General features: G+C 63.0%; 102 protein-coding genes, 1 tRNA gene and 3 pseudogenes (1 of these 106 running past the window's edge). 37 read left to right on the top strand and 69 right to left on the bottom strand.

The features are described 5' to 3' along the window. The 4 genes from OOT43_RS09880 to OOT43_RS09895 form a co-directional block, all read right to left on the bottom strand. On the bottom strand, positions 1 to 224 hold the 5' end (the start) of the coding sequence (locus OOT43_RS09880) for a cytochrome C (RefSeq protein ID WP_266024754.1). 2,560 nt of this gene lie to the left of the window's left edge; 224 of the gene's 2,784 nt are visible here — the first part of the coding sequence; the start codon lies at positions 222 to 224; its stop codon lies off the left edge, out of view. A 500-nt stretch (positions 225 to 724) separates the two neighbouring features. After that, the gene (locus OOT43_RS09885; protein WP_266024755.1) at positions 725 to 4,201 is read right to left on the bottom strand and encodes a PKD domain-containing protein; all 3,477 of its coding nucleotides are present in this window, start codon (positions 4,199 to 4,201) and stop codon (positions 725 to 727) included. Positions 4,202 to 4,681: 480 nt separating this feature from the next. Then, on the bottom strand, positions 4,682 to 7,801 hold the full coding sequence (locus tag OOT43_RS09890) for a multiheme c-type cytochrome (RefSeq protein ID WP_266024756.1): 3,120 nt from the start codon (positions 7,799 to 7,801) through the stop codon (positions 4,682 to 4,684). 210 nt (positions 7,802 to 8,011) lie between these two features. Next, positions 8,012 to 8,371: a hypothetical protein gene (locus tag OOT43_RS09895; RefSeq protein WP_266024757.1), complete on the bottom strand. Its 360-nt coding sequence runs from the start codon at positions 8,369 to 8,371 to the stop codon at positions 8,012 to 8,014. 467 nt (positions 8,372 to 8,838) lie between these two features. Here OOT43_RS09895 and OOT43_RS09900 point away from each other — a divergent pair, with 467 nt between their 5' ends. The 4 genes from OOT43_RS09900 to OOT43_RS09915 all read left to right on the top strand — a co-directional run bounded on the left by OOT43_RS09900 (position 8,839) and on the right by OOT43_RS09915 (position 13,080). Further along, entirely contained in the window at positions 8,839 to 9,429 is a 591-nt protein-coding gene (locus OOT43_RS09900) for a Uma2 family endonuclease (protein WP_266024877.1), read from the top strand. A 220-nt stretch (positions 9,430 to 9,649) separates the two neighbouring features. Then, a complete protein-coding gene (locus OOT43_RS09905; protein ID WP_266024758.1) occupies positions 9,650 to 12,229 on the top strand; it encodes a vanadium-dependent haloperoxidase in 2,580 nt (859 codons plus the stop codon). A gap of 336 nt (positions 12,230 to 12,565) precedes the next feature. Further along, the gene (locus OOT43_RS09910) at positions 12,566 to 12,793 is read left to right on the top strand and encodes an addiction module protein (RefSeq protein ID WP_266024759.1); all 228 of its coding nucleotides are present in this window, start codon (positions 12,566 to 12,568) and stop codon (positions 12,791 to 12,793) included. Continuing rightward, a complete protein-coding gene (locus OOT43_RS09915; protein ID WP_266024761.1) occupies positions 12,784 to 13,080 on the top strand; it encodes a type II toxin-antitoxin system RelE/ParE family toxin in 297 nt (98 codons plus the stop codon). The genes OOT43_RS09910 and OOT43_RS09915 overlap by 10 nt, the downstream gene beginning before the upstream one ends. 144 nt (positions 13,081 to 13,224) lie before the next feature. Here the strand turns inward: OOT43_RS09915 and OOT43_RS09920 are convergent, their stop codons facing one another. From OOT43_RS09920 to OOT43_RS09930, 3 genes are all read right to left on the bottom strand, one after another. Beyond that, positions 13,225 to 16,413, bottom strand: a complete 3,189-nt coding sequence (locus tag OOT43_RS09920) for a cytochrome C (RefSeq protein ID WP_266024762.1) — start codon at positions 16,411 to 16,413, stop codon at positions 13,225 to 13,227. Between the two features lie 244 nt (positions 16,414 to 16,657). Then, complete coding sequence (locus tag OOT43_RS09925; RefSeq protein ID WP_266024763.1) at positions 16,658 to 17,869, bottom strand: YncE family protein; 1,212 nt, start codon at positions 17,867 to 17,869, stop codon at positions 16,658 to 16,660. Positions 17,870 to 17,993: 124 nt separating this feature from the next. Then, on the bottom strand, positions 17,994 to 21,239 hold the full coding sequence (locus tag OOT43_RS09930) for a cytochrome C (RefSeq protein ID WP_266024764.1): 3,246 nt from the start codon (positions 21,237 to 21,239) through the stop codon (positions 17,994 to 17,996). 510 nt (positions 21,240 to 21,749) lie between these two features. Between OOT43_RS09930 and ccmD the strand changes: the two genes are divergently transcribed. From ccmD to OOT43_RS09970, 8 genes are all read left to right on the top strand, one after another. Continuing rightward, on the top strand, positions 21,750 to 21,917 hold the full coding sequence (ccmD, locus tag OOT43_RS09935) for a heme exporter protein CcmD (protein WP_266024765.1): 168 nt from the start codon (positions 21,750 to 21,752) through the stop codon (positions 21,915 to 21,917). Then, entirely contained in the window at positions 21,914 to 22,375 is a 462-nt protein-coding gene (ccmE, locus tag OOT43_RS09940; RefSeq protein ID WP_266024766.1) for a cytochrome c maturation protein CcmE, read from the top strand. Before ccmD ends, ccmE begins: the two co-directional genes overlap by 4 nt. Beyond that, positions 22,372 to 24,348 carry a heme lyase CcmF/NrfE family subunit gene (locus OOT43_RS09945; protein WP_266024767.1) on the top strand — a complete coding sequence of 659 codons (1,977 nt, stop codon included), beginning with the start codon at positions 22,372 to 22,374 and terminating at the stop codon, positions 24,346 to 24,348. The genes ccmE and OOT43_RS09945 overlap by 4 nt, the downstream gene beginning before the upstream one ends. Before the next feature lie 34 nt (positions 24,349 to 24,382). Next, positions 24,383 to 24,910: a DsbE family thiol:disulfide interchange protein gene (locus OOT43_RS09950; protein WP_266024768.1), complete on the top strand. Its 528-nt coding sequence runs from the start codon at positions 24,383 to 24,385 to the stop codon at positions 24,908 to 24,910. Beyond that, entirely contained in the window at positions 24,907 to 25,368 is a 462-nt protein-coding gene (locus tag OOT43_RS09955; RefSeq protein WP_266024769.1) for a cytochrome c-type biogenesis protein, read from the top strand. The genes OOT43_RS09950 and OOT43_RS09955 overlap by 4 nt, the downstream gene beginning before the upstream one ends. 4 nt (positions 25,369 to 25,372) lie before the next feature. Continuing rightward, entirely contained in the window at positions 25,373 to 26,596 is a 1,224-nt protein-coding gene (gene ccmI, locus OOT43_RS09960) for a c-type cytochrome biogenesis protein CcmI (RefSeq protein ID WP_266024770.1), read from the top strand. A 128-nt stretch (positions 26,597 to 26,724) separates the two neighbouring features. Then, positions 26,725 to 27,042: a YceK/YidQ family lipoprotein gene (locus OOT43_RS09965; RefSeq protein ID WP_266024771.1), complete on the top strand. Its 318-nt coding sequence runs from the start codon at positions 26,725 to 26,727 to the stop codon at positions 27,040 to 27,042. A gap of 13 nt (positions 27,043 to 27,055) precedes the next feature. Beyond that, complete coding sequence (locus OOT43_RS09970) at positions 27,056 to 27,700, top strand: YqgE/AlgH family protein (RefSeq protein ID WP_266024772.1); 645 nt, start codon at positions 27,056 to 27,058, stop codon at positions 27,698 to 27,700. A gap of 7 nt (positions 27,701 to 27,707) precedes the next feature. Here the strand turns inward: OOT43_RS09970 and OOT43_RS09975 are convergent, their stop codons facing one another. The 40 genes from OOT43_RS09975 to OOT43_RS10170 form a co-directional block, all read right to left on the bottom strand. Further along, positions 27,708 to 29,099 (bottom strand): L,D-transpeptidase family protein, encoded by a 1,392-nt coding sequence (locus tag OOT43_RS09975; protein ID WP_266024773.1) that lies wholly within the window; start codon positions 29,097 to 29,099, stop codon positions 27,708 to 27,710. Between the two features lie 60 nt (positions 29,100 to 29,159). Beyond that, on the bottom strand, positions 29,160 to 29,603 hold the full coding sequence (locus OOT43_RS09980) for a glycine zipper domain-containing protein (protein ID WP_266024774.1): 444 nt from the start codon (positions 29,601 to 29,603) through the stop codon (positions 29,160 to 29,162). A gap of 76 nt (positions 29,604 to 29,679) precedes the next feature. Next, a complete protein-coding gene (locus tag OOT43_RS09985; RefSeq protein WP_266024775.1) occupies positions 29,680 to 30,438 on the bottom strand; it encodes a DUF3313 domain-containing protein in 759 nt (252 codons plus the stop codon). 62 nt (positions 30,439 to 30,500) lie between these two features. Further along, a complete protein-coding gene (locus OOT43_RS09990) occupies positions 30,501 to 31,559 on the bottom strand; it encodes a DUF6515 family protein (protein ID WP_266024777.1) in 1,059 nt (352 codons plus the stop codon). A gap of 20 nt (positions 31,560 to 31,579) precedes the next feature. Next, a complete protein-coding gene (locus OOT43_RS09995) occupies positions 31,580 to 32,413 on the bottom strand; it encodes a DUF2092 domain-containing protein (RefSeq protein ID WP_266024778.1) in 834 nt (277 codons plus the stop codon). A gap of 125 nt (positions 32,414 to 32,538) precedes the next feature. Beyond that, complete coding sequence (locus OOT43_RS10000; RefSeq protein WP_266024780.1) at positions 32,539 to 33,264, bottom strand: DUF3313 domain-containing protein; 726 nt, start codon at positions 33,262 to 33,264, stop codon at positions 32,539 to 32,541. Between the two features lie 150 nt (positions 33,265 to 33,414). Next, positions 33,415 to 33,954, bottom strand: coding sequence for a DUF4136 domain-containing protein (locus tag OOT43_RS10005; protein WP_266024781.1), 540 nt, complete (start codon positions 33,952 to 33,954; stop codon positions 33,415 to 33,417). Between the two features lie 15 nt (positions 33,955 to 33,969). Then, positions 33,970 to 34,686: an ion channel gene (locus OOT43_RS10010; RefSeq protein WP_266024782.1), complete on the bottom strand. Its 717-nt coding sequence runs from the start codon at positions 34,684 to 34,686 to the stop codon at positions 33,970 to 33,972. 65 nt (positions 34,687 to 34,751) lie between these two features. Continuing rightward, a complete protein-coding gene (locus OOT43_RS10015; RefSeq protein WP_266024783.1) occupies positions 34,752 to 35,429 on the bottom strand; it encodes a tetratricopeptide repeat protein in 678 nt (225 codons plus the stop codon). A 120-nt stretch (positions 35,430 to 35,549) separates the two neighbouring features. Beyond that, entirely contained in the window at positions 35,550 to 37,124 is a 1,575-nt protein-coding gene (locus OOT43_RS10020; RefSeq protein WP_266024784.1) for a type I restriction-modification system subunit M, read from the bottom strand. 155 nt (positions 37,125 to 37,279) lie between these two features. Beyond that, positions 37,280 to 38,122, bottom strand: coding sequence for a DUF3037 domain-containing protein (locus tag OOT43_RS10025; protein ID WP_266024785.1), 843 nt, complete (start codon positions 38,120 to 38,122; stop codon positions 37,280 to 37,282). Then, on the bottom strand, positions 38,119 to 38,853 hold the full coding sequence (locus OOT43_RS10030) for a HipA family kinase (protein WP_266024786.1): 735 nt from the start codon (positions 38,851 to 38,853) through the stop codon (positions 38,119 to 38,121). Before OOT43_RS10030 ends, OOT43_RS10025 begins: the two co-directional genes overlap by 4 nt. Next, positions 38,850 to 40,277 carry a restriction endonuclease subunit S gene (locus OOT43_RS10035; protein ID WP_266024788.1) on the bottom strand — a complete coding sequence of 476 codons (1,428 nt, stop codon included), beginning with the start codon at positions 40,275 to 40,277 and terminating at the stop codon, positions 38,850 to 38,852. The genes OOT43_RS10030 and OOT43_RS10035 overlap by 4 nt, the downstream gene beginning before the upstream one ends. Beyond that, positions 40,274 to 40,432 (bottom strand): type I restriction-modification enzyme R subunit C-terminal domain-containing protein, encoded by a 159-nt coding sequence (locus OOT43_RS10040; protein WP_266024790.1) that lies wholly within the window; start codon positions 40,430 to 40,432, stop codon positions 40,274 to 40,276. Before OOT43_RS10040 ends, OOT43_RS10035 begins: the two co-directional genes overlap by 4 nt. After that, positions 40,429 to 40,716, bottom strand: coding sequence for a type II toxin-antitoxin system RelE family toxin (locus tag OOT43_RS10045; protein WP_266024792.1), 288 nt, complete (start codon positions 40,714 to 40,716; stop codon positions 40,429 to 40,431). Before OOT43_RS10045 ends, OOT43_RS10040 begins: the two co-directional genes overlap by 4 nt. Further along, complete coding sequence (locus tag OOT43_RS10050; RefSeq protein WP_266024793.1) at positions 40,706 to 40,951, bottom strand: type II toxin-antitoxin system Phd/YefM family antitoxin; 246 nt, start codon at positions 40,949 to 40,951, stop codon at positions 40,706 to 40,708. Before OOT43_RS10050 ends, OOT43_RS10045 begins: the two co-directional genes overlap by 11 nt. A 55-nt stretch (positions 40,952 to 41,006) precedes the next feature. Then, positions 41,007 to 43,865 carry a type I restriction endonuclease subunit R gene (locus OOT43_RS10055; RefSeq protein ID WP_266024795.1) on the bottom strand — a complete coding sequence of 953 codons (2,859 nt, stop codon included), beginning with the start codon at positions 43,863 to 43,865 and terminating at the stop codon, positions 41,007 to 41,009. Between the two features lie 55 nt (positions 43,866 to 43,920). Beyond that, positions 43,921 to 44,409 (bottom strand): protein disulfide oxidoreductase, encoded by a 489-nt coding sequence (locus OOT43_RS10060; protein WP_266024797.1) that lies wholly within the window; start codon positions 44,407 to 44,409, stop codon positions 43,921 to 43,923. Further along, positions 44,409 to 45,143 (bottom strand): M48 family metallopeptidase, encoded by a 735-nt coding sequence (locus tag OOT43_RS10065; RefSeq protein WP_266024800.1) that lies wholly within the window; start codon positions 45,141 to 45,143, stop codon positions 44,409 to 44,411. Before OOT43_RS10065 ends, OOT43_RS10060 begins: the two co-directional genes overlap by 1 nt. A gap of 9 nt (positions 45,144 to 45,152) precedes the next feature. Then, entirely contained in the window at positions 45,153 to 45,653 is a 501-nt protein-coding gene (locus tag OOT43_RS10070) for a GreA/GreB family elongation factor (RefSeq protein ID WP_266024802.1), read from the bottom strand. Positions 45,654 to 45,725: 72 nt separating this feature from the next. Next, positions 45,726 to 46,880 carry a lipid-A-disaccharide synthase gene (lpxB, locus tag OOT43_RS10075; protein WP_266024803.1) on the bottom strand — a complete coding sequence of 385 codons (1,155 nt, stop codon included), beginning with the start codon at positions 46,878 to 46,880 and terminating at the stop codon, positions 45,726 to 45,728. Continuing rightward, the gene (locus tag OOT43_RS10080) at positions 46,873 to 47,967 is read right to left on the bottom strand and encodes a DegT/DnrJ/EryC1/StrS family aminotransferase (RefSeq protein ID WP_266024805.1); all 1,095 of its coding nucleotides are present in this window, start codon (positions 47,965 to 47,967) and stop codon (positions 46,873 to 46,875) included. Before OOT43_RS10080 ends, lpxB begins: the two co-directional genes overlap by 8 nt. A 20-nt stretch (positions 47,968 to 47,987) precedes the next feature. Further along, positions 47,988 to 48,923 (bottom strand): Gfo/Idh/MocA family protein, encoded by a 936-nt coding sequence (locus OOT43_RS10085; RefSeq protein WP_266024806.1) that lies wholly within the window; start codon positions 48,921 to 48,923, stop codon positions 47,988 to 47,990. A 22-nt stretch (positions 48,924 to 48,945) separates the two neighbouring features. Beyond that, entirely contained in the window at positions 48,946 to 49,728 is a 783-nt protein-coding gene (lpxA, locus tag OOT43_RS10090; protein ID WP_266024807.1) for an acyl-ACP--UDP-N-acetylglucosamine O-acyltransferase, read from the bottom strand. Positions 49,729 to 49,742: 14 nt separating this feature from the next. Then, positions 49,743 to 50,672, bottom strand: a complete 930-nt coding sequence (xerD, locus tag OOT43_RS10095) for a site-specific tyrosine recombinase XerD (protein ID WP_449406837.1) — start codon at positions 50,670 to 50,672, stop codon at positions 49,743 to 49,745. Positions 50,673 to 50,756: 84 nt separating this feature from the next. Then, a complete protein-coding gene (gene rplS / locus OOT43_RS10100; RefSeq protein WP_266024809.1) occupies positions 50,757 to 51,101 on the bottom strand; it encodes a 50S ribosomal protein L19 in 345 nt (114 codons plus the stop codon). 4 nt (positions 51,102 to 51,105) lie between these two features. Beyond that, positions 51,106 to 51,861 (bottom strand): tRNA (guanosine(37)-N1)-methyltransferase TrmD, encoded by a 756-nt coding sequence (gene trmD, locus OOT43_RS10105; protein ID WP_266024812.1) that lies wholly within the window; start codon positions 51,859 to 51,861, stop codon positions 51,106 to 51,108. Positions 51,862 to 51,877: 16 nt separating this feature from the next. After that, positions 51,878 to 52,396, bottom strand: coding sequence for a ribosome maturation factor RimM (gene rimM, locus OOT43_RS10110; RefSeq protein WP_266024813.1), 519 nt, complete (start codon positions 52,394 to 52,396; stop codon positions 51,878 to 51,880). Beyond that, the gene (gene rpsP / locus OOT43_RS10115; protein WP_169601624.1) at positions 52,396 to 52,650 is read right to left on the bottom strand and encodes a 30S ribosomal protein S16; all 255 of its coding nucleotides are present in this window, start codon (positions 52,648 to 52,650) and stop codon (positions 52,396 to 52,398) included. The genes rimM and rpsP overlap by 1 nt, the downstream gene beginning before the upstream one ends. Positions 52,651 to 52,803: 153 nt before the next feature. Further along, a tRNA-Ser gene (locus OOT43_RS10120) sits at positions 52,804 to 52,896 on the bottom strand. A 19-nt stretch (positions 52,897 to 52,915) separates the two neighbouring features. Further along, positions 52,916 to 53,110 (bottom strand): carbon storage regulator CsrA, encoded by a 195-nt coding sequence (gene csrA / locus OOT43_RS10125; RefSeq protein ID WP_218805609.1) that lies wholly within the window; start codon positions 53,108 to 53,110, stop codon positions 52,916 to 52,918. Between the two features lie 149 nt (positions 53,111 to 53,259). Next, the gene (locus tag OOT43_RS10130) at positions 53,260 to 54,489 is read right to left on the bottom strand and encodes an aspartate kinase (protein ID WP_266024816.1); all 1,230 of its coding nucleotides are present in this window, start codon (positions 54,487 to 54,489) and stop codon (positions 53,260 to 53,262) included. A 34-nt stretch (positions 54,490 to 54,523) separates the two neighbouring features. Next, positions 54,524 to 57,127: an alanine--tRNA ligase gene (alaS, locus tag OOT43_RS10135; RefSeq protein ID WP_266024817.1), complete on the bottom strand. Its 2,604-nt coding sequence runs from the start codon at positions 57,125 to 57,127 to the stop codon at positions 54,524 to 54,526. Between the two features lie 19 nt (positions 57,128 to 57,146). Continuing rightward, entirely contained in the window at positions 57,147 to 57,617 is a 471-nt protein-coding gene (locus OOT43_RS10140) for a regulatory protein RecX (protein ID WP_317134073.1), read from the bottom strand. Continuing rightward, complete coding sequence (gene recA / locus OOT43_RS10145) at positions 57,614 to 58,657, bottom strand: recombinase RecA (RefSeq protein WP_266024818.1); 1,044 nt, start codon at positions 58,655 to 58,657, stop codon at positions 57,614 to 57,616. The genes OOT43_RS10140 and recA overlap by 4 nt, the downstream gene beginning before the upstream one ends. Before the next feature lie 32 nt (positions 58,658 to 58,689). Continuing rightward, complete coding sequence (thpR, locus tag OOT43_RS10150) at positions 58,690 to 59,265, bottom strand: RNA 2',3'-cyclic phosphodiesterase (protein WP_266024819.1); 576 nt, start codon at positions 59,263 to 59,265, stop codon at positions 58,690 to 58,692. Continuing rightward, positions 59,243 to 59,725, bottom strand: coding sequence for a CinA family protein (locus OOT43_RS10155; protein ID WP_266024884.1), 483 nt, complete (start codon positions 59,723 to 59,725; stop codon positions 59,243 to 59,245). Before OOT43_RS10155 ends, thpR begins: the two co-directional genes overlap by 23 nt. A 674-nt stretch (positions 59,726 to 60,399) precedes the next feature. Beyond that, the gene (locus tag OOT43_RS10160) at positions 60,400 to 61,536 is read right to left on the bottom strand and encodes a peptidoglycan DD-metalloendopeptidase family protein (RefSeq protein WP_266024820.1); all 1,137 of its coding nucleotides are present in this window, start codon (positions 61,534 to 61,536) and stop codon (positions 60,400 to 60,402) included. Between the two features lie 388 nt (positions 61,537 to 61,924). Further along, positions 61,925 to 62,629 (bottom strand): hypothetical protein, encoded by a 705-nt coding sequence (locus OOT43_RS10165; protein WP_266024822.1) that lies wholly within the window; start codon positions 62,627 to 62,629, stop codon positions 61,925 to 61,927. Positions 62,630 to 62,808: 179 nt separating this feature from the next. After that, complete coding sequence (locus OOT43_RS10170) at positions 62,809 to 65,526, bottom strand: LuxR C-terminal-related transcriptional regulator (RefSeq protein ID WP_266024823.1); 2,718 nt, start codon at positions 65,524 to 65,526, stop codon at positions 62,809 to 62,811. Positions 65,527 to 65,841: 315 nt separating this feature from the next. On the opposite strand from OOT43_RS10170, the gene OOT43_RS10175 reads away from it, so the two are divergent. The 3 genes from OOT43_RS10175 to OOT43_RS10185 all read left to right on the top strand — a co-directional run bounded on the left by OOT43_RS10175 (position 65,842) and on the right by OOT43_RS10185 (position 69,108). Continuing rightward, positions 65,842 to 67,644 carry an InlB B-repeat-containing protein gene (locus OOT43_RS10175; protein ID WP_266020470.1) on the top strand — a complete coding sequence of 601 codons (1,803 nt, stop codon included), beginning with the start codon at positions 65,842 to 65,844 and terminating at the stop codon, positions 67,642 to 67,644. A gap of 169 nt (positions 67,645 to 67,813) precedes the next feature. After that, on the top strand, positions 67,814 to 68,659 hold the full coding sequence (locus OOT43_RS10180) for a helix-turn-helix domain-containing protein (protein ID WP_266020471.1): 846 nt from the start codon (positions 67,814 to 67,816) through the stop codon (positions 68,657 to 68,659). Positions 68,660 to 68,739: 80 nt separating this feature from the next. Next, positions 68,740 to 69,108: a cupin domain-containing protein gene (locus OOT43_RS10185; RefSeq protein ID WP_266020472.1), complete on the top strand. Its 369-nt coding sequence runs from the start codon at positions 68,740 to 68,742 to the stop codon at positions 69,106 to 69,108. A gap of 81 nt (positions 69,109 to 69,189) precedes the next feature. On the opposite strand, the gene OOT43_RS10190 is transcribed toward OOT43_RS10185, so the two are convergent. Continuing rightward, a complete protein-coding gene (locus tag OOT43_RS10190) occupies positions 69,190 to 69,981 on the bottom strand; it encodes an alpha/beta fold hydrolase (protein ID WP_266020473.1) in 792 nt (263 codons plus the stop codon). Continuing rightward, positions 69,974 to 71,065, bottom strand: a complete 1,092-nt coding sequence (locus tag OOT43_RS10195) for a M14 family zinc carboxypeptidase (RefSeq protein ID WP_266020474.1) — start codon at positions 71,063 to 71,065, stop codon at positions 69,974 to 69,976. Before OOT43_RS10195 ends, OOT43_RS10190 begins: the two co-directional genes overlap by 8 nt. Positions 71,066 to 71,186: 121 nt before the next feature. Between OOT43_RS10195 and OOT43_RS10200 the strand changes: the two genes are divergently transcribed. The 3 genes from OOT43_RS10200 to OOT43_RS10210 all read left to right on the top strand — a co-directional run bounded on the left by OOT43_RS10200 (position 71,187) and on the right by OOT43_RS10210 (position 74,846). Continuing rightward, positions 71,187 to 72,380 (top strand): hypothetical protein, encoded by a 1,194-nt coding sequence (locus OOT43_RS10200; RefSeq protein WP_266020475.1) that lies wholly within the window; start codon positions 71,187 to 71,189, stop codon positions 72,378 to 72,380. Positions 72,381 to 72,971: 591 nt separating this feature from the next. After that, entirely contained in the window at positions 72,972 to 73,322 is a 351-nt protein-coding gene (locus tag OOT43_RS10205; RefSeq protein ID WP_266020476.1) for a DUF2200 domain-containing protein, read from the top strand. A 120-nt stretch (positions 73,323 to 73,442) separates the two neighbouring features. Further along, positions 73,443 to 74,846 carry an esterase-like activity of phytase family protein gene (locus OOT43_RS10210; RefSeq protein ID WP_266020477.1) on the top strand — a complete coding sequence of 468 codons (1,404 nt, stop codon included), beginning with the start codon at positions 73,443 to 73,445 and terminating at the stop codon, positions 74,844 to 74,846. Positions 74,847 to 74,931: 85 nt separating this feature from the next. Here OOT43_RS10210 and OOT43_RS10215 read toward each other — a convergent pair whose 3' ends face one another. Genes OOT43_RS10215 through purD form a run of 5 tightly spaced genes read right to left on the bottom strand, consistent with a single transcriptional unit; the run spans position 74,932 to position 79,890 of the window. Further along, positions 74,932 to 75,522: a PqiC family protein gene (locus OOT43_RS10215; RefSeq protein WP_266020478.1), complete on the bottom strand. Its 591-nt coding sequence runs from the start codon at positions 75,520 to 75,522 to the stop codon at positions 74,932 to 74,934. A gap of 11 nt (positions 75,523 to 75,533) precedes the next feature. Beyond that, positions 75,534 to 77,252, bottom strand: coding sequence for a PqiB family protein (locus OOT43_RS10220; protein WP_266020479.1), 1,719 nt, complete (start codon positions 77,250 to 77,252; stop codon positions 75,534 to 75,536). After that, positions 77,249 to 77,929: a paraquat-inducible protein A gene (locus OOT43_RS10225; RefSeq protein ID WP_266020480.1), complete on the bottom strand. Its 681-nt coding sequence runs from the start codon at positions 77,927 to 77,929 to the stop codon at positions 77,249 to 77,251. The genes OOT43_RS10220 and OOT43_RS10225 overlap by 4 nt, the downstream gene beginning before the upstream one ends. Further along, entirely contained in the window at positions 77,922 to 78,569 is a 648-nt protein-coding gene (locus tag OOT43_RS10230) for a paraquat-inducible protein A (protein WP_266020481.1), read from the bottom strand. The genes OOT43_RS10225 and OOT43_RS10230 overlap by 8 nt, the downstream gene beginning before the upstream one ends. A gap of 37 nt (positions 78,570 to 78,606) precedes the next feature. Beyond that, positions 78,607 to 79,890: a phosphoribosylamine--glycine ligase gene (gene purD, locus OOT43_RS10235; RefSeq protein WP_266020482.1), complete on the bottom strand. Its 1,284-nt coding sequence runs from the start codon at positions 79,888 to 79,890 to the stop codon at positions 78,607 to 78,609. A 115-nt stretch (positions 79,891 to 80,005) separates the two neighbouring features. On the opposite strand from purD, the gene OOT43_RS10240 reads away from it, so the two are divergent. The 6 genes from OOT43_RS10240 to OOT43_RS10265 all read left to right on the top strand — a co-directional run bounded on the left by OOT43_RS10240 (position 80,006) and on the right by OOT43_RS10265 (position 83,629). Next, positions 80,006 to 80,446: an Rsd/AlgQ family anti-sigma factor gene (locus tag OOT43_RS10240; protein ID WP_266020483.1), complete on the top strand. Its 441-nt coding sequence runs from the start codon at positions 80,006 to 80,008 to the stop codon at positions 80,444 to 80,446. A gap of 9 nt (positions 80,447 to 80,455) precedes the next feature. Further along, positions 80,456 to 81,007 (top strand): NUDIX hydrolase, encoded by a 552-nt coding sequence (locus OOT43_RS10245; protein ID WP_266020484.1) that lies wholly within the window; start codon positions 80,456 to 80,458, stop codon positions 81,005 to 81,007. 8 nt (positions 81,008 to 81,015) lie between these two features. After that, positions 81,016 to 81,849, top strand: a complete 834-nt coding sequence (locus OOT43_RS10250; protein WP_266020485.1) for a PHP domain-containing protein — start codon at positions 81,016 to 81,018, stop codon at positions 81,847 to 81,849. Beyond that, a complete protein-coding gene (locus OOT43_RS10255; protein ID WP_266020486.1) occupies positions 81,846 to 82,421 on the top strand; it encodes a DNA-3-methyladenine glycosylase I in 576 nt (191 codons plus the stop codon). The genes OOT43_RS10250 and OOT43_RS10255 overlap by 4 nt, the downstream gene beginning before the upstream one ends. Positions 82,422 to 82,466: 45 nt before the next feature. After that, positions 82,467 to 82,850, top strand: coding sequence for a sulfite exporter TauE/SafE family protein (locus tag OOT43_RS10260; RefSeq protein ID WP_266020487.1), 384 nt, complete (start codon positions 82,467 to 82,469; stop codon positions 82,848 to 82,850). A gap of 170 nt (positions 82,851 to 83,020) precedes the next feature. Further along, a complete protein-coding gene (locus OOT43_RS10265; RefSeq protein ID WP_266020488.1) occupies positions 83,021 to 83,629 on the top strand; it encodes a hypothetical protein in 609 nt (202 codons plus the stop codon). 485 nt (positions 83,630 to 84,114) lie between these two features. Here OOT43_RS10265 and rpiA read toward each other — a convergent pair whose 3' ends face one another. Then, positions 84,115 to 84,771: a ribose-5-phosphate isomerase RpiA gene (gene rpiA, locus OOT43_RS10270; RefSeq protein WP_266020489.1), complete on the bottom strand. Its 657-nt coding sequence runs from the start codon at positions 84,769 to 84,771 to the stop codon at positions 84,115 to 84,117. A 90-nt stretch (positions 84,772 to 84,861) separates the two neighbouring features. Here rpiA and ilvA point away from each other — a divergent pair, with 90 nt between their 5' ends. From ilvA to OOT43_RS10285, 3 genes are all read left to right on the top strand, one after another. Then, complete coding sequence (ilvA, locus tag OOT43_RS10275) at positions 84,862 to 86,391, top strand: threonine ammonia-lyase, biosynthetic (RefSeq protein ID WP_266020490.1); 1,530 nt, start codon at positions 84,862 to 84,864, stop codon at positions 86,389 to 86,391. A gap of 177 nt (positions 86,392 to 86,568) precedes the next feature. Next, the gene (locus tag OOT43_RS10280; protein WP_266020491.1) at positions 86,569 to 88,905 is read left to right on the top strand and encodes a nitric oxide reductase activation protein NorD; all 2,337 of its coding nucleotides are present in this window, start codon (positions 86,569 to 86,571) and stop codon (positions 88,903 to 88,905) included. 386 nt (positions 88,906 to 89,291) lie between these two features. Next, complete coding sequence (locus OOT43_RS10285) at positions 89,292 to 90,677, top strand: sulfotransferase family protein (RefSeq protein WP_266020492.1); 1,386 nt, start codon at positions 89,292 to 89,294, stop codon at positions 90,675 to 90,677. A gap of 111 nt (positions 90,678 to 90,788) precedes the next feature. Here OOT43_RS10285 and OOT43_RS10290 read toward each other — a convergent pair. After that, a pseudogene (locus tag OOT43_RS10290) lies at positions 90,789 to 91,310 on the bottom strand (bile acid:sodium symporter); the annotation flags it as partial. Positions 91,311 to 91,804: 494 nt separating this feature from the next. On the opposite strand from OOT43_RS10290, the gene OOT43_RS10295 reads away from it, so the two are divergent. Then, entirely contained in the window at positions 91,805 to 94,486 is a 2,682-nt protein-coding gene (locus tag OOT43_RS10295) for an MMPL family transporter (protein WP_266020493.1), read from the top strand. 10 nt (positions 94,487 to 94,496) lie between these two features. Here OOT43_RS10295 and OOT43_RS10300 read toward each other — a convergent pair whose 3' ends face one another. After that, positions 94,497 to 94,784: a type II toxin-antitoxin system RelE/ParE family toxin gene (locus OOT43_RS10300; RefSeq protein ID WP_266020494.1), complete on the bottom strand. Its 288-nt coding sequence runs from the start codon at positions 94,782 to 94,784 to the stop codon at positions 94,497 to 94,499. Next, on the bottom strand, positions 94,781 to 95,035 hold the full coding sequence (locus tag OOT43_RS10305; RefSeq protein ID WP_266020495.1) for a CopG family ribbon-helix-helix protein: 255 nt from the start codon (positions 95,033 to 95,035) through the stop codon (positions 94,781 to 94,783). Before OOT43_RS10305 ends, OOT43_RS10300 begins: the two co-directional genes overlap by 4 nt. A gap of 68 nt (positions 95,036 to 95,103) precedes the next feature. Between OOT43_RS10305 and OOT43_RS10310 the strand changes: the two genes are divergently transcribed. After that, the gene (locus OOT43_RS10310; protein WP_266020496.1) at positions 95,104 to 95,256 is read left to right on the top strand and encodes a hypothetical protein; all 153 of its coding nucleotides are present in this window, start codon (positions 95,104 to 95,106) and stop codon (positions 95,254 to 95,256) included. A gap of 98 nt (positions 95,257 to 95,354) precedes the next feature. Here the strand turns inward: OOT43_RS10310 and OOT43_RS10315 are convergent, their stop codons facing one another. From OOT43_RS10315 to OOT43_RS10350, 9 genes and pseudogenes are all read right to left on the bottom strand, one after another. Then, positions 95,355 to 96,533, bottom strand: coding sequence for a helix-turn-helix transcriptional regulator (locus tag OOT43_RS10315; RefSeq protein ID WP_266020497.1), 1,179 nt, complete (start codon positions 96,531 to 96,533; stop codon positions 95,355 to 95,357). A 551-nt stretch (positions 96,534 to 97,084) separates the two neighbouring features. Continuing rightward, entirely contained in the window at positions 97,085 to 100,333 is a 3,249-nt protein-coding gene (locus OOT43_RS10320) for an FG-GAP repeat protein (protein ID WP_266020498.1), read from the bottom strand. A 167-nt stretch (positions 100,334 to 100,500) separates the two neighbouring features. After that, positions 100,501 to 101,748 carry a choice-of-anchor tandem repeat GloVer-containing protein gene (locus OOT43_RS10325; protein WP_266020499.1) on the bottom strand — a complete coding sequence of 416 codons (1,248 nt, stop codon included), beginning with the start codon at positions 101,746 to 101,748 and terminating at the stop codon, positions 100,501 to 100,503. Further along, on the bottom strand, positions 101,745 to 102,053 hold the full coding sequence (locus OOT43_RS20565; protein WP_394358002.1) for a hypothetical protein: 309 nt from the start codon (positions 102,051 to 102,053) through the stop codon (positions 101,745 to 101,747). Before OOT43_RS20565 ends, OOT43_RS10325 begins: the two co-directional genes overlap by 4 nt. 24 nt (positions 102,054 to 102,077) lie before the next feature. Next, positions 102,078 to 102,740 (bottom strand): annotated as a pseudogene (locus OOT43_RS10330) (IS5 family transposase); the annotation flags it as partial. Between the two features lie 269 nt (positions 102,741 to 103,009). Further along, positions 103,010 to 104,647 carry a hypothetical protein gene (locus OOT43_RS10335; protein ID WP_266020500.1) on the bottom strand — a complete coding sequence of 546 codons (1,638 nt, stop codon included), beginning with the start codon at positions 104,645 to 104,647 and terminating at the stop codon, positions 103,010 to 103,012. 421 nt (positions 104,648 to 105,068) lie between these two features. Continuing rightward, positions 105,069 to 105,140 (bottom strand): annotated as a pseudogene (locus OOT43_RS10340) (IS200/IS605 family transposase); the annotation flags it as partial. Positions 105,141 to 105,339: 199 nt separating this feature from the next. Further along, on the bottom strand, positions 105,340 to 106,569 hold the full coding sequence (locus OOT43_RS10345; RefSeq protein WP_266020501.1) for a hypothetical protein: 1,230 nt from the start codon (positions 106,567 to 106,569) through the stop codon (positions 105,340 to 105,342). Between the two features lie 136 nt (positions 106,570 to 106,705). Continuing rightward, positions 106,706 to 107,443: a hypothetical protein gene (locus OOT43_RS10350; RefSeq protein ID WP_266020502.1), complete on the bottom strand. Its 738-nt coding sequence runs from the start codon at positions 107,441 to 107,443 to the stop codon at positions 106,706 to 106,708. A 456-nt stretch (positions 107,444 to 107,899) separates the two neighbouring features. Between OOT43_RS10350 and OOT43_RS10355 the strand changes: the two genes are divergently transcribed. The 7 genes from OOT43_RS10355 to OOT43_RS10375 all read left to right on the top strand — a co-directional run bounded on the left by OOT43_RS10355 (position 107,900) and on the right by OOT43_RS10375 (position 112,020). Then, on the top strand, positions 107,900 to 109,801 hold the full coding sequence (locus tag OOT43_RS10355; protein WP_266020503.1) for a TonB-dependent receptor plug domain-containing protein: 1,902 nt from the start codon (positions 107,900 to 107,902) through the stop codon (positions 109,799 to 109,801). A 102-nt stretch (positions 109,802 to 109,903) separates the two neighbouring features. After that, complete coding sequence (locus OOT43_RS20570; RefSeq protein WP_394358003.1) at positions 109,904 to 110,092, top strand: type II toxin-antitoxin system HicA family toxin; 189 nt, start codon at positions 109,904 to 109,906, stop codon at positions 110,090 to 110,092. 4 nt (positions 110,093 to 110,096) lie between these two features. Then, the gene (locus OOT43_RS10360) at positions 110,097 to 110,309 is read left to right on the top strand and encodes a type II toxin-antitoxin system HicB family antitoxin (protein WP_266020504.1); all 213 of its coding nucleotides are present in this window, start codon (positions 110,097 to 110,099) and stop codon (positions 110,307 to 110,309) included. A gap of 51 nt (positions 110,310 to 110,360) precedes the next feature. Further along, the gene (locus OOT43_RS10365; RefSeq protein ID WP_266024885.1) at positions 110,361 to 110,570 is read left to right on the top strand and encodes a BrnT family toxin; all 210 of its coding nucleotides are present in this window, start codon (positions 110,361 to 110,363) and stop codon (positions 110,568 to 110,570) included. Next, on the top strand, positions 110,545 to 110,670 hold the full coding sequence (locus OOT43_RS10370) for a hypothetical protein (RefSeq protein WP_266020505.1): 126 nt from the start codon (positions 110,545 to 110,547) through the stop codon (positions 110,668 to 110,670). The genes OOT43_RS10365 and OOT43_RS10370 overlap by 26 nt, the downstream gene beginning before the upstream one ends. Positions 110,671 to 110,688: 18 nt before the next feature. Further along, entirely contained in the window at positions 110,689 to 110,790 is a 102-nt protein-coding gene (locus OOT43_RS20575) for a BrnA antitoxin family protein (RefSeq protein WP_394358005.1), read from the top strand. 105 nt (positions 110,791 to 110,895) lie between these two features. Beyond that, a complete protein-coding gene (locus OOT43_RS10375; RefSeq protein WP_266020506.1) occupies positions 110,896 to 112,020 on the top strand; it encodes a helix-turn-helix transcriptional regulator in 1,125 nt (374 codons plus the stop codon). A 104-nt stretch (positions 112,021 to 112,124) separates the two neighbouring features. On the opposite strand, the gene OOT43_RS10380 is transcribed toward OOT43_RS10375, so the two are convergent. Both OOT43_RS10380 and OOT43_RS10385 read right to left on the bottom strand, forming a co-directional pair. Then, positions 112,125 to 113,471, bottom strand: a complete 1,347-nt coding sequence (locus OOT43_RS10380) for a nicotinate phosphoribosyltransferase (RefSeq protein ID WP_266020507.1) — start codon at positions 113,469 to 113,471, stop codon at positions 112,125 to 112,127. Further along, positions 113,468 to 114,064 carry a nicotinamidase gene (locus OOT43_RS10385; RefSeq protein ID WP_266020508.1) on the bottom strand — a complete coding sequence of 199 codons (597 nt, stop codon included), beginning with the start codon at positions 114,062 to 114,064 and terminating at the stop codon, positions 113,468 to 113,470. Before OOT43_RS10385 ends, OOT43_RS10380 begins: the two co-directional genes overlap by 4 nt. Before the next feature lie 118 nt (positions 114,065 to 114,182). Between OOT43_RS10385 and OOT43_RS10390 the strand changes: the two genes are divergently transcribed. Next, on the top strand, positions 114,183 to 114,443 hold the full coding sequence (locus tag OOT43_RS10390; protein WP_266020509.1) for an FmdB family zinc ribbon protein: 261 nt from the start codon (positions 114,183 to 114,185) through the stop codon (positions 114,441 to 114,443). The last annotated feature ends 6 nt before the right edge of the window (positions 114,444 to 114,449 follow it).

The raw sequence follows: 114,449 nt of genomic DNA on the forward strand, positions 1-114,449 counted from the left end.
TTGCCGCAACTGGTCTTTGGACTATAGGGCAAGCCGCTCTCCAGCACATGGCGTCCGCTCTCGTCCAGCAGCGGAATGGCGGGATGGAGGACGGCCCGGTCGAAACCGTTGTCGGCCGGCGCCTCTCCGCCATATGACGGAAGAATTCCGGCGAAAAGACAGACGGCCCACAGCCAGGGGCAGATCTGTAGCCGGTGAATCCGCATTCGTTGTGCCTCGCTCATACGTCCAATGCCATGGGCGCCGTTCCCGGCGCGCAGCCGCTTCTTATTCCATCGCTCAGGGATCCCGGCGATGCCGTTTTCCCTGGGGTGCGAGGAGCTAAAGCAAAATGCGAACCATTCCAAACAGTGTTTCAAAATCAGACACCGCGGCAACTCGAACAAAACCCCACGCCGGCCGGATACGTGATTTCACGCGTCAATGAGTGAAATCACGCACGCGCCGGAGAGAGGACGGAAGCTCAGTCGTCGTCGACAATCGCCGCGGTCGCGCTTCCCGCGGGCGAAACCGCACTGGAGGAAAAGAAGCCCCCTGAAGAAAGCCGCGGAACCGGCGTCCGCAACCCCTTCGCGCTCGATAGAAATGATATTGATTCTTATTACGAAAGTAAACCGGACCTCATCGGCCTTTTGGACGAAAAAAGCCGGCGTCGTTTCCGGCGCCGGCTTGCGGAGTCCCGGGCAGGCCCGACAGGACCGCCCGGAGATTGGGGTGGGAAGGCTCAGTGGCCGTGGCCGCCACCTCCGCCGTCCCCGCCGCCGTGGATCGGCGAGGGTGTCGGCGGCGGATAGGCCTGCGGCTGTCCCGTGGGAACGCCCGTGAAGCTCTTCTGCAGACTGTGGCAGAGGTTGCAGCCGATCGGGGTATTGGCGGCCACCTTGACCACCTTGCCCTTCTCGTTCACGAACTCGCGGGCCGTCAAAGTCTTCGACAACCGCGTACCCTTGTGGTCGCTGCCGTGGCAGGCCGCACACTGGTCTTCGCCGAACGGCCCCGGCTTCTTGGCGAAGTCGTTGTGCCAGCCGCCCTTGCGGGTGCCGCTGCCGTTGGGTGCGGAAGACGCGGCTTCCTTCCACCAGTACGGATCGTTGACCGGATGCATGCCGTGCGGCCCGGCCAGGTAGGCCCGCGCGCTGGTGGCGTCGACCACCTGGCCCTCGCGCACACCCTGAGCCACGCCCTTGTTGCTGACGCCGCCGTCGGTCGCCACCAAGCCCTCCTTGAAGTCATCCTTAACGTGGCAGACCGAGCACTCGGCGATGTTGCCGTCGTAGCCTTGCAACTGCTTTGCCGTCACATTGTCGTTGGCGTCCGGATCGGCGTTCGGCCAGATGGCGTGGGAACCGCCGTGGCAAGTCGAACAGGCGATGGCGCCGCCCGATCCGGTGCCGTGCACGTCCTTGCTCTTGCGGAACAGTGCAACCGATACCTGCTTGTCCACATGGATGGTATTGCCGTCCTTGTCGGCGGATTTTTCCTTACGCGTCTCGACGATGGGCATGACCGCGAAGCGGGCATCATCCGGGAACACGCTGGCCTTGGCCGGATCGTTCGCCTGCCAGGCGACTTTCTTCACGCCGGCGCTGAAGAATCCCTGGTTCGGGTCCTTCCGATTGCCGTCGCCGACGTGACACGAACCGCAATCCGGCTCGTCCAGCCAGGGCCTTCTGAAGTGGATGGAGTCGCCCACATAGGCACCGGCGCCGCTCAGGTTCGCATCGTAGCGATGGCTGGAGTACGCGTTGCCGACCGCCAGCATGTCGCCGTGGCAGTTGTCGCACTTGAGACCCGACGCGTAGTGGATGTCGCGGTAGGCCTTCTCGGTATGGCCGGTGTGGCACTTCGCACAGTTCTCCTCTTGCGCCACGCTTTCGCCGAACTGATACAGCAGTTCGCCCTTCCCATGCATCGGGAACTGGTCCGGCGCCCAGTCGTTCTTGCCGGCGTCCCAGGCGTAGCTGGTCGCCGAGCCGTCTGACTTGATGGGAACCCCGTTGTTGTCGTCGTGCTGCGAATCCCAGCCCCGGCCGCCGAACATCAGCGGATGGCCGCGCCCGTCGCGGATCAGATCGCCCTTCTTGTGCTCCTGGCCGTCGGCGCTTTCGGAAGACGAGACGTCCTGGGCATAGACCTGCATCTTGCCGTGGAAGGCATGGAACGCCCGCGAATAGTCGGAGCGGTTGGAGGGATAGGAACGGCCCGCGACACCGGCATCGAACTTCAACTGGCTGGTGTGATGCGAGGAACAGAAGTACATCGCCGCGCCCCGGCTGCCATTCAGCTTGTCCTCCACCAGATCTGCGATCTGCGAGGAAATGGTGCCGGTCGGGCTGTATTTCACCATGTAGTCGTGCAGCAGCAGGGTGTTGAACAGCGCCGCCTTTTCCTGCGCAACCCAGTCGTCCGGATCGCCGTACTCCGCCGCATCCTTGAATTTCAACCGGATCTGCAGCTTGCCGTCCGCACCGACGCGCGACTCGGCCACCCGGTCGGTGCGCAGTCCGGAAGCATCCGCCGGCACCGCGCCGCTCAACAGGTAGGTCGCCGGCTTGTTCGGCGGCAGGGGGTCGTACGCATTGACGTTGAACACGTTGTGGATCGCGGGCGGCCAGATGCCGTTGTAGCCGGTGTTGCCCGCAGCGAAGCTGCCCGCCCCGGTGGCCGGGCCCGGGCTCCCGTCGGCGTTAGCCAACTCGGTTTCCCGTACCGGCGTGCGCCACACGGTGTCGTCAGCGGCGACCTTGCCCCTGGCGTGGCATTCGCGGCAGCGGGTTTCTGAAGCGGTGGAGAATACCGCATCGGTCTTGGCCACCACGTTGCCGCCCTTCTCCTTGGCTTCGACCCGGAACAGCGGATAGGGATTGACCCGCCCCTTGTCGTCGACATCGCTCGCCGGGAGGAACTGGGCGAGGAAGGTCTTGGACGCATTGTCGTAGGCGGAAATCTGCTGCGGATCGTTGGCCTGGTATGGATTGGCCGCACCGGGCATCTTGCGGACACCCGCGCCCTCGTCGGCATTGCCGCGGATGCCCTCATCGAGCTGCATCATGGGCTTGGCGGGCGTATAGGTGCTCTGCTGCTCCGCCATGGACTTGCCGCTCTTGGGCTTGCCGGACAGGTCGGAGTTCGACTGATCGGCCTTGTCCCACATCTCCGTCTTGCGCAGCGTAGCTTCGCCGAAGTTGTGGCCGCCGATCAGGACGGTCTGGCTGCCGGTGGTCTGGGCCGGATCCCAGTTGGCGCCGGATTCCCCGGTCGAAAACCGGTTCTGGCTGGTCGAATTGATCGAATCGCTCCCCACCGGGTCCTTCGGATTGGAAGCCGCCGAGTAGAAGACGTCGAGCTCGCTGGGATCGACCACCGCTGGCTTCTGCTTCACCTTCTTGAACACTTGCGCGTTCAAGGTGTTGTACGGGATCAGCGGATTGAATGGCAGCGTGACCTGACTGCCGCCCTGCATCCCGGTTTCCTCGAACGGCATCACGACGTAGGCGCCGTCCGCCGCGTTGAGCGCTTCGGCGGTCGCGGGCGCGGGGCGCTCGGAAACCTTGGGGTAAGGATTAGCGTTCGGCGGCACCACCCGGACGACCACGTCGTCCGCACACTGGTTGCCGGTGGAATCGGCCACGTTCAGCATCACCCGGTACTGGCCGGCGTGATTGAACTGATGCGAGAAATTCGAGGTCTTGAAAGGTTCCGAACCGTCGCTCACGGTCCAAAGGTAATCCAGCGTCACCTTCTTTTTCGCCTTCGCCGAGGCAGCAAACTCGACCGACTGGCCTTCGCTGATCTCCACGTCACCCGCCGGGTTCTGGATGGAACAGGCCGCCGATTTCTTGCACGAAGCATCGGCTCCGCCCACCGGCATCAGAACCTTGCCGCCGTCGCCGGTTTCCAGGCGCAGCCGGCAGGGCGCGTCGCCGTTCTGCAGCGTGACGTTGAATTTCCGTTTGCCGTCGGTCTTGGCCGTATAAAGGAGTATGTTGCTGTCGGCATCGTAGATCGATACCCATGAGCCCGGCGCAAGGCCCGCGGCCTTGCCCTTGACGCTCACTTTGCCCAGCCCGGCATCGACCTTGGCCGAGCCGCTGACGGAAGCGGCCTGCGCCCCTCCGCCGCAAAGGGCGAGCACCAGCGCCGCGACGCCTGTCGCAACGCCCAGCGGCCCGCCGGGTTTATGAAGATATTTCGAGTTCATTTACCTACCCTCTAATGACGCGCTTTTCTTGTTTTCGATTTTTCCAATCACGCAAGAGCGGCTCCCGTACATCCAAGGCGCCGCCGCAATGACCCAAGGGCATGAGGCAAGACCCGTACCCGGCTGCATTTCCGCAGTTCCTTTGGGCGAGGCCTCCTCCCGCCATCCTCACGCCGAGAATTCCACACCGGGGCCATTCAATTGATTTCGATTCCCTTTTTCATAAACGGCGAATGGAAGTCGGGGCTTACGGAAATCCAGGACAGTCGCCAGATCGAGAAAATCGAAAGGCCGCGCCGCGGCACCCACCCCCGGAGCGCGAGTGAAATCCCATGCTTTCTGAGGCAAATGACACAGACCATCCGGAAGCGAATGGACTCGGGGGAACACGTCCCCACGAAAAATTGACGGACAAAAAAGCGGGGCACTCTGTGCCCCGCCCATCGCCGCCCTCCCTGGCGCCGATTCCTTGAGACGCCGTCAGTGTCCGGGCGAGCCGACGAAGCTGGTCTCCAGGCTGTGGCAGGTGTCGCAGCCGATCGGCGTGCCCGCGGCCACTTTCACGACCTTGGTCTTGAACCCGGCCTTCTTCAGCTTCTTGGCGTCGAAGCCGCGGAAGTCGAACACCCGGTCCACCGGCGTCTTGGACAGACGGGTGCCCTTGTGGTCGTTGCCGTGGCAGGCCGCGCACTGGTCTTCGCCTTTCATCCCCGGCAGCTTGGCGTAGTCGTTGTGCCAGCCGCCGTAGGCGCTGCCGTCGCTGTTGGCTCCGTCGCCCTGGGCGCCTTTCCACCAGTATGGGTCGTTGACGGGATGCATGTCGTGCGGTCCGCCCAGGATGCCGGTCTGCGCGTCGCCGCTGTACTGGCCGCCGTCCAGGTCTTCCTTCTTGGCGAACGAGTCCGCGGTGTGGCACACGTTGCACTCCAGGATGGTCCCGGTGTGGCCCTGGAGCTGCAGCGCGGTGACGTTGTCGTTCGAACTCGGATCGCGGTTCGGCCACACCGAGTGCGCCGCGCCGTGGCAGGCCGCGCAGGCGACGTTGCCGTGGCGATCTTTACCGAACCGGAAGACCGGCGCATCGACTTTGGTATCCACCGTTGTCCTTATATCTTCCCCGGTCGAGTGGTCATGGAGGTGGAGGCTCGTCGGAAACGCCGCCTGATAGTTAGCCAACGGCCCGGCGGAGAACCGGCGCGAATCCGGATCGTTGCGATCCACCGGCCGCGTGGTGGCCGACAGGTCGGCATCGTCGAAGGCCTGTTTCCTCACACCGGCACTGAAAAAGTCGCCCGATCCGTCCTTGCCAAGATTGGCATTGCCGACGTGACAGGAACCACAGTCCGGATTGTCGAACCAGCCCACCCGGTAGTCCCTCAGATCGCTCGAACCCAGCTTGTCCTTGTTCGACGGGTAGTTCTTGGGGAAAGCCTCGCCTACCGCAAGCATGTCGCCGTGGCAGTCGTAGCAGGTCACGCCCGCCGTGGCCATGCGGTCGCGGTAATGCTGTTCGCGCTGCCCGGAATGGCACTTCAAGCAACTCTCCTCCATCGGCAACTGTTTTCCGCTAGCGTCGAAAATGGGAAACAGGGTCTTGGTGTTGCGGCCTTTGGTCTTCCAATCCCAACGCGCGTACATGCCCTTCTCGTCACGAACGATGTCGGTTTTCGCGTCGTTCCACTGCAATTCACCGTGGAAGCGGTGCATGGCCACAGTGTAATTGGGATCGTATGCCGGACTGGTCGGATCGAAATCATCCCCGGCCCACCAAGCCTCATTGAAATCGCCCGTGCGCATGGCTGTCTGGTGGCAGCCGGAGCATTGAACGGGGCCAGTGACCTGAGTTTTGTCCGTTGCGTAGGTAGTGCTGTACCAATCGGCTTTCTTGCCGTACCGCATAAACCTCAAGAAAAAATACCCGTCGTAGAAGTCGTGTAGGCTTGAATAATTCAGGGCTGCCGCATACTCCTGATCGTAGATGCTGTCGCTCCTCGCCTCAAAGAACTCTGGTTTCTCCAGCGGCAGTGTTTTGATCAACGTCTTCTGGTGCTGCCCGGTGGGCGTCGCCAGATAGGCGGCCTGGGTATGCGGCGCGTTAGGATTGGCGGCGATCTGGCCCTTGGCGTGGCAACCCCGGCACTGAAAATCCCTTCCTGCCGTCATTACCGTATCGGTGCTAGCTAAAACCTTGCCATCTTTTTTTGCCTGCACCCGAAACAGCGGGTAGGAGTTCACCCGCCCCTGGTCGTCCACCCCGGACAGCGGGAGCAAAGCCGCCTTGTGCTGGCTTTCATCCTGGTTGACAGAGCCATTGGGCGCACCGAACGTCTGCGGTTCGTTGGCCACATAGGGGTTGCTCTTCCCCGGCATCAAGCTGCCGGTCAGCTCGTCCTGCTTAGCGACCTTGGTGATATAGCCCATGTCCGGCGGCGGGTTGACGGACTCTTTCAGCGGGCTGTACGGGTAATTGGAGGTAAACGCCGCCCAGAAATGCCGCTTGTAATCTGTTGCTTTCTGGCTGTCCGGCTCGCCAGTGTATTTTTCCCAAATCTGGGTCTTCTGCACCGTCGCCGACATCATTGGCGAAAACACGCCGATAGCCGCACCGAGGGGCCAGTTCTGGCTGGTGGAGTTGATCGAGCCCACACCGACCGGGTCGGACGGATTGGAGGCAGCAGAATATTCCACCTGCGCGTCAGCCGACGTAACGACCACCGGCAAGCGATCTTTTTTGTACACCACTGCCTTGAGGTTATGAATGGTCGGAGACATGGAGCTGTACAAATTGGGCATGAAATCGGCATCGGTGTCGCCCTGCATGGTCCAGTCATCGAAAGGGAGAACGACGAGATCACCCTTCATGCCATCCAGCTCCGAACCGAACGTCGCTGCTGGCTGTTCGGACACCTTGGACGGCAGCCCTGCCGGCGGACTGCCGACGGCGATTTCCACCGCGTCCTCGCAGCGCCGTCCCTTGGCGTCGGTGGCAATGAAGCGCACCCGGTGGGTGGTGTTGTCCAGCACGAAAGAAACCGAGGCAGCCAGCGCGTCCGCCTTTTTGTGGACGGCCACCGGACTGCCGCCGCTAGCCTCCACGCCGAGGGAGCCGCCGGCAAAATCCCACTCGTACTTGAACGGCTGCGCCGCCGGGTCCTTGGCTGTAGCGGTGGCTTCGAAGGCGGTTTCGGCACCGGCCTGTACGGCCTTGCCCTGCGCGGGCTTCACGATGCTGCAGGTGGGCACGCCTGCGCAGGATTTGGGCGCACCCTTCACCGCCCTGATGATCTCGGCCTCGCCGGACTGGACCCGCACCGCGCAAGGGACGCCCGCCAAGTCCTGGCGACTGAGCGTCAATGCGAAACTGTCGCCCTGGCCGCTGCCCAGCCGCCGGCCGTTGACGTCGTAGACATCGATGGCGCCGGTTCCGCCCTTGGCTTTACCGGCGATCGTCAGCGTGCCGGCCTTTTCCGACCAGGCCGCTTTGGCAATCTTGAGTTTGGTTGCCGCCGGCGCCGCCTCGGGAACCAGCGCCAACAGCAAGGCGCCGATCAGCAGCCGCCGCAGGGGATTGCTCCGCGGGGCGGGTTTCATCGTGGTCATAGGTCCATCCCTCTCGTTATTTGGTTATTTTCTGCGCGGCCTACGACCCGGCTCTGGTATTGGCCACCACCGCTGTAGGGCAGTATCCGGGCCAGACAAAAACCTAACTGGAAACAATTAGATGAAAATTGACCTTCAGCGCAGCGTGCGTGGCTTTCCACATCTATAAGGGAAATCACACACAAACGAATCTCAGAGCCCGCCCCCCTGTCACTTTTCTCCGACCACGACCCTGTTGACGAAAACGATGCTCGGAAATGTGCGATCCAGCGTCTTGCTGTGAAAGTCCTTCATCTCCACGCCGCCGTCGAAGCGGATGACGTCGCCTTTCTTGACCTCGACCGACGGTCCGGCGATCCACTGGGATTGCTTGTCCTGCTCCACTTCCAGATAGGTGTACTGAGCTACGTTGATGACGTCGATCACCGTGGCCTTTTGTGCCAACTGAGCGGGCGCCATCTGCGCCTTCGCACCGGTCGGGTTCAACGGCGGATGGCCGGCGGGCATTTTTGCCGCGGCGAAACCTGCTGCGGAAGCGGTCATGGCGATCAGGAAAACGACGAATTTCATGGAAACTCCAAAGCGATGGATAAAAAGAGGGCTGTCGCCGGGAATGGCGGAAAAGTCCGCGGCTGGGATCGCGCGTTTCGACCGGACAAAAAAACGGGGCGCCGAAGCGCCCCTAAGCGGTTTGCCCCATATTGCCTGCATGCATATCCATGGTCGGCGCGCTGGATCCGCAATGGTTTGCACAATCTACCGATGGCGAACTGTCCTGCACTGCCGCGCAGGACGAGTCCCCTGATTAAGCAGAGATCGGGCCAACACCTAACACTCTGATAGATATAGCCTTGGTCAAGCTGGAAAAACGGCCGCTCCGGGTTTTCACCGGGTGCTACGTCATTTGACGCGCCGGATGGCAGGAACCGCGGGCATCCCGGCCTCGTTCGGAATCACTCGCCCAACCGCGCAGGATGTGGACCCGGCGGCGGAAAATCGCCATGATGAACGGCATCGCCCAACCCGGAAGTCTTCCCATGAGCGGCCCCGCCGAACGCTTGGCCGAATACCGCGACCTGTTCGATCTGCCCGAGCACGTCATCGGCGAAATCCTAAACGGCCAGCTCATTACCCAGCCTCGCCCCGCGCCCAGACACGCGCAGGCCACCTCCATTCTGACCGGTGAAATCGTTCCACCCTATCATCAAGGGCGAGGCGGCCCCGGCGGGTGGTGGATATTGTTCGAACCCGAATTGCATCTGGGACCGCACATCCTGGTGCCCGACCTGGCCGGCTGGCGACGCGAGCGGATGCCGGCCCTGCCGGACGAGGCCTATTTCGCCCTGGCGCCGGATTGGGTGTGCGAAGTGCTCTCTCCCGGCACCGCGCGCATCGACCGCGTGGTCAAGATGCCGATCTACGCCGCGCAAGGCGTGCAATGGCTATGGCTGGTGGAGCCGGATCTCCACACGCTGGAAATCTTCCGCCTCCTCGACGGCCATTGGCTGCTGGAAGGCGCCTGGCAGGAAGCCGACGAGGTGCGCGCACCGCCTTTCGCCGAACTGGCGTTTTCCCTGGCCGATCTTTGGGCGTCCACGGCGGCTGAAGGGGAAGAGGGAGCGGGCTGATCGAACACCGGAACACGCGGGGGCCGGCATATCACGCACGGTATGCGTGACACGCCGCATCGCTTCGAATCCTCCGCCCGGACTTCGATCCGGGCAAACTGCCGCGCATCGCCCGAAGGCTCGGCACAGTCCCTGCTTGGGGGAGTACGTTGAACGATCATATCCCCGCCCGCATCCGACCGTCCCCATGCGTCCTTTAACTTCCCGCGCAGCACTCATCTTGACCCTTTTGTTCTTGGCCGAAAAAGTTGTGACTGCCGCGGCCGCGCCTCCGGCGGCCACCCAGCAGCGCTGCATCGCCGCACTCCAGAAAGCCGGGGCAGGTGTAGCCAGCGCGGCGGCCCGCGCCGCACTCCATTGCGTTAAAGCCTCGGTAGGGGGAAAGCTCGCGGCAGACGGAATCGGCGCCTGCCTTGACGCCCGGAACCCCGAGATCGAGCACGCCCGCGGCAAAACCCTCGCCGCCGCGGCACGGGAATGCAGCGAGGTGCCGGCATTCGGTCCGGCGAATCCGGAGGACGTCAACACCGCATTTTCCGAGGCGACCGACATGACGGCCCTGTTCGGCGCCGAGCTTGCCGACGTGCTGGATTCGGGCGGCGACCACGCCACGGCGCGCTGCCAACTGACACTCGCGCAGTCTTTCGCCGCCTTCGTCAGGACCGAGCTGGCCGAATATCACCGCTGCGTCCAAAAACGCCTGAAGCGGAACCAAGCGAGTACGGCAGCCGATCTGGAAGCCTGCCTCGGCGCCGACTCGGCGCGCCTGCGGGACGCGGAACGAAAAGCCGAGAGCAGCATTGCCCGCCACTGTGAAGGGATCGCAGGGCGCACCGCCTTCCCCGGCCTCTGCGCCAGCCTTCCCGGCGGGGAAACCGGCGCCTGCCTGATCGCTCAGGCGCATTGCAGCGCCTGCGCTGCGGTCAACCGGGCCGACCTCCTCTCCGCCGACTGCCGCAAGCGCGGCAACTATTTTGCGGCACCCTATTGCGACAGCCGTCTGCAGCGTCATTGGTCGGTTGCGCGGCAATGGAACGAGGAAATCCTGGACGCCATCCGGCTGGACAATCCCCGTCCCGGCGTCCACGCACGCAACCTTTTCTATCTCTCGCTCGCGATGTACGACGCGTGGACGGCCTATGGCGACGAGTCGAAGCCCTATCTCACGGCTGAACATCCTGCATCCGCGGATATCGAGCATGACCGCCGGATTGCCATCAGCTATGCGGCCTACCGGATCCTGTCCCGGCGCTACTCGGAAAAACTTGCCTTGGGCTCTACGACCTCGCAGGCCCGCTTCGATTCCCGCATGGCCAGGCTGGGCCTGGACCCCGGCTTTACCGACACCGCCAGAAACACGCCCGCCGCGCTGGGAAACCGGATCGCCGCGGCAGCGCTCGCCTTCGGCGACCGGGACGGCGCCGGCGAAGCCGCCAACTACCAGGACCCCACCTATACGCCGGTGAACAAGCCCTTGATCGTGAAGCTGCCGGGGATAGACCTCACCGATCCCTCGGACCCCGGCTACTACCTCGATCCCAATCGCTGGCAGCCGCTTGCCCTGGACAAGACCGTTTCCCAGAACGGAATTCCGTTGCCCGGCAAGGTCCAAACCTTCATCGGATCACAATGGGGCGGAGTGATCCCCTTCGCTCTCCCGGATACCGCCACGGCGGAAGCGCTTTACGATCCCGGCCCGCCGCCACAGTTGGGTGGCGAGGGAGACGCGGAATACAAGGCGGAGGCGCTCCGCGTGATAGAACTGGCCAGCCGACTGGCGGCGGACGACGGGGCGACGATGGACATCTCGCCCGCATCCCTGGGCAACAACCCGCTCGGCTCGAACGAGGGGACGGGCCATCGGGTCAATCCGGCGACCGGCCAGCCCTACCCCCCGCAGGTCGTCCCGCGCGGCGATTTCGGACGATTGGTTGCCGAATTCTGGGCGGACGGACCGCATTCGGAGACTCCGCCCGGCCACTGGAACACCATCGCCAATGCCGTTGCGGACTCGCCCGGGTTCCCACGCCGTATCGGCGGCGCCGGCCCGGAACTCGACCCGCTGGAATGGGACGTGAAGACCTATTTCGCCCTCAACGGCGCGCTTCACGACGCCGCCATCGCCTGCTGGGGCACCAAGCGGAAGTACGACGGCGCGCGCCCGATCACGATGATCCGCTATATGGCCAAGAAGGGTCAGTCGTCCGATCCGTCCCTGCCCTCCTACAGCCCGCAGGGACTGCCGCTCAAGCCCGGCCTTGTCGAACTCATCACCCCGGAAACCGCGGCTCCGGGCGGACGTCATGCGGAACTGGTCTCCGCCGAAACCGGCGGCAGGATCGGCGACGTCGCCGTGCTGTCATGGCCGGGCAGCCCGCCCGATCCCCAAACCCAGGTCAGCGGGGTGCACTGGGTCCTGGGCACCGCTTGGCTGCCTTATCAGCGCAGGACTTTCGTCACACCCGCCTTTCCCGGCTACATTTCGGGCCACAGCACCTTCAGCCGGGCAGCTGCCGAAGTGCTGGCGGCGCTTACCGGCAGCCCCTACTTTCCGGGCGGGCTGATGGAGTTCGCCGCACGAAAAGACAACTATCTCATCCACGAGCGCGGACCTTCCGTCGACCTGCGGCTGCAATGGGCGAGCTACTTCGATGCCGCTGACCAGGCCGGGCAATCCAGACTGTGGGGCGGGATTCACGTCGAGGCCGATGACTTCGCCGGACGCAGGATAGGTCAACAGGTCGGCCGCAAAGCCTTCGCCAAGGCGATGGAATATTTCGGCGGGACAGCAGACCGGTAGGCCCGCCCCAAACGGATGACACAGGCCGCTTCCCTAAACGAAACCGGGGTACCCCGCAAACCCGCCGTGGGGAGGGACCGATAGCCCGGAGAGACTATCCTCCCTGGCTGAGCAAGATTCGCTTCCCGCTCAAGGGGGTTGAAAATACAAAACCTTAGCGCTGAGCGGCGGGCAACGCCCGGCGGTCCGTATGGCATCTCGCCGGCCACCTCCGCAATATGCCTAATCTCCGCTTTCCGCAGGTCCGGCCGGAAAGCGGGGAAGCGGTTGAGAATCCGGCTTCCCCATGCAAGACTGTATTCCTATCCGCTTCTTTTATTGGCGACCGCTAGAGCGATGGAAGCCCCGGAATTCTCTTTATCGCGACTTACCCACGCGCAAAAACTCGAACTCATGGAACGCCTCTGGGCGGATCTGACTCAAGCAGACCCGGCCTTCGATTCCCCCCATTGGCATGAGCCCATCCTGCGGGATCGTGAAGCGGCTTTGGCCGGAGGAACAATGGGCGTGTCCGATTGGGAAGAGGCCAAGGAAAGAATCCGCCGAAACGTCGCGTGCAAGTAAAAATTCTCGCCGCTGCCGCAAGCGATCTCGAAGAAGGGTATCGCTTCTACGAGCGGCGTTCGCCGGGTCTGGGACCATACTTTCTTGACTCGCTCTATGCGGATATCGACTCCCTGGTTTTTTACGGGGGCATGCATCGCATCGTGTTCGGCTATCACAGACTCATTGCCAAGCGATTTCCGTTTGCCGTCTATTATCGGCTTATCGAGGAAACCGTCCTGGTCATGGCGGTATTGGATTGTCGCCGCGATCCCAATTGGACAAGAAAGCGGCTCGCGCCAAACTGAGGCTGGGTTGTGGCGCGGTTTCCGCGAGGAAACTGTGGACGGCCCTTCCGTCTCGCGAATCGCAACGAAGGATGGAAGAAGCCGGCAAGACAAGCGGGGCATCACTGCCCCGCTATTGACCTGGAACCGAATCGCCTGTGGATTTTAACGCCCCGGCGCCCCCTTGAAGCTGGTCTCCAGGCTGTGGCAGGTGTCGCAGCCGATCGGCGTGCCGGCGGCTACTTTGACGATCTTCGATTTGAACCCGGTCTTCTTCAGCTTCTTGGCGTCGAAGCCGCGGAAGTCGAACACCCGGTCCACCGGCGTCTTGGACAGACGCGTGCCCTGGTGGTCGCTGCCGTGGCAGGCCGCGCACTGGTCTTCGCCATTCGCTCCGGGCAGCTTGGCGTAGTTGTTGTGCCAGCCGCCGTAGTTGCTGCCGTCGCTGTTGGCGACGTCGCCATTGGCCTGCTTCCACCAGTACGGATCGTCGATCGGGTGGGTGTTGTGCGGACCGCCCAGGATGCCGGGCTTGGCGTCGCCGCTGTACTGCCCGCCGTCCAGGTCTTCCAGCTTGGCGAACGAGTCCGCCGTGTGACAGACGTTGCACTCCAGGATGGAACCGGTATGGCCCTGCAACTGCAGCGAGGTCACGTTCTCGTTGGCGCCGGGCTCCTTGATCGGCCAGATGGCATGGGTCGAGCCGTGACAGGCCGCGCAGGGCACCTTGCCGTGGGTGTCCAGGCTCTTTCGGAACAAGGGCAGATCGTAGCTCTTGTCGACCCGGTTCATATCCCAATCGAGATAGTTGAACGCGATCTTCGCGCTGTTGACGGCGAACCGCGGATTCTCCGGCAACAGCGGCGTGGCCGCGGGGTCGGCGGCATCGTAGGCCAGTTTGCGCACGGGTTCGCTTCCATTGCCGGTATGGCAGGAGCCGCAGTTCGGCTGATCGAGGTAGTCGACCCGATGCACCGGCGTCGGATTGCCCTGTTCGTCGAGCTTGGTGGGATCGACCAGTTCGCCCTTGGCGTTCCTCGGCTGGTCGCCCTGGGCTTTCTTGGCGAACACGTCGCCCACGGCCAGCATGTCGCCATGGCAGTCGGCGCACTGGATTCCGGCGCTGTACATGGGGTCGTGATAGCCCTTCTGGCTGGCGCCCACGTGGCATTTCAGGCAGTTCTGCTCCATGGCCACCTTGTTGCCCTGCTTGTCCACGACCGGGAACAGCGAGTTGGGGTTGGTCTTGCCCGTCCCCTGGTCGTCCCACATCAGCGGCCGCCCTTGGGCGTCGCGGATCACCTTGCCCTGGCCGTCCACCTGGATGCGGCCGTGGAAGCGGTGTTCGGAAGGCCCGTATTCCAGCCCGTCCCAGTTGGTGGTGCCGTAGCCGCATTCGTTCAGATAGGCGGACTGGTGGCACCATTGGCAGGGTTCGGGCGCCTTGAACTGCTTGATGTAGCGCAGGCCGTTCTCCCAGGGGTGACCGTTCCCTTCGCCGGCGATGCCATCACCATCGGGGTCCCAGTCGTCCAGGAATGCGCCGGTTCGGTCCTCCAGCTCCATGAAGGCATGAATCGCGTACTGGTTCCAAAAGGCTTCACTCTCCTTTTCTTCCAGGCTCTTGGGGTTGGAGTTCATGTAGTCGGGAAAGTACTCGACGCGCGAATTCTTCTCTCCGGCCAGCAAGACCTTGTTGCCGTAGCCGTCGAAAACGGGATTGCCGGCAGCGTCCTTTTTCTGCGGCCGCAGATAGCGTTTGACAGTGGGGTCGGCACCGATGCCGCCATAGACGTGGCATTCGCTGCAGCGCACGTCCTTGGCGGTATTGAACGCGACGTCCGCAACCGCGGCGGTCTGTCCGGTGGACTTGCTCCTGGCTTCCACCCGCATCACCGGGAAGGGATTGACCCGGCCCTGGTCGTCCATGTCGGTCAAAGGTATTCCCAGTGCCAGGAAGGCCTGGGTATCCGCCTCGCGGGTCGGGAACGCCTGCGGCGTATTGGCCTGGTAAGGATTGTCCTTACCCGGCATGAGACCGCCCTTGAAATTATCCTTGTCGGCAGGGTTGCCGGTCATCCGGGTCTCGAACTTGCCGGTGAGATAGCCTTCGTCCGGCACCGAATTGCGGGCCAGGTACCAGGTCCAGTCGGCACCTTGCCCCCACATGTCGGGAAAGGCAGCGTTCAATATCTTGGTGATGGTGGGCGGCTCCTTCCACAAGGGCGAAACCGTCGGCGTGCTCTCATCAACCGTCCAGAACGGCTCGTAGCCTGCCGTGGTCTCCCAGCCTTCCTGGGCCTCCCACATGTCGGTCTTCCTGATCTGGGCCTGGCCGAAGGAAGAATCGACCGGATAGTTCCGGCTGGTGCTGTTGATGGAATCGGCCCCGACGGGATCGGCGGGATTCACCGCAGCCGAATAGAAGAGTTCATAGGCGTCCGCCTCGACGTTCAAGGGCTGGCGCGCCTTGGTGTACGCGATGGCATTGAGATGGAAGAAACCGGGCCAGGGGTTGCCCGCATCCAGGTTCATGACGCCCTGCCCCATCGCCGCGCTGTGCGCGAAAGGGAGGACCACGACGTCGCCGGCCTTGCCCTCCAGCTCGCTGCCAAATTTGGGGGCCGCCTGCACCGAGGCCGCCGCAAGGGACGCCGCTGCCGGCGGAGCGGCCGGCGCCTGGCCGACGCTGACGGCTATCGAATCTTCGCATCGGCGCCCCAATGCGTCGGTCGCCACGAAGCGGACCCGATAAATGCCATGATCGCGGACGAAAGTCGCGTGTTCGCCGACCGAGCCGGATTGGGCCAGTGTGCCGGCAGGGAAACCCATGGCACCGCCGCCGAAATCCCACTCGTACTTGAACGGTAAGGCAGCCGGGTCCTTGGCCGTGGCGTTGGCTTCAAAATGGGTTTCCACGCCCATCTGAAGGGCTGTGCCGTCGACCGGACTGACGATACTGCAGGTCGGAACGCCGCTGCAGGACTTGGGTGCCCCCTTCACCGCCTTGATGGCCTCGCTGTCGCCGGACTGGACCCGCACCGCGCAGGGCACGGCGGGAAGCGCGTCACGGCTTAGGCTGGCTCCGAAGGAGCCTCCCTGTCCGCTGTCGCCGATCTCAACCAGACGGCGACCGTTGATGTCATAGATTTCGACCGGCCCCGCGGAATTTTTGAGGCTGCCTTTGACGGTCAGAGTTCCCGTCTTCTCCGACCATGACGCCTTGGCGATCTTCAGCTTGGCTGCCGCCAGCACCCCTTCCGGCGCAAGCGCCAGGGCAAAACAGATCGACAGACAGGCAAGAAACGGATTTCGACGCGATGTGAACGACTGGGGTCGGCGTGAGTTATTCATGGCTCCTCCGGTGGTGTTCTTGGTCTTATTGCATCGTTCGCCATGGCGAACGATGATACCCTCCGGCAGCAGAGCATCATTCAGGCCATCAAGAAATATTCCATTAAAACAGTATTATAGAATCCTGCCCCACAATTATGGCCACGCCATATCACTCGCCGGCACGGGATTTCGCGCAACACAGCTTCCGGCCTTCCCGCGGCACCTCTCTCGCAAGGCCGCCACGGGGATGGCCAAGCCTGGATCAGAGCTTGCTCACCGTGTCGTTGTCCTTGTTCAGGACCCAGACGTTGACGCCGTCGAAGACGAGGGCGTAGGGACTCGTTGTGCCCGCATCCAACGCGTAGCTCGCCGCCACCGATCCGTCGAGGTTCAGTTTGGTCACCGTGTGACCTTCCGAACTGCATGCCCAGACGTGAACGCCGTCGAACACGACACCCGTCGGATTGGCCCCCACCAGGTAATTGCCCAGGGTATTCGCGTCGCCGACCCTGACCTGGGTCAGTTTGCCTTCGGGGTCGCTCTTCAAAACCCACATGGATTCGCCGTCGAACGCCATGGACTTGAGATTGCCGCCGGCCCAATGGATCGCTCCGGCCTCGGCACCGGAGGTAGTCAGCTTAGTGAACGTGGAGTCCGGTCCGCTCGCCACCCACACGTGAGTACCGTCGAAGCCGATGCCGGCGGGCTTGTCGCCCGCATGGTACGGCCCGGTCACCGCGCCGTCCGCCGATTTGACCTTGTACGCGCCGTCTGCGCTGGCCACCCAGACGCTCTCGCCGTCGAATGCCAGCGAAACCGGGCCGGTGCCCGCCGACACCGAGCGCAGGAGGGAACCGTCGGCGACGTTCATCTGAACCAGCGCCGTATCGGTTGCAACCCACAGGTAACCGCCGTCGAACAGGACGTCATTGGGCTTGGCGCCGTCGAGGGAATAGGTGCCCTGGATCGAGCCGTCGCTGGGGCGCAGCTTGGTGACGGATGCCCCGTCGTGATTGGCGATCCATAGGAAACTGCCGTCGAATGCCCCGGCGACCGGGCCGTCGCCGACCGGATAGGTCAGGCCCGTCCGGCTGGCGCCGTACCAGCGCTTGGCAGCGATCCGCAGCGGATTGAACGACGCGCCGGTATCGCCCTTGGCACCGTCCTTGCCATCCTTGCCGTCTTTTCCATCCTTGCCGTCCTTACCGTTGGTCCCCGCCACAGCCAGCACGGCCCATTGATCCGGGCTGTTTTCCGGCGCATGGTTCAGGTTCTTTTTCTGCAGACTGATGTAGCTGGCGCCTCCCTGGCTCACGATATGGCCTCGGCCGTAACTGACCGCGGCATCCCAAGCACCGCGGAATTTGGCCATGTCGAGCGAAACGGCCTCAGCTTGGACTGTCGTGACACCACCCAGCAGAGAAAGAGCGAGGAACGCGGCACCCACCGTATAGCGAACAAAATTCTGTTTCATCGATTGCGCACTCTGATCGTTCGAAGCGATCAACCGGCATCGGCACGTCTTGCCGGATTGATGCCCCTGTCGTAAGGACGGGAAGCCCGGGTCCACGCCCTCCCTGGCGCGGTCCGGCGCGTCGTCAATGCCCCGGCGAGCCGATGAAGCTGGTCTCCAGGCTGTGGCAGGTGTCGCAGCCGATCGGCGTGCCGGCGGCCACTTTGACGACCTTGGTCTTGAATCCGGCCTTCTTCAGCTTCTTGCCGTCGAAACCCCGGAAGTCGAACACCCGGTCCACCGGCGTCTTCGACAGACGGGTGCCCTTGTGATCGCTGCCGTGGCAGGCCGCGCACTGGTCTTCGCCCTTCAGTCCGCCGATCTTGGCATAGTTGTTGTGCCAGCCGCCGTAGTTGCTGCCGTCGCTGTTGGCGACGTCGCCGTCGGCCTGCTTCCACCAGTACGGGTCGTTGACGGGATGCATGTCGTGCGGGCCGCCCAGGATGCCGGGCTTGGTGTCACCGCTGTAGTTCACACCGCCGTCCAGGTCATCCTTCTTAGCAAAGGAGTCCGCCGTGTGGCAAACGTTGCACTCGAGGATGGTGCCGGTATGGCCCTGGAGCTGCAGCGCGGTGACGTTGTCGTTCGAACTCGGATCGCGGTTGGGCCAGACCGAGTGCGCCGCGCCGTGGCAGGCCGCACAGGCGACGTTGCCGTGGCGGTCCTTGCCGAAGCGGAACACCGGGGCGTCTACCTTGGTATCCACCGTTTTGGTAAGGAACGATCCTGATGCCTCATCCACGTCGTAATAGAAGTCCGTCGGAACGGCGGCTTGGAAGGTCTCCAACGGCGCTGCCGAGAAACGGCGAGAATCCGGATCCGTGCGATCCACCGCACGGGTCGTCGCCGACAAATCCGCATCGTCAAATGCCCGTTTCATCACGCCCGCGCTGAAGAAGCCGCCGCTCTTGTCGGCACCCTTGTTACCGTCACCGACATGGCAGGAACCGCAGTCCGGTTCGTCGAACCAGGGCACCCGGTAATCGTCGCGCTCGGTGGAACCGACCTTGTCCTTGTTGGCGAGATAGTTCTTCGGGAACGCTTCGCCCACCGCCAGCATGTCGCCGTGGCAGTCGTAACAGGTGACGCCCGCCGTGTACATGCGGTCGCGGTAAAGCTGCTCGCGATGGCCGGAATGGCAGCGCAAACAGTTCTCTTCCATCGGCAATTGCTTGCCCTGGTCGTCGAAGATCGGGAACAGGCTGCCGGTCTTGGTGGAATTGTTCGGACCTTTGGTCTTCCAATCCCAGCGTACGTGCGTCCCTTTAGCATCCCGCACGATATCGGTCTTACTGGCGTTCCACTGCAGTTCGCCGTGCCAGCGATGCATGGAAATGGAATAGTTGGGCGCGTAGATGGAGTCATCGGCCTTGAAGCCCTCTTCATCCCACCAACCGCTCTTGAAAGGCTCAAAGGATTGGGCGGTTGCATGGCAGCCGTAACAGGGACGCGGCGTATCTTTTTCTATATTCGCAGGGTGCTGTTTCTCGTCATCCGAAAGGTAAGTCTTGCTTACGGAATACATCATGTCGTTGAGAAACGTAATAATGTCGTAATACTGATGCAGGCTCGAATAATTCAAGGCCGCCGCGTATTCCTGGTCAAATATGCTAGCGGGGTCACCGCCGACATCGGATACGTCGAAAAACTCGGGTTTTTCCGGTATTTTGTCATCGGGGATAGCGTACGAGGAATAACCGGGCAGGGTCTTACTCGCCTCCAGCCCGTATTTACCCCAGGCGCTGGAAGCAAATGCCGCCTTGGTGTAGGGCGCGTTTGGGTTCGCCCCGACCTTGCCTTTGGCATGGCATTCCCGGCAATGAAAATCGCGCCCGGCGCTGACCACGCCGTCTGTCTTGGCCAGGACGCTGTTGCTCCCTTTGGCCACGGCTTCGACGCGCACCAGCGAGAATGGATTGACTCTCCCCTGGTCGTCGGTGTCGGTATAAGGCAGAAGGTTAGCTTCGAACCATGCCGCCGGCTTGTCGGCCACGCCCTCCTTCCTGGATTTTTCGCTGGCAACGAATTTGGAGAATGGCTGCGGGGTATTGGCGAAATAGGGATTTTCCCGGCCCGGCATATAGGCGCCATGGCCCTGATCGGTATTGGGATCGTCCGATACGACCGTGCCGGCACCGTCCTTCTTGGCTTTGAAATACCCTTCATCGGCCGTCGGCGCACCTTGGGCGGCGGCGCAACCGTAGGCGCCCCAGTATCCCGTCATCATCCAGGAACAGGCGAAATAACCTTCGGCCTTTTGCGCATCCGGGCGCGCAGGTATCTCCCACACGTCGGTTTTTTTCAGTGCCGCATCGAGTAGAGCGGCTGTCGTCGGCCAGTTGCGGCTGGTGGAATTGATGGAGTCTCCGCCGACGGGATCGTTCGGATTCGAGGCTGCCGAATATCGGAGTTCTACGGCGCCGCCATCCAGAAATACGGGCAGGCGATCCTTCTTGAAGGCATAGGCCCGAATGTTGTTGGCGGTCGGCGAAAATGAGCCATAGCCGTTGGAACCGTACCGCATGTCGCTCAGATTCTGATAGCTCCATTCCTCGAACGGCATGACCACGACGTCGCCCTTGGTGCCGTCCAGCTCGCCGCCCAGCGCCGGCGCGCCCTGCTCCGACACCTTGCCAGGCAGCCCCGTCGGCGGATTGCCTACCGTCACCTCGACGCTGTCCTCGCAGCGCCGGCCCTTGGCGTCGGTGGCGATGAACCTCACCCGGTAACGGCTGTCGTTGCGGACGAACGCGACCATCGCCATCAGCCCGGTGGGCCGCTTGTAGGCGGGTGGATTGCTGCCGGCGATGAGTTCGCCCATGGCGCCGCCGGCGAAATCCCATTCGTAGCTGAACGGCTGCGCCGCCGGGTCCTTGGCCGTGGCGGTGGCTTCGAAATGGGTCTCCACGCCGACCTGGACCGCGGTGCCTGGGCCAGGACTGACGATGCTGCAGGCGGGAGCGCCGCTGCAGGATTTGGGTGCGCCCTTCACCGGTTTGATGACCTCGGTGTCACCGGTCTGGACCCGCACCGCGCAGGGGACGCCCGCGAGGTCCTGGCGGCTCAGCGTCACCGCGAAACTGTCGCCCTGGCCACTGCCCAGCCGCCGGCCGTTGACGTCGTAGACATCGATGGGGCCGGTTCCGCCCTTGGCTTTGCCGGCGATCGTCAGCGTGCCGGACTTTTCCGACCAGGCCGCTTTGGCAATCTTGATCTTGGCGGCGGCCGAGACCGCTTGCGGAGCCAGCAGCACGGCCAGGGCGAGCAGCGGGCCTCCGAGGAGGAGGCGCCGCGAGGGACGCGTCTCCGTAGCAGGGCGATGGGTATTCATGGTTCCTCCAGGATTCTTGTTGTTGTGCACGGCGCCCAAGGGAAGGATGCGCGGCCGAAATGAGAATGAGCAACAACCAAGCCAGCCAAAATACTCCATCAAAACATGGAGAAAGGGTGATCCCGATTCCGCCGATCGCGCGATTTCACTGACCATGTGAGTCATTGCGCGCACGAGATCGCCTGCAACCCTGGGCGAGGCTGGAGCTTGCGGAGTGCGTTATCTGACGCAGAACTCAGGGCAGATCACACACACTGGAAACGGTCGCGCCCGTCCGCTCGATCTCGGCAAGGCCCTTGCAACACCGTCGCAGGCCGACAAGAGGAAGCGGCGGCCCGATTTGTGCCTAATTCTTGGACGTTCCAGCGAACGCCTAACTCCCGGCCCCACGGGAAAAGAGCGGCGCCATCCGGCACCGTTCCATTTCTCCGGTAGCCGCTTAACTCGCCATTGCCGTAACATATCGTGTCGATCCCAATGACCCGCCCATCAGAGGCCTTCCCCAAGCACATGAATTTCCAAGAGTTCTTCCATATGGGCGGCTATGCCGTCTACGTATGGACTTCCTATGGCCTGTGTTTCGCCGTGCTCGCCTTCAACCTGATCGCTCCGTTGCGCCGGAAAAACGAAACGCTGAAGAGCCTTCGCCGCCAGTTGAAGCAGGAGTCCCGCCCATGATGACGCCGCGCCGCAGACGCATGATGTGGGTAGCGCTGATGGTCGCCGGCGTGTGCATCGCCGCCTTCTTCGCCCTCACCGCCTTCCAGAAGAATCTCCTTTATTTCTATACGCCGTCCCAGGTGGCTTCCGGCGAAGCGCCGAAGGGCTACCCGTTCCGCATCGGCGGACTGGTGGTCAAGGAAAGCGTGAAGCGGGAACCGGACAGCCTGACCGTGCGCTTCGAGGTCTCCGACGGCCCCAACGCCGTGCCGGTACTCTATACCGGCATCCTTCCCGACCTGTTCCGGGAAGGCCAGGGCATCATCGCCGTGGGCCAGGTCGACGATGCCGGCACTTTCCGGGCGACCGAGGTGCTGGCCAAGCACGACGAGAACTACATGCCGCCCGAAGTCGCCGAATCATTGAAAAAGAACGGCCAACTCCCCGCTGACTACACGGAGTACCAGAAGAAATGATCGCCGAACTCGGCCACATCGCCCTGGTCATGGCCCTCCTGATGGCCTTGCTGCAGGGCACCTTTCCGCTGATGGGCGCCTCCCAGGGCGTGGGCATCTGGATGAGCGTCGCGAAACCCGCCGGCCGCGCGCAGTTCCTGTTTCTGCTGGCTTCCTTCGGCGCCCTGACGGCCTGCTTCATCACCAACGATTTTTCCGTGGAGTACGTCGCGCGCAACTCGAACTCGGCCTTGCCGCTGTACTATCGCATCGCCGCAGTCTGGGGCTCGCATGAGGGCTCGATGCTGCTGTGGGCCACGATCCTCGGGCTTTGGACGGCGGCGGTGACGGTGTTCAGCCGCAGCCTGTCCGAAGACTTCCTGGCCCGCGTCCTGGGCGTCATGGGGTTGGTGAGCATCGGCATCCTGCTGTTCATCCTGTTCACCTCGAACCCGTTCGAGCGGCTGGTGCCGGTGCCGCCCGACGGCAACGACCTGAATCCGCTGCTGCAGGATTTCGGCATGACGGTGCATCCGCCCATGCTGTACATGGGCTACGTGGGCCTCAGCGTGGCTTTCGCGTTCGCGATCGCCGCCCTGCTCGGCGGCTCGCTGGACTCGGCCTGGGCGCGCTGGTCGCGGCCCTGGACCCTGGTGGCGTGGCTGTTCCTGACCGGCGGCATCACCCTCGGCTCCTGGTGGGCCTATTACGAACTGGGCTGGGGCGGCTGGTGGTTCTGGGACCCGGTGGAAAACGCCTCCTTCATGCCCTGGCTGGTCGCCACCGCACTGATCCACTCGCTGGCGGTCACCGAGAAGCGCGGCGCCTTCAAGGCGTGGACCGTGCTGCTGGCGATCTTCGCCTTTTCGCTGAGCCTCCTCGGCACCTTCCTGGTCCGGTCCGGGGTGCTGACGTCCGTGCACGCCTTCGCTTCCGACCCCACCCGCGGCCTGTTCATCCTGATCCTGCTGGCCATCGTGGTGGGCGGTTCGCTGCTGGTATACACGGTGAAGGCCCCGGGGGTCCGCGATGTGGCGCGGTATAGCCTGGTGTCCAAGGAAAACCTGCTGCTGCTCAACAACATCCTGCTGGTGACCGCCTCCGGGAGCATCCTGCTCGGCACCCTCTACCCGCTGATCCTGGACGCGCTGAAGCTGGGCAAGATTTCGGTTGGCCCGCCGTATTTCGGCGCGGTGTTCGCTCCGCTGATGGCGCCGATCTTCCTGCTGGCCGGCATCGGTCCGATGTTCGCCTGGCGGGAGAGCCCGCTCGGGCGCGTGCTGCACCGGGTCCGCTACCTGTTCCCGGCGAGCTTCGCGGCCGGCATCACGCTCGCCGCCCTGGCCTGGGACGATGCCGATTTCAAGATGATGGCCGGCCTGGGCTGCGCGTTCTGGCTGGCAGCGAGCGCCCTGCTGAGCCTGTGGACCCGCGTCCGGCTGCGCGACGGCTGGCTCGAAGGGCTGCGCGCGCAGTCGCCCAGCGTCTACGGCATGACCGCCGCGCATCTCGGCGCCGCGGTGTTCCTGGTCGGCGCCGTGCTGTCCGACCGCCTGAGCCAGGAAAAGCTGGTGCGCATGGCACCCGGCGACAGCGTGACGCTGTCCGGCTACACCTTCAACTTCCTCGGCACGGAGACCGTCCAGGGCCCCAACTTCTCGGCCCAGCAAGCCACGTTCCGGGTGGAGCGGAACGGCGAGAGCCTGGAACTCAGGCCCCAGAAGCGGAACTACAAGGTACAGCGCAACATGATGACCGAAGCCGCCATCGACCCCGGCCTGTCCCGCGATCTCTACGTCGCCCTCGGGGAACCGCTGGACAAAAATGCCTGGAGCGTTCGGCTCTACGTCAAGCCGTTCATCCGCTGGATCTGGGCCGGCGGCTTGTTCATGATCGCCGGGGGCCTGTTGTCCGTCGGCGACCGGCGCTACCGCCTGCCGCTGCGCGAAGCCCGCGCCGTTCCCGAACGGGCCGCCGCCGCCCGCGCGACCTGACCCTTTGCGAGTTCAAGCCATGGAGACAACGCGCATGCGCTTCGCCATCCCACTCGTCATCTTCGTCCTGCTGGTCGTCCTGCTGGGCGTGGGCCTGACCCTGGATCCCCGCGAAGTGCCCTCCCCGCTCATCGGCAAACCGGCCCCGGCGTTCTCGCTGCCGGAGGTCGCCGCGGCCGACCGCACCCTGAGCCTGGACCAGCTCAAGGGACAGGTGTTCCTGCTCAACGTCTGGGCGTCCTGGTGCGTCTCCTGCCGTCAGGAGCATCCCGTGCTGGTGGAGTTCTCCAAGCGCGGCATCGTCCCGATCTACGGCCTCAACTACAAGGACACCCGCGACGATGCCCTCGCCTGGCTGAAGCGGTTCGGCGATCCCTACCGGGCCAGCGCCTTCGACGAGGACGGCAAGATGGGCATCGAATGGGGCGTCTACGGCGTGCCGGAAACCTTCCTGGTCGACAAGCACGGCGTGATCCGCTACAAGCAGACCGGGCCGGTGACGCCGGAAGACCTCGAAAACAAGATACTGCCGCTGATTCGCGAATTGCAGAGCGCCGCATGAAACGACTGATTCTTTGCCTTTGTGGCCTTTTGGCCGGCCACGCTGCGGATGCCATGGAAGTCCGCCAGTTCGACGATCCCGCCAAGCAGGAACGCTACGAAACGCTCATCAAGGACGTGCGCTGCCTGGTCTGCCAGAACCAGTCGCTCGCCGAATCGGATGCGGAACTGGCAAAGGACCTGCGCACCGAGGTCTACAACATCATCGAGAGCGGCAAGTCGAGCGAGGAAGCCGTGCAGTTCCTGACCGACCGCTACGGCGACTTCGTGCTCTACCGTCCTCCGTTCAAGAGCATCACGCTGCTGCTCTGGCTCGGGCCGTTCCTGCTGCTGGCCGGCGGCGCCGTCTTCCTGTGGAAGCAGGCCAGACGGCGCGCCGAGGCGGCGCAGCAGGAAGAGGCGCTCTCCGCCGAAGAGCGCCGGCGCCTCCAGCAGTTGAAAGACCGATTCCAGGGGTAATCACATGACATCGTTTTGGGTGCTGGCGGCGGCCCTGCTGCTGGCCGGCTACGGCTTTTTCCTTCCCGCCCTGCTCGGGCAGAAATCCGCCCCCGGCGTCGACCGCGCGAGGCTCAACTGGCTGATCAATCGGCAGAAGCGGGAAGAACTTGCGGCCGAGACAGGCGACGACAAAGCCGCCGAGCAACTCGGCGACGACTTCGACCGCGACCTCCTGGCCGACCTTGCCGCCGCCGAGGCCAAGCCCCCCCGGCAGAAGCCGGAGGCAGGGAAGACCTCCCTCATCGTCGTGTTGACGGCCTTGCCGCTGGCGATCCTGGCGCTGTACGGCGGGCTGGGCCGGATGGACCTGATCGCCCACCCGGCCGCCGTCGCCGCCGCCGCAGAGCCGGGAATGGCCGCGGGGGATTTGCAGGCGAGGGTCGAGCAGCTCTCCAATCGCCTCCAGCAGCAGCCCAACGATCTGGACGGCTGGCTGTTGCTTGGCCGCTCGCTGCTTGCGGTCCAGCAGATGGACAAGGCCGTGCAAGCCTACGAATTCGCGATGAAGCTGGCGCCCGACAATCCCGATGTGCAGGCGCTCTACGCCCAGGCGCTCGGGGAAGCGAACCAGGGCAGCCTCCAGGGCAGGCCGACTGAGATCATCGACGGCATCCTCCAGCGCAATCCGAACCACCTGCACAGCCTTTGGCTGGCCGGACTCGCCGCGGCGGAACGCGAGGACAAGGCCAAGGCCGTGGAATACTGGAAGAAGCTCCGCTCGCTCCTGCCCGCGGACGGCGAACAGACGCGGCAACTGGACGGCTATATCGCCGAACTGGCGGGCACGGCGCCGCCCGAGGCCAAGACGGCGAGCGCGGCTCCCACGTCCGCCGGAGCGGGCAAGAGCATCCGGGTGAAAGTTACCCTCGATACCAAGCTGAAAGGCCAGGCGGGACCCAACGACGTCGTCTTCATCTTCGCCCGCGCCGCGGAAGGCCCGCCCATGCCCCTGGCCATCAGCCGCAAGAAGGTCAGCGACCTGCCGGCCGAAATCACCCTGAACGACGGCATGGCGATGGCGCCCGGCATGAAGTTGTCGTCCTTCCCGCGCATCGTCATCGGCGCCCGCGTCTCCAAGACTGGCAATGCCATGCCCGCGCCCGGCGACCTGCAGGGCCTGACCTCCCCGGTGGAGGCGCAAGACGGCGGCAGTTACGCGGTGGATATCGGACAGGTCGTGAACTGACGGCGACGGCAGCACAAGCGCCGCCGATAGGCTATATTGACGGCCATGGCGGAGGTCGGTTCATCCGCCGGCCGTCTTGCATGCCGTCATCGCATTTTCCGACATCGTTGCCGGGAGAGAACAACAACATGAACACGAAGCGCGGCCTAGCCGTCACCCTGGTCCTGATCGCCACCCTGGCAAGCGGGTGCGCCAGCATCCGCGCCCGCACCGATGTGTTGCCCAGGAAGGGCTGGACCGTCTACCCCGGCGCACAGCAGGGTGTGACGGACATCGACGCAGCCGTCAACGGCAAACTGCCCTATCCCGGCTGGATGCAAGTGCTGCTGTTCCCCGCGTTCGTGCTGGACCTGCCGGTGGGCGCCGTCTTCGACACACTGGCCCTGCCCTACGACCTCTACCGCATCAACCACCCGGAAGACTTCGCCGGGAGAAAGCGCAAGTGATTCCCAGGACGGCGTGGGATACACTCCGGCCATGCCGTCCCGCCATTCCTTACTGATCGTCCTCATCCTGTCGGCCGCCCTGGCACTGGGCTCCGCGGCATCGGCCTATGTACGGGCGCCGGAAATCCCCAAGGGACGCTCAGACACCTCCGGCCAGTTTCTGGTCGCGCATCCGAAGATGCCGGCGAACCTTTTCGCGCACAGCGTCATCTACGTGGTGAGCCACGACGAGGGGGGCGCCATGGGCCTCGTCGTCAACCGTCTTGCCGGGGCGGGTCCGTTGGGGAAATTGCTGGAAGCCTTTGGGCTCAAGTCGAATGAGCAACGCGAGATCAAGCTGTATTTGGGCGGTCCGGTGGGAGTCGGGCAGGGCTTCGTCCTGCATTCCGACGATTACGCCGGTGCCAGCACCCGGGTGCTGAAAAAGGGCCTGTCGCTATCGACCGGGCCGGATATCCTGGAAGCCCTCGCGCGCGGCCGCGGCCCTCGGCAGGTCCGGATGCTGTTCGGCTATGCCGGCTGGTCGCCGGGCCAACTGGACGGCGAGATCGCCCGCGGCGACTGGCTGCTCGCGCCGGCGGACACCGTCCTGATCTTCTCCGACCAGCCGGACACCGTCTGGGAACAGGCGCTCAAGCACGCCGGCCTGCCCCTTTAGCCCGGCCTCACTGGCCGGTTTGCGGCAAAGGCTTCGCCCCCGCGACGCGCACGGCTTCGGCCGGCGGCCGCACTTCGGCATCGAGCTCCAGGTCGATTTTCAAGCGCTTCGCCGCCGATTTGGCCTCCTTGCCGTCCTTGAACGGCCCCGCCAGCACCTCGTAGCCATCGCCACTCTTCACCGCTCGCGCAGGAATGGGCGGTCCCTGATGGTTCAGTACGGCGGCCACGCGGCGGGCACTCAGCTCCTCCCGCGTGGTCGCCGCCTTCACCAGCCAGCCGTTTGCATTTTCAGGCGGCAGCTCCGGCCGGCCGAACCAAGCGGCAGGCCGCTGAAGCTGCGTCGCCTGGGCCAGCGAGGCCGACGCCGGCGGCGAATTCGCCTGGATCGGCACGGGAATGCCCCGAGCCTCGGCAAGAACCTGCTCTACCTTGGGCCAGTCCAGAACGGCGCCTTCCTTTTTCTCCAGACGCTTCAGCCTGGCGGTAAGCTCGCTTTTCAGCCTGGCCTGATTCAGTTCCTCATATGGCTCATGCGCCTCCAGGTAGACCTGCCCGCCCTTGCGGCCCACCAGGTACGGCTGGTTGACGATGCGGACGGCGGCCCCCGTCTTCACGTCGGGGAACACCGCGGCGATGTCTTCCGGGTACAGCCGGATGCAGCCGTTGCTTGCGCGGAACCCGATGCTGTAAGGCTTGTTGGTGCCGTGAATCAGGTATTGCGGCCGGCTGAGATACATCGCGTAATCGCCGAGCGGATTGTCGGGACCGGGCGACACGGCCGCCGGCAGCGGATCGCCCTTGAGCGCGTGATCCTTGCGGATGTTCTCGGTGGGATACCAGGTCGGAAACTCGGTCTTGCGGACCACCGTCATGTAGCCGGTCGGCGTCGAACGCCCTTCCTTGCCGATGCCGACCGGATAGGTGGAGACGGCCCCATCCGCGGATTTGGGCGGGAAATGATAGAGCCGCATCGTCGCCAGGTTGATGATCACTCCCTTGCGCGGCGCATCCGGCAGAGTGAACTGCAGAGGCAGCACCAGCCGGCGGCCGGCTTCCGGCACCCAGGGATCGAGGCCGGGATTGGCCTCGCTAAGCTCCTGAAATCCAAGGCCATAATGGCGTGCGATGTCCGACAGCGTGTCGCCCTCGCGGGTCTCGACCGACGCCAGATGGCCGACCACGCTTTCGTCTCCGGCCACGCTGAACTGGTGTTTCTCGACCGCGACCGGAAGCGGCGGCGGACTCGGAGGTGCCTCCCGCGGCGGAGGCGTGAAGGCACAGCCTCCGAGCAGTGCGCTGGCCGCAGCCACGAACAGCAACCGCTGCGGCAGACGGATGGAGAAATTGCCGCACAGGCGGCGAGCCGAAATCAAGACCGGGAAAAGTGAGACGTTCATGCCGAATGCTGCAAGCAGCATGCATGCCACTTGCAGCACCGAGCCGCTCAGCCCGGCGGGTTATTCGACGCTGTAGCCCCGCCCCTTCAGGCAGGCACCATAGGCGCGCAGAAAATCGGCGGATTTAGCCCCCTGAGCTTGGGCCTGCTGAGCCTGGGCTTTCTGCTCGGCCTGCTGCTGGCGGCGGTGCTTCGCGGCGCTGAGCACGCCGCCGCCCACCGCACCGATCTCCGCCCCTTTGCCGGCATCGCCCGCCATTGCGCCGATGGCGGCGCCCGCCGCGGCGCCTTTCGCCCCTCCCCGCAGCAAGCCGCCCTTGCCGGACTGCGTTCCGGGCGTCGGCTGGGGAGCGGTCGCCGCTTTCAGCGGGTCGAATCCGGTCTGCTGGGTCGCCCAGGCCTGGCATTGCGCTTTGTCGGCCGACATCTGCTCGGCGCTCTGGCCTTTGGCCGGATAGACGTACGGCTCCTGCGCAGAAAGGACCGGCGCAATTGCCGCCAACACGACGAATAACCCCGACACAGCCGTTTTGGGGGTCCTTGGCTTCTGGTTTCGCTCCACGGCACAACTCCTGTAAGGTTTAAGGCACATTGTTGTCGATTTTTTCCTCAAGACTCTGCTCCTTGGGGCTGGAGGCAAACGAGCCCGTCGTCCGGCACTGCACCAGCCGCTGCGCACCGCGCTCGCCCCAGGACTTGAACGCCTCTTTCACATCGTCCCATTCGTGGAAATCCCGGACATCGAGCTTGCCGACCCGCTTGTCCGCGGCGGCATACAGGCGCTGCCCGGTCAGGGAATCCAGGATTTCCAGCTCGAACGCCGCGTCTCCAGAGAACAACGCCTGACCCGTGGATTCCGAGTAAAGCGCGGCGGGCGCGGTGACATAAGGCGCCAGCACGGTACCCTCCTTCAGCAGCACGTTGGCCTTGTCGGCCTCGGTCAGTGCCATGCGCACCCGCATCACGTCAGGACCCGGCTGGGTCACCACTTCGAACCGGGCCTTGTTCATCACCTCCAGCAGGGTATCGGTGCCGAGCTTGCGCAGCATGTCGCGGTCCTTGGGCTCGAGCTTCTGCAGCCAGGAATCGCCCGTTTTCGCCCATAGCGTGACAGGATCGACCATCACCTTGCTGTATTTCCGGCAATCCGCGGCCGGATTGGCGTAGACCAGCAGAGGCTCGTTGCCGTTGCCCTTGCGCAGGCTCGAGTAACTTCCCAGGAATCCCGACGGTTGGACCTCCCGGGCCTGCTTGGTCGCGCTGCAGCCGCAGAGAACTGCCACGGCCACGGCCGCCAGCAGGGCACTGGGGCGGCCGGGAACATCACGAAATGACGGCATCCCGCCGCGCTCCTTTTCCCTGTTTGAAATCCTCACAAAGGTTCTCCTCCTAATGGCGGGTTTCAGGCATTCGGACTGTTGACGACCTGGTAGACCACGTCGCTGCCGCTGTAGAACGGACGGTACCAGATCCCGCCGAATTCGTAGTACCTGACGCCGTTGACGGTATGGGTCGCCGCGCCTCCGGGGAGCGAACTCACGGTCAGGCCGGGTGGCGGCATGACCACCGTGTAGCCGCTGCCGGATGGCGTATAGAACGCGCCGCCGCAGTCGGAATAAGGCTGCTGGCCGCTGTAGACCGTGACGCAGGATGGCGGCAGGCTGGTCACGGTGGCTCCCTGCGGCGGTGGCGTCACCACATAACCCGAACCCTGCGGCAGATAATAGGCGCCGTTCGAGTAGTAGTAGGTGTTGTTCTCGACTACGACCGGCTGCGAGTTGCGCGGCACCGAAGCGACCATCTCGCCGATCATGAGGCCTTCCATCATGCCCATCATCGCCATGCCGCTGTAATAGCCGCCCCAGGTACCGCCGATGAACACCGGCCCGTAGTAGTTGCCGCCGCCGTAGTAGTCATAGCGGTTTTTCTGGAGCTGTTCCGCCTGCTGGGTGTGGTATTGCGCCATGGAGTCCTGCTGTTTATAGGCATTCTGCTGGACTGTGTTGATCTCCTTGTCGCGATTCTGCTGAACCGTGTTGATCTCGTTGTCCCGATCCTGCTGACGCTGGTCCGGCGTTGCCTCCTGGCGGTTTTCCGGGCGCTGAAAGCCCTGACCTCCATTCCCGAAATCGCGGTTCGCGTTTTGCCGCCAGTCGTGGCCGGCGCCGTCCGCGCCGTCGGACGCCCGCACACTGCCCAGGCCACCGCCGCCGAAACTGCCGCCGCCTATCCCGGTCCCGCCGTAGCGTTGGCCCTCGTCACCGCGGTCATCCCCCGCGCGCTGGCCGAAACCGCCGCCCCCGACATGGCCGCCGAATTCCCCACCGCCGAAATGGCCGCCTCCGAACCCCCCGCCGAAGCCGCCATGCGCGCCGGTGATCCGGGGGAGGCCCATACCGGCCAGCAGCAAGCCCAATACGGCGATGCCCAGACGGTTCTCAAATCCGGTATTTCGATTCATCAGTTTGTCCTCCACTCGCGTCACGGCGCCTTCTTTGCCTGCTCTTTCCTGGCGGAAACCGCAGCCTTCAGAAAGCCGATGCGCTCGGCCTTCGGCGGGAGCGCGGCACTGAATGCGGAATCCGGCAGATGGGTGGCGAAGTCCCAGTCGGACAGCACCGCCATGTACTGCGGCGCGCCGGGAAGCGTTTTGTAGGTGATGACGAATTTCCGGGGCAGCGGCAATTTGCCGTCCTCGATCCAGAGCTGCCAGTCGACGTTCTTGCCGACGAAGGCGAGATGATGGCACGGCATCCCGCCCACCTCGCTCATCCCGGCATGGAAGCCGAATACCGCGTGCGGCTTCAGGATGGCATAGGGGTCGCTGTACAGAAGGTCGGACAACGGCGGCGTGAAGCCGAGCTGAGCGATGAGATAATCCAGCGTGGCATCGATGCCCGCCGGCGTCTGCTCCACGGCATAGGTACCGTGCGCCTCGTCCAGCAGGGTGAAGTTCTTGCCATCGTACCAGAAGCGCTTTTCACCCACGTCGGTCCGATAGCGAACCCGGAAGCGGTCGGGACGCCGAACCGATATGTCGTCGGATGCCGCAAGCTGGATCTTCTGACCGGAAGCGAGAAGATCGTCGTACAGCACGTCCACGTGCACCGAAAACTCCTTGGCTGACTTTAGGTAGTCCCCCATCTGCCGCAGCAACTGGTCAACCTGCGCGCCGATCGCCACCTCCGGCGCGCTTTCGGCCGCCGGCTTCGATGCCGGCTTGTCGGCCGCGGTGGCCCAGCCGCCGCCAGCGCATATCAGCAGTCCGGCGAGCGCCAGTGCGCCGGGATGGCGCATCCGTTGATTCTGTTTCACCACATCCTCCATTGGTCGAAGCGGGACAAGGCACCGACGACGCCGGCCCACGAGATGCCGGGCCCGCCCCCTCGAATCACCGGCTTCGGAGGCCGGGAGGGGGCGACCGGTCGGAAGCGCCGAAGCTAGGGCTTTTCGGTACCCGAGGTCCAGGCGGAAAGCTTGTTGGCTGCCCGTTCGCACCAGGCGTCGATCGCGTTCTGGGCATCGCCCCATTGCCACTGGAACCCGGTGGAAACATTGCCGCCGCCGATCCTCCGGTCCACCACCAGCGCCAACGTCTGGCCGGTCACGGAATCCGTGATCTTGGCTTCACCCTGGGCGCCGCCGACGAAAGGGAAGGTATCCGTCGCCAAGTATTTCAGGTTGGACAGCATATGCGCCTGCGGGATGATCATGGACACCGACCGCAGCACAGGCGTCGCAGTTTCGGCGTCCGTCATGGCCACATCCAGTTTCAGCACGCCGGGGCCTGGGCGATCGGCGAGTTGCATCTTCTCGCCGATCTTTTCCTTGAGCTTCTGGTTGAAGTAGTTGACCAGTTCCTGCTGGTCGGCAGCGGAAACCTGGGTCGTATCCCCTCCCCAAAAGGTCACCGGGCTGACCAGGACCTTGTTGTACTTGGTCCAGTCAGCCTTCGGATTGTTATAGCGCAACGCCGCACCGTCCTTGGGGCCCGGCGAAAGCTTGGAACAATCGCTGCCCAGGAAGGCGCACTTCAAGCCGCCCGGTTTGAGTTCGGCCTTTTCGGTCGTCGCACAGCCCGCCACCGACAGCAGACAGACGGCCAGGACCGGGAAAATCGCACCTCTGGAACCGATCGAAGCGGCAACCGCAGACTTTTCTTCCATCTTGTTTCTCCTTGAGTCGAACAACCTAAGAACAGATCAGATCGAACGCGGCCAAAACCTGCCATCGCGAGAGTGACGCCGCGCAGTGACACAACGCGAATAAGCCTACAACATCGAAGTGAGAGCGCAAACCATGGGGAAACGATTCTCCTAGCGGGACGCCGGCACCGGCGGAAAGGCCGCGAACATCTTCGCTATCGCCTGCTTGGCCAGCGCTTCATTCTCGGCCGGATTCTCGGAAATGGTTTCATGCGCCACCCCTCGCCAGATGGGCCGCTCCGACCGGCCATCGAGGATGTTTACGATCAGGGTCCCCTCCCGGAAAGTGGTGACCACCGTTTGGGCGGGACCGACGTTCTGATTGAGGGCCCAGCCGTCGTAGTAGGTATCGTTGCGTTCCTCCTCCTCGGTCAGGACCTCCGCATCCAGGGCGGCATCCCCCTTGCCTTCGCCGACCTTGCGCCAGCCCTTGGAACGTAGTGCCGCATCGACCAGTTCGACGATGCGCCGGTCAACCGACGCATTGCCGGACGCCGGCCGGCTGAGCCAAAAGTAGGTCTTGTACCGCGAGAAATCGGCGTTCCGGTCGAAATCGGTATCAACCCGGATCGTGGCGCAAGCGGCGAGCAACACCACGAGAAGCGATCCGGCCGCCGCCGACAGCGGTCTCCACAACGTTTTCCGGTACACGGTCTGTTCTCCCGCTTAGTCTTTGGATTGGGACAATTGCATGCCGACCAGCCGGGCCACCAGGATCGCCACGTACATCTGGCCGGCGATCGCCTCCATGTAGGCCAGCATGCCCGCCACCCGGCTCAGCGGCACGATGTCGCCGTAGCCCACGGTCGCAAGCGTGACGAAGCTGAAATACAGGTAGGCGGGCGATACCGGATCCTGATGACACTGCGGCGCGCCGCACTGGTAAGACCCGGGCGCCGCGGTTTCCAACAGGAAATGGGCATTGGCGAAAGTGAATCCCATCAGCAGATAGACGCTGACGGCACCGTACAGCAGGCTGGCGGAAACATTCGCCCGGCTGGAGAAGATGTCCCAGGCCAGCGCAAGCGTGACTCGGGAGAAGAACAGGAAGCTGAATGTCAGCCAGACGACCGTGAGCCAATAGGTTTCCGGCACGAACAAACGGGCCCAGCCAGCCACGAACATGACGAAGGCGGCAGTGACCGTCAGCGCGATCTGGACGGGCGTCCTGCCGGTGGCCAGGGTGCCGGAAATGAGGGTCCCGATCATGATCAGTTGCTCCACGATCCGGACCACCAGCCGTTCCGTCACGGCGCTGATGATGAGGAGCACGATCAACGTTGCCAGCAAATAAACGTAATAGTGCGGCCCGCGTCCGAAGCCGACAAAGTGGCCCGGCAGGACGCGCAGTGGAGGAGATTTGCCGCCTACTGATTCCTTCATTGGAGAAGACTGAGCATGGTCGATCCCGGATGGCGTTCCTTACGCGGCGCTATTTTTCGAAAAGTTTACCCGCTATTTCGAGGTTTTTTTCGAGCACCGCCGTTTCCGTTACGCTTTTTTCCCTTCACGCCAGAAGGCTTGTCCGCTTTATCCTGTGCCGAGGGCTTCGCCGCCTTGAGTTGCGCCTCGCGCCAGTCACCGACTCGCTGCAAGGCTTCGCCGATCTCGCCCGGCGTCATTTCGTCCACGAGGGTGGCACGCGCTTCCAGCGCATCCGTCTGGCCGCCGTCGGCAGCCAGTGTGTACCAGTAATAGGCCTTCACGTTGTCGCGGATCACCCCCTCGCCTTCGGCGTACATCGAACCCAGCACCGCCGCGGCGCTGGACTCACCCTGTTCCGCAGCTTTGACAAACCAGCGGGCGGCTTCGTCGGTGTTCTTGTCCACGCCGAGACCGTAGTAGTAAAGGATGCCCAGCTTGCTCTGCCCGATGGGATCGCCGCGCTCGGCGGCCTGGCGGTACCAGCGCTCGGCGGCCGCATAGTCCTGCTCGACGCCCAGCCCCTTCATGTAAAGATTGCCGAGATTCACCTGGGCCGCGGGTTCACCCCGCTCGGCCGCCTGCTTGAACTCCCGCAATGCGGCAGGGTAGTCGCCACGCTCGACGGCCTTCACTCCGGCGTCCCCCTCGGCGTACGCCGCGCCGCAAAGACAAGCCGTGATAAGCCATACCACGGGACGCATCAGGGATGCACGGTGAGTGTGAGCTTGGCGTTGGAGCCTGCGCGGGGAAAACATCTTTGGATTCGGATTCCATCAAGTCAGATCGAACGCGCACAGCATACCGTACGTCATTCGCAAGGTTCACACTCGGTCGAATGCCGATTCCAGCCGATCGTCTTCCTCCCCGAGCTCCGCGCCGATCAGCCGGAACTGCTCCAATGCCGCCTCCAGGTCCGCCACGATCTCCTGAGCGATCACCTCCGGCGCGGGGAGGTTGTCGGAATCTGACAGCGACTCGTCCTTCAGCCAGAAAATGTCCAGATTGGCCTTATCCCGGTTGACGAGTTCGTCGTAGTCGTAGCCGCGCCAGCGGCCGTCGGGATTTTCGTCGGACCAACTGGGAGCGCGCATCAGCCGCGTGAGCGAAGGCGGCAAGCCGGGACTATGAATGTCGCGCAGCGCTACGGCTTGTTCGGTCGAGAGGCCGAAATAGCAAGCCACGAAATCGTCCAGGTCTTCCCGCCGCAAGGGATTGGTCTTCAGCGTGAAGTGCATGTTGGTGCGCAAGTCGTAGATCCACAGCTTCCTGGTCCAAGGCGTTTCGCTGGCGGGTTTCTTGTCGAAGAACAACACGTTCGCCTTCACGCCCTGGGCGTAGAACAGGCCGGTGGGCAGGCGCAGCAGGGTGTGGACATCGCATTCCTGCAAGAGCTTCCTGCGGATGGTTTCGCCGGCACCACCTTCGAACAGCACGTTGTCCGGCACCACCACAGCGGCGCGGCCGTTTTGCTTGAGCAGTGTCTTCACGTGCTGGACGAAATTGAGCTGCTTGTTGGAGGTGGTGGTCCAGAAGTCGCCGCGCTCGATGATGTCGCGCTCCTTGCTGACCTTGCCCTCCTCGCCCACGATGGTCGTACTGCTCTTCTTGCCGAAAGGCGGGTTGGTGAGCACCAGGTCGAAGCGGTCACCAGGGTCGGCGGCCAGCGAGTCGGACACCACGATGGGCTCAAAGTCCTGACTGCCGATGCCGTGCAGCAGCATGTTCATGGCACACAGTCTGGCGGTCGCCTGCACCAGCTCCCAGCCCTTGAAGGTTTCCTCTTTCAGCTTCTTTTGCTGGGGCCGCGTCAGATGCGGGTTGTGCTTCACCACGTAGTCATGCACCGCCAGCAGAAAACCGCCGGTGCCGCAGGCCGGGTCGCTCACGGTTTCGTCGGGCTTGGGAGCCATCACATCGACAATGGCCTGGATAAGCGGGCGCGGGGTGAAGTACTGGCCGGCGCCGGACTTGGTGTCCTGCGCGTTCTTTTCCAGCAGGCCTTCGTAGGCATCGCCTTTCACGTCGGCGCTCATCGACACCCAGGTTTCCTTGTCGATCAGATCCACGATCAGCCGCCGCAGCTTTGCCGGGTCCTGGAATTTGTTTTGCGACTTATTGAAGATCAGCCCGAGCAAGCGCTTCTCGTTGCCCAGCGCATCGAGGATGTGGCGGTAGTGGTCGAACAACTCATCGCCGTCCCGCTTGATCAGGCTGGGCCAGTCGAAACCGGCGGGCACCGGGCTAGCTTGGTTATACGGCGCCTTGGTGCGCTCGTCGGCCATCTTGAGAAACAGCAGATAGGTGATCTGCTCGACGTAGTCCCCATACGACATGCCGTCGTCGCGCAGAACGTTGCAGTAGTTCCAGAGCTTCTGGACGATGGTTGCGGTATTCATGCTGGTTTGTTTCTGGATGCCTGATCGGGATGATCCGGTCTGCCAATTCAAGCAGTATTTCCGATTGTCCGGCGCCCTAATGTTCGGAGCCGCCGTCGAAATGTTCGAAGTTCAATACGGAATGTTCGGAGCTAGAATCCCTGGATTGAAATTTATCAAGCGCTTCCAACTGCAAATGCAAGGATATGCTCCTTGTCTTTGAAGGGTAGGACCGTTACGCCCGTTTCCCGAAGACCCTGCACAACCTCACCGTAGGCACGCGCCTTCGGGCCATCCTCCTCCGGGCCTTGCACGGCAAACAACACCGTATCAGGCAAATACCGTCGCTTGTGCAACTGGGTGACTCGCGTAACCCACTGCCAACCGTGTTCGATGATCTTCGTCGGCTGATCGTGGCCGAGATGCAGGGGCTTGATGGCTTTCACGGCCCTTTCCCCTCGCCGTTCGACAAAAGGGAAAGTGACGTGATACCCGTCGTCGCCTAATGCCAAGTGCTCAAAACGGTCGGCAATCCGAGCTTGGTTGAGCCACCGCCGCATGCCGCGTTCCAGTGCTGTTTCTTGGTATCCGCGGGTGGCAAAAGAGCGTTCGACGTAATGGCCGTAAAGCTCGGTCAGAGTTGCTTTCATATCCTCGGCCAAGATAGCCCGAGGTTCGCTGAATTTGATGATCGTCTCGCGCGGCCGAATGATTTCGGCGAATAGCCCCTTGGCAAAATCGACATCGTTCGACTTGAGCCGCTTGTCGAAGCCGTGCCGGCGCAGCACTCCGGCTGCACGGTTCAGTTCTTCCCGCAGGTTGCGCATCGTCGCCCGGAAAACCTTCGCATCAAGCTGCTCGAAGAAGTGCGTGACCCGCGCATGACGCTGGATCATCAACTTGTATTCGAAACAGCGCTGCTCCGGGGCCATCATGATGATGCCCACATTGGCGAACTCGCCCGTCTCCACGAAGGGCGTAAAGCGAACTATGGCATAGAGGCAGGGCATCTTTTTCATGAAAGGCTCCAGAACCCATCGGTCTGGCATTGCATCAACAGTTGGTAGGTGGTCTCGATGTCGAAATCCGTCGGCACGGTTTGCTCGGCATCCACGAACCACCACTCGGAGGGAACAGTATTGCAGATGGCCTCCCAATCCGACAACGCGCCCAAAAACCGCTCGACGTAGCATTGTTGCACTGCCCAATCGCCGAACAACACCTGGCACTCACCGCGGAATGCATGTAGTTCGGCAAAATCCTGCCGTGAGAACGCGGGATCGAACGCCTGATTGTGGTCGATGACCACCAGCCCCTCGTTCTCCACGTCCCAGAACAGATTGGGATTGCCGCCAACCTCCCCCAGGCTGCGGTCGCCGTTGCGCACCCACCAGTCGAAGGCCAGCACATCCCTTTGCGTTGCTTCGGGCACAGAATCGATATGGGACACCGACAACTCCACTACCGACGCCTTGCGCGAACCGAAAGCCTTGCCCGTGCCCAATTCGGCCGGATCGTCCCGCATGGCAATGGCGAGCAACTCCGGTGGTACCTCGACAATATCGAAAGGAGCGATGGGCAAGCCAAGCCGTTGGCCGAGTTGGCCGGCGATCCACTCGCAGATCAGGCTGCGTCGGCCCGCGCCCCGGCCTTTCACGAAGTAGACTCGGTCGTCGTCGCCACGGCAGATGAAGGGTTTGGTGATCCCTTGCTCCGAGCGACCCATGATTTCGACGATCTCAATGGTCACGCGGCGGCTTCCATCCGCTCGTGCACAGGACAAAGGCCGCCTGTGAAGGCGCGGCTCAGGAGGGATTGGCGCAAGCGCTCGGCGCGCAGGAGGTTGGCGTCCACCTGGGCTTCGGTTTCGCGTACCAGGGAGAGGCGGCAGTCGACTTCGGCGACGATGCGGTGTTGTTCGGCCTCCGGCGGTAGCGGAATCGGCAGACCAGACACCTTGCCAACGCTAAGTGTATACAAGCCGGAAGTTGAACTGGCCACGTTTCGCACATGATCTCTCCCATCGGGCGACATGAGCCAACTCATAACCCAGTCAGGAGCGCATGCCCAGTGTAAACGGGCTTTTATCAGGTGGTTCTGGTGAACACATGGCGAGATCGAGCCGTTCCAAATCGCTAAACGACCAATTTGGTCTGGGCTTCCGTTGCCTTCAACAATGAGCAGATCGCCCTTGTGAACCAGCAGCTTTTCCAGCTCACTGTCATCGACGCCAATCTCCTCGATTTCATCCAGTCTCAGCTCGTTCGCATATACGTTTGCCACGCGCAAATATGGCAACTTCTTCTTTAACGTGGCGCGTTTCGGGTTCTTCGTCAGACCACCAATTACATTCCCCAAGCTACGAAGCGAAACCCACACCCATCCCTCCGGCAATTCGGGTAGGTCGGTGGTGTCGGGAGCGGCTGGCTCTTTGTATTTGCCCTTGCCTTGCCACTGGCTGCGGTGGGTTTCGAGGATGCGTTGCAGGAGTTGTTCGCCGGTCTCGTAGCTGCGGCCTTCGCGGCGGGCGAGTTCGGCATCGGTTTCGACCAGGCGGCCTTCGACGGCCGCTTTGAGGACGGCGGCTTTGTAGCGCTTGAGGTTGGCCTTGACGCGTTTGAGGTTGGCGACGGCTTCGTCGAGGCGGGACGTGTGTTTTTCGATTTCCGCGACGATGCGTTTTTGTTGGTCGAGGGAGAGCCACGGAAAAGAAAGCTGTTCAACATCTGACTTTCTGACTGAGGGGACAGTTGTTGCCTGAGAAATATCTCCAAGCCGAAGCATCAGAGACCAATAAAAGAGGTAGGTCGGATCGACGATCTCTTCTTTTGGAATCAGCCCCATTACGTTGTTATCGACGATCGACGGTTGACCCAAGATGGCTCGCCTATTGAGCCTTATTGCCTCACCGATCTTCGCAAAGACGACGGTACCTTTCGGAAAAGCCTTTGCTCTGATGGAACTGGCTTCAGCTTGGTCAAGGTAGTGCTGAGCCTGTGTGAGATTCTTCTGACCGCTGTTCCAGGCGATAGAAATATCCCCGACCTTGAAGAAAGGTAAATCACCTTTCGGCTTGCCTTGCAGTTCTTTCGGAAAACCAAAGCCGGAAACGATATCGACCACTTCGGCTAATGGTCGCTGTTGCGGAAGCAAGGGTGTCGAAGTGGTACTCATGCCGCCAACGTCTCGTTCAATTCTTCGCTCATCGCGTTCAGCTTGTCGCCAAACAATTGATGCACTTTGCCGAGTCCGCCATGTTGCGAGAACGGCGCGTATTCGAAGTCTTCCGGCTCGATACCCAGGTTCGCGGCGATGTGGTCGCGGATCATTTCACCCGTCCCCTGGCCTTGCGATACACCGCACTGTCTTCCCGCTTGCCCACGGCCACGACCACGACCACCACGCGCTCGTCGAACACCTGATACACCAGCCGGTAGCCGGCGGCGCGCAGCTTGATCTTGTAGCAGTCCGGCAGACCGGAAAGGCGGGCGGATTCGACGCGGGGGTTTGCCAGCCGCTCCAGCAGCTTGGCTTTGAATTGCTCGTGCAAGGGGCGGTCGAGGTTTTGCCACTCCTTCCAGGCGCTGTCCCGGAATTCGAGGCTATAGGTCATGGGGATCGACCCGGACAGTGGGTTCGTTCTCGCGCTCCCGCACCAGCCTGGCGAGTTCGATGTCGTCGAGTTTTTCCATCATGGCTTCGAAGGCGGCAGCGGGCACCAGGTAGGCAGCAGGCTTGTTGTGGTTGAGCACGGCGACGGGGAAGCCGTCTGCCTCTTCGATGACCGCGGTGGGGTTCTTCTTCAGTTCGCTGATGCTGACCGAGGCATTGGTGTAGAGCAGTTCCATGGGGCGCTCCGTGAGGCCGTTAGACTGGTCATTATTTTAGTCGTTTATTTGGTCTTTATGCGGCCAATGTTTCATTCAGTTCTTCGATGATCGCGTTCAGCTTTTCACCGAACAGTTGATGCACCTTGCCGAGGCCGCCGTGTTGCGAGAACGGCGCGTACTCAAAGTCATCCGGTTCGATACCCAGATTAGCGGCGATGTGGTCGCGGATCATTTCCAGCCAACGGACTTGTTCAGGCGTGAAAGGCTCTGGGTTCCCTCTTTCGCGGGAATGACGGATTTGGTTGTTGAGCCACGCCTTGAAGTTGGCGTTGACGCGCTCGGGGAAGGGGATGAGTTCGTTGTCCTGGTGGATGGCGAAGCGCACCAGCGAGACGAGGTCGGTGAGGATGCGGCGGCCAGAGGCGCCTTTGACCCTGGATTTCTCCAGCGCGGCGTAGGCGTTCCAGAGCTGGGATTCGTTCCACAGGTAGGGCGGCTTTTCGATTGTCTCCGCGAGTTCCTTCACGGCCTCAAAGGTGAGGCGGTGTTTGTAAGGCCGGCTGTAGAGCACTTGCAGAGCGGTGATCTCGTCCTTGTGCTCGGCGATGAACTGCTCGAAGGACCGGACCATGCCTTTGGCACGGTCGAGGGCGTCCTGTGAGAACGTCGCTTCGAGCACTTCGTCGGCGCTGATGATGTCGATGACGACTTCGTTCTTCTTCTTGATGGCGTCGATGACTTCCCGCAGCTCGGGGTCGTAGAAGGGCTGGATGGCTTCCTGGATGACCTTGTGCCGGGCGGCGGCCAGGGCCGGTTCCGGGATGGGCTGGTCGCCGCCGGGGGCTAGCCCCAAATCCGCCTTGGCCTGTTCGATGTGCCGGTCCGGGTCGAGGGCGGCGATGATGCGGTGGCTGAGTTGCTTGACCCCCAAGCCGCCGGAGAGGGCGCGGATTTGCTTGTCGTCCTCGGCGCTCATGCGGTGTTCCATGCGGGCCAGGCGCCCGGCCAGCGAGGAGAGCACATCGTCTTCGGTGTTGCCGAAGGCGACGGCCTGCATGAGCTTTTCGAAACTGACGGTGGGCTTCTGCTCCATGGGGCGGGAGTCGGTCTTGTCCCGCTCGCAGACGCCGACGGCATCGACGATGACGAAGTGGTCCTTGGCGCGGGCGTCGGGGGTGACGCTTTGCAGGTCGTCGGGGCTGATGACGCGCACGCCGCGGCCTTTCATCTGCTCGAAGAAGGCGCGGGATTTGACGGCGCGCATGAATAGGACAACTTCCACCGCCTTGATGTCGGTGCCAGTGGCGATCATGTCCACGGTGACGGCGACGCGCGGCATGGGGCTGGTGCGGAATTCGTTGATGAGGTCTTTCGGCTTCGCGCCGGTGGTGCGGTAGGTGATCTTCTGGGCGAAGTCGTTGCCCTTGCCGAACTCCTCGCGCACGATTTCGACGATGTTCTCGGCGTGGGCGTCGTCCTTGGCGAAGATGAGGGTCTTGGGCACCCACTCGCGGCCGGGGAAGATGTCGGTAAACAGCTTGTCGCGGTAGGTCTGGACGATCTTGCGGATCTGGTCCGGGGCGACCACGTCGCGGTCGAGCTGGTTGGGGTCGTAGCTGAAGTCGTCGTCGAGCTGTTCCCAGCGCTTCTTGCGGGTATCGCGCTCCATGATCTGCACTGCGTAGCCGGACTCCACCTTCGAGCCTTGTTCGGTGATGGCGGTGCGGATGCGGTAGACGTCGTAGTTGACGTTGACGCCGTCGGCCACGGCCATCTCGTGGTTGTATTCCATCACCAGATTCTGGTGGAAGAAGCCGAAGGTCTGCTTACTGGGCGTGGCGGTGAGACCGATGAGGTAGGCGTCGAAGTACTCCAGCACCTGCGCCCAGAGGTTGTAGATGGAGCGGTGGCATTCGTCGGTGACGATGATGTCGAAGCTCTCGATGGGGTATTTCTCTTTGTACTTGATGGGCTCGGGCTGCCTGAACAGTCCGCCGATCTCGCCCACGGATTCTTCGTCCAGTTCTTCCGGCAGGTCCTTGTCCATGAGCATGGAGTACATGCGCTGGATGGTGCAGATGCAGACCCGCGCGGTGGTGTCCAGGGTATTGCTGGTCAGGCGCTGGACGATGTACTCCTCGGTGAACTTGAAGTTGTTGTAGGGCGAGGCGTATTGCTGGAATTCCTTGAGCGTCTGGTCGCCCAGGTTGCCGCGGTCGACCAGGAACAGCACTCTTCTGGCTCCCGCGAATTTGATCAGGCGGTAGATGAATGAGATGGCGGTAAAGGTCTTGCCGGAACCTGTCGCCATCTGGATGAGGGCGCGGGGCTTGTTGGCGGCGAGGGATTGCTCCAGGTTTTTGATGGCGGTGATCTGGGCGGGCCAGAGGCCTTCTTCAGCCAGCAGGGGCATGTGCCGGAGGCGCTCCAGGAACGTCTTGCCGCGGGTCCGGTAATCGCCCGCCGGTTCCTTTACGCGGGTGGCGTTCGCGGCGCCGTCTTCCAGCCAGGCGGCCAATTGCTCAGGACGGTGAAATGCGAACAGTGGCCGGGATCGGGGCTCGGGGTCCAGGCCGTTGGTGAAGCGGGTTTCTCCGCCGGTGGACTGGTAGGCGAATGGCAACGGGCTGGCCCAGCGCGGCAGGCCTTCGGGCAGGCCCTTGAGGTATTTCTCCGACTGCCGCTCGACACCGCTGAGGGTGGCACCGGATTTCTTGGCTTCGATGACCCCGGCAGCCTTGCCATCCACGTAGAGCAGGTAATCGGCAAAGCCATGGCCGGAGCCGAGGGGAAATTCGCGTATGGCGATGCCGCAGCCGGCGTGGATGTTGGCCCGGTCGGCATTGACGACATGCCAGCCAGCCGCGGTCAGCAACTCGTCGATGGTTTTTCGGGCTTGGCCTTCGGGTGTTCGATAGTCCTTTTCATCCATCGGATTCGACGGCCCCTTTGCCAACTGAAAGTGCGATTTCGCCGAACTGCGGCGCTTAACCCGCCGCGAGCCAGAGTCTCAGCCGCAGCATCCACTCCGGCGTGAAACCCACGCTGCGGGAGCGGATCGTGCCGTCCGGGCCGAGCACGAAGAATGCCGGGACGCCGCGGATGCCATAACGCCCGCCGTTGGCGCCGTCCGGATCGGGTACGACCCGCCAGTCCAGGCGCCGCTCCGCGACATGACGCGCGACCTCCGACGCATCCCCGGACTGGTACGCGACCGTGAGGACCGCATGATCGCGGGCGAGGCTCCCGATCTTGTCCTCCATCGTCCCGCAGATCGGGCACCAGCTTGCCCAGAAGTAGACGAGCGCAGGCCGGCCGCGCAAGCTGTCCAGCGATGCCTGGGAACCATCGAGAAAACGACCCTCAATGGCAGGAGCGGGCCCCGAAGCCATGTCGCGATTCAGAAAGCCTTGCACGACGAAGAACAGGGCGACGACCGCACCCCACCCCAGCACCCTGCGCCACCGGCCAGCCATCACCGGAACGCCGGATCGAAGCGCTGGATCAGGCCGCCGCCGTGGGCCTTGAGCCACTGGCGCTCCTGCCGCCAGTCCGGCAGATGGGCCGCCACCAGTTCCCAGAAATCCCGGGAGTGGTTGCGGTGGCGGATGTGGCAGAGTTCATGCACCACCACGTACTCCAGAACCGAAAGCGGCGCCAGCCCCAACAGCCAATTGAGATTGACGTCGTTCGCCGGGCCGCAGCTCCCCCACCGGGTGCGCATGCTCTTGATCCGCAACTGGCGTGGATAGAGACCGTGCAACGGTCCGTGGCGCTGGACGAATTCCGTGACGCGACCCGGCAGCCTCCGCTTCATCCAGCCGAACAGGGCATCGCGCACGTAACGGTCCCGCTCGCCGCCGCAGGTCCGGGGAAGAATGAGTCGCAAGCCTTGATCTTCCAGCGAGACCCGGATCCGGCTGCCGCCGGTTTCCTCGATGAACAGCGGGGTTTCCCGCCCCTCCAGCGGCACGCTGCCGCCTTCGGCCGGAAAGCGCTCGGCTTGGCCCTGCCGCAACTTCGCCAGCCGCGCCTGCATTTCCGCCAGCTTCGCCTGGGCCCAGCCGCTGTGCTGGCGTACGAAAGCCTGCACGGTGGATTCGGGCAACCCGTCGGGTGCCACCACCTCGATGCCTTCGGGACGGATCAGCAGCCGCAGATACTTGGCGCGGGCGCTGCGGCGGAGGCGGTAGGGAGGCAAGCGATGCACGAAGAGCCCTTACCCGGCCGGATGGATGGCGAGAATATGGAGTTCCTTGTCGCCGGCCGGACGTTTCCAGGTGACCGTGTCACCGGCTTCGGCGTTCAGCAGCGCCTTGGCCAGAGGCGACACCCAGCTGATCTTGCCGTGCGCCGCGTCCGCCTCGTCTTCGCCGACGATGGTGTAGCGCAGGGCATCGCCGGCCTCGTCCTCCAGATCCACCGCCGCCCCGAAATGGACCCGGTCTCCGGACTGAGTCGCGGGATCGACCGGGATGGCGCTGACGACCCGCTCGTCGTAATAGCGCAGTTCGCGCTCGACGTGGCGGAGCTGCTGTTTCGCACCGACCGACTCGTCGCCCTGCAGGCGCTGCCGTTCGGCCGAGAGTTCGGCGACCTTGGCCTGTAGCTGGGCCAGCCCGGCCGGCGTTACGTAGTTCGGATGCGGGCTGACGGGACGCTCCGGCGCACCGTCATCCAGCTCGTCACCGTCGGTTTCCTTGACGAATGCACGGCTCATGGGTTCGTTTCGGGTTGAGTGAAAAACGGCTTGCGAGAATACGCCCGCAGCCACCGGGAAACAAATGCGCCGCTAGCGGACGGACGTCCCAAGCAATTCCGCTGCCAGTTCGGCCAGACGCCGCGAACCGCCGCCCTCGCCCAGGGTCCGCTGGACCTCGGCCAGATCACCCCTGATCCGCAACGCGTAGGCCGGGTCGTTCAGGATGCGCAGCATCTCGCCGCCGACCGCTTCCGCGTTGGCTTCGTGCTGGATGAACTCCTGCACGATCTTGCGCCCCGCCAGGATGTTCGGCAGGCCGATGAAAGGAATCGTCACCAGCAGCCTGCCGAGCCAGTAACTCAGCGGCGCCAGCTTGTAGACGATGGCCATGGGCACGCCGAGCAGGGCAACTTCGAGGGTCGCGGTGCCCGAGGTAGTGATGACGGCGTCGCAGCAGCCCAGGGCGTCGTGCCGGCGGTCGTTGACGACCCGGACCGGCACCGGCGCCGCCTCCAGTTCGGCGGCCAACAGCTCGTCGGCGACCGAAGGCGCCTGGATCAGCACGAAACGGGCGTCCGGCCGCTCTCCGGCGATTCGCGCCGCGGTCTGCAGCAGCATCGGCAGCAGCCGGCGGATTTCATTGCCCCGGCTGCCCGGCAGCAGGCCGACCAGGGGGCCGGATTCGTCCAACCCCAGCTCCCGCCGCGTCCTCCCCGCATCGGCGACCGGCGCGATCCTCCCGGCCAGGGGATGGCCCACATAGGTCACGGGGATGCCATGCCGCTCGTAGAAGGGCACCTCGAACGGGAAGATCACCGCCATGTGGTCGATCGCCCGGCCGTAGTCCTTGACCCGGCCCGGACGCCACGCCCAGACCTGCGGGCTGACGTAGAACAGCACCTTGACGCCGGCGGCCTTGGCGGCACGGGCCAGGCGGAAATTGAATTCCTTGTAGTCGACGCAGATCAGCAGATCGGGCCGCTCGGTGCGGGCCAGATTCTTCATGGCCTCGAGTGCACGGCTGATCTCGCCGTAATGGCGGGCGATTTCGGCCAGCCCGATGACGCCGAGGCCGGTCGAATCGACCCGGATGTCGATCCCGGCCTCGCGCATGGCGGAACCGCCCATGCCGATACCGCGAACTTGCGGAATCAGGCTCCGGAGTTCGCGGAACATCGCGGCGGCATGCTGGTCGCCGGAGGCTTCCCCGGCGACCAGCATGACCAATGGAGCACGCTCAGCCATTCACCGCCTGGCGCACCACGTCCGCAATCTTGCGGATATCCGTTTCCGCCAGCTCGGGGAAGATCGGCAGGGAGATGCAACGCGCCGCCACCGCCTCGCATACGGGCAGGCTGACGTCGGCGTAATCCTGCGCGAACACGTTCTGCCGGTGCAGCGGCACGGGGTAGTAGATCGCGCAGCCGATGCCGGCTTTCTGCAGCGCTTCCAGGATGGCATCGCGGCGGTCGCTCAGCAGGGTGTACTGGTGGTAAACGTGCACGCCGATGCCGTCCTCGTAAGGCACTTCGGCGACCTCGGCCATCAGTTCCGAATACAGATGGGCGGCGCGGCGGCGGTTGGCGTTGAATTCGTCGATGTATTTGAGCTTGACCCGCAGCACCACGGCCTGCAACTCGTCCAAACGGCTGTTGTAGCCGATCACGTCGTGGTAATAGCGCACTTTCGAACCGTGGTTGCGCAACATCTTGATCTGTTCCGCCACTTCGTCCGAGTCGGTCGTCACCAGGCCGCCGTCGCCGTAGCAGCCGAGGTTCTTGCTGGGGAAGAAGCTGAAGCCGGAGCTTAGCCCCAAACTGCCGGTCTGGCGGCCGCCGACGGTGGCGCCGAAGGACTGCGCGCAGTCCTCGACGATCTTGAGGCCGTGACGGTCGGCAATGGCCTGAAGCCGCGGCATGTCGGCCGGCTGACCGAACAGATGCACCGGCATGATGGCGCGGGTCTTAGGCGTCACCGCGGCTTCGACCGCAGCGGGGCAGAGATTGAAGGTCTTGGCGTCGATGTCGACGAACACCGGCTTGGCGCCAACGTAGCGGATCGCCTCCGCCGTCGCGATGAAGGTGAAGGGCGAGGTGATGACCTCGTCGCCCTCGCCGATGCCGGCGGCGAGCAGGGCCAGATGCAGAGCGTCGGTGCCCGAGGCCACCCCGATGGCATGCTTCACGCCCAGGTATTCGGCGGCCTCCTTCTCGAAGGCCTGCACGTTCGGCCCCAGCACGAAGGCGCAGGATTCCAGCGCATCCGCGAGGCCGCGATCGATTTCCGGCTTGAGCCGGGCGTACTGGGTCTTGAGGTCAACCATGGGGATCATGCGGTACAACTCCTAGATTTTTAAGCTTTAAGCAGATTCGTGATTTCGATGGCCGTCGCCAGGGCGCGGCGACCGGCCGATCCGGACACCAGCGGCTCGCGATTCTCGCGGATGCAATCGAGGAAATGGCGGATCTCCTCCATCAGGGCGTCCCCGTTCTCGAACACCGATTCCTCGCTGAGGATTTCCGGCACGCCGGGGAACATCTCGCCCTCTCCCTTGCAATGGCGGGCCAGCACGCGGTTCTGGAAATCGACCGACACGTAGGCGTTGGGCATGAACATGCGCATCTTGCGCTCGACCTTCAGGCTGACCCGGCTGGCGGTGACGTTGGCGACGCAGCCGCTCTTGAACTGGAGGCGGGCATTGGCGATGTCGATGTCGCCGGTGAGCACGGCCACGCCCTTGGCGTCGATCCGCTCGACCTCGGAATCCACCATGTCGAGGATGATGTCGATGTCGTGGATCATCAGGTCCAGCACCACGCTGACGTCGTTGGCGCGGGGCTTGAATGGCGCCAGCCGATGCGATTCGATGAACAGCGGCTTGTGGTGATCCAGGTCCAACCCCAGCACAGCGGCGTTGAAGCGCTCCAAGTGGCCGACCATCAGCACGCGCTGTTTTTCCTTGGCGACCCGGATCAACTCGTCGGCCTCCTCCACCGTCACGGTGATGGGTTTTTCCACCAATACGTGCGCGCCGGCTTCGAGGAAATCGCGGGCGACCCGGTGGTGCAGGCTGGTCGGCACCACGATGCTGACCGCATCGACCTTGCCCAGCAGGGCGCGGTAGTCGGTCAGACCTTCGACGCCCAGGCGGTCGCCGATCTCAGCCGCAGTGACAGGATCGGCATCGACCACGGCGACCAGTTCGCAGCCCGGCAGGGCGGCGTATTTTTCCGCGTGGAACTTGCCGAGGTAGCCCACGCCGATCACGGCACATTTCAAAACACTCATGAGATAGACCGATAGTTTGGAATTATTCCGCTTCGCGCCCTTCCAGCTCGAAGAACGCCAGGGTTCCGCGCTTGGAGCCTGCGCCGAACCAGGCGCGGAGATACGCCAGTTCGGGTGTGTCGGGCAGATCGTCGAAGGTGCCGCGGGCGCGCAGGCGGCGGAAAGCGGCCGACACGGCCTTGAGCCGGTCACCGTCGATGCCGGCGCGGCGCATGCCAACCAGATTGAGGCGGTAATGCTTGCCGGGACGGCCGCCGACCATGGTGTAGGGAATCACGTCCTTGTTGATGCCGGCCAGCCCCTGCAGCATGGCGAGGCTGCCGATGCGGCAGAACTGGTGAACCATCACTCCGCCGCCGAAGAATACCCGGTCGTCCACCCGGCAATGGCCGCCCAGCGTGGCGCCGCTGGCCAGGATGTTGTGGTCGCCCAGCACGCAGTCGTGGCCGACATGGGTGTTGTTCATGAGGTAGTTGTTCGATCCCAGCCGGGTCGAACCGCTTGCCTTGGTGGCACGGCTGATGGTCACGCCCTCGCGCAGCACGTTGCCGTCGCCGAGATCGACATACGTTTCCGTAGCGGGATCGAAGCCCAGGTCCTGCGGCAAGCCGCCCAGGACGGCGTGGGGATGGATCACGTTGCCGCGCCCCATGCGGACAAAGGAGTGAATCACGGCGTGCGCGCCGACACGGCATTCGTCGCCGATCTCGACATGGTCTTCGATCACGGCGAAGGGCCCCACGCTGACGTCGGCGCCGAGTTTGGCCGTCGCGGCGATCCAGGCGGTGGGATGGATGCTGGACATTTCTTGCTACCTCCTCAGCCCCGCGGATGAAAGCGGGTATGCAATTCCTTGAGCCGCTCCTGGGCCACATGGGTATAGATCTGCGTGGTCGACAGATCGCTGTGTCCGAGCAGCATCTGCACGACGCGGAGATCCGCACCGTGGTTCAGCAGATGGGTGGCGAAGGCGTGGCGCAGGGTATGCGGCGACAAGGGCTTGGAAATCCCGGCCTGCAGGGCGTAGCGTTTGATGAGATACCAAAAGGCCTGGCGCGTCATCGGACCGCCCCGGTCGGTGACGAACAGGAAATCGCTCTGCCTGCCCTTCAGGACGGCCGGCCGCACCTTGTTCAAATAGCGCTCCAGCCAGTCCAGGGCTTCCTCGCCGACCGGCACCAGCCGGTCCTTGTCGCCTTTGCCGCTGACCCGTACCACACCCTGGCGCAGACTGATCTGGCCGAAACTCAAGCCGACCAGTTCGGTGACGCGCAAGCCGGTGGCATAGAGCATCTCCAGCATCGCCCGGTCGCGGAAGCCCAGCGGGGTATCGGCGTCCGGCGCGGCCAACAGGGCCTCCACGTCGGTCTCCGTCAGCGTACTGGGCAGGGACCGGCCCAGCTTCGGCGGATCTATCAAGGCGCAGGGATCGGTGGCGGTTTCACCCCGCCGCAGCCGGTACGCGCAGAAATGCCGGATGGAGGAAAGCACGCGCGCAGAGGTCCGACTCGTGCTTTTCCGGCTGTGCCGCCAGCCCAGATAGGCCTCGATGTCTTCGCCTGTCAGGGCAGCCAATTCCGGGCGCCGGTTACTCGCCATCCAGGCCGCGAAGAGGCTGAGATCGCTCCCGTAGGCCTTGAGGGTGTTGCGGCTCAAGCCTTCTTCCACCCAGAGCGACTCGACGAAGCGCTGGATCATCAAACGGTCGGCCTCGCGGATTGCTCCGGCATCGGGTAGAGCCTCGTTCACCCGCACCCCGTCAAAAACAAAGGGCGGAAAAACCGCCCTTCATTCTCAGTGACCGATCGAGCTGCGCAAACGACCCGCGATCCGTCAGATTTTTTCCTTGATGCGGGCAGCCTTGCCGGCACGGTCCCGCAGGTAGTAAAGCTTTGCGCGCCGCACGTCGCCGCGCCGCTTCACCTGGATTTCCTCGACCTGTGGGCTGTAGGTCTGGAACACGCGCTCCACGCCTTCGCCGTGGGAAACCTTGCGCACGGTGAAAGCGGAGTTGTAACCGCGGTTGCGCTTGGCGATGACCACGCCTTCGAAGGCCTGCAAACGCTCGCGGTTGCCTTCCTTCACCTTCACCTGCACCACGACGGTGTCGCCGGGGCCGAATTCCGGAATGGTCTTGCCGCTCATCCATTCGGATTCGAGCTGTTGAATGATGTTCATGAAACTAACCTCTGTTCTTTTGAGTTTCAAATTCCCGCTTGAATTCGTCCAGGAGCTCAAACTGCTCCGGAGTCATCACCCGGCAGGCCAGCAAGTCCGGCCGCTTGAGCCACGTCTTCCCCAGCGCCTGCTTCAGGCGCCAGCGCCCGATCGCCGCATGGTTGCCGCTCTGCAGCACCTCGGGAACGTCTCGCCCCGCCACCCGTTCCGGCCGGGTGTAATGCGGATGGTCCAGCAGTCCTTCGGTGTAGGAATCCTGCTCCGCCGATTCCGCATCGCCCAGCACGCCCGGCAGGAGGCGCACCACCGCGTCGAATACGACCAGGGCCGGCAGTTCGCCGCCGCTCAGCACGTAATCGCCAATCGACCATTCTTCGTCGATTTCGGTCTCGATCAGGCGCTCGTCCACACCTTCATAGCGCGCGGCCACCAGAATCAGCCCCGGCGCCGTCGCAAAACTGCGCACCGCCGCCTGATCGAGCCGGGTGCCCTGCGGACTCATGAGCACGACCCGCGCGCCCGGCGCCGCCCGAGCCCTGGCCGCATGGATGGCATCCCGCAGGGGCTCCACCTTCATCACCATACCGGGGCCGCCGCCGTAAGGCCGGTCATCCACCGTGCGATGGCGGTCGCTGGTGAACTCCCGCGGATTCCAGACTTCCAGCGACACTTTGCCGGCGGCAAGCGCCCGTCCCGTCACGCCGTACTGCACCGCATCCCGGATCATCTCCGGGAACAGGGTCACGATGTCGAAACGCATGCGGACAGCCGATCTGTCAAAACTCGGGATCCCAGTCGACCACCATCCGCGACTCGGCCAGATTCACGGATTTCACGAACTCGCCCTGCACGAATGGCACCAGCCGCTCGCGGTCGCCCCGCACAACCAGCACGTCGTTGGCGCCGGTTTCCATCACATCGACAACCTCGCCGAATTCGACCCCCTCCAGGTTCGTCACCCTGAGACCGATCAGATCGACGCGGTAATACTCCCCCGGGGCCGGCGGAGGCAACTGGCTGCGGCGCACGGTCACCTCGAAGCCTTTCAGCGCCTCGGCCTGTTCGCGCGTCTCCACACCTTGCAGGCGCACGACCACGGAGCTGCCATGCTCGCGGCCTTCCAACACATCGACCCGGAGCTCGGCATCACCCCGACGCAATATCCACGGCCGGTAAGCGGCCAGATTGACGGGAGGATCAGTGAAGGAAACCGCCTTGACCCAGCCTCTCACGCCGAAGGCACCGGAAACCCGGCCCACCACGACCGCCGGATCGTCGCCGGAACTTCCCGACATCAAGCCGGTTGCTGCTTCTTGAATTCCTTGATCAGGGAAACCACGCGATCCGAAGCCTTGGCGCCGGTGCCGATCCAGTACTCAATGCGGCCCTGATCCAGGCGCAGCCGCTCTTCCTGGCCCCGTGCAATCGGATTGAAGAACCCCACGCGCTCAATGTAACGGCCATCACGCTTGCTGCGGCTTTCCGCAACCACTACGTGATAGAAAGGACGCTTTTTTGCGCCGCCGCGCGCCAACCGAATGCTTACCATGCCTTTGCCTCTAGTCAAACCGTACGGAGAAAAGCGCGTATTGTATGCGATCCTGAGAAATTGTGAAGCCCTGCTCTCTTGAGCAGATGCAAAACACAATGGCTGGAAAGAAAAAACCCGGACACCATCCGGCACCGGGCTTAATTCCTGAAATGGCGGAGAGAGAGGGATTCGAACCCTCGATGCAGCTTTTGACCGCATACTCCCTTAGCAGGGGAGCGCCTTCAGCCTCTCGGCCATCTCTCCAGGAATACGGGGAAAGGAATCAATCGCTGTCGTGCTCAGGGCCAGCCTGCTGCTCTTTCTTGATTCTTTCGTAAATCTCTTCGCGATGAACAGACACGTCCTTGGGCGCATTGACTCCGATGCGCACCTGATTTCCCTTCACACCCAAAACAGTGACGGTCACTTCATCACCAATCATCAGGGTTTCACCCACTCTACGAGTCAAAATCAGCATAAACCCTTCCTTTGTCCATTGCCCACACCAAGTTGACAAGAGCCGTAGCGGCCGCGCTGTCAACCCCCAACCCATCAGGCGCGATCAATCTACCAGATGGGCAATCTTAGCAGTTTTCGGCCAAAGGATAAAGGCTCGGCTGATTCCGCTCAAACCGCATCCGGCTCGCGGTCGAGATTGAATGCCTCGTGCAGGGTCCGCACCGCAAGCTCGAGGTACCTTTCGTCCACCACGATGGAAATCTTGATCTCGGAGGTCGAGATCATCCGGATGTTGATGCCCTCCCGTGCCAGCGCTTCGAACATCTGTGCGGCGATGCCGGCATGCGAGCGCATTCCGACGCCCACCAGCGAAACTTTCACGATCTTGTCGTCTCCCGCCACTTCGCGCGCACCCAGGGCCGTGCAAGTCGCCTGCAGGATGTCGAGCGCCTTGCGGTAGTCGTTGCGATGCACCGTGAACGTGAAGTCCGTGGTTCCATCTTCCGCGACGTTCTGGACAATCATGTCCACCTCGATATTGGCACGGGCCACCGGCCCCAGAATCTGGTAAGCCACGCCCGGCTTGTCCGGCACGCCCTTGACGGTCAGTTTCGCTTCGTCGCGATTGAAGGCGATACCGGAGATCAAAGGTTTTTCCACACTTGCTTCCTCGTAAGTAATCAATGTTCCGGGACCGGCCGCGAAACTGGACAAGACTCTCAAGGGGACGTTGTACTTGCCGGCAAACTCGACCGAACGAATCTGCAGCACCTTGGACCCCAAACTCGCCATTTCGAGCATTTCCTCGAAGGTAATGCGGTCCAGGCGGCGCGCCTTCGGTTCGATCCGCGGATCGGTCGTGTAGACGCCGTCCACATCGGTATAAATCAGGCATTCGTCCGCTTTGAGCGCTGCGGCGAGAGCGACCGCAGTGGTGTCGGACCCGCCCCGGCCCAAGGTGGTGATGTCGCCCGCCTCGGTGGTCCCCTGGAAGCCTGCCACCACCACCACCCGTCCCGCCGCAAGATCGCGGCGAATACGGTCGGTATCGATGTCGAGGATGCGCGCCTTGGTGTGCGCATCGTCGGTGAGGATCCGCACCTGCCCGCCGGTGTAGGAACAGGCCGGGCAACCCTCCGCCTCCAGCGCCATGCTCAGCAGCGCGATCGTGACCTGCTCGCCGGTGGACAGCAGAACATCCAGCTCCCGGCTATTGGGACGGTCCTGAATTTCGTGCGCCAGGCCTACCAACCGGTTGGTTTCGCCGCTCATCGCCGACACCACGACGATGATGTCGTCCCCGCGGCTGCGCGCCTGGATGACGTTTTTCGCTACGTTCTTGATGCGCTCCGGCGAGCCGACTGAGGTGCCGCCGTACTTGTGTACAAATAAGGCCATATCGATGTCTGTTACGTTCGAATCCTTCAAAAAGCTAGGCGTTGAGGGTCCGCCGCACCCACTCCGGGACGCCGTCGAGGGCGCCCTGCAATTCCTCCGGCCTATTCCCCCCGGCCTGGGCGAGATCTGGCCGGCCGCCGCCCTTGCCGCCGACGCGGGTCGCCACGCTGTTGACCAAATCACCGGCGCGGATGCGGCCGGTCTGGTCCTTGGTCACGCCGGCAATGAGGCTGACCTTCTCGCCTTCGACCGCAGCCAGGACGATCGCGGCGCTGCCCAGTTTGTCCTTGAGCTGGTCCACCAGTTCGCGCAGCGTCTTCGCATCTGCGTCGTCGACGCGCGCCGCCAGCACCTTGACACCCCCGATGTCGACCGCCCGGGACACCAGGTCGGAGCCGGCCGCCCCGGCCGCCTTGGCCTTCAGCCGCTCCAACTCCTTCTCCAGGGCGCGGTTCTTCTCGAACATCTGCTCGATCCGCTCCTCCACGGCATCGCGCCCCGCTTTCATGCGGTCGGCCAACCGTTGCAGCAAGCGCTCCGTCGCCTCGACCGCCTCCACGGCCGCCGCCCCGGTGACGGCTTCGATGCGGCGCACCCCGGCGGCGACGCCGGTTTCGCTCACGATCTTGAACAGGCCGATGTCACCGGCACGACGGGCATGGATACCGCCGCATAGTTCGGTGGAAAACTCGCCGATCTTGAGCACCCGGACCTCGTCGCCGTATTTTTCGCCGAACAAGGCCATTGCGCCGAGCTTCATCGCGTCGTCCTTGGCCATGACCTCGGCGGTAACTTCGGCATTGCGGCGAATCTCCCGGTTGACGAGGCGCTCGATTTCGCCGAGTTGAGCGGGGCTGATGGGCTCGAAGTGAGAAAAGTCGAAACGCAGCCGCTCGGGATTGACCAGGGACCCCTTCTGCGCCACGTGCTCACCGAGCACCCGGCGCAACGCTGCATGCAGCAGATGCGTAGCGGAATGGTTCAGGGCGGTGGCCTGGCGCAGCGCTTCCTCCACTTCCGCCCGGCAGACGGCATCCCGGAGCAGCACGCCCTCGCGCAGTTTCCCCCGGTGCAGGATCAACTCGCCGCCCTGCTTGCGGGTATCGGTCACCTCGAACACCGCCGAATCGCTGCGGATCACTCCGCGATCCCCCACCTGGCCGCCGGATTCGGCGTAGAACGGCGTCTTCTCCAGTACCACCACGCCGTCCTCGCCGGCCTCCAGCCGCTCCACGGCCTGACCGTCGCGCAACAGCGCCACGATCCGAGTGTCCTCGGCGGCGTTCCGGTAGCCGGTGAATTCGCACGCCACGTCGAGATGGACCTCCTGGGAGTAATCCACGCTGAAATGGCTGGCCGCCCGCGCCCGCTCGCGCTGGGCCTCCATCGCCCGCTCGAACCCGCCCATGTCGACCTGCAGACCATACTCGCGCGCCACGTCCGCGGTCAGATCGACCGGAAAGCCATAGGTGTCGTAGAGCTGGAACGCGGTTTCGCCCGGAATCACTTTTTCCGGCAGATCGCGCATCGCGACGTCGAGAATTTTCATACCCTGCTCCAGGGTCTCGGCGAAGCGCTCCTCTTCCTTATGGAGCACCTGCTCGACCCGCTGGCGCGATTCGACCAACTCGGGATAGGCCTGTCCCATTTCTGCGCACAACGGCCCAACCAGCTTGTGGAAGAACGGCTCGCGGATGCCGAGCTTGTAGCCGTGGCGGATCGCCCGGCGGATGATCCGGCGCAGCACGTAACCGCGCCCTTCATTCGACGGCAGCACGCCGTCGGCGACCAGGAAAGCGCAGGAACGGATGTGATCGGCGATCACCCGCAGCGAGCTTTGGGCGAGATCAGCGGTACCGGCCAGATCGGCCGCCGCCTTGACCAGATTCCGGAACAGGTCGATGTCGTAGTTGTTGTGCACGCGCTGCATCACCGCGGCGAGCCGCTCCAGCCCCATGCCGGTATCCACCGACGGCTTGGGCAGCGGCGTTAGCGTGCCGTCGGCTGCGCGGTCGTACTGCATGAACACCAGGTTCCAGATTTCGACGTAGCGGTCGCCGTCTTCTTCCGGCGTTCCGGGAGGCCCGCCGGCGATGGAGGAACCGTGGTCGTAGAAGATCTCGGTGCACGGGCCGCACGGGCCGGTGTCGCCCATGGACCAGAAATTGTCGGAGGTGGCGATGCGGGTCAGCCGCCCCGGCTCGACGCCGACCTCTTCCAGCCAGATCCGTTCCGCTTCCTTGTCCTCGGCGTACACCGTGACCCACAGCCGCTCGGGCGGCAGCATGAGTACCTCGGTGAGGAACTCCCAGGCGTAGACGATCGCATCGCGCTTGAAGTAATCGCCGAAGCTGAAATTGCCCAGCATCTCGAAGAATGTGTGATGGCGGGCGGTGTAGCCGACGTTCTCCAGGTCGTTGTGCTTGCCGCCGGCGCGCACGCAGCGCTGCGCCGTCGCGGCGCGCACATAGGGGCGTTGTTCGCGGCCGAGGAACACGTCCTTGAACTGCACCATGCCGGCGTTGGTGAACAGCAGGGTGGGATCGTTGGCCGGCACCAGAGGGCTGGAGGCAACGACGCTGTGGCCGCGGTCTTCGAAAAATTTCAGAAATCGGGCGCGTAATTCCGCACTGGTCATGCTTGGTTTACCAAAGTCTTCAATCGATGTCCGGGTATTCACCGGCCGGTCCCAGACGCTTGAAAAAATCCTGGATCTGGGAGGTCGTGAAACCGCGTTGCGCGAGAAATCTTGCCCGTGACGCACGCTCTTGAGGCGTCGCCATCGGGGGTTTTCCGCGATATTTTTTTGTGTAGACACGGTCCATGTCGGTCATCCAGTCCTGCGAATCCGCAAGGTTCGCATCGACGCCGCGCAGGCGCAGTTCCTGCCGGATCCTGTTGACGCCGTACCCTCTCGCCTTACGGGCGCGGACCAAGCTCTCGGCGAAGCGCTCGTCGCTCTGCCATCCTTGCCCCGAGCATTCCGCCAGAATGGTTTCTATCGTCGGGGGTTCAAAACCGCGGGCAGCGAGCTTGCGCCCGAGTTCCAGCCGGCTGTGCTCGCGCCGCGCCAGCAGCCGCAGGCAAACCGCCCGCGCGGCTTCCAGCGTATCTTCGGTTTCGCTCAGAACTCACTCTCTTCCGCCGCGGCGCGCTCCGGAGGCGCCGCATGCTTCAGCCCCGCCAGCGCCTTTTCACGAACTGCAGCCTCGATGGCGGCGGCGGTTTCGGGATGCTCCTTGAGATAGATCCGGACGTTGTCCTTGCCCTGGCCGATGCGGTCGCCGCCGTAGCTGTACCACGAGCCGGACTTCTGCACGATGTCGTGATTCACACCGAGGTCGATCAGTTCGCCCTCGCGCGAGACGCCCTCGCCGTACAGAATTTCAAAATCGGCGACGCGGAACGGCGGAGCCACCTTGTTCTTGACCACCTTGACGCGGGTCTCGTTCCCGATCACCTCGTCGCCGTTCTTGATCGCGCCGGAACGGCGGATGTCCAGCCGCACCGAGGCGTAGAACTTGAGCGCATTGCCTCCGGTGGTGGTCTCCGGATTGCCGAACATCACGCCGATCTTCATGCGGATCTGGTTGATGAAGATCACCAAGGTGTTGGAGCGCTTGATGTTGGCGGTCAGCTTGCGCAAAGCCTGCGACATCAGCCGGGCCTGCAGGCCCATGTGGGAATCGCCCATCTCGCCTTCGAGTTCGGCCTTGGGCGTCAGCGCCGCCACCGAGTCGATCACCACCACGTCCACGCCGCCGGAACGCACCAGCATATCGGCGATCTCCAGCGCCTGCTCGCCGGTGTCGGGCTGGGAGACCAGCAGGTCGTCGAGGTTCACCCCGATCTTTTCGGCGTAGACCGGGTCCAGCGCGTGCTCGGCGTCCACGAACGCCGCCACGCCGCCGGTCTTCTGCGCCTGGGCGATGACCTCCAGGGTCAGCGTGGTCTTGCCCGAGGATTCCGGGCCGTAAATCTCGACGATGCGGCCGCGCGGCAAACCGCCGCAGCCCAGCGCGATGTCCAGCGCCAGCGAGCCGGTTGACACCACATCGATGTCCCGGACCGCCGCGACGTCGCCCATGCGCATCACCGATCCCTTGCCGAACTGCTTCTCGATCTGGGAAAGAGCGGCACCCAAGGCCTTGCGTTTGTTCTCGTCCATCCGGGTTACTGCATCGAAAGTGGAAAGAAGCATTATTTCATAGCGACCATTTCGGGCATAGTCCGGAGCCGCTTTTCGGCGAGTACGATATAGCCCGAACCGGCGCCGGAAAGACGTGACTCGACGAGGGTGACGCACTCCACGGCCCAGGTCACAGATGTCTTCAAAGACAGGGTAGACCAGGCTGCATCGGCTTTGCGGGCCAGCGTCAGATGCGCGCGGAACGGACGCTGCTCGATAGGAAAACCCGCTTCGCGCAGGTTCGAATTCAGGACACGGACCAGTTCGAGCATAGGCGGGGGCATCTGGCTCGCTCCCAGGCACAACACCCGGTTGTGCCGCCAGCATTCCAGCCTGTCCAGCACCAGCTCGAACCTCGGCGGGTCCAAACGCTGGACCATCGCGGCCAGTTCCGGCAGACGTCCGGGCGGCACCGCTCCCAGAAACGCCAGGGTGAGATGAAGCTTGTCCGGCTCTACCCAGCGCCCTCGGACCGTTCGGCGCAAAGACCGAAGCAATTTGCCTAAGGTCTCGCGAACCCCCTCGTCCGGCCAGAGCGCGAAAAACAGACGCAGCGGAGGCGGCTCAGGAGGCGCCTGAGCAGACATCGATCAGCCCTTCCAGCGCCGCGATCACCGCCTGCCGCCGCACCGCCTCCCGGTCGCCATCGAACCGGCATCGCCGTGTGACGGCCACCGTCCCCTTCAGCTGCCAGGCAAGCCAGACGGTCCCCACCGGTTTGTCTGGACTGCCGCCTTCGGGGCCGGCGATGCCGCTGACCGCCACCGCGCAGTCGGCCCGGCTGTGCGCCAGCGCCCCGCCGGCCATGGCCACCACGGTCTCCGCGCTCACCGCGCCGTGCGTCGCGATCACCTCGGCCGGCACGCCGAGCAGTTCCTGCTTGGATTCGTTACTGTAGGTCACGAAGCCGCGGTCGAACCAGCTCGAACTGCCGGGAATGGACGTCACGCACTGGGCGATCCAGCCTCCCGTACAGGATTCGGCCGTGGCGAGCCGACTGCCTTCGCCCCCCAGCAACTCGCCCAGACGCCCGGCCAGAGCGTACATCTCACGATCACCCTGTGCGTCCACCGAACCCTCCCGACTCGCAGCACCGTGACCCAAACAGACCGTTCACAGACGACTCAGGAACGGCACCCGGAGTAGCCTACGCCGCCTACGAGACAACCGAAATCCCCCAACGCCTTCCAGCATCGCCAATGAAGAAACTGCTGCCGCCAATTCTGCTGGAGTCCTGGCCCATGATTCTCAGCATTAGGCTTGCCTAGTTTTCGGGTAGCTCGACCTGCGGAGATACCCGACAGGAACCGGCCGGCCCAAAGCAGAACCGGGCATTACATCGGAAGCACGGGAGCAATGGTCGGCGCCGGGACTCTCGGGCAGTTTGCCTGAAATATGCCAAAGAGAAAGCGTGGTCGGCCGCTCGACCCCGACGGCACCTCCATTTCACACCAACTTACGCCAGGAAGCTCAACTCCGTCGAGCGATTCTTCAGGCTGACTACCGACGAGGCGATCTGCCGTGGCGCATTTACCAGCGTCAAAGACGCTGGTGACCAGGGCCGATCATTTTCACCATCCAGTACAACCAAAACTGCCGGCCGTTGGCCTGAAGCGCGTCGGCAGAACCCGACCCGGAGAAACTCCAGCAACTACTATTGCGAAGTAACGGGATAGAACACCAGCAAGATCACAACCTTTTCCGGATACCGACCACCGGCCCTAATTGTCAACCATCGACGAAATAAATAGATTAGGATCGATCTGGCCTTGCGGTCCCTTCCTCAGTTTTTTGTTCGTGTACCGCGAGCCGGGCGACACATTCGCGCCTTTGCGCAATTCAAAATAGAGGTGCGCTGGATGCTGACCGCTATTTTTGCATGCTCCGCCCTTCGACCATTCCCCCCGGCCAACCGCCGCAATAGGCTCCGCGGGAGACACCTCGCGACCGAGGGCGGGCATCCCTTGATCCAGCCAGTTTACGTGGGCATACATGGAAGTATACGTCCCTTGCGGCAACACATGACTCACAAATATTATATTCCCCCATTGGCAGACATTCTCGACGACCCTCGCCACGCGTCCCTTCGCAATCGGATAAACCGGCTCGTTCAGATCACCGCCGCCCCTGTCATAGGATGCCCCCAGACTATAGCCGTAACGCTTGCCCCACACCTTGGTCTTGCGTTTTTGAAAGGGGTGAACATCGCGCCACACCGTCTCCACGTCTTCTGAATTTGCACTCAGCCAATAACAACCCCGACGGCCGGGGCCCCCTTCCGCGGCACATGCACCGTAATGCCCCCTTGGAATGTCTGGAGAACCGACTGGCCAGGCAAAACTCAAAAATGGGGTGGTCGCCCCATAAGCGGCGCCATTGATATCTATATTTTCATCCCTTATCCGCGCCACGCCGGATGTCAAGTCTATCGTATAAACATCATCATCTGCGATGCCAAACATAGCCCCACCGTGATAGGCCATGCCGAATACCGAAGGCACTCCCACCCCACCAATCACCGTACCTGCGCCCGATCCCAGGTCGACACGCAACAACAGATCGCCGCCCTCTGCCGTCAGATATAAATTTCCAGCGGGATCAAACTCCAGATCACCAGAGGAAATATAACCCATGCCGCCTATATATACAGACTCGCCGGTTTCCTTATTCAGCCGATATAAACTCGGACCGCCAGCCGCATAGAGACTGCCGTCACCCGCCGATGCCAGCGCATTCACATAAAAATCGAGGGGGCCTACCAGCTCGGAAAAACCAGTACCCGGGTCGATCCGATAAAGCTGGAATCCACCACCAACCCCCCATAACCGCCCACCGGAGTCAAAAGCGATATCGTTCATAGCTACGCCAGTAGACCCGACGAATCTTGTGGTCCGTTTTTCCGTGTCGTAAGTATACAGCGCGGCACTGTCCGTACTGATGTAAATCGTACCCCCAAATGCCGGAGGCGCCAGAAGGCTCGATAAAAATCCAAACACCATTACGCACAACGAATAATCTTTAATCACAAACCCTCCCGCTACATAACCACACTCTTGCCGGCATGGAATCGCCCAATACACAGAAAACACCAAGACCCACGAACATCCAAAATCGACTCCAGAATGTACGCTCAGCTACAGGAATCCGGTTCGAGCCGGCCGATTTCAAAGTCGATAAACCATTGCCTGCTAGCCGAGACAATTCAGCAAGCAACAGGGCATAGAATGCGACGACACATGCGCCCGCTTATAAAACTTCCTTCCACGACGCCGAGGCCGCATACTCGCCCTTCACTTCGCAGTAGAGACCTTCGCGCTCCGCCACAATTTCCTTGCCGCTCTTCAAGGTCCAGTGATACTGGCGGCACGGATAAGGGCCAATCGGATGGTCGCCGGTCGCCTGGACCGTGCCGGAGTAGCGGGCACCTTTCCAACCCAGGCTCTGGCCCGGCTTGAGAGCGATCAGCATCGGCGTGAATTTTTCATAGCTGTTGCCCCCTTTCACCAGAAAGAAATGCGCCCAGGCGTCGAAGGAGTAGCCGCCCTCGCAATCCGAACAGGGCACCTTGCTGGCATCCTCAAAGGCCTTTTTCTGGGCACGCGCCAGGTCGAATTTCAGATCGCTGAACTTGTAGTAGTCGCACCCGGTCTCTTCCGGCCACAGCACCGCCGGCTCATAGCTGGCCGGGCGCGGGCCGAGCGGCGGCAACGGCGTCGCGCGCGTCCTGGGACAGCCGGCTTTCGGAGCGGAGCGACTGGAGGACGCAGATGATGGCGCCGCCTGCGCCGTACCGGCCGCTGCCGCGCCGCCGCTCCGCTGGGGAGAATCGTTGGCGACCGAGCGCACGACTTCGTTGGCAGCACCCCTGATCAGGGACTCCAACCCGAAATCGGCCAGTGCGATGGAGGGTCCGGCGATGCCGATGGAGAATGCGAAAAAGGCTTTCCTCATGGATAAGGCTCTCATGCTGTAAAGAGGGGATCAAAAAAACGACGCTTCGAGCGGACCGACAAGGTCAAGAAACCGCGTAGTCCGGATGGATGAAATAAAAAAGGCGGCACTCTAACGTTGGGCGATGAGACGGGAATTGGAGAAATTGGACATTTTGAAATGCCCTCGCGGGAATGAACTCAGCCGGCGTTGGCCCGCCACCAGGCGGCCGCCTGGCCGCGGCTTCCCATCGCGAGCTTGGCGAGGATGTTGGCGACGTGCCGTTTCACCGTGAAGGGACTCAGACTCAGCAATCGCGCGATCTGCTTGTTGCTGTCACCGGCGGCAAGGCGCTCCAGCACTTCCATCTCGCGGTCGGTAAGCCCATGCCGCTCCTCGTCTCTCTCCCTGACCGGTGGCGAGGGATGACGTGCCTGCCAGGAAGCCAGCCTGGCCAGAATATTTCGGAAGCCGTCACTGTCGCGCTCCCCGGCGGGCGCTAGCGCGAGCAGTCGTGCCAGCGGCTCGCGGGGCTCCATCAGCAAGGGACCGATGGCGTCCTCGTCCATCGCTTCTTGCAGCGCCGGCACAAAGGCGGCCCAGGCCGCCTGTGGGTCGCCCTGGGCCAAACGCAGCAGCGCCAGGCTAACGGACGGATTGCCCATGAAATTGGGCAGCCGCCAGCGCTGGTACAGCTCCCGCGCCCGCAGAAGCTGAAATTCGGCATCTTCCAGCCGCCCCTCCAGCAGCGCAAGCTGGCCCAGCACCTTGGCCCGGCCGGTTTCGATCGCCGGCCACTCTTCCGGCCGTGTCGCGGCTTCGAGCTGCGGCATGAGTCCTGCGAGTGCCCGACCGTCCTGCGCCATCCAGTAGACCCCCGCCACGTTCAGCACGATCGAGCGACGCCAGGTGGGCGCCAGGGAGCTGAATTCCGGGGCATCGACGATCTGCAGATTCCGGTTTTCCATCGCCGCCGCCCCGTCAAAGTCGCCCGAGGCGGCGAGTATCCAGCAGCGGAGCTGATACAGGTTGATGCACAAAGGCGGCAGCGCCTCGATGCGCTGCAGGAAACGCGATTGAGCTTCCAGCGCGGCAATTGCCGGTCCCCGCTCACCGCGCCAGAAATCCGGCCAGGCCGTTTGCGCCATGGCTTCCACCTGCCAGTGCACGGGCTGGCGCGCGCTCCAGGCGGCGCTCAGCTCGCGCAGCCGCCGCAGCGGCGCGAGCGTGCCCGGCAAGCCGTAGAAAAAAGTGTTGAATACGTCGCTGATCGCTGGGAACAGCGTCGTCAGATCGCGTTCGGCGGCATCCGCCATGGCCTGCAAGGCCGGGGCGACCTCTTGCGGCCGCCCGTCCGCCAGCGCCTGCCAGGCGCGGACCGAGTGGAAAGCCGAACGCAGATGGGCGTTCAAGCCGGCAGCCATGCCATCGGCCTCCCGCAACAACTCGGCGCACGCCGCGAGATCGCCGGTAGCCTGAAGGCTGCGCCCCAACATGACCAGAGCCCGAGCCAGACTCTCCGTATCGCCGCGCCGCCGATAGCCGGCGCAGGCCAGCTCCAGCGGAACGCGCATGCCTAAGAAGTCGTAGCGCGCCCAGTGGCACATACCCAGCAGGTGTGCCAGTTCCGGAACTTCGTACGGCATTTCTTTGGGCAACTGGTGTATCCAGCGTTCGATCGATGCATAGCCGCCCTCTGCCATAAGAGGCTCGGCGCAGCGCTGAATTTCACCCGCCGCTTCGTTCCAGCGTCTAGCCTTGAGCCAGTGCGTGACTGCCCGGGGTGAAACCGTTTCGGCGGCCGCGGCCCGTGCATGCAGTTCTTCCGCGACCTCCGGGCCGCGCAGCGCCAATTCGCCCTGCAGATAGTCGCGAAACAGATCGTGCAGGCGCAGCACTGGCGTCCTGTCCTCGAGGACGGTCAGGAACAGGTTGCGCCGATACAGTTCCTGCAATGCTGGACGGCTGTCGTCGCGGCCGGTGACGGCGGCGCAACGGCGAGGGTCGAGCTCCGGCAGAATCGAGCAGTACAGCAGGAAGTCGCAAAGGTCCGACGGCAACCCCGCCAGCACCTCGGAGGCAAAGTAATCGAAAAGGTGGCGGTCGGCACGTCCAACGGACTGACCCGAATCCGCCGCCGCCCGGCTCTCCACGGCCCCGAACATCAACTGCAACCCCGCTGCCCAACCTTCCGTGCGCTCCAGAGCCTGCCGGACGAAATCCGGCGGCAGCGCGCGCCCTGGGTTGGCACGAGCAAAGGCCAGCGCTTCCGCCTCGCTGAATTGGAGATCAGCCGTCAGCAGTTCGCCCAGGTCACCGCGCGCCCGCCAGCGCGGCAGCGAAAGGCCCGGCTCGATACGTGAGCCGATCACGAGGCCGATTTCCTCGGGCAGCCGGTCGACCAGATCATCGAGCAAGTGCAGCGCCGCCGGATCGTGGATTCGATGCAGGTCATCGACGATGACCAGGAGGCGCTGGCCGCGGTAGCTGCACAGCGCGTTCACCATCCCGGCTACCGCGGCACGCGCGCCCGGCCCGCCGGTATCCACCTGGGAAGCCAGGACCTGCGGATCCTGCAGCCACGCCAAGCGGACCTTCTGCAGCGCCCCGAGCAGGGACACGAAAAGCCGGTTGGGATCGTTGTCGTCCTCGTCCGCGGAAAGCCAGACAGTCTCGGCAGGCAATGCGGTTTGGGCAGCGAACTGGGCCAGCAGCGTGCTCTTGCCGAAACCGGCAGGCGCGCGCACCAGGGTGACGCGCCGGTCCCCAGCGAGGGCGGTCAGGCGTTGCAGCAACGCCGAACGTTCGACCAGGGATGGCCGCAGGCGGGGGGCGCGGAACTTGGTGGCAGCAACGGAACGCCACGCGTCCGGCGGGTACGGATCGTCCGCCTGAACGGCAGAGTCCTGCTTGAGCATGGCTTGGACCATCGAGGGCACTTTGACTTGGGTGGAGTACGATCAGCCTGCACTGTAACGCTCGACACCTCTGTCCGAATTGGAAAAATCAGACATTTCCATAGCCTTGTAACCGTACCTGACGGCCATCAGGGCAGTCCCTCCGGTCGTGACTACCTGCCGACACGGGGCCAGCCCCGCGCAATGGTCCGAAAATCCGCAGGGCAATGGCCCATTTGGGCGATGCGCCACGGTTCGCGATCCAACAGAATCGTGTCTTTCGCGGCGCCCGCTCGCTGCAATCTTCCATTTCACTCCCAGCCCGAGAGGTTTCGCATGAATCCCGTTTCTCCGCGCCGATTCCGGCGGAGCCTGCTGCATTTTTCCCTGTGGACCGGCATCTTGAGTTCGGGTCTCGCATCGGGGGCGGCCGGACTGCCTCCCGGCCTGAGCACCGCGGTCAGCCGGATCGCCGCCCAGCAAGCCAAGCTGGCCGCACCGGTCCCCGTTTACAACGGCGAATTCGGCTATTCGCTCGCGGTCGACGGCGACACCGCCGTGGTCGGCATGCCCAACACGGACACCGGCGAGGCGTACGTCTTCGTGCGCGACGGAGGAGCCTGGAACCTGCAGGCCACGCTTGCCGCCAGCGATGGACAGATCGACGACGGTCTCGGCCATTCGGTGGCGATCTACGGCGACACTGCCGTCGTGGGGGCCCCCGCCACGGCCACCCGAACCGGCGCCGCCTATGTATTCGTGCGCAACAGAACGACCTGGAGCCAGCAAGCCAAGCTCGTCTCCCCCGACAGCGAAAGCGCTCAATTCTTCGGCAGGTCGGTGGCGGTGGCCGGCGATACCGCCGTAGTGGGGTCGCCCATGGCCAGCCATGCCGGAGTGGCCGAGACCGGCGTCGCCTACGTGTTCGTCCGAAAAGGATCGAACTGGAGCAAACAGGCCAGATTGCTGGCTTCAGCCCCGGAGGCTTTCAGCAACTTCGGCAATTCGCTGGCCATCACCGGCAATGCCTTGATCGCGGGGGCCGCCAATGCCGACGTCGGCGGTTTGCGCGATACCGGCGCCGCTTATGTGTTCGTGCGCACGGGAACCGCCTGGAGCGAGCAGGCCAAGCTGACTGCCGCTGACAGAGCGGCTGAGGACAATTTCGGCTATTCGGTGGCGATTTCGGGCAACACGGCGGTGGCCGGGGCACCCGGCGCAGATGGAACCGAAAATGAAAACCCAGGAATGGGCGCCGCCTATGTCTTCGATCGCGAAGGAACGGCCTGGGCCCAACGCGCCAAGCTGGTGGGTACGCCGGAAGAGCCCGATGCGCTGCTGGGCCATTCAGTCGCAATTGCGGGCGACCTCCTGATCGCCGGTTCACCATACGCGAACGCTTCCGGCAAGCTGGCGGGCGGTGCGGCCTATGTGTTCACCCGTGACGGAGCAGGCTGGAGCCAGCGCGACAGACTCACGATGGACGTCACGGAAGGCAACGACGAGCTATTCGGCTGGTCGGTAGCCGTCTCGGGCGGCGCCGCACTGGCGGGAGCCTATGGCACCGACATCGGCGACGCTGGGATGGCGGGCGCCGCTTACGCCTATGCCCTGCCGAACACTCAGTCCACCTTGAACGTATTCCCGCCGACCGGGGGCACGATCACCGGCGACCCGGCTGGCATCGACTGCGGCGGGGCTTGCCGCGGGGGTTTCGTGACAGGAACGAGCGTCACTCTCAAGGCGGACCCCGTTTCGGGCTATAGCGTGTCCGGCTGGACCGGCTGCGACAATGTGGACGGCAACACTTGCACGGTGAACATGCATACGGACAAGATCGTAGCGGCCATTATTGAGCCCCCCGTTGTGCCGGGACCCTTGCCGCAAGCCGGGCTGAGCGTGGTGAAGGCCGGCGAAGGCACGGTCAGCAGCCTGCCCGGCGGAATCGCATGCGGCGACGTATGCACCGCCAACTTCAACGCCGGCAGCAAGGTGACACTGACCGCAGTGCCGGCCGAGGGTTACAAGTTCAAGGGCTGGTCCGGCGCAGGCTGCGAGACGCGGGGCAAAAAACCCTGCACGGTCAAGCTGAAGAAGGCCAGGGCGGTCAAAGCCAAGTTCATCCGAAAAGCCAAATAGCGAGAAATGCAAAGCCCCCGCGCCAGGGCGCGGAGCATTAAAGAACACAACTCGGACCCCACAAGGGAGACCTGCACCTAACCAATCGGCTCATCTTGTTACATAATTACAAGATGAGATCGGCTCACCTCGAACAGGCTCACGGAATCCCCGCGCGGGGCTCACTTCCGTGAGCGCCTTTCATTCATTTCCGCCATCGCCCCTGCTCGCGCCATTCGTATCGGCGCTGTGGGTCCACGACGACCTGATGACGCCGGAGTTGGGGACATGCACCGTGCTGCCCGACACGGCAACCTATATCTGCTTTCTGTGCGGCGATCATCCCATTCAGGCAACGCACAGGCACCGCACCTATACGACGCTGAGCGGTGTGTCGGGCTTTCAGACGCACCGCTTCGACCTCGAAAGCCGGGGAGCGATGTCTGGGGTGACCGTGCGCCTGACCCCCTGGGGACTGAGCGCCTTCCTGGGAGACGCGGTGGGCGCCGTGGCGGAAATCCGGGCGGATTGCCGCGACCTGTTTGCGCCGGCGGCGGTCCGGGAGTTGGAAGACCACCTGTTCCGCCTGAAATCCCCCAAGGGCCGCGCGCAATGCGTGGAGAATTTCCTGCTGGCCCGGCTGCGCAATCCCCGGGTGGACGAGCTGGCTCGGGCGGCCTGCCTGGCCTTGGCGAGAACCAGCGGCGCTTTGCCGATCAGGAAGCTGGCGCACGACCTCGATCTGGGCGAACGCACGCTGGTGCGGCGCTTCCAGAACGCCATCGGCACGACTCCCAAGAAATACGCTCGCGTGCTGCGCCTGCGCGACGCGGTGTACCTGCACAACAAGTTCTCGTCCTGGACCGAGATCGCCTATGCGGCGGGATATTGCGACCAAAGCCACCTCATCCGCGAATGCCAGGACCTATTCGGCGCTTCGCCGGAAGCGCTGTTTCCCATTCCCCGCGGCGGCGATACGGACAAATCCGGAGAACCCGACCAGTCGGTTTCGTCCAGATTGGTCATCGCCCGTTAGACTGTCGACCGCCGGGTGCGGTCCGGACACCGGTGGACAACTCGACGTATTCCGACCGACGGCTTCCCTGGAGTCGCCCCATGCCAAAATCGACCATACACTACTGGAATCCCCTGACTCAGTCCGCCGACGCCGGCTGGACGGCCGTGCCCGGCCTGGAAGGCATGGCCGAGCACCTGACCCTGAGCCTGGACGAGACGACCGGCGAATACACGCGGCTGACCCGCTTCTTCCCCGGCGCGGACACCGCCGCGCTGGGCGGCAAGAGCCACGACTATCCGGAGGAAGTCTTCATCGTCTCAGGAAGGCTGTACGATCAGGCCTTCGAGCTGTGGCTGGAAACCGGCCACTACGCCAGCCGCCCGCCGGGCGAAGTCCATGGGCCATTCCGGACCGACGCCGGGTGCGTAGTATTGGAGATTTCGTTTCCGCAGAAAACTGCCGGATAAGGCAACGATGCGGGACGTCGTGGGACAGCAGCCGCCGATCGACGCCGAGACTCGACCAGCCTTGGCCATCGGCGGAGGAAATCAGCTGCGCGAATCCGGTTCGCGTTGTGGCCCGGTCTCCAGCCAGGCCAAAATGGCTTCGATCGTCCAGGCGGGGTCATCCAGCGGCAGATCGTGTCCCGCGTCCGGATGCATTTTCAACGGTAATCCCCAGTGCCGCGCGATGGCTTCGGAACACGCCGGGCCGACCAGCCGGTCGCCCCGGCTGCCAAGCAAAAGCGCGGGGACGGCGGGGGCATCCGCAGGCGGGCGGTAGCGGGCCGCGGCCCAGAGCTGCCGGAACACGTTGACCCTGCGGATCGGACGCTGGCGGTAAGCGTCGACCCGCGCCTGGACGCGTGACGGATCGTCCGCGGCAGAGCGGCTGGTGAGCCGAAGTATCGCCCGCTCCCTGTCGGCAATGTCAGCTGTCAGCAGGGCGCCGGCAACCTCCGGCCAGGCATGCCAGTTCAAGCGGCGGTGCAGGGGGCTCAAGCTGCTCAGGCTGGTGTTGATAAGCACGGCGCCGGCGATTTCACGGGGATGGCGCGCGATCCATTCGAGGGCGACCATCGCCCCGAGGGACAAGGCAAGAAGATAGCGCGGCATGCCGGCTTCCGTTCCGAGTTCGGCGCGGGCGAACTCCATCATCTCCCGGATGGAAAGCGGACTGTCGAGACGCCAGTGCCGGCCGTTGCCGGGCAGGTCGACCGTCCGGACGCGGGCTCCAGGCACGGCGCCGGCGAACATTTGCGGAAACTCGTCCCAATGCGCGCTTTCGCGGACCAGCCCGCGGATGAACACCCATTCCGCCGGGCCGCTCCCCTCAGACATACCAGTAGTCCAGGCCCTGCTGCGTCAGCCGGTGGCGCTCCCCGTTGTCCAGGCCGGTCCACGGTTCCGGCGAACGCACGGCACGGTAGAGCAGGTCGAACAGGAACAGATGGCGGCGCAGGGTGCGGCGCACCCGGTGCGGCATGCGCGGATTGAACACGCCCAGAGTGGAAAACAACTGGCTCCAGTTCTTCCGGATCCAGGCCCAGGAGCCCAGTTCCAGCGTGAAGGGGATGAACCGCCCGTCCGGCTGTTCTTCCCGGTAGCAGTCGTAGAGGTAATCCCACAGATCGCCGTGCGCGAGGTATTGGCGGGACTGCGGTTCCATGCAATAGATATGATTGGGATGGCTGCGGTCCAACAGATGCTTGAGCGCCACCGCTTCCGGCAGATTCGGAAACGGCTCCCGCGTCTTCGCATAGGGAAACCACAGCCGGTCGACCCGGCCATAGCCCGAGTGGACGTCCACGCTCAGGGCGATGCGCGCCGGAAAGATGTCCCGCCGGACGAAATCGCACAGTGCCTGCGCCTCGGTCTGCATCGGTTTATCCGCCGCTCCCTGGTACCACGGCAGACTCGGCGACAGCCGTTGCCCCGCGAACAGATGCCAGGGCGAAAGGCCTTCCGCCTGCACCGGCGCGTTGCGCATGAGGTCCACGAACTCGCCGTTGGAACGACGTTTGAGATACATGCCGACCGGATTAACCAGCGGCACCATCAAGAGCCGGGTCTTCTGCAGCATCTCCCGGGTCACCTCGTCCCAGCGGGCGAGTTCGAGGATGGTGCGCAGATAGGCGATCACCACGCGGGTGCCGATGCGCTCGAGGCCGTGCACGCCGCCGAACAGCGCCAGCACCGGCGTGGTCGGATCGGTCGGCCCGAAGCTTATCGCAAGCAACGGGAAGCTGTCCTCACCATGCCGCAGCCGTGCCAGGGTCTCGACCCGGCCCAGTTCGGGGAACTCCTTCAGATGTTCCACCAGCAGCAGGATCTCGCGCAGTTCCGGCAGTCCCCGCAGCAGGTTGCGCGTGAGTGGCTGGGATTCGTCCTCAGCCCGGAAGATGTGCTCTTGGGATGCGATCATGGCGCGGGCATTGTAGCCGGCTCGGGACGGGGGTCAACCGGATGGCGACGCCCGGCTTCGTGGCAGACCGTACGGAGGGCGGTTAAAATCGGCATACGTCAACTCCCCTGATCCCACAGACTTGTATCACACCCTTTTCAAACAGGGGCGAGGCCCCCTCCTCCTGATCCTCTTCTTGCTACTGCCGCTGGCAGCAGGCGCGGCAGACGCGATACGCGAAACCGCACTACCGGACACCCTCGACGCAGAACTGAACTATCTGTTGGGCTTCGTCGGCAAGAACCGCCTCGACCCCCATCGACTGGATACCGAGCGCATCGGCCGGCTCCTCGATTTCGTCGAAAGCCAGAAGGACGAAGCCAGGCTCTACCGCGCCGGGGAACGCGACGGCGCCGCCTCGGCCTACTACGAATCGGACATCCGGCGCAGCCTGGACCACCTGCTCCGGCTCAGCTACGGCAACGACATCCCTTCGGTGTTCACCGCACCGTCCACCGTACGCACCGAACGCTGGACCGCAGTCGACGCGCCCGGCCAGAAGCTGCCAGAACTCTGGACCCTGCCGGGCTATCCGGACAAGCCGATCGTGGTCACCGGCATCGAACACCTGGTCAATTCGCCGGACAGCCATTCCGGCGCCTATTACGAATACGACCTGGACCGCACGCTCATTCTGACCCGGATACGCGGGCGCAAGCTCCTGATCAGCCTGTCCGGCCAGACCGGCGAGTCCAGAGTCGGGCGCAAAGGCATCATCGTCGGACCGGACGAAAACTGGGATTACCTGTACACCGACCACACCGGTCTCAACCGCATGGGGCTCGGCTGGGCCAGCACCTATATGTACGGCTCCCACTCGGTGGCTTTCTACCTCGAGGCCGACGGCGCCGCTCCGAAAACCCGATTCGGGGTGTTCAAGTGGATTCGGGCGGGCTGGGCCGGCATCAACGTGGTCAACAGCCAGCACATCTTCAACGGCCTCCGGCGCTTCGGCGAGGTGTTCAGGCGGATCGCCGAGCATCGGCGCACCGACGACGTCGCAGCCCTGGCCCGGACTTTCCGCGAAGTGTCGCGCATGCCGCAGCCGCGCCTGAAACGGATCGCGCAGGACTATCTCGCCGGATTGCGGAAGCGCTGCGAGGAGGAAGGGCTGCTCGCCGACGGCGAGGTGCAGGCGCTGTTTCGCGACGGGCGCTACCTCGGCTCACTGAACCGGGAACAAATCGAGTCCATCCTGGCCGTCGAATACGCCAAAGAGATACTCGGCAAACCGCATTACGTTGACCTTTCGAATGAATTCGCGCAGGCGGAATGACGCACATCGCCTCGTAAGGAGGCTCATCGCCGCCTAGACTACCTTCGGGAGTTGCGTATCCGGCTGCTGGGCGACCGTGTGCTGCAGCACGTAGCCTGGAGTGTGGCCGTAGAACTGGGATGGAGCGACACGTTCCAGGCAGAGTACGTCGCCTTGACAAAGCTCCAAGGAGAGGCGTTAGTGACGATGGATGCCGAGTTCGCATCGGTCGCTGGCAAAATAGTCACGATTGGGTCAATCGACGATCTTTTGACCTGATCTTGTTGCGTACCCGAGAAAACAAACGCTGAACTTGCCTGTTGGAGAAGTCGCCAGCTACGGCCGCTGTGGGCAAGCTCAAAGACCGAGTTCACGACCTGACACGCCGTACCCGCGGCCGTCGCTTGATCGACATCAACCGTGGCGTTGCCGGCGAAACTATTCAGCAGCATGGGGCTGCCCGCCTTGCTTGGTTCACGATGGGGTGCGGCGGCATTGTTGATCATCGAAACGCCGGATACGTGATCCGTATATCCGGTGTTGTCGGTGGGAGGGGCAGCGAGGCTTCGTCCTATTCCGATTAGGCCTCACAGCGGCACGGGGGAGCATCAAATGCCAGAGCACCGCATCTTTGCCACGAAGTTCTCCAGCGTGTATCCGTTGTATGTCCAGAAGGTCGAACGCAAGGGGCGAACCAAGGAAGAAGTCGATCGCGTCATCTGCTGGTTGACGGGCTACAGCGAAGCCGAGTTGCAGCAACAGCTCCGGCGCGAAAGTGACTTCAAGACCTTCTTCGCCGAGGCACCACGCCTCCATCCGAACAGCGCATTGATCAAAGGCGTGGTCTGCGGTGTTCGTGTCGAAGGCGTCGAAGACCCCTTGATGCGGAAGATTCGCTACCTCGACAAGCTGGTGGATGAGCTTGCCAACGGGAGGGCGCTGGAGAAAGTCCTTCGCGAATGAGAACTCGCGGCTCAGCTCAAACGTTATCGCCGCAAGAAAGCATTCTTCATCCTATTGCAATCACCATGTAACAGTCGACTGCTAGCTTTTCGGGTCCCATCCACCCAAGGTGACTGACCCATGACCAAGAAGATGCAGTTGTCGACCCTCGCCGCGGCCCTGTTCGCCGCGAGCGCCTGCCATGCCGGCGTAGACCTCATTGCGATCGGCGGCGCCGATCCCACCTCCTCCGACCGGGCGGCCAGAACCCATGCTCCTTTGGAAAACGGCGTCAGCGGCAACATTCTCGGCGGCCTCGGCTCCGGCCTGGCCTGGGCCGGCGGCTCCATGTTCCTCGCGCTGCCCGACCGCGGCCCGAACGCAACGCCCTACAACCCGCTGGTGGACGATACCGCCTCCTACATCAACCGCTTCCAGACTTTCCAATTCCAGCTCAAGCGCAACAACGGGGAAACGGGCTTCCCCTTCACCCTGAAACCCGTGCTGCTCACGACCACCCTCTTCCACAGCGCCACGCCGCTCGTCTACGGAACCGGTGCCCTCGGCACCGACGAAAGCCACACTCTGGGGAACGGGGAACCGGCCTTGAACGGCAGGCGCAGCTTCTATTTCAGCGGCCGTTCGGATAATTTCGACGCCGCCGCCCCGTCGACCAACCCCGACAACGGCAGGCTGGACCCGGAAGGCATCCGCCTCTCCAATGACGGCCGTAGCGTGTTCGTCTCCGACGAATACGGCCCGTACGTCTACCAGTTCGACCGTTTCAGCGGCAAGCGGATCAAGTCGTTCACGCTGCCGGACCACTTCGCCGCCGAGAACCTGAGCTCCAAAGGCGATAACGAAATCGCCGGCAACACAGTCGGCCGCGTCGCCAACAAGGGTATGGAAGGCCTGGCCATCACGCCGGACGGCAAGACCCTCGTGGGCGTCATGCAGACCAACCTGGCGCAGGACAAGAAGAACAGCGTCCGCATCGTCACCGTCAGCATCGCGACCGGCATGACCCACGAATACGCCTACCTGCTGACGGAAGGCTCGGGCATCAGCGAAATCCTCGCGATCAACGATCACGAATTCCTGGTGGACGAACGCGACGGCAAGGGCCTGGGCGACAACAGCGCCGCCAAGGTCAAGAAGCTGTTCAAGATCGATCTCGCCGGGGCCGCCGAAGTGAGCGGGGTCAGCGGCGACCTGTCCGCCTACGCGGTCCCCAAGGCTCTGTTCCTGGACTTCAAGGCGGCCCTGCTCAACGCCGGCATCAGCGCCTACGACGTCCCGGCCAAGATCGAAGGCATCGCGTTCGGCCCGGATGTCATGATCGACGGCCAGAAACGGCATACGCTGTTCGTCGCCAACGACAACGATTTCCTGCCCGCCATCACCGACTCCAACCATCCCAACGGCGTCGCCAATCCGAACAATTTCTACGTGTTCGCCTTCGACGATGCGGACCTGGGCACCGACGCGGAAGAAAATCTGACGGTGTTCCAGAAGCAGAAAATCCTCGAAGCTTCCTTCAGGTAATCCCGAAGGAGCGGGAGACGCACCGCTGACCGGCGGCGCGTCTCCTCGGCTCGGCTCCGGACCCGATCGGGTCCGGCTCTCCGTCTCAGCCCCTGTTGAGACCCCTGACCGCTTCGGCCACGTCGCAGCTGAACCGGCCCAGCGCCCGGCTCATGGCGGCCACTGTCGCGCGGTAGTCCGTCCCCGCCGCAGGCTCGGCGTAGCGGGATTCGCGAACCAGGAGCTCGGTCTTGCCATCGCCGCTGGACACCGACCAGCGCACGTTCAGCACACTCTCGCCGCCGCTTCCTTCGAAGCGGATCACCTTCACCACGAGCTGATAGTCCACCTGTGCGGAACGCTTCCACGGGTAGGTCACCACTTTCCGGCTCGGGAGTGAGGCGGCGAGATTTTCAGCGAGCACGTGGGGCACGCTCTCCTCGAGCGATTCCGCCCATTTGTCGAATTCGCCGAGCTGGAGCTCGTTCTGGCCGGTCCGCGTTACGATCTGGGGACGGTCCAGATACTCCGGCAGTTCGACCGGCCCCACGCCGAGCGCGATCTCGCGCTCCCGGCCGGCGACCGGTCGGAGCGGCTCCTGCGCGGCGGACAGCACATAGAAGCGGGTGTCGGGGCTGGTGCCGCAGCCTCCGAGGAGCAGCGCGGCCAAAGTCGCCGCCAGAAAGGTGGATCGCATCACGGGTTCCCTCATGGCTTGCCTCCCGATCCGCCCTTGCCGTGCAGCAGGGCTTCCGGATGGCGTTCGAGATAGTCGGTCAAGGCGCGGATGGAACGAGCGGAGGCGGCGAGTTCTTCCAGGACGTTGCTGATGTCCTCCGCCATCGCCGATCCCGGTTCAAGCTGCTCCAGCACCTTGGCCGTCGAGCTCAGGCTCTTTTCCGCGACCGCGGTCAGCGTCACCATTTCCCGGTCCGCGGTCTGGGCCAGATGGCGGAGGTCCTTCAGAGCAGTGTTCATGGAGCCCACGGCATCCTTCAGCTCCGGCGCGTTGAGCAGGCGATTGCTGCCCTGCACGGTGCCGAGGAGCTCCTGGCCGATCTTGTCCAGCGGTATCTTCTTCAGGTTCGCCACGATCTCGGTGACGTTACGCTGCAACTCGTCCGCCACCGAGGGCAGGGTCGGCAGCTCGGGGTGCTGGCCACTGTAATCCAGGCTTTTCGGCGGACTTTCCGGATAAAAATCGAGGTCGACGTAGAGCTGGCCGGTCAGGAGGTTGCCGGTCTTGAGCCGGGCGCGGAGGCCGCGTTCAACCAATTTTTCCATGAATGGGCGGCGGCCGGCTTCCATTGCCGCCTTGAATTCTTCTCTCGCCCGTTTGATCACGTCCTCCGCGCCGTACGGGATCAGCCGTTCCGGGTCGATTTCGATGACCACGGGAATCCGGATCTTGTGCGCGCCGAAATCCAGCGCGAGCTTCAGTTCGGTCACCGTGCCGACCCGAATTCCCTTGAGTTCGACTGGCGCTCCCACACTCAGCCCCCGCACGGAGTCGTCGAAGAACAGCAGGAAGGGCTGGCGCAGCGTGTAGGTGCCTTCAGCGATGCTGGCGAAGTCCTTGTGCAGCCTGAAATGCGTATTGGGTTCGCTGGACTGCACTTTGGGGTCATTGAGCGTCGGCGTTTCGAAGGTGATGCCGCCCTGGAGCAGGGACATGATCGAACCGACCTTGAGGTTGACGCCCTGGGCGCTCATGGAGAGATCGATCCCGCTGACCTGCCAGAAGCGTGTGCTGTTGTGAATGAGTCGGTGGTAGGGCGCGTCGATGAAAACCTCGACCTGGACGCTCTGGCTGTCCTCGGCCAGGCCGACGTTCACCACCTGTCCGACCTCGATATCGCGGAAATAGATCGGCGTGCCGTATTTCAGGGGACCCGCATTGTCCGCGGCAAGAAAAAACGAACGGCCGGGGGTGTCCGCCTTGATCCGGGGCGGCTGTTCGAGTCCGATGAATTTACGGACCGCATTGCCGCCGCCGAACTCGACGGCGATGTAGTTCCCCGCCATCAGCGTGTCCAAGCCCGAGACACCGCCCAGGCCGAGCTCCGGCTTCACGACCCAGAAGGCGGTATTTTCACCGAGGTGAGTGGCGACGTGCTTCTCCATCTTTGCGGTGACGACGACGCCCGTCAGGTCTTCGTTCAGCACCACCGATTCGACCGTGCCGATTTCCACGTCCTTGAACTTGATCTTGCTTTTTCCGGCTTCGAGCCCCGGCGCCTCCTTGAACAGCAGGGTGATGGTCGGCCCCTCCTCGCTCAGCGTCTTGTAGGCCAGCCAGATGCCGATGCCCAGTGCTACGAGGGGAATCAGCCAGACCAACGGCAGGCCGCGGGAGGACTTGACCTCCGCCTCCCAGGCGTCGTATTCCTGGACGTCGCCGGCACCTTCCTTTGGAGATTCGTTCATCGCTGCATCCTGTAAGCCCCCTCGGGGCTGGAGTGGGAAGAAATCTTGCCGTATTTCAGCGCCATGCGATCCCAGATCAGGCGGGGATCGAAACTCATCGCCGCGAACATCGTAACCACGACCACGCCGCCGAACGCCACGGCACCGGGGCCCGCCTCGATGGTCGCGAGGGCCCCCAGTTCGACCACCGCCACCAGGATGGTGATCACGAAAACGTCGATCATCGACCAGCGCCCGATCGATTCGGTGAGCCGGTAAAGCACGGTGCGCTCCCACGGCCGCCAATGCGAGCCAAACTGGACCGACAGGAGCAGGAAGGTCATTACCAGGAGTTTGAGCACCGGTACTACGATGCTGGCGAAAAACACCAGGAGGGCCAGCGGCCACATCCCGCCCACGATCAGTTCCTTGACGCCGCTGATGATGGTGTCGGGCTCGCCCCGGCCGGACATCGTCACGGTCATGATCGGCAGCAGGTTGGCCGGAATATAGAGGATGTAGGCCGTCAGCGTCAGCGCCCAGGTACGCGCCAGGCTGTCGGGCTTGCGCCGGTGCAAAACCGCGCCACAGCGCGGGCAGCGGGGATGAATCGATCCGGGCTGCGGCCGGCAGAGCAGATGGCAGCAGTGGCAGAGCAGATAGCCGGCATCGGCGGCTGTAATCGCGTGCCTAGTCACCAGCGGCCTCCAGCCGTTCCCAGACCTCGTGGTCGTCCAGCACGGCATCGCCCGCCGCCATGGATACCATCAGGCCGGCGAAGGAATAGAGTGCGATGCCGGGCGCGAGAGCGGCCAGGTCGGCCAGCTTGACCACGGCCACCAGGATGCCCAGCATGAAAACCTCGGTCATCGCCCAAGGCGACAACTGCTCCGTCCAGCGAAACACCAGAACCGCCTTCGGCGCCCGAAGTCCGAACAGCCGCAACGGCAGCAGTACGTAGAAAAGACAAAGCAGCTTGGCCAACGGCGCCAGAAAAGTGACGACGAACACCAGCGCCGAGATTTCCCAATAGCCCTGCGAATTGAGTTCCTCGATGCCGGTGAGCAGCGAACCCTCCTGCACCCGTCCCGCGATGTTCATCCGCAGCAGGGGATAAGCGTTGGCCAGCATGAACAGAATCAGGCTGGTGAACGCCAGCGCGAGCGATTGATCCAGCCCGCCGCCCTTGCGCTGGAACAGGACCGCGCCGCAACGCGGACAACGCGCCTTCTGCCCGGGCTGCAACCGGGGTTTGCGGAACAGCAGATCGCAATCGTGGCAGGCGACCCGTTCGTGCTCGGCGACTGCATACTCGTTCTCGATGGATCGTACTGCCATGTCCGCTCAAATCGGTTTACGTAGATTGAAGAACCGTTCAGTGGTTGCGCCGGACCGCCCGGTAGCCGATATCACTGCGGCAATACGCGTCCGGCCAGTGAATCTTCCCCACCAGCCGGTAGGCGGCGGCCTGAGCCTCGCCTACGCTCTTTCCCAAAGCCGTGACGCACAACACCCGGCCGCCCGCCGTCAGCACCTTGCCGCGGTCCAGCCGGGTTCCCGCATGGAACACCTTGCCGCCGGGCGCTATCGCCAGCCCCAACCCTTCTATCACATCGTCTTTACGGTAATCGAACGGATAGCCGCCGGCGGCCATGACCACCCCCAGCGCGACACGAAGGTCCCACTCTGCCTTCACCACATCGAGCCTTCCCTCCTCCGCGGCGCAGCAAAGGTCCACCAGGTCGCTGCGCAGCCGCATCATGATGGGCTGGGTTTCCGGGTCGCCGAAACGGCAATTGAACTCCAGCACCTTGCAGCTGCCGTCTGGGGCGATCATCAACCCTGCGTACAAAAACCCAGTATACGGCACGCCGTCCGCCTTCATCCCCTCAAGCGTAGGCAGAATGACCTGGTCCATTACCCGCTGATGGATTTCCGGAGTCACCACCGGTGCCGGGGAATAGGCCCCCATGCCGCCGGTGTTCGGCCCCAGATCGCCGTCGTCCCGCGCCTTGTGGTCCTGCGAGGTCGCCATCGGCAGGGCGTGCTCGCCGTCCGCCATGACGATGAAGCTGGCTTCTTCCCCTTCGAGGAACTCTTCCACCACCACCTGGTGACCGGCGCTGCCGAAGGCGTTACCGGCCAACATGTCGTGCACCGCGGCGATCGCCTCGTCCTCGCTCTGCGCCACGATCACGCCCTTGCCGGCAGCGAGACCATCGGCCTTGACCACGATGGGTGCGCCTTTCCGGCGGATGTAGTCCTCGGCTTCGCCGGCGTCGGTGAAAACCTGGTATTCCGCGGTCGGAATGCCATGGCGGGCCAGGAAATCCTTGCAAAAGGCCTTGGAACCTTCGAGCTGAGCCGCCGCTCGGGTCGGGCCGAAACAGGGCAGCCCGGCAGCACGGAAAGCGTCGACGATACCGGCGACCAACGGCGCCTCCGGACCGACAATGGTGAGCGCCACACCCGCCTCTTTTGCAAACGCCAGCAGGCCCGCCACATCGTCCGCCGCGATGGCTACGTTCTCCAGGCCCGGCTCCATGGCGGTGCCAGCGTTGCCGGGCGCCACGAACACTTTGCGCACGCGGGGGGACTGCGCGGCTTTCCAGGCCAGCGCGTGTTCGCGCCCGCCACCGCCGACGATGAGGACTTTCATGGGGATATCAAGACTCCGGATGGATTTGAAACGGCGCCAATTATACGCGCTGGGCCGGCCGGGACATGGCATACTGTGCGCCATCCGCTCTCAAATCCTCATTACGGACACACCCATGCCTCAAGAAGCGACTCTGGAACAGCCGCAATCGATCGGCGAGCTGATCAAGGAACTGCTCGACGAGCGCCGCCAGGTCTGGCTGGCATACAGCGAACTGGGCGGCATGAAGCCGTTCACCCCCGGCCTGCCCCTGGAATCCAGCCTGCGCGGATTTTGCCAGATACTGATCGACTACATTTCTCTGGGCCATTTCGGGCTGTACCGGCGTGTCACCAATGACGCGGAGGTGCGCGCCAATGCCGCCGAAATCGCCGATGCCATCTACCCCGGCATCGCCGAAGCGACCGACGCCGCCATGGCGTTCAACGACAAGTACGAGCACACGCCTTCCGAACGCCTGTGCGACGAACTGGCGGAAGACCTTTCCCGGCTGGGGGAAAGGCTGGCGCTGCGCGGCGAACTGGAAGACCGCCTGATCGCCAGCCTGGCCGGCTAGCAGGGCGGCATGAAGTACTGCAGCCAGTGCGCCGCGCCGCTGCGCCTGGGAGTTCCGGCGGGCGACGACCGGCCCCGCCACATCTGCGACGCCTGCGGCACCATCCATTACCGCAACCCCAAGGTGATCGCCGGCTGCATCCCGGTCTGGAACGGACAGATTCTGTTGTGCCGGCGCGCCATCGAGCCGCGCCACGGGTTCTGGACCCTGCCCGCCGGCTTCATGGAACTGGAGGAGACGCTGGAGCAGGCAGCCGAACGCGAGTCCTACGAGGAGGCCACCGCCCGGGTGCGGATCGACTCACTTTATACCCTGTTCAGCCTGCCGCATCTGTCGCAGGTCTACGCCTTCTTCCGCGCCGAACTGCTCAGCCCGGACGTGGCCGCCGGCCTGGAGAGTCTGGAGACGCGGCTGTTCGAAGAAAACGACATCCCCTGGGATGAACTGGCTTTCGAAACCGTCCGCCGTTCGCTGACCCTGTTCTTCGAAGACCGGCGCAGCGGCGCCTTCGGCCTGCACGTGGAAACCCTGGTTCCGGACAGCTGCCGTATCCGGAATTGAGATTCTCCTTGTACGACCTGCACGCCCATTCCACCGCTTCCGACGGCACGCTCACGCCCGCCGAGCTGGTTCGCGCCGCCGCCGCCAGCGGCATTCGCACCCTCGCCCTGACCGACCACGATTCGGTGGCGGGGCTGGCAGAAGCCGGCGCCGCGGCGGCGGAAGCGGGATTGCGGCTGGTTCCCGGCGTCGAGCTGTCGGTCACCTGGGAATCCCGGACCATCCACGTAGTCGGATTGAACATCGCCCCGGATCATTCCGGCCTGAATGAAGGCATGCGCCGGCTCCAGGCGGTACGCTTCGAACGCGCGAAGGAAATGGGCCGTCGGCTGGAGAAGAAAGGCATTCCCGGCACCCTTGAAATCGCGGCGGGACTGGCCGGCGCCGGCATGGTCACCCGCACCCATTTCGCCCGTGCCCTGGTACAACTGGGCCATGCCGCGAGCGTCCGGGACGTCTTCGACAAGTTCCTGGCTCAGGGCAAGCCGGGCCATGTCCCCACCGTGTGGGCGGAAATGGCCGCCGCCGTGGGCTGGATCATCGATGCCGGGGGCGTTGCGGTACTGGCGCATCCGCAACGCTACAAGATGACCGGAAGCTGGATCCGCCGCCTCACAGGTGACTTCAAAGCCGCCGGCGGACAGGCGATCGAAGTCATTTCCGGCAACGCCACGCTTTCCGACATCCAGACCAACACCGCGCTGGCGCGCCGCTTCGAACTGCTGGCCTCGGTGGGTTCCGACTACCACGGCCCCGAACAGGTCTGGCTGAAACTCGGGAAGATTCCGCCGCTGCCGGACGGCCTCGCGCCGGTCTGGACCCGCTGGGAAACCGAGCAATGACCTCCGTACACCGTTGCGCCTGGGCGCTGCGCAGCCCGGAAGAAACCGCCTATCACGACACGGAATGGGGCGTCCCCCTGCACAACGACGTGAAACTGTTCGAATACCTGGTACTGGATGGGGCGCAGGCCGGACTGAGCTGGACCACCATCATCAAGAAGCGGGACGCCTACCGGCTGGCTTTCGACGGCTTCGATCCGGAAGCGGTCGCCCACTACGACGAGGCCAAGATCGCCGCCCTGCTGGCCGATCCGGGCATCGTGCGCAACCGGCTGAAAATCGAATCCGCCGTGCGCAATGCGAAAGCCTATCTGCGCATCCAGGAGGAATTCGGCAGCTTCGACGCCTATTTGTGGCGCTTCGTCGATGGCACGCCGGTGCGGAATGCCTGGCGCGAACTGCGCGAAGTCCCGGCGAGCACCCCGCTATCGGATGCGCTCAGCCGGGATCTCAAACAGCGCGGCTGCAACTTCGTGGGCTCCACCATCTGCTACGCCTACTTGCAGGCGGCGGGGCTGGTGAACGACCACTTGGTCGATTGCTTCCGCTGGAGTGAGGTGAGCGGCGGCTAGTCCGCCAATCGAGAAACGACCTTAAATCCATCGAGGGACGCTTCCATGCCGTTATGGCTGACATTTGTAATCATCGGTACTCTCGGCGGCCTTGCGGCCGGCTTTTTCGGTATCGGCGGTGGCTTGGTGATCGTGCCGGCGCTCATTTACTGGGCGGGATTCTCTCAGCACATGGCAACCGGAACATCCATTGCGGTCCTGCTTCCTCCCATTGGTCTTGCTGCGGCTATCGAGTATTACAGACACGGAAACGTGAATGTCCGTGCCGCCGTCATTCTGGCGGTGGCCATGCTGATCGGTTCTTGGGTGGGCGCCTACTTCGCCAACCAGATTCCAGGGCCTTATCTCCGCCTGATGTTCGGCATTTTCGTTTCGAGCGTTGGGATTTACCTCATTTATGGCGCTTGCGACCGCCTGGGCTGGCTCTGATGATACCCGCACCCAACCTCTGAAGCGCATGGCCATTTTGGGCTGCCAGCTCGCTTCAGCGGGTGGTCGGACTGACTCCGAATATCACGCCCACGGAGATCTGCCGCCGCTCCGTTTCTAGCCATGGACGTTTCCTGATTAGCCGCTCCCCTCCTCATGAATTCGAATGCGTGAACTTCGAATATCCCTTAAGGCTAAAACAAAACCCCGGAGATACTATGTTTCGATTTTTTGACAAGCAAGCATTGATACCTGCCTTGGTGATTGCCGGATTTCTTGGCGGATGCGCCCAGCATGTCGATATCTCGTATAAACCGGCCAATCTATCAAAAGGGACGGGCGAGCTTTACGTCAGGGCGTTCGAATATCTTCCTGCCGTGAAGGGAGATGTCGAACCGGATGAGGCTCAACAGGACAAATCGGGCTTGGCGTACACCCATTTCTCAGAAAACGTTGATGCGCTGTTTACGAACGCCGTAAAAAAAGAGCTTGGTTCCTCCGGCTATTTGGTGTCGGACGGCAGCTCCAGTGGCGTATCGGGTGAAATCCGGCGATTCAGCTTCGATTGGGTTGGCATGACCAGAATGCGGTTTGATATCGCTGTTTTCTTTATCGTTACGAAAAATGGCAAGGTTGTTTATTCGAACTTGATTGAATCGACTCACGAAGCGCGTAAGGAAGGCTATAAGCTGGAGGATCCCTCCGAACCGATCGAACTTGCGATGGCTGATTGTATCGGGCGATTCATCCGAGATGCCCAGAAACGAGGCGCGCTTTAAGCGAGGAATTGCACGGGCTTGGCCCCCAACCAGGCCCCGCCCATACCCTTGATACACTTTTGTGGCACCGACCGCCCGAATGCCTGCAATCGTTGATTTTCCGGGCTTCCGGCGTTGCAGGTGTCGCCGCGCTGCCCATGCTTGCCGCATGTCATTGACTTTTTGTTGCCTGGCGGAGATGTGTGCAGAGGCAGGGATCGAAAGGGCTTCATACCCTTCATCGCAAAAGCCGCATCCCTGCGGCTTCCTTTCGGGCTATTTCCGGCAATCTGGTCTTTGGCCGAGCGATGGCACTACGCCAGGGGCGAAATGTGAAAGCGGAAAGCTGGTCGACGCACAAAATCCAAAAAATGGGTCGTGCAGTGTCACCCGCGTTCGCTTGCGGCCGGCCGATTCAAATCATCGCCGCGGCCGCAGCTCCTCGCCAAAGCCATTGCCCGTCCGGATCACCACCGCTCGGAAAGTGAGGACGGCCACCGGCGGCATCAGGGCAGCGTGCGCACGCCGATGGGCGAACCGAGCAGTACCACGTCCGCCGGCCGCAGGGCGAACACGCCGTTGCAGACTACACCGGGGATGTCGTTGATCCGGTGTTCCAGCTCGACCGGATCGGTGATGCTGAGGTTGTGCACGTCGAGGATCACGTTGCCGTTGTCGGTGACGCAGTTTTCCCGCCACACCGGCGTGCCCCCCAGTTCCACCAGGCGACGGGCGACGAGGCTGCGCGCCATCGGAATCACTTCGACCGGCAGCGGGAACTTGCCCAGCACGTCGACATACTTGGTCTCGTCGACGATGCAGACGAACTTGCGGCTGGCCTCCGCCACGATCTTTTCGCGGGTCAGGGCCGCCCCGCCGCCCTTGATCATCTGCTTGGCCGCATTGACTTCATCGGCGCCGTCCACATAGACGTCCAGGGTGCCGGCGGCGTTGAGATCAAGCACCGGAATGCCGATCTTCTTCAGACGCTCGGAGCTGGCCTGGGAGCTGGACACCGCGCCTTCGATCCCGCCTTTGAGATCGGCCAGCAAATCAATAAAATGGTTCACGGTCGAGCCGGTTCCCACCCCCAGGATGGTGACGTCCTTGACATAGTCCAATGCCGCTTCGGCGACTTTCCGTTTGAGTTCGTCTTGAGTCATTGCCTTATCTGCCATCGTGTGTGATCAAACCGGTGGCGGATGATACTGGGAAAACCGCCCCGCTGCCATGATGGCCCCCTGCCCCGAACCATGCTGCAAAAATACATAGAGAAGATACTGCGCGCGCGCGTCTACGACGTGGCCCAGGAAACCCCGCTGGACCCGGCGCCTGGCCTGTCGCGGCGGCTGGACAACACGGTGCTGATCAAGCGCGAGGACCTGCAGCCGGTGTTCTCGTTCAAGCTGCGCGGCGCCTACAACAAGATCGCATCGCTCAGCCCCGAGGCGCGCGCGGCCGGCGTCATCGCGGCTTCTGCCGGCAACCACGCCCAGGGCGTGGCGCTGGCGGCGCAGCGGTTGGGCATCCGCGCCGTGATCGTGATGCCCTGCACCACCCCGCAGATCAAGATCGACGCCGTGCGCAACCGCGGCGGCGAAGCCATCCTGCACGGCGACGCCTACGACGAGGCCTACGAACATGCGCTGGAACTGGCCCGCGAACGAGGTTTGAGCTTCGTCCACCCTTACGACGATCCGGAAGTCATCGCCGGGCAAGGCACCATCGGCATGGAGATCCTGCGCCAGCGCCAGGACGCCATCCACGCCATCTTCGTGCCCGTGGGCGGCGGCGGATTGATCGCCGGCATCGCTGCCTACGTCAAGTTCGTGCGCCCGGACATCCGCGTCATCGGCGTGGAACCGGAAGACTCCGACTGCCTGAACCGAGCGCTGAAAGCCAAGCGGCGGGTGATCCTGAAACAGGTCGGCCTGTTCGCCGACGGCGTCGCGGTGAAACAGATCGGCAAGGAAACCTTCCATATCGCCCACCAGTGGGTGGACGAGGTCGTGACCGTCGACACCGACGAAATCTGCGCCGCCATCAAGGACATCTTCGACGACACCCGCTCCATCGCCGAGCCGGCGGGCGCGCTGGGTATCGCCGGGCTCAAGAAATACGTGGCCGAAACCGGCATCCGGAACGAATGCCTGGTGGCGATCGAAAGCGGCGCCAACATCAATTTCGACCGGCTGCGCCACGTCGCCGAGCGCGCCGAGATCGGCGAGAAGCGCGAACTGCTGCTGGCGGTGACGATCCCCGAGCGTCCCGGCAGCTTCCTCGAATTCTGCCGGATACTGGGGCGCCGCAACATCACCGAATTCAACTACCGCTTCTTCGACGAAAAGGCCGCCCAGGTCTTCGTCGGCCTGCCCGTGGCGAGCGGCTCGATCGACCGCGAAAGCCTGGTCCGCGAATTCGAACGCCAGGGCTTCGGCGTGCTCGACCTGACCGGCAACGAACTCGCCATCGAACACATCCGCTACATGGTCGGCGGCCACGCGCCGAAACTGCTGGACGAACAGGTCTACAGCTTCGAATTCCCCGAACGCCCCGGCGCGCTGCTGCGCTTCCTCTCCATCATGGGCGGACGCTGGAACATCAGCCTGTTCCACTACCGCAACCACGGCGCCGCCTTCGGCCGGGTACTGATGGGCATCCAGGTGCCGAAGCCCGAACGCAAGGCCTTCCGGGAATTCCTCGAAGCCATCGGCTACGCCTTCAAAGAGGAAACCCACAACCCGGCCTACCGGCTGTTCGCGGGAGGCAGCGAGCGGGGGTAATTTTCCTGCGTCAAAGAGCCTGTGCGTGCTTGATAGGCAGGCCACCCAAATGTTTACGATGCCGTCGAAGCACGTATGATTGGCCCCAGTTGACGGCGATTTTCCGGACAAACCACGACGGCATGTTGATGGGGGTATCGCCTTGCGGGCGTCCCCCGAACGCATGAGGCAAACCCCATGAGCTTGAACTTGAGCGACTACCAGGAACATCTCGAACGGCTCGATCCCCACGTCAAGGACACTCTGGAGGCGAGCTTTCACGAAGCGGCACGGGTCATGTCGCCGGGCGCGCTGAAAAACTACATCGAAGGCGCGCGGGCGCTTTCCGAACTCGGGCGCGGCGCCGGATTGGTGCTCGGCTATGTCCAGCAGATGCCGCTGGTGTGCAAGGAAGTCGGCGACGAAGTGATCGCGGACGTCGTCACCGGCGTGATGAAACTGGCGTCCATGGTCAGCGGGGCGGTGATCGAGCGGCTGTTCGACAGCCTTCCCACCGCGGCCCGGCGGCTGGGCGATGGCGAACTGCTGCGGCAGTACCTCGGCCTGATCCACCAGCTTTCCGCCAAGGCACCGCGCGGCCTGCGACCGATGCTGGACCACCTGGACCCGCTGTTCGACAAACTGACATTGGGGGGCCTGCGGCGCTGGGCGCTGTGGGGCGCCCAGGCCCATGCCCGCGACTTCGAGACCTTGGCAAAGTACTTCGCGCTGGAGACTGCCGACAGCCTGGCGGTGCTGCAGCAGGAGCGGCGCGGCACCCTGTTCGTCGACACCCAGCGCAAGCTGAACTTCTACCTGCGCGCGCTGTGGGGCCGGGATTTCTACCTGCGCCCGACCTCCGGCGATTTCGAGACGCGCGAAGGCTACAAGCCGTACATCGAACACGGGGTGATCTTCGTGCCCGATGCGTACGACGACTTCGGCCCAGTACCGGGCAAAGAGCTCTACCGGGCAACCGCCGCCCATGCCGCCGCCCACCTGGCTTACACCACCCGCCCGCTGTCCGCGGAGCAACTGACGCCGGTGCAGATGTTCCTGATCGGGCTGTTCGAGGACGCCCGCGTCGAGGCGCTGGCGATCCGCGAATTCCCCGGGCTCAAACAGCTCTGGGCGCCTTTGTTCGAAGCCGCCCTCGGCAGCGACCGCAACGCCGACCCGATGGTACTTTGGCTGGAACGGCTGGCTCACGCTCTGCTCGATGAACGGATAGGGGCCGACGATCCGATCGTGGCCGAGCTGCGCGAATCCTTCCATGCCGCGCTGGCCAAGAACCCGGCCGACAACCGGCTGAGCTGGGCCCTGGGTGTCACCCTCTCCAACCGCATCAAGGACCGGTGGGGCCTGCCCTCGCTGCGCGTCCTGGAGAGCTTCGGCGTACCGTACCGGGACGACAACCGCTTCCTCTGGACCTTCGGCGAAACCGAATGGGCCGAAGCCGACTACATCGCCGCCAGCCAGCGCCAGGTGCGCAGGAAGGTGTCCTTGATGGAGATGATCGACGAGATCGATTGCGAACTGGCCGGGGACGACGCCCAGGAAGTCTGGACCCTGGAAACGCCGTTCTATCTGGATCAGGAAGGCTGCACTATCAATGAGTTGGAAGGCAAGGAGCCGGTCAGCGACCCCTATCACTACCCGGAGTGGGACTACCAGGTCCAGTTGCACCGGCCCAACTGGGCCACCGTGCTGGAGCGACGCCAGGCCAAGGACGACCCCGCCCTGGTCGAGCGGATTCTGCTCGAATATAGACCCATCGCCAGCCGGCTCAAACACATCATCGACGCCCTGCAGCCGCAGGGCGTGATCCGCCAACGGCGACGGGAAGACGGCGACGAGATCGACCTGAACGCCGCCATCCGGGCCATGATCGACATCCGCATGGGCGAGATGCCCGACCCCCGCATCAACATCCGCACGGTCCGCAAGACCCGCGACCTCGCGGTACTGCTGCTGCTCGACTTGTCGGAATCCACCAACGAAACCTTGCCCGGCAGCGACCGGCCAATCATTCAGCTGGCACGCGAGGCCTGCACGCTCCTGGCCTGGGCTATCGACGGCATCGGCGATCCCTTCGCCATCCACGGCTTCGCCTCCGACGGCCGCCACGACGTGCAGTACTACCGCTTCAAGGATTTCGACCAGCCTTTCGACGACCAGGCCAAGTCCCGCCTCGCCGGGATGAAGGGCGGGCTGTCCACCCGGATGGGCGCCGCCATGCGGCATGCCGCGCACCACCTGCGACATCAGCCTCAGCAGAAGAAATTGCTGCTCCTGGTAAGCGACGGCGAACCAGCCGACATCGACGAGCGCGACCCGCAGTATCTCCGCCTCGACACCAAGAAGGCAGTCGAGGAATTGGCCTCCTCGGGCATCATGACCTACTGCCTGACGCTAGACCCGGAAGCCGACGATTACGTCTCCCGGATTTTCGGCCCCAACCGCTATACGGTAGTGGACCACGTCCAGCGCCTGCCGGAACGGCTGCCCATGCTGTTCGCCAGCCTGACGGCCTGAAAAAGCCTCGGCGCGGCGAAGCCGACGACTCCATCGTTGGGATCGAGATTATTTGAGAGCGAAAAATAATCGAAGTTCTGAAGTTCTAGTAAATTACTCTCGCCACGCATGGCCGATCGCGGACCGGGCCAGTCAAACGCCCGCCGAATGAAACCTTGCCGACAAAGAAAAGAATAATGAAACTACTCAAACACTTGCCATCCAACACGCGTTCTCGTCCATTCCGCTCGGACCGGCGGACCGTTGCGGCGCCGAGTGAAACCGGCGACCGCCGGTTCTAGGCCCTGTCGAACAGGATGCGGACGCGCCCACTGGCGTAGATCACGCGGACCGGCTGGCCCGCGAAGCCAGGCGCGCGCCCACCGAAACCTCTCAGTGGCAGCCCCATGTTCTTCAATTACCGCGGCTTTCTGAAAGCCCTGCGCCTGGCGTTGTTCCAGCGGCCATTCCGGCTCAGGCGCTGGTTTTACGTACTGCTTTTTTCCGCCTTGTATCTCGCTTTCGTGGCTTTCGTGGCGCTCGGCCGCCTGCTGGATCACGTCTTTTTTCCCGGCTTCAGAAAAACCGGCGTCGAACGGCCGGTATTCGTGATCGCCCCGCCCCGGAGCGGGACCTCCTTCCTGCAGCGTGTGCTCTGCGCGGACGAGCAGCGCTTCGTGCACTGGAAGATGTACCAGACCATCTTTCCGAGCATCTGCTTTCAGGCCGTCTTCAACGGTCTGGCGTGGATCGACGTCAAGTGCGGCGGTGTGATCCGGCGCCTGATGCAAGGGTGCGAGCGGAAGTGGTTCGGCGGCTGGGACGAAATGCACCGGATGCGCCTGGACCAGCCGGAGGAAGACCAGGCACTGTTCCTCTACGCCTTCGCTTCCGAGGCGATCTTCATGCTGTTTCCGTTCGTGGAGCCGCTTTGGGAGGTGGGTTTTCCCGATGCCCTTCCGCCGGCATCCCGCCGCAAGCTGATGGCCTATTACCGCTCCTGCATGCAGCGCCATGTCTACGCCAACGGCGGCGGGCGCATCCTGCTGGTCAAGTCGACCCATGCTTCGGGCGCCATCGAGTCGATCGCGGAGGAGTTTCCGGACGCCCGATTCATCACCATCGTTCGCCACCCGGACGAAGCGATCCCCTCCCACGTCAGCCTGTTCGTTCCGGTCTGGCAGGCCCATTCGCCGGAAATCGAAAAGGACGGGGCCGAGTCGAAAGCCTACGCCGCCCTGGCAGCCGAATGGTACCGGCATCTGCACCGGTTCCGCGCGCGGGTGGAACCCGCCAATTATTACTGCATCGACTACCGCGATCTCCGGGCCGATCCGGGCCGCACGGTCGCCGCCCTTTACCGCCACTTCGGCTGGAACATGACCGAATCCTACCGGGCGGTGCTGCAGGACTTCACCGAGCGGCAGCGCACTTTCCAGAGCACCCATCGCTATTCGCTGGAGGAATTCGGGCTGTCGAAACAGTGGATACGCCAGGGACTGGGTCCGGTGATCGAAAGCCACGGCCTGGACGGGGAGGCGGCTTCCAGCCAGAAGCAACAGACAGAAAGCCTAGGGCAGGCGCTTGTTCCAGGCGGGTACCGGCGATCCTCGGCGTTCGGCCAGCAAGCGGTAATACGCGGCATGCAGGAGCCCGAGGAGGATCAGGGCGAGCCCGTCGGCCACCACCACCGCCACCGCCTGCGTGCCGGCGAAACTTTCCACGGCGACGAGGATGGCCAGGGCGATGTTGCGGTTGGCTGTGCCGAATGCGATCACTCGCCTGCCCTGTGAACCCGGCCCGCCGAAGGCATAGCCCAGCCAGAACGACAGCTCTCCCGCCAGAACGAAGGCCAGCAGGGGTTTCCACCCGGTCGCGAGGAGAGTCCCGGATTCGACCCAGGTCACGAACGCCAGGGACACGGCTCCCGCCGCTTCCGCCAGGATATCCAGAGGCCGGACCAGGCGGCCGGCCAGCCGAGGCAGGCCGAACCTGAGTGCCATGCCTGCGATGAGCGGCATGCTGACGGTGCAGAACAGCACCGCCAGAAGATTCAGATAACTGAACCTGAGCGTAGCGCCACCGCCCAGGGCCGCGAAACTGGCATCGAAAGCCAGCGGCGTAAGGAAAATGGCGAACACGGGAAAAATCGCGGTCAAACCGGCAGCGAGCGCCAGATCGCCCCGCGCCATTTTCACGAAGACCGGTACCACCGGAGCGAAGGGCGCGGCGGCCAGCAAGAGCATCCCGGCCGCATATTCCGGCGGAAGGGCGAAAGCCCGCGCCAGGCCGTAAGCCAGCAGCGGAACCGCGATGAAATTGAGCGGCAGTACGACGGACCATCGGCAGCCTCGAATCGCCGACACGACCGCTGTAACTTCGAGCCGTAGGCCGACCGCCAGCAGCAGCCCTCCCAGGGAAACCATGGTCAGGCCGCGGATCAGAAGCTCAGGCTGTATCGGAAGATTGTAGGACACGAAAGATAAGAGGAAGAGGCAGGATCTGGAACCGTCTTTCCTGGCGGCTGGAATACCACTTCAATCGACAGCGGAACAAACACGCTAAAAGAATTTGAATATGAAACGCGCGCGAAGCCTATTAGATGTGGGTTTTCGGACCCACGGCCGACGTACTTTCTTTTGGACGGCCAAAAGAAAGTACGCAAAGAAAAACCGCCCGGAGGCCGCGAAAGCTTCCTGCGCTTCTACGAAAACCATCCATGGTTTTCGCCCTGCGGGCCAGCCTGCGGCTGTTCAACTTTGCTCCAGGCAAAGTTGTCGCTTTCGACGAGGGTCCATCGAAGGGGCTCCTGCCCCTCGATGGACGAGCCGCATCCCTGCGGCTCCCCTTCGGGCTATTCTCGCCGAAAGCTGCGATGCTCGGCGCGGCCTAACGGGATAGCTCAAAAAGGAGGCACGTTTTGATCACGCGAAAAATACGCCTACGGACCCGTATCGACCGCCTGTTGTCCGTCTGGTTCTATTTTTCGATGCGCCACGCCGTGGCGGTGATCGCTTTTTCGATCCTCGCCGCCACGGCCGCCGTAAACTACACTATCCACAACCTCCGCATCAACACCTACCCCGGCAATGTGCTGTCGGACGAACTGCCGTGGCGCCAGGACAAGCTGGCCTACGAAAGGGCCTTCCCGCAGTTCCGCGATTCCATCGTCATCGTCCTCGACGCCCCGACGCCGGACCAGGCACGGGATGCGGCGGCCAGGCTCTATCACCGGCTGCGCGAGGATGCCGCCCAATTCGAATGGGTGTTCTATCCACCGGAAAGCGGATTCTTCCGCGAGAACGGCCTGCTGTTCGACGACGCCGTGGACCTGGAAAAACTGTCCGATCACCTGGCCAAGGTGCAGCCGTTCCTGGCGGAGGTGTCCGCCGACCGGAGCCTGCGCGGCGTTTTCTCGCTCCTGGAGCGGGCCCTGCGCACCGGAGAGGACAAGGACATCGATTTCGCCGCCGTGTTCGGCCGCCTCGCCTCGGCGCTCCGCGGCTATCTGGACGGCTCCGGGACGCCCCTGTCCTGGATCGAACTGATGGCCGGCGAGGACGCCAAGCCCGCCGACAGGCGCGTGCTGCTGGAAGTCATGCCGCGGATCGAATACAGCTCGCTGGCGCCCGGCGAAAATCTCATGGCGGCGATCCGCCAGACCGGCAAGGAGCTGCGCCTGGAAGAAAGCGGCGTCGCGATGCGGCTCACCGGTGCCGCCGCCTTGTCCGTGGACGAACTCAAGAGCGCCAGCGTCGGCGCCCAGATGGCGAGCCTCGGCTCGTTCCTGGGGGTCAGCCTGGTCATGCTGATCGGGTTGCGGTCGCTGTGGCTGGTGCTGGCGGTGCAGATCGGCCTGGTGCTCGGACTGATCTTCACCGCTGCCTTCGCCGCCGTGGCGCTCTGCCAGCTCAATCTGATTTCGGTCGCCTTCTCCGTCATGTACATCGGCATCGGCGCCGATTACGCCATTTATCTGAGCCTGCGCTACCGCGAGCTGGCCTGCCGCTCGCACAGCCACCGCAGCGCCCTGAAACGCGCCGTCCGCCACGTCGGCGGTTCGCTGGAAATCGGTACCCTGACCACCGCCGTCGGCTTCTTCTGCTTCGTGCCCACCAGCTACCGGGGGGTCGCCGAGTTGGGGATCATTTCCGGCGCCGGCATGTTCATCAGCCTGCTGGTGACACTCGCCATCCTCCCCGCCTTCCTCTGCCTCCGACGCCCTTCCCGTTACCTCGGTCCCCATGCCGGGCATGCCGAGCCGCCGCGCTGGCAGCGGAATTTCCTGACTTTTCCGCTGCGCCATTCGCGGGGCGTTCTGGTCGCTGCGGCCATCGTCGCCGCCCTCGCCTTCGTGCAACTGAAGTCGGCGCGCTTCGACCAGAATCCGCTCAACCTCCAGGATCCCTCCGCCGAATCGGTCCAAACCTTCCGCGAACTGCTGGCCGACGGCTCCAATTCGCCCTGGTTCCTGGCGGCGCTGGCCAAGGATGGCGGAGAAGCGGCGGCCATGAAGCAGCGGCTGGAAAAGCTGCCGGTGGTGGACAAGGTTCTGACGCTCGAGGATTTCGTGCCGGAAGACCAGGACGAAAAACTGGACCTGATCGACCAGATGGCGCTGACCCTGGGGCCGCAGCCGGCATCGGGCGACACCAAGCCGCGGCCCGCGCCCGACGAGGAGGCCGCGGCCGTGCGCCGGTTCCTGGCGACCCTCACGGCTCACCTCTCGGCCCACCCCGACGCCGCCGACGCGCCGGCCGGCTTCCGCCTCGCCGCGGAACAGGCCCGGCTGGCCGAACGCATCCAGTCCACGCAGGGCGAGGCCCGAACCGAAACCGTGGCGCGGGTATCTCAGACCCTGGTGGGCGGGCTCGGCAGCCAGTTGGACCGGCTGGCGGATGCGCTGAAGGCCCGCCGGGTCGGCATCGGCGACCTGCCGGACGACTTCCGCTCCCGCTGGATCACCAAGGATGGCGTACAGCGGGTCGAAATCCGGCCGAAAGAGGACCTGCACGACCCGCAAGCCATGCGCCGGTTCGTCGATCAGGTCCGGCAGGTGGTGCCGCACGCCACCGGGGTGCCGGTGCTGTTCCTCGAATCCAGCGACGCGGTGGTGACGGCCTTCCTGCAGGCCTTCGCCTACGCCATCGTAGCGATCATAGTGATCCTGTTCCTGACCATGGAGAAAAAAATCGACGTACTGCTGGTCCTGCTGCCGCTGCTGCTGGCTTCCCTGCTGACGGGAGCGGCCATGGCGCTGGCGAAGGTTCCCTTCAACTTCGCCAACATCATCGCCCTGCCGCTGGTGTTCGGCATGGGGGTGGACAACTGCATCCACATGGTCCACCGCTTCCGCACCGCGCCGCCGAAGGACGGCATTCTCCTGCACACCAGCACCGCCCTGGCCGTCGTGCTGAGCGCACTCACCAACATCAGCGGCTTCGGCAACCTCGCGGTGTCGCCCCATCTCGGCATGGCCAGCATGGGAATCATGCTGAGCATCGGCATCCTCGCGACGCTCTTGTGCAGCATGATCGTGCTGCCGGCGCTGCTGGCGCAGACGGAGCATTTGGGGCGGCGGCTCACGAAGCCCTGTGGCTGAACGCGATCCTTCAATCAAATGCCCCAGGCCAAACCCGGGCTGTGTGATAGACCCGGAGAATCTGAAGCGTATCGCCGGCAACGCGATAAGGAACGATGTACCGGCTTCCCGGTATCACCAACTCCCGCGTGCCCGGCACCCGTCCGGGCCGGCCGATCTGGGGCGCATCCGCCAGCTGCAGGACCCGTGAGCGAATGCGTTCGTGCAGTGCGCGGACCGCGCCCGGGCTGTCCTTCAAGAGGTAAAGATATATCTCACGAAGGTCGCGCAAGGCCTGCGGGGCCCAGATTATCTTCAAGGCGCCTCTTCGCCGCCCGAAAGCAACGACTCGAGATCGGCCATCGCCTGTTCATGCGGAATGCCTTCCCCCCTATCCAGAGAGGCCTTGGCTTGCTCGATGCCCTCGATCTGCCACGCCTGGGCTTCGACGTAGTGCCTGAGTGCATCCTCGATGACCCAGTTGCGCGAACGATCCATAGCCGCCGCCAAAGCCGCAACCTTGGCGGCAAGTTCGCTATCCGTTCGGATGGTAATGCTGGTGTCGGCCATCTTGCACCCGTTTTGTTTGCAATGTAATCAAACGCGTTATTACCACAACGGGCGATCGGATGCCAAATTTGGCTATGGATTTGGCAAAGAATAATTTCCCGAAATTAACAGCCGTCGTTCCGGCATGGATTGCCGGAACCCAGGTTCCAGGGATGGAATGGCTTGGGAACATCCATGTAAGCTGGATGCCGGCAATCCTTGCCGGCATGACGGTGCTTTGAACGAAAATGTCGTTCGGTCACTCAGGGAAGTTATTTTCGGCCATATCCTAAAGGCGGCCTTGCCGCGCAGGATCTGGCGATCGCGAATTCAAAATGGATCAGGGCGCACGGCTGGCGGCCAGCGCTATCCGGACCAGTTCGGTGAGGCGGCGGACCCCGGTTTTCTGGCGGATATGCTGAATGTGGGAGCGGACCGTGGCGACGCTCACGCGCAGGGTCGCCGCGATCACCTCCGGCGTCGCTTCGTCCATCAGCCCGACCAGCACGGACTGCTCCGCCGCGGTCAGATGGAACAGCCCGCAGAAAGACCGCAGTGAATCCTCGTTGATTCCGCGGCAATTCTCGATCACCAGCAGATAGCGCGCATGCAGCGATGGCAGACCCAGCGTAGAGACCTCGCCCAGCGGCGCGACCACGGCGCTGAGCGTTTCGCCCGCCTCGCCCGGCCGTGCGTGAGTGAAGGCGATTCGTGTATGCCGGCCGTGATCCGCCAAGTTCAGCGCTTCGTCGAGATCGGGACAGGCGCGCGTGCCCAGACCGATGACCCGGCCATGCCGCATCTTGACCGGCGCCGGACAGGCATCCAGCAGCCGCTGCGCCGCCGGATTGCAATGCAGAATCCTGCACCCCGCATCGAGGACGAACACCGCCTGACTGAGGCCGGCGACAACCGATTCGTTGAGGGCGCGCCCTCTCTCCAGCAGCCCCAGCCGGAACGCGATCCTGAAGGCCCGGTTGAGATGCCGTGAAACACTTTGCAGTTTCAGGCGGTCGGCCTCATCGAAACCCTCCGAGCCCACGCCGCGGAAATAACAAAGTACGACGTGCGGCGTATCCGGCTCGGCATCCCATAAGTTGCTGCAAAGCACGTCGCCGATGTTCTGGTTCACCAGCCAGTCGTTGTAGAACTCACCCCGGACCAGTTCCCGCCGCTCCACCAGCATGCCGCCCGCAAGCGTCTGGCCGCCCGCCGCCAGGTTCTTGTCACGCGCCGCCTGCACCCAGATGTCGCGCTCGCCCCAGTAAGCCTGGTAATCCTTGCCGTAGTCGGTGGAAATATTGTGGCTGAGCAGGAAGGGGTTGGCGTAGTCGGTCAGTTTGAAACCGATCAGATTGAAGGCGCTGGCGTCGAGGTGGATACGCAGTTGATCGAGCGTAGTCCGCCAGCTCTCCGGATTCAGGGCGGACTCGTAGATGGCCTGAACCAGCTCATCGTAATCCGGACCGCCCCGGCCCTCGGCGGGCGCGGTTTCCGGCTTTGAATCTTTCCCACTCATAAGGCCTTCCGCATGAGACGCTCGATTTGCCCGAATGGCTCAAAAGCGCCTGACCGGCCAGCCCCTGATCCGAACCGGAGCCTATTACACTATTTTTTCTGCTGTTCCTTCAATCCGAAAAAGCGCGCGCCTCATCCGGACACCGTTGGCGGATCGCCCCTCGGTATCCGCCGTAGGGCGGAACCTGCTTCTCCGGGTTCCGCCATCCCGAAACAACACGCATGCCGGCCGGGCCCACAAATCGTGTCGCTTGGGGGATCGGTTGGCGGATCGCCTTCGGCATCGCCCTACAGCCCGTAGGTGCGCACGCGTAGCGTAATCGCACGCATGGCTCAGCATTCCCGTTCGACTCCGCTCACGGCAGGCCTCCGATTACGCTGCGCGTGCGGAGCTACCACCGGCAGGCGATCCGCCATTACGGCCTGCCCAGGCCGCCGAGGTAGCTTCGTAGGATGTGCCGAACGAAGAACCCGTAGGTGCGATTAGCGTAGCGTAATCGCACGTATGGGTATGGGTGGCATTCCCTCCTACCACCGGCAGGCGATCCGCGACTACGGCCGGCCCAGGCCGCCGAGGTAGCGCCAGGTGAGGCGCTGGACCTTGTCGGCCAGGAACACGGCCAGGCCGTTGGCGAGGCTGGGGTCGGTGGCGGCGTAGGTCTGGCCGGTGCCGAGGTCGGTGATTTTGCAGCGGGCCAGGATGCGGGGGTGGCCCTGCCAGCTCACCCGTACTTCGGAACCGGGCTGGTCGGCGCGGATTTCGATGTCCCAACTCATGGGCTTCAAGCCTTTGGCGGGCCGGTAGTCGCTGGCGTAGTTGCCGGCCTTGTCGCCCCAGTTCTTGTGCGGAAACACCAGGGTGAGGTAGGGCGCGGCGAACGGGGCCGGTTCGATCAGGTCGTGGCTGTCGTAGCCGACCTGGGCGTCGGTCAGTTGGCCGAGGACGTTGCCGCTGTCCTTGTAGCCGAGGGCTAGGTTTTCGACGCTGAGCCGGACGTACCAGGCCTTGAGGCTGGCCAGGGCGGAGGCGTGGCCGCGGCTCTGCGCCGCACGGCCGGCGAGGCCTTGCGGCTGCCCGGCGGCGGCGGGGGGAACGACCCAGTCCAACCAGCCGAGGTACCAGGGCAGGGTCGGCAAAGAGCCTGCTTGAGACACCCTCACCCCGTCCCAATCATGCCGGGCCGTCCTGCCCGGCACCCTTTGGGCAAGTGCAAATCCGTTCCCGACGGATTTGTCCCAAAGGCGAGAGGGGGAAAACGGTGCCGGTTCGGCCTGGCCGGTGGTGCTGGGGGCGGCGGGAATGAGGAGCTGCAGGGTGTGGCCGTTGGAGCCGGACAGGGTCTTGACGAACAGCGATTGGAACACCTGGAGGGCGCCGGTCATGCCGGGGGTGGCGTCGTCGTAGACGTCGTAGCTGGTGCCGTTCCATATCCAGAAGCTCTTGGACATGAGGTTGTTGGTCTCGGCGTCGCTGGGGGTGTAGGCGGTGGTGCCGTCGACCAGCAGCCGGACGCTGGCCCAGTCGATGCTGTACGGCAGGGGGTTGCCGACCAGGTTCATCAGGCCGGAGGCGCTTGCGGTACTGGTGAGGGTGATGGCGTAGCAGCCGTTGGCCGAAGCGCAGTGGGCGCTGGCGGTTACCGGGGTGGCGCTGCCGTTGATAACGATGGAGCCGTTGGCAGGGTTGGCGCTGCTTTTGATCCAGTAGCCGGTGCCGGGGGCGACGGCATCGCCGGTGCCGGCGAACACGTAGGCGTTGGCGGCGGCGTCGCGGGTGTACAGGCCCCAGGTGTCGTTGTAGCTGGCGGTGGCCAGATTGGAATAGGGGCTGTTGCCGGTATCGCCGAACGTGCTCGCCACCGTGGCCGAAGCCGGGACGCAGGGCGCCGCCGCCATCTTCCACAGCGAGGTCGCCAACGAGCCGGTGGCGGTGATGCCGGTGCCGAAAGCGCAGGGGAAGGTGTACATATAGGCCGAACCGGCGTAGCTGAAACCGCCGGAGGTGGCCCAATACGCCCCGACCACCGTGGTGTTGCCGGACAGAGCGGCCGACTGGCCGAAATGGGCACTCGCCGCCCGGTCAGAGGCGTAGAGGATCTGCTGCTGGGTCCATGTGGCGCCGCCGCGGGTGAACACATAGGCCTGACCGGCGTTGCCGAAACCGCCGGAGGTAGCCTGATACGCTCCCACCAGCGCGGTGTCGCCGGACAGGGCCACCGACTGGCCGAACGAGGCGCTGGCGGCTTTGTCTGATGCGGAGAGGATGGCTTGCTGGCTCCAGATGCCGCCGGTGCGGATAAAGACATAGGCTTGGCCGGCGCCGCCAAAACCACCGGAGGTAGCGTTGTATGCCCCCACCAGCGAGGTGTTCCCGGACAGGGCAACCGAGCGACCGAAATTGGCGCTGGCGGCTTTGTCAGATGCGAAGAGGATGGCTTGCTGGCTCCAGGTGCTACCGCTGCGGGTGAAGACGTAGGCCTGACCGGCGGCGGTGAAACCGCCGGAGGGGGCGTTTTGCGCTCCCACCAAAGCGGTGTCGCCGGACAGGGCGGCCGAGATGCCGAATAAGGAACTCGTCGTCCGGTCCGAGGCGTAGAGAGGGGAGCCTTGCTGGGTCCAGGTGGTACCGGAACGGGTGAACACGTAAGCCTGGCCGGCCTGACCGAAACCGCCGGAGGTGGCGCCAGGCGCACCTACCAGCGCGGTGTCGCCGGACAGAGCAGCCGAGCCGCCGAAATAGGCATTCGCCGCCCGGTCCGATGCGTAAAGGGGAGCTCCTTGCTGGCTCCAGGTGCTACCGCTGCGGGTGAAGACGTAGGCTTTGCCTGCGCCGGGGATACCGCCGGAGGTGGCCTGATACGCCCCCACCAGCGCGGTGTCGCCGGATACGGCCACCGAGACGCCGAAATAGGCACCCGCCGCCCGGTCCGAGGCGTAGAGAATCTGCTGCTGGGTCCACGCGCCGCCGGAGCGGGCGTAGACGTAGGCTTGGCCGGCGTTGCCGAAACCGCCGGAGGTGGCCATAAATGCCCCTACCAGCGCGGTGTCGCCGGACAGGGCCACCGAGACACCGAAATAGGCGCCCAAGGACCTGTCCGAGGCCGAGAGGATCTGCTCGCTGCTCACCAGCGGATCGACCACGAGGGGCCAGGCTGCACCGCGAGCGTCGACCCGGATTTGCACACCGTCCCCGGCCAGGGCGAGGCGGGCCGGGAGGGACTTCCCAGCGGCATCGACGACCTGCAGGTCCTTGTAGTGCAGGACGGTGGCACCGGCGCCGTCGCGGAAGGCGACGGCCCGACCGGCGGGATCGAGCGAGGGCTTCAGGCCGCCCTCGATGGCCAGGCCGAGCACCAGGATATCTGCGCCGGGCGTTGGCGGTGCGGCCAGGGTGAAGCCCTGCTCCAGTCCTTCCGGACGGTTCTCGTACCACTCCACAATAGCTCCGCGGCGGTATTCCAGCCGCTGTCCCGCCGCGACGGCTTCGGCCGGGGCCACGGGCCGGATCGCCTTCGAGGTGCCGTAGCCGGTGAGCTTCATCCCCCAGCGCCAGGCGGGCGAGGCTTTGGCGTCCCCCGGCTTGCCCACCGGGCCGACGGCGACCGCGCCTTGCTCGAAACGCAGCGCGAAGCCGTGGTCCGGATTGAGCGAGGCGTAGCCGCCTTCCGCCGCCTCGATCTTCCGGAGGTCGGTGCTCACCGCCGCCTTGAGTTCCGGCGGCATTTCAGCCGGCTTTTCCGCCGCCCCCAGTCCGAAGCTCCAGGCCGCCAGAAGCAGCACCCCGCCAATTCGCCGCCACACTCGATATCCGTCACACATGTCCGGTGTCTCCTATTTCCTATAGCCTGTAGAGAGTTAGCCGCCGTAGGGCGGAACCGGCGTCTCCGGGTTCCGCCAGCCCGAAACAACACACATGCCGACCGGGCCCACAAATCGTATGGCTTGGCGGATCGCCTTCGGCATCCGCCCTACAGCCCGAAAATCCGGGCAAGGCCGGGATAAATGCCGGGGCTCCGCTCGAAATCGTGCAGCACGCCGAAACCATGGGCCGGGTCGATCCGGTACACCGTGCCGATGTTGGAGCCGCCGCCGTTCGCGGTGGTGCCGTAGAGCGTGCCATCCGGGCCGATCGTGATGCCGGCGTAGGGATACGCCCCTTGGGCCCGGTCGAATTCGTGCAGAATGCCGAAGCGGCCGTCCGGGCCGATGCGGTACACGGTCCCTGCGCCCGCGCGGCCTCCGCCGCGCGTGGTGCCGTACAGCCCCCCCTCGCCGAACGTCACGGCGGCAAAGGGCTGGGCTCCGTCCTTTCCGTCGAAATGGTGCAGCACGCCGAAACGACCGTCGGGGAGGAGACGGTAGATCGTGCCGGCGTTCGAACGTCCGCCGGCGACGGTCGTGCCGTAGAACGCGCCGTCCGGACCGGCGATCAGGCCGGCGTAGGGGCTGGCACCGCGTTTGAGGTCGAAAGCGCGCACCACGCAGAAACGGCCGCCCGGGTCGATCCGGTACACCAGACCGGCCCCCAGGCCGCCGCCGCTCCAGGCGGTGCCGTAGAGGGTTCCGTCCGGCGCGAAGGCCGGGGCGCCGTAGGGGTTGGCGCCGGCGGTTCCGTCGAAATGATGCAGTACGCCGAAGCCGCCGTCGGGATGGATCCGGTAGACGGTGCCCTGGCCGGCGTGGGCGCCGGTCCAGGCCGCGCCGTACAAGGCTCCGTCCGGCCCCAGCGTGACCGGCGCGTAGTGGTTCGCCCCGTGCATGCGCTCGAAGTCGTGCAGGAGGCCGAAGCGTCCGGCCGGGTCGATCCGGTAGACAGTGCCCTGGTCCGATTCGCCGCCATTGACGGTGGTGCCGTACAGCGTGCCGTCGGGGCCGAAGGCCGGAGCGGCGTAAGGGTTCGACCCGTGCGCGCCGTCGAAGTCGTGCAGCACGCGGAAGGCGCCCTCCAGACCGAGCCGGAACACCGTGCCGCGGTCGGCGCTGCCGCCGCGCCAGGTCGTCCCGTACAGCGCACCGTCCGGGCCGAAAGTTACCGCGGCATAGGGATGCGCGCCGCGCGCCATGTCGAAGTCGCGGCACACGCCCGCGACGGCGCCAGGGGCGGCGACACGGTCCCCGCCCGCATTTTGATCGGCGCCGTACGAGCCGCCATCGGTACGGCAGGCGCGTTGGTGAGGAATACCCGGCCCGGCATTCGCGGAATGGCCGGTGTTCATGGCAAGGCCCCGGAAGCTTGCGGACCACCCGCTTCGCAAACGGCCGGCCGCACCGGAATCCCGACGGGAATTGCGGAGCCTGAAGGTTTGACAGCAGACATGTTCATCTCTCCGTTCAAGGTGTGTTCTCGATCGTTGCCGGGTTCTTCCCGATCTTCGACTTTGCTGGCGAGCGCGCCGCTTACGAAGCACCGCCCCTGCGGCAGCCACCCTACCACCGCGGTTTCCGCGCTCGCATCATCCAAATGGATGATGTTTTCGCCGGCAATTTGTGATGGCGGCTCGGCGAAATCCTGCAAAGGCATAGGGCAGGTGCCGTAAGGGCCTGTTCACGATCTTCTGATGAGCACGACGAGAATGCCAAGTGGATGAGCTGCAAGCTGGTGTTGAGCTTGCGCTCGCAGTTCTTCCACAGTCGGCGACACTTCTCCAGCCAGCCGAAGCTGCGCTCCACCACCCAGCGCTGGGGTAACACGGCAAACGTGTGCAGATCATTACGTTTGACCGCCTGCGCGGTGGCGCCAAGCTTCTCCTTGACCGCTTCGGCAAATGGCCATCCGGTATAGCCGCCGTCCACCAATACGGTCTCGACCTGCGTCAGGTTGCCCGCACACCGGTCCATCGCCTGCAGTGCGCCCTGGCGATCGGTCACGTCCGCGGTCGTCACCGCAATGGCATGCGGCAACCCGTGGGTATCCACCGCAATATGGCGCTTGATGCCCGAGACCTTTTTGCCAGGGTCGTAGCCCTTTTGGTCGGCGCTGTCGGTGTTCTTCACGCTCTGGGCATCAACGATCAGGAAGGTCGTCCGGGCTCGGCGCCCCTGGCCGGTATGGGCCGCGCCAACCTGATTTTTTTAATGCCCGCTCCGGCACGCTGATGCCGTCCGGATCGGGTTCGCTCCACTTGGCGAAGTACGAATACACCGTGCGCCATTTCGGAAACTCCCCAGGCAGCATCCGCCACTGGCAGCCGCTCCTGAGCAGGTACAAGCCCCCCGTAAGGGCATCCCGTTACACACAAGTCGGCGACATCTTGCGTGTCAATCACTTGAAGAGCCTCGACGCCTCCCTAGCTGTAACAAGCAGAGACACGAAATCAACGAGTTGCATGTCGCCCAACATGCAGCAGGAGGAGATGTGTATAAGGGTGTGCCTTAAGGGGTCTTACTATAACTTTATGGCAGGGCAACGTGTACAGGACAAACTTCTATTCAAATAGAGAAAGTCCGCCCATATTCCAGGGCGGTCGCTACAGGTCCTTATCGACAAATGTAAGTACCAATACCATCCCAGATGCCGGTATCATCTGGCTTAGCAGGGAATTTTGTATCCGCGCACACAGCGTATTTTACCAGGCCATCTAATTTAATAGCGATATATTCTTTACTATTTGCGCCGACGTACACGGCACATCCTGTTTTGCATGGGCCTTCATCAAACCACATTAATATGACTCTGATAGAACACGAATTAACGGCAAAAGTTATAGCCGGATCTGAAGTGGCGTCAAACGATATGCACTGATGCGAATCGCTCCCAGTGCCGTCGCCGTTACCACCACCTCCGTTACCGCCACCGCCACCGCCACCGCCACCGCCACCGCCACCGCCACCGCCACCGCCACCGCCACCGCCACCAGAATTATCGTCTGGCGCGTGGTAATTTGGGATTGTAGCCAGTACGTCGGAAATCCTTCCCGCCAGCCCTTCGTCTAACGGACTGATATTGCTAGCAATCCTATCTGATATCTCAAATTGATTGTCTACAATACCGGAAAACTCAGAAGGCAAATGCATGCTTTCAAGCAACCCCCCAAGCCTATTATCAACAAATAGTTCCGACGCCGCATTGGCAGCAACATTATTAAAGAAAAAATTGAAAGATGGTTTCAGAGCCTCCATCGCTTTTTGCTCCAACCCGGCGATACCTGGCGCCATATCCAGGACCATACCGTTTACTGTGCCAAACCCTAAGCCGACCATGCTAGCTACCGCAGCCGTTCCCCCGATGGTAATTACCGCAGGCGCTCCTAAGGCTAACCCCGCAACAGAAACTGCCGCACCAACATAGACAGATGAAGTCATGAGCTTTTGGCCAATTTCCCTAGATTTATCGGCCAACTCATGAACAGAGCCAAGTAGTTCACTGGCAAAACTATTCACCAAATCTGCATCTGAAAAAATACTGGCTCTGGATGACGCTGATGCCGACCGTGGAAGTAAGCTCAACGTACGCCCAGTCGTATTTGATTTTCCAAAATTCAGGTCTATAGGACGACCTAGCCAGTTTTCCAACATCGCCTTGGCAGCCAAATCAGTCAAAGTCTTATCCGCGTTCTTCATGACAGACAAGTTAAGCTCAGGCATATCGAACCCAAGCTTTCTATTGACTCCGGCCCATATACTTGTTAACCGCCCAGGATTTTTAATCTTTGGAATTTTGTATTTAATGCTGTACTTCGTGTACCACCTTGAGTATGACTGAGAGGTGTCATCATAGAGAATAATAAAAAACTCGAAATCACCAAAAACTTTAAATTGTTTTGGTATCGCCGGCATACTCGTTACAACATTTCTCGAATCATCCAAATAAGCAGGAAAGTATATAGTTTTCCCAAAAAATGGGCCACTTCGCGACGTAACAAGCAGAGAGATAAATATTCGGCCCGCATGAGACGCATTATCTGCAAAACTACCCTCTACGACCCCGCAATGTTTATCATGGACAGAGCAATCACCGATCTGAGTTCCCAGACTTGAGTCCACCGGGATATATATTTTATCAAATGGAGCAACCTTCAGGACATCTGACGATGCGACATTAGAATACAAAACAAGAAGAACTAAGAAGGGGAAGACCACGATAGCACACCCTTCTGCGTTAGTCGTTATATTCATTGCAAACACCTCGAAATTACAGCAACATCACCAACCCGGATATTCTCTTTGATATTAGCCAAGCCCGAATCACACATAAGCACGCCCGCAACAATATGCAGAACTAGAAAACCCTTATATGGTACATTACATAGCCAGGTTAATGGACGCACCCAAGAAATAAGTATCTTCCAGCAGACCAGGGGATCTACACTTTTTGGTTAGATGAGCCCTTGCGGAGCAACGATATCCGCTATTTTCAGTTACCCTCCGGGCAAAGCGGGGACCTTATGGCATACCCTTATATACATCTCCTGCTGCTGCCTGCCAGATGACTTGCAAATCGTTGATGTCGAATCGTTGCTTGCCACAGCCAGGGAGGCATCGCGGTTCGTCAAATGATTGATACGGAAGATGTTACCAACTTGTCTCTAACGGGATGCCTATTGGGAATGAACATCACGTGATACTTACAATCCCATCGCGTATAGGAAAGACTCTGGCACTCTTTCATCCTGCTCTTGGCGAGATTTCAGGTTCACAACGGCCGCTCCCGAGGTCAAACCCCGTGACTCCCCGGCAAAGCCGGGGTTTACCTCAGTTAACCACCCTATAGGTTGAAAGTTAAGCCAAGCCCAAATCGGATTTCGACCTGGCGACGAGAAAAGTAGTCGAGAACGGGATATCTTACCCCCTAAGATTGAGCTGCCACATCAAAAAGCTCTGCCCAACCATCCCAGAAGCCCGCCATCAGACTTAGACTTGCTTCTCCGATAATAAGAGATCACAAACTCACCTTTTGAATTGGAAGCAACTTTAGCATACCTCACATCAGCACTTACGCTCTTTCTAAGCCTAAGCCCCTTATTGTTTAGCTGCGCAGACCAGAGAACCCCATTATTAACCTTCCTATTATTCGTTGACCAAAACACAGTTTCACTCCCCTTGCCGTCCAAAAATACCGCCAAAGGATGGGTAAGCATGGTGCTAGGCATCTTATACTTCGGGGATTGAGCCTTCAGGGACAGCATCCCTTCAGAATCATAACGGTAAATTTCCACCCAACGGCGCCACGTGCGCGCATTTGCATTATAGCCGCCAGAGGCACCGAAGATCACAGAGAATTCGCCTTGCTCGTTAGCAGCAATTGCGCTTCCAAACACTCCACCAAAGTCGGTTTGGAATTTACTAACTTCGATCGCTGGCCCAGCAGCCAAATCTTCAAAATCATATGACTGTACAAGAACCCTATGTATGTTCTCGGACGACTCGGACCAAGCAAGAAGGTACTTATCAGATGTTAACGCAACACTAGGTCTTGACCAATCTTCGCCCTTGTTTGAGACAACGATGGCATGCTTACTGGCAACGCCGTTTGCATCAAGCCTTCTAGCAAACGAGCCAGTCGCCTTATAATCGTCATACGTATCGTGATGTGCCGTAACAACAAACTCCTCCCACGTAACGACGGATATACCAGCATTGTTTATCGCAGCCGATATGGTGTAACCTTTTTTTGACGATAAGGCAACCAATGGATGATCTTCCTTTATCCCTGAAGCGGTACATCCATCGTACTTCCTGGCCTTAATCCCCTCAGCGGAATTCCAAGCCAGTACAAACGCTCCAGTCCCACTCATCGCCAACGCTGGCGACTCTAATGTGTTCGACCGCACGGATTCCCATGATTCCGGAGAGTTCGCAGGGACCAATGTCAAGGGCTCTCCAAGAGGCGCTCGGTCGCGACTGAAGCAGCGGCCGTCTACCGTGCCGGTTTCCGCGTTAACCCAAGCCATGATAAAGCTTCCGTCATCTGCGACACCTACGGAAATTGAGCTATTCTTGGAACCGTTAATTGGTATTTGAAATCCGCTGCTCGTTTCTGCATTTACATTGAAAGCAAGAAATGCGGAAGTCGCCGCACAGAATATAATTCGCTTCATTTTCAATCCTACGCTTAATATTTTGTTATCACTTATATAATTAATACTAACACGAAACCTAACCCCTACCCCCTTAACTTTTGTGATCTCATGTTACAAACGACGCAACACGCGCCTCAATGCAAACGTCATTAGTTTATCTAAATTGCAAAGGCAGCTTTAGAGGGGTCGAGAAAGGCAAAGATACTTCAACAATCTCAACCCTGTCGAAGCCTATCAAATAGTCATCCTCTCTTGGGATAACATCATTGCAAGTGTATTTATAATTACTCCAAGTCCAAGAAAACATTTCATGGTATGAAGCGGAATCGCCTGAAACAACAGACGCGATATAATGACGCCCGAACGAGTCAACTAATAGTGCTGGCGCAGCACTTATTTGATAATCCTGGGCAACATAAGCTGGGCCAGAGCAATCTTTCGATTTATAGAACGTTGGGACATCCCCCCCCACAAAACCATCTATCCTGGTCGTCACTTTTAGGGAGGGTATCCAGACATACAGAGACCTTGATGGACCAATTGGTACAAAATCACCCGTACTACTATCTTCGAGATAAGTGACCGGCCCCTCTGCCGCACCGGACAAGTATCCGATAAACTCATTATCTGCGCTAAAGATGGCAGGCGTAGTGGTCGGTCCTTGAGGTCCTTGAGGTCCTTGAGGTCCTTGAGGTCCTTGAGGTCCTTGAGGTCCTTGAGGTCCATTGGAGCCTAGACTGAAAGTTTGCTCGCTGGCTTTGCAGGGTATGGCTAATCGCATAACTTTTGTTTTCTTATTCACACATACAGGGGTATTTTCTGCAAATGCAGCGACAGGCAGGGAGGCCATTATAAATGCAGCCGCGCGAAGCGAATTGAGTGCTCTATTCATTTTTTATTTGTCCAGACACAGAGTATTAATGCCGTGACGAAGGCGACGAAACTTTGGTACAGGCTGTGACACCTGCCTCGGAATGGAATTCATCAACAGATAGAGCGTGTGAGGTTAAATAGTAACGGGCACAAAGGTACTTTCCTGGGAGCATGCTCATCTCTCCGTTCATGGTGTTTTATCGTTCTGCCGGGTTCCGCCCGGTCCTTTTCGTTCCGAGGCAGGCAAGTCAACCGCCACGCCTCCTCTGACTTGTGCGCGAACATACCATCGGATTCCTGTGTGGCGCATCATCAAAAGTGATGATGATTTTTTTGCGAATTTATGTTAGGCAAATGTCGAGCCGACGCTTTTCCATGACGCCGTTGTGGTTACCGTCAAGCCCGGCTAGACTCCCTGACTGCCGCCATCCCATCGGCCGGCACTCACAATAACGAACAACAACGGAGCATCCCCGTGGTCCTGCGGACCGGAACTCTCGGCGTGCTGGCAGCCTTGACGTGTCTGCCGGCCCTGGCCGAGGACAAGAACAAACCCGTCAAGAAAAAGAAAGGCGGGCAGGAATCCATCGTCCAATTGAGCCCGCTGGTGGTGTCCGGCACCCAGGATTACCCGTTCGGCCACCAGACCGACGAGCACGCCGTCACTGCCCTCGACAACCAGGCGCTGGTCCGCTCCGGCAAACGCGGGCTGGGAGATGTATTGCAGGGCTTTCCGAGCCTCAACATGGTGTCGGTACCCGCCGGCGGGGTGACCTCCCTCACCTTGCGCGGCGCCAGCGGCTACGGCCTGATCCAGATCGACGGCATCCCCCTGCCAATGAGCAACACCGGCCAGTTCAACCTCGCGGGCATGCCTGCGGAAGCCTTCGAGAACACCGAAATGATCCGCGGCTCCGGCGCCGTGCTCTACGGCAGCCATGCCCTGGGCGGCCTGATCCGGCTCTCGACCCGTGACCTGCTCGCCACCACCGGCTCGGCCCACGTCGAAGGCGGCAGCTTCGGCGCCCTGCGCGACACCGTGGCGGGCAGTTGGGCCGGCGAACAAGGCCGGATCAGCGGCACCTACAGCCGGGACGACTTCTTCGACGGCACGCCCTATGTCAATCCGCAATTCGGGGACGGCTACCGCAAGCCGGCCAACGCCAGTCTCGCCACCCTGCGCGGCAGCACCAAACTGGGCGATGCGGGGGAATCCGAAAGCAGCCTGGTGTATTCCAACTCCCACAGCGGCTACGGTAAGTACGTCCTTACACCGGAGCACGTCCTCGATTTCGTCGACGACCCCAACGCCTTCATCAACCAGGAAACCTGGCTGGCGCAGAACCGCAGCCGGATCGCGCTCCACGAACATTGGCAGAGCGGGCTGCAGTTCGGCTTCACCCAGCAGCAGAAGACAGTGCGCTCCGGCGTCACGGATAGCGGCATGCTCAGCCACACCTATCTGGCGCGCTGGGAGAACCTGCATCAGTGGGTCACGCCGGACACCGGCACCTGGCACCTGACCTGGGGCGGCGAAGGCTGGTACGAGGACGGCGCCACACCGGACGGCCGGTACCGCAGCCAGCGCGCCACCGGTGCCGCCGTCGGGCGCCTGGAAATGAAGTCCGACCGCTACTCGGGCGTGGTCGGCTTCCGCACCGACAGCTACGAGCAGTACGGCGTCCACACCACTTTCCACGCCGGCAGCCAGTACCGGGTCCTGCCCGAATTCGCCGTCTTCGCGGATGGCGGCATCGGCTACCGCCTGCCCAGCTTCCCCGAACTGCTCACGCCCTTCATCGGCAACCCCGCGCTGCGCCCCGAGCATGGCGCCAGCGGCCAGGCGGGGTTCAACTGGGACGTGACCGGCTCGACCCAGCTTTCCCTGACCGGCTACTACAACCGCTTCGACGACCTGATCATTCTGGCCCGGCTGCCGATCGGCCTCTACCGCTCGGAAAACATTCCACGCACCCGCATCATGGGCCTGGAGATGCAAGGCGCCACGGCCTGGAACGCGCAATTCAGCAGCGGCATCGACTACACCCTGAGCTCGAACGAAAACCTGGACACCGGCGACCCGCTGCCGCACCGCCCCGACAGCATCGGCCGTTTCTGGACCGAATGGCGCGGCCAGACCTGGCCCCTGCGCCTATGGACCGAAGCAATCTACCGCGGCCTGAGCTACTCCGACGGCCGCAATATCTACATCGGTGACGCCCTGCTCATAAACATGACACTGAACTACGTCGTCGATCCCCGCCTCACCCTTTACGTCCGCGGCGAAAACATCACCAACAACCAGACCTCCGACACCTACATCCTCGGCGTCCCCGGTGCGGCGGTGTATGGGGGGATTCGGGCGAGTTTGCCCTGACGGGGTTCGATCATTCCGGCGGAATCCGAAAAAGACGGTTCCGCCCGAGTTGAGCGTCAGGCCCGAAGGGGCGGAAGCAAGGAATAAGGTAGAATTCGAACCATGAAAGTGTCCGAAATTCTACGGCTACTGGCTGATGACGGATGGTATCCAGCCATGACTCGCGGCAGTCATCGTCAGCTCAAGCATGCGATCAAGCCCGGCCGTGTTACCGTAGCAGGCAAGCCAAGCGACGAGATTTCCCCAGGTACCTTGAATAGTATTCTCAAGCAAGCCCAGCTCAAGAGGTAGTCCCATGCGTTATGCCATCGTCATAGAGCCCGCTGGCGGCAACTTCTCCGCCTATGTTCCCGATCTGCCCGGTTGCATTGCAACTGGCGCCACGCTTCAGGAGACCGAGGTAAACATCCGTGAGGCAATCCTTTTACACCTGGACGGCATCAAAGAAGACGGTGAGCCCATTCCCGTACCTTCTGCTGTAGTCGAATATTGCGAGCTGGCTGCCTGATCCGAAAACCGCGGTTCACTCGAAGAGCGTCGATACCCTCGCCAACACCTCATCCATGATCGCAACCGGGATTCGGCGCTGGTATGGCCCGATATGCGTCGCGATTACGGTGAGCCGCGTCAGTGTGCGCTGGCGCTGCTGGAAATACGTTTGTTTTTCGTGGCCTTCGTGGATCGCGTCGACGAGAGACGCATCATCAGTCTGCGCAAGGCCAACAACCGGGAGAAGATGCGCTATGCAAAAGTTTCTGACGCTACGTAACGGCAGGAAAGTCCTGATCAACACACCGGAAGAAGACGCCGCCATCACGGCGGCGGCCCTGTCCGATCCTGACGCCGCGCCGCCGACCGATCAAGAATAGGAGGCGGTTAAACCGCTCGTGCGCAGAGGAAGGCCGCCCGCAGATGCCCCAAAGGAACGCATTACGATCCGGCTATCGCGCCACATCGTAGACCGGTTCAAAGCAACCGGCCCTGGCTGACAAACCCGGATCGACTCCGCACTGGCGGAATGGCTGAAGGAACATCGCCAGGAGTAGATGATCGTAACGAATAAGCGGTGCGCTTCCCTTCGTTCAGCGCACCCTATGGCCCTGATCGGGACGCTGTACGAGGCGGCACTGGAGCCGGAGCTGTGGCCGGAGGCGTTCGCCGGGTTATTGCGGCGGGTGGATGCGCAGGTCGGGCAGCTTGGTTTCGTGGACCGGAGCAGCGGACAGATCACCCATTCGATCGCGTGGGGGACCGAACTCGACCCGGAAGCCAGTGCAAAGGGGGACGCCGAGTACGTCGCCTATTACGGCGCAATCGATCCACGCCTAGCGACAATGGCACGCATGGGAGTGAGAGAGTGGATGCTGGACCACCAGCATTTCGACGAGGCTTTCTACCGCCGCAGCGAGTTCTTCAACGACTTTCTGTTCCGCTATGGTGTGCGCTACATGTTCGCCACACGCCTCAGCGATCTGGAACGGCACTCGATCTTCCTGGGCACAATGCGCTCCTTGGGCAGCACGCCGTTCGGCGAGGACGACATCCGGCGGCTGAAACGGGTCGAAACCCATCTGGCACGCCCCGCCCGGCTTTACCACAAGTCCGAAGACCTGCGGCTGAAGCTGGACGGCGGCTTGCGGGCCTTGGATACGCTGGATTTCCCGGCGCTGATCGCGGATGGAACCGGCACGATCCGCTTCGCCAATGCGGCGGCGGAGGCCCTGCTGAGCACCCCGGCCGGGCTGTCGGTGCGCAGCGGCAGGCTGGTCCACGCCCTTCCCCGCGACAACGCGCTGCTGAACACCCTGATACGCGATGCCGCCGCGGGCAAAGGCGGGGGGATGCGGCTGCCGCGCGGCGGGGAGCGCCCGGACCTGCATCTGTCGATGGCGCCGTTGTCGGCCCGCTCGCGCTTGGCGGCGCCCTGGCAAACGCCGCTGGTCCTGCTGCTGGTGTCCGACCCGGCGGCCCAGCGCGTGCCGCCGGAACAGCTCTTGCGCCTCTTGTTCGGGCTGAGCCCGGCGGAGGCGCGCCTGGCCGGGGCGCTGGTCCGGGGCCTGAGCCCCGGCGAGTACGCGGCCGATAGCGGACTGTCGCTCAGCACGGCGCGCACCCAGGTCCGCCGCCTATTCGAGAAAACCCATACCCGCCGTCTGGCCGAACTGGTGAAGCTGCTGGCCTCGCTGCCGGCGGTCAGGGTGGATTGGGAGGGCGGGTGAGACGCCAGCATCGTCGGATAATGGCCGAACGAAGAGAGACGCATCACTCGCGCGGCTGCACTCGAACTATGCGCTTCCTTGCGTCAGCACATATCCTAACAGTGCTAACAATCATCCATCGCTTGAACCAAAGCCTTCAATCGCCCGGCAATTTCTACCGGATAAGCCGGCACCGGTGACAGCCGGCGTAACGCTTCCGGCAGGCGGCCAAGCTGTTCGATCGCATGGGACCGAACGGTCTGCAACGGCGGACTCGCTCCGAGCCGGCGGCCGCTGCGCATCACCGGACGCAGCAGGGGCTCCCCCGGCTGCACGTCGTCGACAAGCGTCAGGCTGTCCCGCCGCATTTTCCCCTCGTCGTCGTAATACCGGTAAACCTGTTTCCGGCCGGGCCAGGTCGCCTTGCCTTCCGAACGCTTGCGCCGGGGGACGCTAGCGTATTCCTGGAGCTTGTAAGCACAGTCGAGATAGGGTGCGTCGGACGAGGTGTCCATGCGGGTGCCGATGCCGTAGCCGTCGATCGGCACGGCTTCCGCGGTGTGCCCGGCCAGGAGGTATTCATCGAGGCTGCCGCTGGCGAAGATACTGACTTGGCCGAGGCCGCCGCGGTCGAGGATACTCCGGACCCGGCGGGCGTGCTCGGCCAGATCGCCGCTGTCGAGGCGCACGCCCTGGATGCGGATTCCTCTCCCGGCCAGGCGTTCGGCCAGGGGGATGAGCTTTTCCGCCGCGGCTTCGGTGTCGTAGGTGTCGATCAGCAGCACCAGGTTGTCCGGCTGGGCGAGGGCGAAATGCTCGAAGGCGGTGAGTTCGTCGTCGTGGGCCTGGATGAAGGAATGGGCCATGGTGCCGTACAGCGGGACGGCCCAAAGCCGGCCGGCCAGCACGTCGGAGGTGCCGGAGAACCCGGCGAGGCAGGCGGCGCGCGCCGCCAGAAGTCCCGCTTCGGCGCCGTGGGCGCGGCGGAGGCCGAAATCCACCAGCAGCCGGCCCGGCGCGGCCAGGGTCATGCGCGCCGCCTTGGATGCGATGAGGGTCTGGAAATGCAGCAGGTTGATGAGCCGGGTTTCGGCCAGTTGCGCCTCGGGAAGGGGCGCCGTCACCCGCAATATCGGCTCGCCGGGGAAGAACACCGTGCCTTCCGGCATAGCATCGACGTCGCCGCTGAAGCGCAATGCGGCAAGGGCGTCGATGAAATCCGGCGCGAACCGTCCGCTGGCACGCAGCCACTCGACCTCGTCACGCTGGAACCGCATGCCTTCCAGAAAATCCACCGCCTGTTCCAGCCCGGCCGCGACCAGGAAATTGCGCTTGGGCTCGGCTCCGCCGGGAAGCTTGCGCACGAAAAATTCAAAGACTGCGGTCTCGTTCATCCGCTGGGCGTGATAGCCCTGCAGCATCGTCAACTGATAGAGATCGGTGAGCAACAGGCTGTCGACCGGCAGACTCATTCGAAATCCTTCAGGGTAGCGAACTCTGCACCTTCCTCTCGCATCCGGGCCAGCGCGCGGCGGCCGTCCTCCGGTTCCATGTCGACGGCGCGCACAGCGTCTTCCAGGACGACGACCTCAAAACCGAGGCGGCGTCCGTCGAGCACCGTGTGCAGCACGCAGTAGTCGGCCGCAAGGCCGCCGATGAACAAACGGCGAACGCCGATTTCCTGCAGGAGGTAGGCGAGGTCCGTCCCCTCGAAACTGGAGTAGGCTTCCTTGTCCGGCCATGTCGCCTGGGACACGATGGGAACGTCCTCGGGTAGCGCGAGACCGGGCGCAAACTCCGCTCCCGCGCGGCCGGCCACGCAGTGCAGCGGCCAGGACCCGCCCTGGGCATGGAACGAGCAATGGTCCGGCGGATGCCAGTCGCGGGTGGCAATGACGGGCAGCCCTTCCCGAACGAAGCGCGCGACGTGTTGATTCAGGACCGGTATCACCTCGTCGCCGCCGGGGACGGCAAGGCTTCCACCTGGCAGGAAGTCGTTCTGCACGTGGACCACGATCAAGGCATCGCCCGGTGAAAGGCGGAACGCATCAGTCTCGGTGTTCATTTTCAGCCACTCCTTCACGATCACGGGATGATACGCCGGGCAAGGTCCGAACGGATTGAGTTTTCCGTCATCCGCCTCTATAAATGCCGCATCCATGGAACGCTGGAAGGAGAACGCCGTGCCGAAATACGATTATTTTTGTGAAACGAACGACCGTGTCGTGGAAGTCAGCCATCCGATGAGCGATCGTCTGGCAACCTGGGGCGAAGTGTGCGAGCGCACCGGGCTGGCTGTCGGCGATACCCCGCCCGATACGCCAGTCAAGAAGTTGATTACCGGCGGCGGCATCGTCCGCTCCGGCGCCCTCAAGAACCCGGAAGCGCCCCCCTGCCAGAGCGGCGCGCCCTGCTGCGGCGCCGGAGCCTGCGGATTCAACTGATTGGAG

It is taken from the genome of Methylococcus mesophilus (genome assembly GCF_026247885.1).
Classification (GTDB): Bacteria; Pseudomonadota; Gammaproteobacteria; order Methylococcales; family Methylococcaceae; genus Methylococcus; species Methylococcus mesophilus.

What these genes read in the sequence shown, in the direction of transcription:
- OOT43_RS09885 (WP_266024755.1), bottom strand. Translation starts at nt 4,201, where the DNA reads ATGAACTCGAAATATCTTCATAAACCCGGCGGGCCGCTGGGCGTTGCG.
- OOT43_RS09890 (WP_266024756.1), bottom strand. Translation starts at nt 7,801, where the DNA reads ATGACCACGATGAAACCCGCCCCGCGGAGCAATCCCCTGCGGCGGCTG.
- OOT43_RS09895 (WP_266024757.1), bottom strand. Translation starts at nt 8,371, where the DNA reads ATGAAATTCGTCGTTTTCCTGATCGCCATGACCGCTTCCGCAGCAGGT.
- OOT43_RS09900 (WP_266024877.1), top strand. Translation starts at nt 8,839, where the DNA reads ATGAGCGGCCCCGCCGAACGCTTGGCCGAATACCGCGACCTGTTCGAT.
- OOT43_RS09910 (WP_266024759.1), top strand. Translation starts at nt 12,566, where the DNA reads ATGGAAGCCCCGGAATTCTCTTTATCGCGACTTACCCACGCGCAAAAA.
- OOT43_RS09920 (WP_266024762.1), bottom strand. Translation starts at nt 16,413, where the DNA reads ATGAATAACTCACGCCGACCCCAGTCGTTCACATCGCGTCGAAATCCG.
- OOT43_RS09925 (WP_266024763.1), bottom strand. Translation starts at nt 17,869, where the DNA reads ATGAAACAGAATTTTGTTCGCTATACGGTGGGTGCCGCGTTCCTCGCT.
- OOT43_RS09930 (WP_266024764.1), bottom strand. Translation starts at nt 21,239, where the DNA reads ATGAATACCCATCGCCCTGCTACGGAGACGCGTCCCTCGCGGCGCCTC.
- ccmD (WP_266024765.1), top strand. Translation starts at nt 21,750, where the DNA reads ATGAATTTCCAAGAGTTCTTCCATATGGGCGGCTATGCCGTCTACGTA.
- ccmE (WP_266024766.1), top strand. Translation starts at nt 21,914, where the DNA reads ATGATGACGCCGCGCCGCAGACGCATGATGTGGGTAGCGCTGATGGTC.
- OOT43_RS09945 (WP_266024767.1), top strand. Translation starts at nt 22,372, where the DNA reads ATGATCGCCGAACTCGGCCACATCGCCCTGGTCATGGCCCTCCTGATG.
- OOT43_RS09950 (WP_266024768.1), top strand. Translation starts at nt 24,383, where the DNA reads ATGCGCTTCGCCATCCCACTCGTCATCTTCGTCCTGCTGGTCGTCCTG.
- OOT43_RS09955 (WP_266024769.1), top strand. Translation starts at nt 24,907, where the DNA reads ATGAAACGACTGATTCTTTGCCTTTGTGGCCTTTTGGCCGGCCACGCT.
- ccmI (WP_266024770.1), top strand. Translation starts at nt 25,373, where the DNA reads ATGACATCGTTTTGGGTGCTGGCGGCGGCCCTGCTGCTGGCCGGCTAC.
- OOT43_RS09965 (WP_266024771.1), top strand. Translation starts at nt 26,725, where the DNA reads ATGAACACGAAGCGCGGCCTAGCCGTCACCCTGGTCCTGATCGCCACC.
- OOT43_RS09975 (WP_266024773.1), bottom strand. Translation starts at nt 29,099, where the DNA reads ATGAACGTCTCACTTTTCCCGGTCTTGATTTCGGCTCGCCGCCTGTGC.
- OOT43_RS09985 (WP_266024775.1), bottom strand. Translation starts at nt 30,438, where the DNA reads ATGCCGTCATTTCGTGATGTTCCCGGCCGCCCCAGTGCCCTGCTGGCG.
- OOT43_RS09990 (WP_266024777.1), bottom strand. Translation starts at nt 31,559, where the DNA reads ATGAATCGAAATACCGGATTTGAGAACCGTCTGGGCATCGCCGTATTG.
- OOT43_RS10000 (WP_266024780.1), bottom strand. Translation starts at nt 33,264, where the DNA reads ATGGAAGAAAAGTCTGCGGTTGCCGCTTCGATCGGTTCCAGAGGTGCG.
- OOT43_RS10010 (WP_266024782.1), bottom strand. Translation starts at nt 34,686, where the DNA reads ATGAAGGAATCAGTAGGCGGCAAATCTCCTCCACTGCGCGTCCTGCCG.
- OOT43_RS10015 (WP_266024783.1), bottom strand. Translation starts at nt 35,429, where the DNA reads ATGCGTCCCGTGGTATGGCTTATCACGGCTTGTCTTTGCGGCGCGGCG.
- OOT43_RS10020 (WP_266024784.1), bottom strand. Translation starts at nt 37,124, where the DNA reads ATGAATACCGCAACCATCGTCCAGAAGCTCTGGAACTACTGCAACGTT.
- OOT43_RS10025 (WP_266024785.1), bottom strand. Translation starts at nt 38,122, where the DNA reads ATGAAAAAGATGCCCTGCCTCTATGCCATAGTTCGCTTTACGCCCTTC.
- OOT43_RS10035 (WP_266024788.1), bottom strand. Translation starts at nt 40,277, where the DNA reads ATGAGTACCACTTCGACACCCTTGCTTCCGCAACAGCGACCATTAGCC.
- OOT43_RS10040 (WP_266024790.1), bottom strand. Translation starts at nt 40,432, where the DNA reads ATGATCCGCGACCACATCGCCGCGAACCTGGGTATCGAGCCGGAAGAC.
- OOT43_RS10045 (WP_266024792.1), bottom strand. Translation starts at nt 40,716, where the DNA reads ATGACCTATAGCCTCGAATTCCGGGACAGCGCCTGGAAGGAGTGGCAA.
- OOT43_RS10050 (WP_266024793.1), bottom strand. Translation starts at nt 40,951, where the DNA reads ATGGAACTGCTCTACACCAATGCCTCGGTCAGCATCAGCGAACTGAAG.
- OOT43_RS10055 (WP_266024795.1), bottom strand. Translation starts at nt 43,865, where the DNA reads ATGGATGAAAAGGACTATCGAACACCCGAAGGCCAAGCCCGAAAAACC.
- OOT43_RS10060 (WP_266024797.1), bottom strand. Translation starts at nt 44,409, where the DNA reads ATGGCTGGCCGGTGGCGCAGGGTGCTGGGGTGGGGTGCGGTCGTCGCC.
- OOT43_RS10070 (WP_266024802.1), bottom strand. Translation starts at nt 45,653, where the DNA reads ATGAGCCGTGCATTCGTCAAGGAAACCGACGGTGACGAGCTGGATGAC.
- lpxB (WP_266024803.1), bottom strand. Translation starts at nt 46,880, where the DNA reads ATGGCTGAGCGTGCTCCATTGGTCATGCTGGTCGCCGGGGAAGCCTCC.
- OOT43_RS10080 (WP_266024805.1), bottom strand. Translation starts at nt 47,967, where the DNA reads ATGATCCCCATGGTTGACCTCAAGACCCAGTACGCCCGGCTCAAGCCG.
- OOT43_RS10085 (WP_266024806.1), bottom strand. Translation starts at nt 48,923, where the DNA reads ATGAGTGTTTTGAAATGTGCCGTGATCGGCGTGGGCTACCTCGGCAAG.
- lpxA (WP_266024807.1), bottom strand. Translation starts at nt 49,728, where the DNA reads ATGTCCAGCATCCATCCCACCGCCTGGATCGCCGCGACGGCCAAACTC.
- rplS (WP_266024809.1), bottom strand. Translation starts at nt 51,101, where the DNA reads ATGAACATCATTCAACAGCTCGAATCCGAATGGATGAGCGGCAAGACC.
- trmD (WP_266024812.1), bottom strand. Translation starts at nt 51,861, where the DNA reads ATGCGTTTCGACATCGTGACCCTGTTCCCGGAGATGATCCGGGATGCG.
- rimM (WP_266024813.1), bottom strand. Translation starts at nt 52,396, where the DNA reads ATGTCGGGAAGTTCCGGCGACGATCCGGCGGTCGTGGTGGGCCGGGTT.
- rpsP (WP_169601624.1), bottom strand. Translation starts at nt 52,650, where the DNA reads ATGGTAAGCATTCGGTTGGCGCGCGGCGGCGCAAAAAAGCGTCCTTTC.
- csrA (WP_218805609.1), bottom strand. Translation starts at nt 53,110, where the DNA reads ATGCTGATTTTGACTCGTAGAGTGGGTGAAACCCTGATGATTGGTGAT.
- OOT43_RS10130 (WP_266024816.1), bottom strand. Translation starts at nt 54,489, where the DNA reads ATGGCCTTATTTGTACACAAGTACGGCGGCACCTCAGTCGGCTCGCCG.
- alaS (WP_266024817.1), bottom strand. Translation starts at nt 57,127, where the DNA reads ATGACCAGTGCGGAATTACGCGCCCGATTTCTGAAATTTTTCGAAGAC.
- recA (WP_266024818.1), bottom strand. Translation starts at nt 58,657, where the DNA reads ATGGACGAGAACAAACGCAAGGCCTTGGGTGCCGCTCTTTCCCAGATC.
- thpR (WP_266024819.1), bottom strand. Translation starts at nt 59,265, where the DNA reads ATGTCTGCTCAGGCGCCTCCTGAGCCGCCTCCGCTGCGTCTGTTTTTC.
- OOT43_RS10155 (WP_266024884.1), bottom strand. Translation starts at nt 59,725, where the DNA reads ATGTACGCTCTGGCCGGGCGTCTGGGCGAGTTGCTGGGGGGCGAAGGC.
- OOT43_RS10160 (WP_266024820.1), bottom strand. Translation starts at nt 61,536, where the DNA reads ATGAACGATATCGCTTTTGACTCCGGTGGGCGGTTATGGGGGGTTGGT.
- OOT43_RS10165 (WP_266024822.1), bottom strand. Translation starts at nt 62,629, where the DNA reads ATGAGGAAAGCCTTTTTCGCATTCTCCATCGGCATCGCCGGACCCTCC.
- OOT43_RS10170 (WP_266024823.1), bottom strand. Translation starts at nt 65,526, where the DNA reads ATGCTCAAGCAGGACTCTGCCGTTCAGGCGGACGATCCGTACCCGCCG.
- OOT43_RS10175 (WP_266020470.1), top strand. Translation starts at nt 65,842, where the DNA reads ATGAATCCCGTTTCTCCGCGCCGATTCCGGCGGAGCCTGCTGCATTTT.
- OOT43_RS10185 (WP_266020472.1), top strand. Translation starts at nt 68,740, where the DNA reads ATGCCAAAATCGACCATACACTACTGGAATCCCCTGACTCAGTCCGCC.
- OOT43_RS10190 (WP_266020473.1), bottom strand. Translation starts at nt 69,981, where the DNA reads ATGTCTGAGGGGAGCGGCCCGGCGGAATGGGTGTTCATCCGCGGGCTG.
- OOT43_RS10195 (WP_266020474.1), bottom strand. Translation starts at nt 71,065, where the DNA reads ATGATCGCATCCCAAGAGCACATCTTCCGGGCTGAGGACGAATCCCAG.
- OOT43_RS10205 (WP_266020476.1), top strand. Translation starts at nt 72,972, where the DNA reads ATGCCAGAGCACCGCATCTTTGCCACGAAGTTCTCCAGCGTGTATCCG.
- OOT43_RS10210 (WP_266020477.1), top strand. Translation starts at nt 73,443, where the DNA reads ATGACCAAGAAGATGCAGTTGTCGACCCTCGCCGCGGCCCTGTTCGCC.
- OOT43_RS10215 (WP_266020478.1), bottom strand. Translation starts at nt 75,522, where the DNA reads ATGCGATCCACCTTTCTGGCGGCGACTTTGGCCGCGCTGCTCCTCGGA.
- OOT43_RS10220 (WP_266020479.1), bottom strand. Translation starts at nt 77,252, where the DNA reads ATGAACGAATCTCCAAAGGAAGGTGCCGGCGACGTCCAGGAATACGAC.
- OOT43_RS10230 (WP_266020481.1), bottom strand. Translation starts at nt 78,569, where the DNA reads ATGGCAGTACGATCCATCGAGAACGAGTATGCAGTCGCCGAGCACGAA.
- purD (WP_266020482.1), bottom strand. Translation starts at nt 79,890, where the DNA reads ATGAAAGTCCTCATCGTCGGCGGTGGCGGGCGCGAACACGCGCTGGCC.
- OOT43_RS10240 (WP_266020483.1), top strand. Translation starts at nt 80,006, where the DNA reads ATGCCTCAAGAAGCGACTCTGGAACAGCCGCAATCGATCGGCGAGCTG.
- OOT43_RS10245 (WP_266020484.1), top strand. Translation starts at nt 80,456, where the DNA reads ATGAAGTACTGCAGCCAGTGCGCCGCGCCGCTGCGCCTGGGAGTTCCG.
- OOT43_RS10255 (WP_266020486.1), top strand. Translation starts at nt 81,846, where the DNA reads ATGACCTCCGTACACCGTTGCGCCTGGGCGCTGCGCAGCCCGGAAGAA.
- OOT43_RS10260 (WP_266020487.1), top strand. Translation starts at nt 82,467, where the DNA reads ATGCCGTTATGGCTGACATTTGTAATCATCGGTACTCTCGGCGGCCTT.
- rpiA (WP_266020489.1), bottom strand. Translation starts at nt 84,771, where the DNA reads ATGACTCAAGACGAACTCAAACGGAAAGTCGCCGAAGCGGCATTGGAC.
- ilvA (WP_266020490.1), top strand. Translation starts at nt 84,862, where the DNA reads ATGCTGCAAAAATACATAGAGAAGATACTGCGCGCGCGCGTCTACGAC.
- OOT43_RS10280 (WP_266020491.1), top strand. Translation starts at nt 86,569, where the DNA reads ATGAGCTTGAACTTGAGCGACTACCAGGAACATCTCGAACGGCTCGAT.
- OOT43_RS10285 (WP_266020492.1), top strand. Translation starts at nt 89,292, where the DNA reads ATGTTCTTCAATTACCGCGGCTTTCTGAAAGCCCTGCGCCTGGCGTTG.
- OOT43_RS10305 (WP_266020495.1), bottom strand. Translation starts at nt 95,035, where the DNA reads ATGGCCGACACCAGCATTACCATCCGAACGGATAGCGAACTTGCCGCC.
- OOT43_RS10315 (WP_266020497.1), bottom strand. Translation starts at nt 96,533, where the DNA reads ATGAGTGGGAAAGATTCAAAGCCGGAAACCGCGCCCGCCGAGGGCCGG.
- OOT43_RS10325 (WP_266020499.1), bottom strand. Translation starts at nt 101,748, where the DNA reads ATGAACACCGGCCATTCCGCGAATGCCGGGCCGGGTATTCCTCACCAA.
- OOT43_RS20565 (WP_394358002.1), bottom strand. Translation starts at nt 102,053, where the DNA reads ATGCCTTTGCAGGATTTCGCCGAGCCGCCATCACAAATTGCCGGCGAA.
- OOT43_RS10335 (WP_266020500.1), bottom strand. Translation starts at nt 104,647, where the DNA reads ATGAATATAACGACTAACGCAGAAGGGTGTGCTATCGTGGTCTTCCCC.
- OOT43_RS10345 (WP_266020501.1), bottom strand. Translation starts at nt 106,569, where the DNA reads ATGAAGCGAATTATATTCTGTGCGGCGACTTCCGCATTTCTTGCTTTC.
- OOT43_RS10350 (WP_266020502.1), bottom strand. Translation starts at nt 107,443, where the DNA reads ATGAATAGAGCACTCAATTCGCTTCGCGCGGCTGCATTTATAATGGCC.
- OOT43_RS20570 (WP_394358003.1), top strand. Translation starts at nt 109,904, where the DNA reads ATGAAAGTGTCCGAAATTCTACGGCTACTGGCTGATGACGGATGGTAT.
- OOT43_RS10360 (WP_266020504.1), top strand. Translation starts at nt 110,097, where the DNA reads ATGCGTTATGCCATCGTCATAGAGCCCGCTGGCGGCAACTTCTCCGCC.
- OOT43_RS10370 (WP_266020505.1), top strand. Translation starts at nt 110,545, where the DNA reads ATGCAAAAGTTTCTGACGCTACGTAACGGCAGGAAAGTCCTGATCAAC.
- OOT43_RS10375 (WP_266020506.1), top strand. Translation starts at nt 110,896, where the DNA reads ATGGCCCTGATCGGGACGCTGTACGAGGCGGCACTGGAGCCGGAGCTG.
- OOT43_RS10380 (WP_266020507.1), bottom strand. Translation starts at nt 113,471, where the DNA reads ATGAGTCTGCCGGTCGACAGCCTGTTGCTCACCGATCTCTATCAGTTG.
- OOT43_RS10385 (WP_266020508.1), bottom strand. Translation starts at nt 114,064, where the DNA reads ATGAACACCGAGACTGATGCGTTCCGCCTTTCACCGGGCGATGCCTTG.